The organism is Sphingomonas sp. GW821-FHT09B04, from assembly GCF_059418285.1.
Map to the genome: position 1 here is coordinate 1,006,459 of NZ_JBWKPO010000001.1, position 115,343 is coordinate 1,121,801.

Annotated in this window: 96 protein-coding genes, 1 tRNA gene and 1 pseudogene (2 of these 98 only partly in view); 54 read left to right on the top strand and 44 right to left on the bottom strand. The window is 64.2% G+C overall.

Annotated elements, in window-relative coordinates; genetic code table 11:
* Window positions 1-441: the start of a penicillin-binding protein activator gene (locus AC07NK_RS04945; RefSeq protein WP_495169443.1), read on the bottom strand. It extends 756 nt beyond the left edge of the window; 441 of the gene's 1,197 nt are visible here — the first part of the coding sequence; the start codon lies at window positions 439-441; its stop codon lies off the left edge, out of view.
* Between the two features lie 11 nt (window positions 442-452).
* On the opposite strand from AC07NK_RS04945, the gene rsmI reads away from it, so the two are divergent.
* The 3 genes from rsmI to gshB are packed head-to-tail and all read left to right on the top strand — an operon-like array spanning window position 453 to window position 2,639.
* Entirely contained in the window at window positions 453-1,286 is an 834-nt protein-coding gene (rsmI, locus tag AC07NK_RS04950) for a 16S rRNA (cytidine(1402)-2'-O)-methyltransferase (protein ID WP_075150358.1), read from the top strand.
* Window positions 1,283-1,636 (top strand): YraN family protein, encoded by a 354-nt coding sequence (locus AC07NK_RS04955; protein WP_495169444.1) that lies wholly within the window; start codon window positions 1,283-1,285, stop codon window positions 1,634-1,636. The genes rsmI and AC07NK_RS04955 overlap by 4 nt, the downstream gene beginning before the upstream one ends.
* A 49-nt stretch (window positions 1,637-1,685) precedes the next feature.
* Complete coding sequence (gshB, locus tag AC07NK_RS04960; RefSeq protein ID WP_495169445.1) at window positions 1,686-2,639, top strand: glutathione synthase; 954 nt, start codon at window positions 1,686-1,688, stop codon at window positions 2,637-2,639.
* On the opposite strand, the gene AC07NK_RS04965 is transcribed toward gshB, so the two are convergent.
* On the bottom strand, window positions 2,636-3,109 hold the full coding sequence (locus AC07NK_RS04965; protein WP_495169446.1) for a GAF domain-containing protein: 474 nt from the start codon (window positions 3,107-3,109) through the stop codon (window positions 2,636-2,638). The two genes, gshB and AC07NK_RS04965, sit on opposite strands and share 4 nt — an antisense overlap.
* A gap of 44 nt (window positions 3,110-3,153) precedes the next feature.
* Between AC07NK_RS04965 and AC07NK_RS04970 the strand changes: the two genes are divergently transcribed.
* A complete protein-coding gene (locus tag AC07NK_RS04970; RefSeq protein WP_495169447.1) occupies window positions 3,154-3,753 on the top strand; it encodes a DedA family protein in 600 nt (199 codons plus the stop codon).
* Here the strand turns inward: AC07NK_RS04970 and gloB are convergent.
* The 5 genes from gloB to AC07NK_RS04995 are packed head-to-tail and all read right to left on the bottom strand — an operon-like array spanning window position 3,750 to window position 7,549.
* Entirely contained in the window at window positions 3,750-4,478 is a 729-nt protein-coding gene (gloB, locus tag AC07NK_RS04975) for a hydroxyacylglutathione hydrolase (protein ID WP_495169448.1), read from the bottom strand. The genes AC07NK_RS04970 and gloB overlap by 4 nt on opposite strands.
* Window positions 4,475-5,548, bottom strand: a complete 1,074-nt coding sequence (locus AC07NK_RS04980) for an NAD(P)H-dependent flavin oxidoreductase (protein ID WP_495169449.1) — start codon at window positions 5,546-5,548, stop codon at window positions 4,475-4,477. Before AC07NK_RS04980 ends, gloB begins: the two co-directional genes overlap by 4 nt.
* 21 nt (window positions 5,549-5,569) lie before the next feature.
* A complete protein-coding gene (locus AC07NK_RS04985) occupies window positions 5,570-6,022 on the bottom strand; it encodes a VOC family protein (RefSeq protein ID WP_495169450.1) in 453 nt (150 codons plus the stop codon).
* A 49-nt stretch (window positions 6,023-6,071) separates the two neighbouring features.
* Window positions 6,072-6,824: a tetratricopeptide repeat protein gene (locus tag AC07NK_RS04990; protein ID WP_495169451.1), complete on the bottom strand. Its 753-nt coding sequence runs from the start codon at window positions 6,822-6,824 to the stop codon at window positions 6,072-6,074.
* Window positions 6,821-7,549: an alpha/beta fold hydrolase gene (locus tag AC07NK_RS04995; protein ID WP_495169452.1), complete on the bottom strand. Its 729-nt coding sequence runs from the start codon at window positions 7,547-7,549 to the stop codon at window positions 6,821-6,823. Before AC07NK_RS04995 ends, AC07NK_RS04990 begins: the two co-directional genes overlap by 4 nt.
* Before the next feature lie 45 nt (window positions 7,550-7,594).
* Between AC07NK_RS04995 and AC07NK_RS05000 the strand changes: the two genes are divergently transcribed.
* Together AC07NK_RS05000 and AC07NK_RS05005 are read left to right on the top strand one after the other, a co-directional pair.
* The gene (locus AC07NK_RS05000) at window positions 7,595-8,491 is read left to right on the top strand and encodes a tyrosine recombinase XerC (protein WP_495169453.1); all 897 of its coding nucleotides are present in this window, start codon (window positions 7,595-7,597) and stop codon (window positions 8,489-8,491) included.
* 75 nt (window positions 8,492-8,566) lie between these two features.
* A complete protein-coding gene (locus AC07NK_RS05005; protein WP_495169454.1) occupies window positions 8,567-9,160 on the top strand; it encodes a superoxide dismutase family protein in 594 nt (197 codons plus the stop codon).
* 9 nt (window positions 9,161-9,169) lie between these two features.
* Here AC07NK_RS05005 and thpR read toward each other — a convergent pair whose 3' ends face one another.
* Window positions 9,170-9,712, bottom strand: coding sequence for an RNA 2',3'-cyclic phosphodiesterase (thpR, locus tag AC07NK_RS05010; protein ID WP_495169455.1), 543 nt, complete (start codon window positions 9,710-9,712; stop codon window positions 9,170-9,172).
* 117 nt (window positions 9,713-9,829) lie between these two features.
* On the opposite strand from thpR, the gene AC07NK_RS05015 reads away from it, so the two are divergent.
* Both AC07NK_RS05015 and AC07NK_RS05020 read left to right on the top strand, forming a co-directional pair.
* Window positions 9,830-10,573 carry a Bax inhibitor-1/YccA family protein gene (locus AC07NK_RS05015; RefSeq protein ID WP_495169456.1) on the top strand — a complete coding sequence of 248 codons (744 nt, stop codon included), beginning with the start codon at window positions 9,830-9,832 and terminating at the stop codon, window positions 10,571-10,573.
* Between the two features lie 125 nt (window positions 10,574-10,698).
* A complete protein-coding gene (locus tag AC07NK_RS05020; protein ID WP_495169457.1) occupies window positions 10,699-10,959 on the top strand; it encodes a hypothetical protein in 261 nt (86 codons plus the stop codon).
* Window positions 10,960-10,962: 3 nt separating this feature from the next.
* On the opposite strand, the gene AC07NK_RS05025 is transcribed toward AC07NK_RS05020, so the two are convergent.
* The 4 genes from AC07NK_RS05025 to AC07NK_RS05040 are packed head-to-tail and all read right to left on the bottom strand — an operon-like array spanning window position 10,963 to window position 14,905.
* Window positions 10,963-12,276, bottom strand: coding sequence for an amidohydrolase (locus AC07NK_RS05025; protein WP_495169458.1), 1,314 nt, complete (start codon window positions 12,274-12,276; stop codon window positions 10,963-10,965).
* Between the two features lie 51 nt (window positions 12,277-12,327).
* On the bottom strand, window positions 12,328-12,945 hold the full coding sequence (locus AC07NK_RS05030) for a DUF4893 domain-containing protein (RefSeq protein WP_495169459.1): 618 nt from the start codon (window positions 12,943-12,945) through the stop codon (window positions 12,328-12,330).
* Window position 12,946: 1 nt separating this feature from the next.
* Complete coding sequence (locus AC07NK_RS05035; protein WP_495169460.1) at window positions 12,947-13,732, bottom strand: 3-hydroxybutyrate dehydrogenase; 786 nt, start codon at window positions 13,730-13,732, stop codon at window positions 12,947-12,949.
* 9 nt (window positions 13,733-13,741) lie between these two features.
* The gene (locus tag AC07NK_RS05040) at window positions 13,742-14,905 is read right to left on the bottom strand and encodes a patatin-like phospholipase family protein (protein ID WP_495169461.1); all 1,164 of its coding nucleotides are present in this window, start codon (window positions 14,903-14,905) and stop codon (window positions 13,742-13,744) included.
* Between the two features lie 128 nt (window positions 14,906-15,033).
* On the opposite strand from AC07NK_RS05040, the gene ypfJ reads away from it, so the two are divergent.
* The 3 genes from ypfJ to AC07NK_RS05055 all read left to right on the top strand — a co-directional run bounded on the left by ypfJ (window position 15,034) and on the right by AC07NK_RS05055 (window position 16,652).
* On the top strand, window positions 15,034-15,927 hold the full coding sequence (ypfJ, locus tag AC07NK_RS05045) for a KPN_02809 family neutral zinc metallopeptidase (RefSeq protein ID WP_495169462.1): 894 nt from the start codon (window positions 15,034-15,036) through the stop codon (window positions 15,925-15,927).
* A gap of 16 nt (window positions 15,928-15,943) precedes the next feature.
* A complete protein-coding gene (locus AC07NK_RS05050) occupies window positions 15,944-16,417 on the top strand; it encodes a GreA/GreB family elongation factor (protein ID WP_495169463.1) in 474 nt (157 codons plus the stop codon).
* 159 nt (window positions 16,418-16,576) lie between these two features.
* Window positions 16,577-16,652 (top strand) — tRNA-Ala (locus AC07NK_RS05055).
* A gap of 398 nt (window positions 16,653-17,050) precedes the next feature.
* On the opposite strand, the gene AC07NK_RS05060 is transcribed toward AC07NK_RS05055, so the two are convergent.
* The 5 genes from AC07NK_RS05060 to AC07NK_RS05080 form a co-directional block, all read right to left on the bottom strand.
* A complete protein-coding gene (locus AC07NK_RS05060; protein WP_495169464.1) occupies window positions 17,051-18,091 on the bottom strand; it encodes an AMP-binding protein in 1,041 nt (346 codons plus the stop codon).
* 125 nt (window positions 18,092-18,216) lie between these two features.
* Window positions 18,217-19,110 (bottom strand): glycosyltransferase family 2 protein, encoded by an 894-nt coding sequence (locus AC07NK_RS05065; RefSeq protein WP_495169465.1) that lies wholly within the window; start codon window positions 19,108-19,110, stop codon window positions 18,217-18,219.
* Window positions 19,107-20,333, bottom strand: a complete 1,227-nt coding sequence (locus AC07NK_RS05070; RefSeq protein WP_495169466.1) for a hypothetical protein — start codon at window positions 20,331-20,333, stop codon at window positions 19,107-19,109. Before AC07NK_RS05070 ends, AC07NK_RS05065 begins: the two co-directional genes overlap by 4 nt.
* Window positions 20,330-20,920 carry a hypothetical protein gene (locus AC07NK_RS05075; RefSeq protein ID WP_495169467.1) on the bottom strand — a complete coding sequence of 197 codons (591 nt, stop codon included), beginning with the start codon at window positions 20,918-20,920 and terminating at the stop codon, window positions 20,330-20,332. The genes AC07NK_RS05070 and AC07NK_RS05075 overlap by 4 nt, the downstream gene beginning before the upstream one ends.
* A 586-nt stretch (window positions 20,921-21,506) precedes the next feature.
* The gene (locus AC07NK_RS05080; RefSeq protein ID WP_495169468.1) at window positions 21,507-21,722 is read right to left on the bottom strand and encodes a helix-turn-helix transcriptional regulator; all 216 of its coding nucleotides are present in this window, start codon (window positions 21,720-21,722) and stop codon (window positions 21,507-21,509) included.
* A 169-nt stretch (window positions 21,723-21,891) separates the two neighbouring features.
* On the opposite strand from AC07NK_RS05080, the gene AC07NK_RS05085 reads away from it, so the two are divergent.
* The 9 genes from AC07NK_RS05085 to infA all read left to right on the top strand — a co-directional run bounded on the left by AC07NK_RS05085 (window position 21,892) and on the right by infA (window position 36,473).
* Window positions 21,892-26,586, top strand: coding sequence for a hypothetical protein (locus AC07NK_RS05085; protein WP_495169469.1), 4,695 nt, complete (start codon window positions 21,892-21,894; stop codon window positions 26,584-26,586).
* A 688-nt stretch (window positions 26,587-27,274) separates the two neighbouring features.
* Complete coding sequence (locus tag AC07NK_RS05090) at window positions 27,275-29,659, top strand: TonB-dependent receptor (RefSeq protein WP_495169470.1); 2,385 nt, start codon at window positions 27,275-27,277, stop codon at window positions 29,657-29,659.
* A gap of 19 nt (window positions 29,660-29,678) precedes the next feature.
* Window positions 29,679-31,136 carry an esterase-like activity of phytase family protein gene (locus tag AC07NK_RS05095; protein WP_495169471.1) on the top strand — a complete coding sequence of 486 codons (1,458 nt, stop codon included), beginning with the start codon at window positions 29,679-29,681 and terminating at the stop codon, window positions 31,134-31,136.
* Between the two features lie 367 nt (window positions 31,137-31,503).
* Window positions 31,504-33,096, top strand: coding sequence for an alpha-amylase family glycosyl hydrolase (locus AC07NK_RS05100; RefSeq protein ID WP_495169472.1), 1,593 nt, complete (start codon window positions 31,504-31,506; stop codon window positions 33,094-33,096).
* 1 nt (window position 33,097) lies between these two features.
* On the top strand, window positions 33,098-34,117 hold the full coding sequence (locus tag AC07NK_RS05105; protein WP_495169473.1) for a glycosyltransferase family 4 protein: 1,020 nt from the start codon (window positions 33,098-33,100) through the stop codon (window positions 34,115-34,117).
* A gap of 1,245 nt (window positions 34,118-35,362) precedes the next feature.
* The gene (locus tag AC07NK_RS05110; protein WP_495169474.1) at window positions 35,363-35,584 is read left to right on the top strand and encodes a hypothetical protein; all 222 of its coding nucleotides are present in this window, start codon (window positions 35,363-35,365) and stop codon (window positions 35,582-35,584) included.
* A 35-nt stretch (window positions 35,585-35,619) separates the two neighbouring features.
* A complete protein-coding gene (locus AC07NK_RS05115; protein ID WP_495169475.1) occupies window positions 35,620-35,799 on the top strand; it encodes a hypothetical protein in 180 nt (59 codons plus the stop codon).
* 150 nt (window positions 35,800-35,949) lie between these two features.
* Window positions 35,950-36,204: a hypothetical protein gene (locus tag AC07NK_RS05120; protein ID WP_495169476.1), complete on the top strand. Its 255-nt coding sequence runs from the start codon at window positions 35,950-35,952 to the stop codon at window positions 36,202-36,204.
* Between the two features lie 5 nt (window positions 36,205-36,209).
* Window positions 36,210-36,473 carry a translation initiation factor IF-1 gene (gene infA / locus AC07NK_RS05125; RefSeq protein WP_495161003.1) on the top strand — a complete coding sequence of 88 codons (264 nt, stop codon included), beginning with the start codon at window positions 36,210-36,212 and terminating at the stop codon, window positions 36,471-36,473.
* Window positions 36,474-36,592: 119 nt separating this feature from the next.
* Here infA and AC07NK_RS05130 read toward each other — a convergent pair whose 3' ends face one another.
* The 3 genes from AC07NK_RS05130 to AC07NK_RS05140 all read right to left on the bottom strand — a co-directional run bounded on the left by AC07NK_RS05130 (window position 36,593) and on the right by AC07NK_RS05140 (window position 38,852).
* Complete coding sequence (locus AC07NK_RS05130) at window positions 36,593-36,802, bottom strand: hypothetical protein (RefSeq protein WP_495169477.1); 210 nt, start codon at window positions 36,800-36,802, stop codon at window positions 36,593-36,595.
* Between the two features lie 29 nt (window positions 36,803-36,831).
* Window positions 36,832-38,457, bottom strand: coding sequence for a chaperonin GroEL (gene groL / locus AC07NK_RS05135; protein ID WP_495169478.1), 1,626 nt, complete (start codon window positions 38,455-38,457; stop codon window positions 36,832-36,834).
* A 149-nt stretch (window positions 38,458-38,606) separates the two neighbouring features.
* Complete coding sequence (locus tag AC07NK_RS05140; protein WP_495169479.1) at window positions 38,607-38,852, bottom strand: hypothetical protein; 246 nt, start codon at window positions 38,850-38,852, stop codon at window positions 38,607-38,609.
* 163 nt (window positions 38,853-39,015) lie between these two features.
* Here AC07NK_RS05140 and AC07NK_RS05145 point away from each other — a divergent pair, with 163 nt between their 5' ends.
* The 4 genes from AC07NK_RS05145 (at window position 39,016) to AC07NK_RS05160 (ending at window position 41,036) form a co-directional block, all read left to right on the top strand.
* Entirely contained in the window at window positions 39,016-39,363 is a 348-nt protein-coding gene (locus tag AC07NK_RS05145) for a YegP family protein (RefSeq protein ID WP_495169480.1), read from the top strand.
* A gap of 82 nt (window positions 39,364-39,445) precedes the next feature.
* Window positions 39,446-39,628: a hypothetical protein gene (locus AC07NK_RS05150; RefSeq protein WP_495169481.1), complete on the top strand. Its 183-nt coding sequence runs from the start codon at window positions 39,446-39,448 to the stop codon at window positions 39,626-39,628.
* A 65-nt stretch (window positions 39,629-39,693) separates the two neighbouring features.
* Window positions 39,694-39,873 (top strand): hypothetical protein, encoded by a 180-nt coding sequence (locus AC07NK_RS05155; protein WP_495169482.1) that lies wholly within the window; start codon window positions 39,694-39,696, stop codon window positions 39,871-39,873.
* A 59-nt stretch (window positions 39,874-39,932) separates the two neighbouring features.
* Complete coding sequence (locus AC07NK_RS05160; RefSeq protein WP_495169483.1) at window positions 39,933-41,036, top strand: calcium:cation antiporter; 1,104 nt, start codon at window positions 39,933-39,935, stop codon at window positions 41,034-41,036.
* Between the two features lie 115 nt (window positions 41,037-41,151).
* On the opposite strand, the gene AC07NK_RS05165 is transcribed toward AC07NK_RS05160, so the two are convergent.
* From AC07NK_RS05165 to AC07NK_RS05195, 7 genes are all read right to left on the bottom strand, one after another.
* Complete coding sequence (locus AC07NK_RS05165; protein WP_495169484.1) at window positions 41,152-43,902, bottom strand: autotransporter family protein; 2,751 nt, start codon at window positions 43,900-43,902, stop codon at window positions 41,152-41,154.
* A 250-nt stretch (window positions 43,903-44,152) separates the two neighbouring features.
* Entirely contained in the window at window positions 44,153-45,169 is a 1,017-nt protein-coding gene (locus tag AC07NK_RS05170) for an LLM class flavin-dependent oxidoreductase (RefSeq protein WP_495169485.1), read from the bottom strand.
* Between the two features lie 709 nt (window positions 45,170-45,878).
* Window positions 45,879-47,987, bottom strand: coding sequence for a phosphocholine-specific phospholipase C (locus tag AC07NK_RS05175; RefSeq protein ID WP_495169486.1), 2,109 nt, complete (start codon window positions 47,985-47,987; stop codon window positions 45,879-45,881).
* A 34-nt stretch (window positions 47,988-48,021) separates the two neighbouring features.
* Window positions 48,022-49,020 (bottom strand): phosphonate ABC transporter, permease protein PhnE, encoded by a 999-nt coding sequence (gene phnE / locus AC07NK_RS05180; protein ID WP_495169487.1) that lies wholly within the window; start codon window positions 49,018-49,020, stop codon window positions 48,022-48,024.
* Entirely contained in the window at window positions 49,017-49,667 is a 651-nt protein-coding gene (locus AC07NK_RS05185) for a phosphonate ABC transporter ATP-binding protein (protein WP_495169488.1), read from the bottom strand. Before AC07NK_RS05185 ends, phnE begins: the two co-directional genes overlap by 4 nt.
* 49 nt (window positions 49,668-49,716) lie before the next feature.
* Entirely contained in the window at window positions 49,717-50,643 is a 927-nt protein-coding gene (locus AC07NK_RS05190) for a phosphate/phosphite/phosphonate ABC transporter substrate-binding protein (RefSeq protein WP_495169489.1), read from the bottom strand.
* Between the two features lie 120 nt (window positions 50,644-50,763).
* Window positions 50,764-52,923 carry a TonB-dependent receptor plug domain-containing protein gene (locus AC07NK_RS05195; protein WP_495169490.1) on the bottom strand — a complete coding sequence of 720 codons (2,160 nt, stop codon included), beginning with the start codon at window positions 52,921-52,923 and terminating at the stop codon, window positions 50,764-50,766.
* Window positions 52,924-53,209: 286 nt separating this feature from the next.
* On the opposite strand from AC07NK_RS05195, the gene AC07NK_RS05200 reads away from it, so the two are divergent.
* A complete protein-coding gene (locus AC07NK_RS05200; RefSeq protein WP_495169491.1) occupies window positions 53,210-54,112 on the top strand; it encodes a MurR/RpiR family transcriptional regulator in 903 nt (300 codons plus the stop codon).
* A 932-nt stretch (window positions 54,113-55,044) separates the two neighbouring features.
* On the opposite strand, the gene AC07NK_RS05205 is transcribed toward AC07NK_RS05200, so the two are convergent.
* The 7 genes from AC07NK_RS05205 to AC07NK_RS05235 all read right to left on the bottom strand — a co-directional run bounded on the left by AC07NK_RS05205 (window position 55,045) and on the right by AC07NK_RS05235 (window position 67,185).
* On the bottom strand, window positions 55,045-55,737 hold the full coding sequence (locus AC07NK_RS05205; protein ID WP_495169492.1) for a glutathione S-transferase: 693 nt from the start codon (window positions 55,735-55,737) through the stop codon (window positions 55,045-55,047).
* Between the two features lie 47 nt (window positions 55,738-55,784).
* A complete protein-coding gene (locus AC07NK_RS05210; RefSeq protein WP_495169493.1) occupies window positions 55,785-56,132 on the bottom strand; it encodes a hypothetical protein in 348 nt (115 codons plus the stop codon).
* A gap of 595 nt (window positions 56,133-56,727) precedes the next feature.
* On the bottom strand, window positions 56,728-59,319 hold the full coding sequence (locus AC07NK_RS05215; RefSeq protein ID WP_495169494.1) for an RHS repeat domain-containing protein: 2,592 nt from the start codon (window positions 59,317-59,319) through the stop codon (window positions 56,728-56,730).
* A gap of 10 nt (window positions 59,320-59,329) precedes the next feature.
* Window positions 59,330-61,306 carry a hypothetical protein gene (locus AC07NK_RS05220; protein ID WP_495169495.1) on the bottom strand — a complete coding sequence of 659 codons (1,977 nt, stop codon included), beginning with the start codon at window positions 61,304-61,306 and terminating at the stop codon, window positions 59,330-59,332.
* A gap of 932 nt (window positions 61,307-62,238) precedes the next feature.
* A complete protein-coding gene (locus AC07NK_RS05225) occupies window positions 62,239-63,279 on the bottom strand; it encodes an alpha/beta hydrolase (protein WP_495169496.1) in 1,041 nt (346 codons plus the stop codon).
* Between the two features lie 13 nt (window positions 63,280-63,292).
* Window positions 63,293-64,705, bottom strand: coding sequence for a sulfatase family protein (locus AC07NK_RS05230; protein WP_495169497.1), 1,413 nt, complete (start codon window positions 64,703-64,705; stop codon window positions 63,293-63,295).
* An 89-nt stretch (window positions 64,706-64,794) separates the two neighbouring features.
* On the bottom strand, window positions 64,795-67,185 hold the full coding sequence (locus tag AC07NK_RS05235; RefSeq protein WP_495169498.1) for a TonB-dependent receptor: 2,391 nt from the start codon (window positions 67,183-67,185) through the stop codon (window positions 64,795-64,797).
* Window positions 67,186-67,326: 141 nt separating this feature from the next.
* On the opposite strand from AC07NK_RS05235, the gene AC07NK_RS05240 reads away from it, so the two are divergent.
* The 18 genes from AC07NK_RS05240 to paoC all read left to right on the top strand — a co-directional run bounded on the left by AC07NK_RS05240 (window position 67,327) and on the right by paoC (window position 88,434).
* Entirely contained in the window at window positions 67,327-68,358 is a 1,032-nt protein-coding gene (locus AC07NK_RS05240) for a LacI family DNA-binding transcriptional regulator (RefSeq protein WP_495169499.1), read from the top strand.
* 349 nt (window positions 68,359-68,707) lie between these two features.
* Complete coding sequence (locus AC07NK_RS05245) at window positions 68,708-69,934, top strand: MFS transporter (protein WP_495169500.1); 1,227 nt, start codon at window positions 68,708-68,710, stop codon at window positions 69,932-69,934.
* On the top strand, window positions 69,931-71,418 hold the full coding sequence (treA, locus tag AC07NK_RS05250; RefSeq protein ID WP_495169501.1) for an alpha,alpha-trehalase TreA: 1,488 nt from the start codon (window positions 69,931-69,933) through the stop codon (window positions 71,416-71,418). Before AC07NK_RS05245 ends, treA begins: the two co-directional genes overlap by 4 nt.
* A gap of 491 nt (window positions 71,419-71,909) precedes the next feature.
* Window positions 71,910-72,956 (top strand): ABC transporter substrate-binding protein, encoded by a 1,047-nt coding sequence (locus AC07NK_RS05255; RefSeq protein WP_495169502.1) that lies wholly within the window; start codon window positions 71,910-71,912, stop codon window positions 72,954-72,956.
* 57 nt (window positions 72,957-73,013) lie between these two features.
* Window positions 73,014-75,338: a TonB-dependent receptor gene (locus AC07NK_RS05260; protein WP_495169503.1), complete on the top strand. Its 2,325-nt coding sequence runs from the start codon at window positions 73,014-73,016 to the stop codon at window positions 75,336-75,338.
* 43 nt (window positions 75,339-75,381) lie between these two features.
* Window positions 75,382-76,428, top strand: coding sequence for an ABC transporter substrate-binding protein (locus tag AC07NK_RS05265; protein WP_495169504.1), 1,047 nt, complete (start codon window positions 75,382-75,384; stop codon window positions 76,426-76,428).
* Window positions 76,425-77,525 carry an ABC transporter substrate-binding protein gene (locus AC07NK_RS05270; protein WP_495169505.1) on the top strand — a complete coding sequence of 367 codons (1,101 nt, stop codon included), beginning with the start codon at window positions 76,425-76,427 and terminating at the stop codon, window positions 77,523-77,525. The genes AC07NK_RS05265 and AC07NK_RS05270 overlap by 4 nt, the downstream gene beginning before the upstream one ends.
* Window positions 77,522-78,697 carry an MFS transporter gene (locus AC07NK_RS05275; RefSeq protein ID WP_495169506.1) on the top strand — a complete coding sequence of 392 codons (1,176 nt, stop codon included), beginning with the start codon at window positions 77,522-77,524 and terminating at the stop codon, window positions 78,695-78,697. Before AC07NK_RS05270 ends, AC07NK_RS05275 begins: the two co-directional genes overlap by 4 nt.
* A complete protein-coding gene (locus tag AC07NK_RS05280; protein WP_495169507.1) occupies window positions 78,694-79,449 on the top strand; it encodes an ABC transporter permease in 756 nt (251 codons plus the stop codon). The genes AC07NK_RS05275 and AC07NK_RS05280 overlap by 4 nt, the downstream gene beginning before the upstream one ends.
* A gap of 1 nt (window position 79,450) precedes the next feature.
* Complete coding sequence (locus AC07NK_RS05285; RefSeq protein ID WP_495169508.1) at window positions 79,451-80,227, top strand: ABC transporter permease; 777 nt, start codon at window positions 79,451-79,453, stop codon at window positions 80,225-80,227.
* A gap of 11 nt (window positions 80,228-80,238) precedes the next feature.
* Window positions 80,239-81,084, top strand: coding sequence for an ABC transporter ATP-binding protein (locus AC07NK_RS05290; protein WP_495169509.1), 846 nt, complete (start codon window positions 80,239-80,241; stop codon window positions 81,082-81,084).
* Window positions 81,081-81,689, top strand: a complete 609-nt coding sequence (locus tag AC07NK_RS05295) for a nitroreductase family protein (RefSeq protein WP_495169510.1) — start codon at window positions 81,081-81,083, stop codon at window positions 81,687-81,689. The genes AC07NK_RS05290 and AC07NK_RS05295 overlap by 4 nt, the downstream gene beginning before the upstream one ends.
* On the top strand, window positions 81,686-82,585 hold the full coding sequence (locus tag AC07NK_RS05300; protein WP_495169511.1) for an LLM class flavin-dependent oxidoreductase: 900 nt from the start codon (window positions 81,686-81,688) through the stop codon (window positions 82,583-82,585). Before AC07NK_RS05295 ends, AC07NK_RS05300 begins: the two co-directional genes overlap by 4 nt.
* 11 nt (window positions 82,586-82,596) lie before the next feature.
* On the top strand, window positions 82,597-83,760 hold the full coding sequence (locus AC07NK_RS05305; protein WP_495169512.1) for an LLM class flavin-dependent oxidoreductase: 1,164 nt from the start codon (window positions 82,597-82,599) through the stop codon (window positions 83,758-83,760).
* A gap of 11 nt (window positions 83,761-83,771) precedes the next feature.
* The gene (locus AC07NK_RS05310; RefSeq protein WP_495169513.1) at window positions 83,772-84,476 is read left to right on the top strand and encodes a class II aldolase/adducin family protein; all 705 of its coding nucleotides are present in this window, start codon (window positions 83,772-83,774) and stop codon (window positions 84,474-84,476) included.
* 192 nt (window positions 84,477-84,668) lie between these two features.
* On the top strand, window positions 84,669-85,301 hold the full coding sequence (gene paoA, locus AC07NK_RS05315) for an aldehyde dehydrogenase iron-sulfur subunit PaoA (RefSeq protein WP_495169514.1): 633 nt from the start codon (window positions 84,669-84,671) through the stop codon (window positions 85,299-85,301).
* Entirely contained in the window at window positions 85,298-86,248 is a 951-nt protein-coding gene (locus tag AC07NK_RS05320; RefSeq protein WP_495169515.1) for an FAD binding domain-containing protein, read from the top strand. The genes paoA and AC07NK_RS05320 overlap by 4 nt, the downstream gene beginning before the upstream one ends.
* Window positions 86,245-88,434, top strand: a complete 2,190-nt coding sequence (gene paoC, locus AC07NK_RS05325) for an aldehyde oxidoreductase molybdenum-binding subunit PaoC (protein WP_495169516.1) — start codon at window positions 86,245-86,247, stop codon at window positions 88,432-88,434. Before AC07NK_RS05320 ends, paoC begins: the two co-directional genes overlap by 4 nt.
* A gap of 19 nt (window positions 88,435-88,453) precedes the next feature.
* Here paoC and AC07NK_RS05330 read toward each other — a convergent pair whose 3' ends face one another.
* The 3 genes from AC07NK_RS05330 to AC07NK_RS05340 all read right to left on the bottom strand — a co-directional run bounded on the left by AC07NK_RS05330 (window position 88,454) and on the right by AC07NK_RS05340 (window position 93,937).
* The gene (locus AC07NK_RS05330; RefSeq protein WP_495169517.1) at window positions 88,454-90,052 is read right to left on the bottom strand and encodes a family 43 glycosylhydrolase; all 1,599 of its coding nucleotides are present in this window, start codon (window positions 90,050-90,052) and stop codon (window positions 88,454-88,456) included.
* Window positions 90,053-90,077: 25 nt separating this feature from the next.
* Window positions 90,078-91,025 carry an alpha/beta hydrolase gene (locus AC07NK_RS05335; RefSeq protein WP_495169518.1) on the bottom strand — a complete coding sequence of 316 codons (948 nt, stop codon included), beginning with the start codon at window positions 91,023-91,025 and terminating at the stop codon, window positions 90,078-90,080.
* Between the two features lie 89 nt (window positions 91,026-91,114).
* Complete coding sequence (locus tag AC07NK_RS05340) at window positions 91,115-93,937, bottom strand: TonB-dependent receptor (protein ID WP_495169519.1); 2,823 nt, start codon at window positions 93,935-93,937, stop codon at window positions 91,115-91,117.
* Between the two features lie 299 nt (window positions 93,938-94,236).
* On the opposite strand from AC07NK_RS05340, the pseudogene AC07NK_RS05345 reads away from it, so the two are divergent.
* The 4 genes and pseudogenes from AC07NK_RS05345 to AC07NK_RS05360 form a co-directional block, all read left to right on the top strand.
* A pseudogene (locus AC07NK_RS05345) lies at window positions 94,237-94,938 on the top strand (ThuA domain-containing protein); the annotation flags it as partial.
* On the top strand, window positions 94,930-95,325 hold the full coding sequence (locus AC07NK_RS05350; protein WP_495169638.1) for a cupin domain-containing protein: 396 nt from the start codon (window positions 94,930-94,932) through the stop codon (window positions 95,323-95,325). The pseudogene AC07NK_RS05345 and the gene AC07NK_RS05350, both read left to right, overlap by 9 nt.
* Entirely contained in the window at window positions 95,322-96,905 is a 1,584-nt protein-coding gene (locus tag AC07NK_RS05355; protein WP_495169520.1) for a pectate lyase, read from the top strand. The genes AC07NK_RS05350 and AC07NK_RS05355 overlap by 4 nt, the downstream gene beginning before the upstream one ends.
* A 14-nt stretch (window positions 96,906-96,919) precedes the next feature.
* Complete coding sequence (locus AC07NK_RS05360; protein WP_495169521.1) at window positions 96,920-98,305, top strand: DUF4861 family protein; 1,386 nt, start codon at window positions 96,920-96,922, stop codon at window positions 98,303-98,305.
* Between the two features lie 236 nt (window positions 98,306-98,541).
* On the opposite strand, the gene AC07NK_RS05365 is transcribed toward AC07NK_RS05360, so the two are convergent.
* Window positions 98,542-99,309, bottom strand: a complete 768-nt coding sequence (locus tag AC07NK_RS05365; protein ID WP_495169522.1) for an alpha/beta hydrolase — start codon at window positions 99,307-99,309, stop codon at window positions 98,542-98,544.
* 144 nt (window positions 99,310-99,453) lie between these two features.
* On the opposite strand from AC07NK_RS05365, the gene AC07NK_RS05370 reads away from it, so the two are divergent.
* Window positions 99,454-99,897, top strand: a complete 444-nt coding sequence (locus AC07NK_RS05370; RefSeq protein WP_495169523.1) for a MarR family winged helix-turn-helix transcriptional regulator — start codon at window positions 99,454-99,456, stop codon at window positions 99,895-99,897.
* A 3-nt stretch (window positions 99,898-99,900) separates the two neighbouring features.
* On the opposite strand, the gene AC07NK_RS05375 is transcribed toward AC07NK_RS05370, so the two are convergent.
* The 6 genes from AC07NK_RS05375 to AC07NK_RS05400 all read right to left on the bottom strand — a co-directional run bounded on the left by AC07NK_RS05375 (window position 99,901) and on the right by AC07NK_RS05400 (window position 107,989).
* Complete coding sequence (locus AC07NK_RS05375) at window positions 99,901-101,445, bottom strand: carboxylesterase/lipase family protein (protein WP_495169524.1); 1,545 nt, start codon at window positions 101,443-101,445, stop codon at window positions 99,901-99,903.
* Window positions 101,445-102,455 (bottom strand): PfkB family carbohydrate kinase, encoded by a 1,011-nt coding sequence (locus AC07NK_RS05380; protein WP_495169525.1) that lies wholly within the window; start codon window positions 102,453-102,455, stop codon window positions 101,445-101,447. The genes AC07NK_RS05375 and AC07NK_RS05380 overlap by 1 nt, the downstream gene beginning before the upstream one ends.
* 25 nt (window positions 102,456-102,480) lie before the next feature.
* On the bottom strand, window positions 102,481-103,239 hold the full coding sequence (kduD, locus tag AC07NK_RS05385) for a 2-dehydro-3-deoxy-D-gluconate 5-dehydrogenase KduD (RefSeq protein ID WP_495169526.1): 759 nt from the start codon (window positions 103,237-103,239) through the stop codon (window positions 102,481-102,483).
* Between the two features lie 5 nt (window positions 103,240-103,244).
* Complete coding sequence (gene kduI, locus AC07NK_RS05390) at window positions 103,245-104,087, bottom strand: 5-dehydro-4-deoxy-D-glucuronate isomerase (protein ID WP_495169527.1); 843 nt, start codon at window positions 104,085-104,087, stop codon at window positions 103,245-103,247.
* 25 nt (window positions 104,088-104,112) lie between these two features.
* Window positions 104,113-105,552: a glucuronate isomerase gene (gene uxaC, locus AC07NK_RS05395; RefSeq protein WP_495169528.1), complete on the bottom strand. Its 1,440-nt coding sequence runs from the start codon at window positions 105,550-105,552 to the stop codon at window positions 104,113-104,115.
* 1,417 nt (window positions 105,553-106,969) lie between these two features.
* Window positions 106,970-107,989: a LacI family DNA-binding transcriptional regulator gene (locus AC07NK_RS05400; RefSeq protein WP_495169529.1), complete on the bottom strand. Its 1,020-nt coding sequence runs from the start codon at window positions 107,987-107,989 to the stop codon at window positions 106,970-106,972.
* A gap of 74 nt (window positions 107,990-108,063) precedes the next feature.
* Between AC07NK_RS05400 and AC07NK_RS05405 the strand changes: the two genes are divergently transcribed.
* The 6 genes from AC07NK_RS05405 to AC07NK_RS05430 form a co-directional block, all read left to right on the top strand.
* Window positions 108,064-109,536, top strand: a complete 1,473-nt coding sequence (locus tag AC07NK_RS05405; protein WP_495169639.1) for a UxaA family hydrolase — start codon at window positions 108,064-108,066, stop codon at window positions 109,534-109,536.
* Window positions 109,533-110,972 (top strand): mannitol dehydrogenase family protein, encoded by a 1,440-nt coding sequence (locus AC07NK_RS05410; protein WP_495169530.1) that lies wholly within the window; start codon window positions 109,533-109,535, stop codon window positions 110,970-110,972. The genes AC07NK_RS05405 and AC07NK_RS05410 overlap by 4 nt, the downstream gene beginning before the upstream one ends.
* Before the next feature lie 66 nt (window positions 110,973-111,038).
* The gene (locus AC07NK_RS05415) at window positions 111,039-111,830 is read left to right on the top strand and encodes a 2-keto-4-pentenoate hydratase (protein ID WP_495169531.1); all 792 of its coding nucleotides are present in this window, start codon (window positions 111,039-111,041) and stop codon (window positions 111,828-111,830) included.
* 40 nt (window positions 111,831-111,870) lie between these two features.
* Window positions 111,871-113,169, top strand: a complete 1,299-nt coding sequence (locus AC07NK_RS05420) for an MFS transporter (protein WP_495169532.1) — start codon at window positions 111,871-111,873, stop codon at window positions 113,167-113,169.
* 85 nt (window positions 113,170-113,254) lie between these two features.
* Window positions 113,255-113,707, top strand: coding sequence for a MarR family winged helix-turn-helix transcriptional regulator (locus AC07NK_RS05425; RefSeq protein WP_495169533.1), 453 nt, complete (start codon window positions 113,255-113,257; stop codon window positions 113,705-113,707).
* 74 nt (window positions 113,708-113,781) lie between these two features.
* Window positions 113,782-115,343 carry the 5' portion of a malate synthase G gene (locus AC07NK_RS05430; protein WP_495169534.1) on the top strand. The gene runs 538 nt beyond the window's last position, so the window shows 1,562 of its 2,100 coding nt (coding positions 1-1,562); the start codon lies at window positions 113,782-113,784; its stop codon lies beyond the right edge, outside the window.

Consider the following 115,343-nt stretch of genomic DNA (forward strand, 5'->3'; position numbering starts at 1 on the left):
GGCGCCGCGTGCGATCGGCGCGATCACGCGGGCATCCTCGGCGAGCAGCGGGCCGAGGATCAGCTTGTTGCCGTCGGCGATAGCGCGCTGCGCCGCGGCGGCGGCGCCGGTCGCGGTGTCGTAGCTGGTGATGCGGACATCCTCGGCCTTGAGGTCGAGGATCGCGAGCTGGGTCGCATTGGCAAGGCTGCGGCCAACGCCGGCATTGCCCCCCGACAGCGGCACCAGCAGCGCGACGCGGTGGCGTGCGGTATCTTCCTCGGGCAGGCCGGGGCGGACCGGGCCGGGTGCCGGGCGGACCGGGGCGGGTTCGGGGCGAGTCGGGGCAGGCGGCGGGCCGGACGGACGGACGCAGGCGGACACCGCCAGCGCCCCAACGATGACGAGTCCCCGGAGCAGCGAGGCAATGCCCCGTTGCGGTTTCACTACTGCCTCTGCCATGACGCTCCCCAATGACACTCGTTCTTGCCCCCGGCCTCTATATCGTCGCGACGCCGATCGGCAATCTCGGCGACCTTTCCCCGCGTGCGGCTGAAATACTCCTGAACGCCGATATTGTTGCAGTCGAAGACTCGCGTGTGACGGCGGGCCTGTTCCGCCACTTGGGCGCGAAGCGGCCGATGACCCCCTATCACGACCATAATGCCGAAGCCGTCCGCCCCGGACTGGTCGCGCGAATGGCCTCGGAAGCGGTCGCTTTGGTCTCGGACGCCGGCACCCCTTTGATCTCCGATCCGGGCTTCAAGCTGGTCCGCGACGCGCGCGCTGCCGGCCATGCGGTCACCACCATCCCCGGCCCCTGCGCCGGGATTGCCGCGCTGACCCTGGCCGGGCTCCCCACCGACCGTTTCCTGTTCATGGGCTTCCTGCCCTCCAAGCAGCAGGCGCGCGCCGAAACGATCGCCGAGGTCGCTGCGATCCGCGCTACCCTCGTCTTCTACGAATCGGGTCCGCGTCTCTCGGCTGCGCTCTCGGCGCTCGCCGAGGGGTTGGGCGACCGCGAGGCGGCGGTCGCGCGCGAAATCACCAAAAAGTTCGAGGAGTGCGTCACCGGCAGCCTCACCGAACTCGCCGCGCGCTATGCCGACGCCCCGCCCAAGGGCGAGATCGTCATCGTCGTCGCCCCGCCCGGCGAGGCCCCGCCCGCCAGCGCCGAGGATGCCGATGCTGCGCTCGCCGAGGCGCTGACCCGGCTGCCCGTGTCCAAGGCCGCGGGCGAGGTCGCCAAGCGTTTCGGCCTCGATCGCAAGGCGCTCTATGCCCGGGCGATGGAATTGAAGGGATGAGGGACCGCCGCGCCGCCGAACGTTCGGGGCGCGAGGGTGAGACGCGCGCGGCATGGTATCTGCGGCTGCGCGGCTGGCGCATCCTCGACCGGCGGGTGCGAACCCCGGCGGGCGAGGTCGATCTGGTCGCGAAGCGCGGCAAGCTCATCGCGTTCGTCGAGGTCAAGGCACGGAAAACACAGGCCGAACTCGATTTCGCGATCGACGAGCGCCGCCTCGCCCGCGTCGCGGCGGCGGCCGAATATCTGATGCCGCGCTACGCCACGAACGGGGAGGATATCCGAGTCGACGTGCTGTTGCTCGCCCCCGGCGTGCGCCCGCGCTACATCGAGAATGCCTGGATCGGGTGACAATCGGCCTGCGCATCCCTAACTGCCAGCGAAATCAAAGGAGGAACGCTTGGCTCTCACCGTCGCCGTCCAGATGGACCCGCTCGATGCGATCAACATCGCGGGTGATTCGACCTTCGCGCTGATGCTGTCGGCGCAGGCGCGCGGCCACCGGCTGTTCCACTATTCGCCCGAGGCGCTGAACTATGCCGATGGCCGCGTCTGGACCACCGCGCATCCGGTGAGCGTGCAGCGCGTCGCGGGCAATCACTTCAGCTTCGGCGATCCGGTGAAGCTCGATCTTGGCGAGGAAGCCGATGTCGTGCTGATGCGTCAGGATCCGCCCTTCGACCTCGGCTACATCACTGCCACCCACCTGCTCGAGCGGATCGCCGACAAGACGCTGGTGGTCAACGATCCCGCTGCCGTACGCAACGCGCCCGAGAAGGTGTGGGTGCTCGACTTCGCCCGCTTCATGCCGCCGACCTTGGTGACCCGCAGTCTCGACGAGGCGAAGGCGTTCCTTGCGAAGCACGGCGCGATCGTGGTCAAGCCGCTGCACGGCAATGGCGGCAAGGCGATCTTCAAGATCGATTCGGACGGCGCCAATCTCTCCTCGCTGATCGAGGTGTTCAACACCGCCTATCGCGAGCCGCACATGATCCAGGCGTTCCTCCCCGATGTGGCGAAGGGCGACAAGCGCATCGTGCTGGTCGATGGCGAGGTCGCGGGCGCGGTCAACCGCGTCCCGGGCGAGGGCGAGATCCGCTCGAACCTCGCGGTCGGCGGCACCGCAGCCAAGACCGAACTGACCCCTAAGGAGCAGGAAATCTGCGCCGCGCTCGGGCCTGAGTTGAAGGCGCGCGGGCTGATCTTCGTCGGTATCGACGTGATCGGCGGCGAATGGCTGACCGAGATCAACGTGACCTCGCCCACCGGCATCGTCGCGATCGACAAGTTCAACGGCACCGACACTGCGGCAATGATCTGGGATGCGATCGAAGCGCGAGTGGCCGCGCGCTAGGCGCGGCCTGCGGGCGGGCCCAGCGCGAGCGCGATGTTGCGCGCAAATTGCTCGATCGCCGGAAGCACATCGGACAGTTTCACCGTCGACCGCTCGGGGTCGATCGCGCACAATGTGCCGAAGAAGCTGCCATCTTCCAGCATGATCGGGACCGAGACATAGCTTTTGAAGCCGTAGAGTGCGGGTACATGATGCCGTCGCCAGTGCGGGTCGGCCGCGACCTCGTCGATGAACACGGCTTGCCCGCTGCCGCGAATTTCGTCGCAGATCGTGGTCTTGATATCGAGTTCGTCACCCGGATCGAGCCCGAACTGAATCTTGTCGAGAACCTGACAGGCGATCCAGCGTTCACTCGTTACATGAGCGACCGCAGCGAACCCCATCCCGGTGATCCGGCACACTTCCTCGAGCATCGCGTCGACTGCCGGAATGCGAAGAACCGCTTCAACTTCAGGGGGATGCTTGCTCATTCCCCGCTGGAATATCGTAACCGCCGCCCTATGGCGAGCGCACAATGACCGAGTTCATCCTCAACCTGATCGCCTGGGGCGGTTACATCGGGATCTTCATCCTGATGACGATCGAGAATGTGTTCCCGCCGATCCCGTCGGAAGTGATCATGGGCTTTGGCGGCATGGCGGTAGCGCGCGGCGATATGACGATGGTGCCGCTGCTGATCTGGGGCACGCTCGGCACCACGCTCGGCAACATGTTCTGGTACGGCGTCGGGCGCTGGATCGGGGTCGATCGGCTCAAGCCCTTCGTCGATCGCAATGGACGCTGGCTGACCCTGCGCTGGGAAGATGTGGAGGGACTGAATCGCTTCTTCCGCCGCCACGGCCTGTGGGTGGTGTTCGTGTTCCGCTTCCTGCCCAATTTCCGCACGATGATCTCGTTGCCTGCCGGGATGGCGAAGATGGGGCTGCCGCGCTTCCTGCTCGCAACCTTCGCCGGCAGCGCGATCTGGAATGCAGTGCTGGCCTATGCCGGGCTATTGCTGGGATCGCGGTTCACGCACCTGCAGGATTATGTCGGCCCCGTCGCGATCGGCACTTCGGTGGTCGTGCTGGTCTATTATCTCTGGCGGGTCGTCACCTGGAAGGAACGACCCTAGCCCCTGAAGCTGTCTTTCGCCGCACGCCGCTGAGCGAGCTGCTCGACACTCTCCGCACGCATGAAGGGATTGGTCGCGCGTTCGAGCGCGATGGTGGTGGGAACGGTCGGCAGCCCCTGCGCCCGCATCGCATCGACTTCGGCCATGCGCGCCGCCAGAGCCTCATTCTCCGGCTCGGCGACCAGTGCATAGCGCCCGTTCGACTGGGTATATTCGTGCGCGCAATAGACGGTCGTCTCGCCGGGCAGCGCCGCGAGCCGCTGCATGTTCGCGAACATCTGTTCCGCCGTCCCCTCGAACAGCCGTCCGCAGCCCATCGCGAACAGCGTGTCGCCGACAAACACGGTGGCGTCCTCGGGAAGATAATAGGCGATATGCCCCGCGGTATGCGCCGGCACTTCCAGCACGCTCGCGGCGTGATCGCCCAGCTTCACGACATCGCCTTCGCCGACGAGCCGGTCGGCGGTCGGGATCTTCGCCGCTTCGGCGGCGGGGGCGATCACGGTGCAGCCGGTCGCTTCCTTGATCGCGGCATTGCCGCCGGTGTGATCGGGGTGCCAGTGCGTGTTCCAGATCGCATCGATCGTCCATCCGCGCGCTTCGGCTGCCGCCAGCACCGGCTCAGCCTGAGCCGGATCGACGACGATCGTCTCACCCGAGGCATCGTCATGCGCGAGCCAGATGTAATTGTCGCTGAGTGCGGGAATTCGGATGACCTCGATCATGGCGTCTCTCCTAGCAGGTCGAACACCTCACGCGCCAATCGTTCGGTCAACGCCTGAGCGCCCTCTGGCGGCTGGTTGGGCAGCGGGCGACCGAGCGATGCCGCCTGTCCCGCCCACATCGGCGAATAGTCGCCGCGCCCGTCCGCTTCGGCAGTGCGGCGCAGCTCCGCGAGGGCAGCGGAGGCGTAAGGGAAACGCGGCGCATCGGGATGCACCGGGCCGATTGCATCGATCAGCTTGTTGCGCACACCGCGGGCGAGGCCACCCGAGAAAAGGTTGGTGACGACGGTTTCCTGACCCAGCGCTGCGCGATGTGCGGCCGAGATCGTTGCTTCGGCTGTGTGCAGATAGGCGGTACCGAGCTGAACCGCCCCGGCGTCGAGCATCAGCGCTGCAGCAATTCCCACGGCATCGCCGATTCCACCGGTTGCGATGACCGGCTGCAGCGTCACATCGGCTTCGCTAACGACCTGACGGGTCAATGCCATCGCCCCCATCGGTCGATAGCCGTCAAGGAAATGACCGGCATGGCCGCCCGCCTCGAACCCTTGCGCGATGATCATGTCGACCTTGTCGATCATCCATTGCGCCTCTGCGAAGGTGGTGGCGTTGCCGAATACGAGCGTCCTTCGGCGCACTCGATCGAGCAGCCGCGGCTCGGGCAAACCGAAATGGAAGCTGACGATTTCGGGCTGCAGTTCCTCCACTAGCTGGCACATCGCCGCATCGAACGGCGCGCGCAGCGGCGGTGGGTTTTCCGGCGGACCGACGCCCTCTTTGTCGTAGAAGGGCTGCAACAGGGCGTGCCATGCCGTTTCGTCGGGTTGATCGCCAAGCCGGTGGCAGAAGAAGTTGAGGTTGAGCGGCCCTTCTGCCTGCGCGCGCACCTCAGCTACCTGCGCGCGGACCTGATCGGGCGTCAGCATCGCGCAGGGCAGCGACCCCACCGCGCCGCCTCGGATCGCCGCGGCCGCCAGCGCGACCCCGCCAGCCCCCGCCATCGGCGCCTGCACGATCGGTACGCGCGCGCCGGTCCGCCGGAGGAAATCCTGAACGGGCCAGCCCGTCATGATCCCCCCGGCCATTTGGGTTTACCAGCTGCCGGTGTTGGGCATCGATGCCCAGGGTTCGGCGGGTTCGAGATAGCCGTCCTGCAACAGTTCGACCGAGATGCCGTCCGGGGTGCGCACGAACGCCATATGGCCGTCGCGGGGAGGGCGGTTGATGGGGAAGCCGGCATCCATCAGCCGCTGGCAGGTCTCGTAGATATTGCCGACGCGATAGGCGAGGTGCCCGAAATTGCGGCCGCCGGTATAGTCTTCGGGGGCGCTGCCGTCCTCGGCCGGCCAGTTATAGGTCAGCTCGACCTCGGCATGGGCACGCTCGCCATTCGCCTCGATATCGTCGGGCGCGGCGAGGAAGATCAGCGTGAAGCGGCCCTTTTCGCTTTCCATGCGCCGGACCTCCTTCAGCCCCATCAGCTCAAGGAAGCGGATGGTGGCGTCGGGATCGGCGACGCGGATCATGGTGTGGAGATACTTCATGGGACCCTCTTTTGGTTCGGTCCCCAGATAGGATGCGTGCCGCGAGAGTCTATTGCGGGGCGTCGAATTGTTTGAGCGCGGCGCGTGCCGCGGCGCCCTGTTCACGGTCGGGGGCGATCTGCGCGGCCTTCTCCCAGGCCGCCTTCGCCGTGGCTTCGTCGCCCGACAGTGCGGCGATATTGCCCGCCTCCAGCTGGACCGAGGAGTCGTCGGCCGCGCGCGCCAGCGCTTCCCCGATATGTCGCTGGGCAAGTGCGAGGTCGCCGGTACGGCGCGCAAGCGTTGCGGAGAGCAGCCAGGCCATCGGATCGCCCGCCGCATGCCGCACCGCCTGATCGAGGTCGGCGCGCGCGTCGCCAAGGTTGCCGGATGCGACCGATATGCGCGCGCGGTCGAGATGCGCCTCGCCCAGTTCGAGCCCGGTCAGCTTTCCGGTCGCGAGCGCGGCGTCGAGCGCTGCCCGTGCCTTGACCGGCTCGGCCGCAGCGAGCCAGGCATTGCCGGCCTGCGCCCAATATTTCGAAGCGCGTACGTCTTGCGTCACTTCCGCTTCGCGTGCTGCGCGCTCGAACGCACCGGCGGCGCTGCTCCAGCGCTGCTGTGCGGCATAGGCCATGCCCAGGCATTGCTGGGCAAGGAAGCCGCCATTGGCGATCTTCCAGCGTTCGGCCTCCGCGACGCCCCTGACCGGTTCGCTGACCGCCAGCTCGACACACGCCTCCCACCGCTCCGCCGCCGGCGCGGGTGGTCCGGTGACGGGGGCGGGCGGCGTGGCGATCTGGGCAAGCAGCAAGAATATCATGGCGTGGTGGTAAGGTCCTCGATCGCCTTCAGGATCAGGGCGATGTCCTGCGGGCGCGACAAACGGTGATCGCCGTCCTTGACGAGTATAGTCTGCATATCGTCTGAACGCAGCAGCGCGGCAAGCTTCAGACTGTTCTCCCACGGCACGTCGGGATCGCACTGACCGTGGATCAGCCGGGCCGGAACTGCGATGTCGATTGGCCCGTCCATCAGCCGGTTCGCTTCGCCCGAATTCCAGAAGGCGCGGGTGGTGACGGTCGGTTCGGGCGAATAGATTGACGGCTCCTCGAGCCGCCCTGCGTTGCGCAGCACCGCCTTCTGTGCGTCGGTGAAGCCCCAGCCGGTGAAATCGGGCGCTGCGGCGATGCCGACCATGGCGGTGACCCGCTCCGGCTGTGCGAGCGCAACGAGCAGCATGACCCAGCCGCCCATCGACGATCCGACCAGGACGACCGGTCCTTTGGTTGCCGCATCGATCACCGCCAGCGCGTCGTCGCGCCAGGTCGCAAGCGTCTGGTCCTCGAATGCGCCGCTGCTCTCTCCACAGCCGGCATAGTCGAAGCGCAGACAAGCACGGCCGGTCTCTTGCGCCCATGTCTCGATCGCCACCGCCTTGCTCCCGCTCATGTCGGAGGCATAGCCGGGCAGGAAGACGATCGTCGGTCCGGCGCCGGGGACATGGCGATAGGCGAGGGCGTTTCCGTTGCGGTCGATGGTCTGCATCCGCCCCGCATAGACTGGCCGAATCCGGCGCGATAGGGTCGCCAGATGGACGAGCGCCCGCTGCCCCTGCTGTTTGCCGAGCATCTCGCGCGCGACCGCCGGCGTTCGGCGCATACGGTCCGCGCCTATGAGGCAACGGCGGCGCGGCTGGTCGCGTTCCTTGGCGGGCATTGGGGCGAGGCGGTGACGCGCGCCGCGCTCGGCCGGGCAAGCGCCGCCGATCTGCGCGCCTATCTCGCGCATCGTCGCAACGATGGCCTGTCCAATGCCTCAGCCGCGCGCGAGCTGTCGGCGGTTCGCGCCTTCCTCAAATTCGCGGGCGGTGACGACGGGGCTGACCTCCCCCGGCTGCGCGGTCCGCGGGTCAAGAAGGGCATCCCGCGCCCGATCGCACCCGATGAGGCGGTGGCGCTCGCGGAGGAAGTCGCCGACGACGCGCGCGAGCCGTGGATCGCGGCGCGCGACCTTGCAGTGCTCCTCCTCCTTTATGGCGGCGGACTGCGCATCGGCGAGGCGATGGGATTGACCGGCGCAGTGCTGCCATTGGGTGAAACGATGCGCGTCACCGGCAAGCGTGGGAAGACGCGGATCGTACCGCTCCTCCCGCAGGTGCGCGATGCGATCGAGGATTATGTCCGTCGTGCTCCCTATGGCACCGCGCCGGGAGAGGTGCTGTTCCGGGGCGCACGCGGCGGCCCGCTCTCTCCGGCGATCATCCGCCGCTCGGTCCGCGCGGCGCGCGCACGGCTGGGACTGCCCCCGCGTACGACGCCCCACGCGCTGCGCCACAGCTTTGCGACGCACCTGTTGGGACGCGGCGCCGATCTTCGCGCCTTGCAGGAGCTGCTCGGTCATGCGAGTCTGAGTTCGACGCAGATCTACACTGCGGTCGACGCAGCGCATTTGCTCGACGTCTATCGCAACGCCCATCCGCGGGCGTGATGTGGGATCAAATTGCGGGGAACCTTCGGGAAACCCGGCCATTGCGTTTGTTCGATCAGTAACAGGAGGCCTAGAATGATCCGATATGGCTGCGCGATTGTCGCGCTGGCGTTTGCGACCACGGCATGCGGAAGCGTGACCACCCCGCCTGCCAACACCGGCGAGCCGGCCAATGTCGCGCTTCCGATCGAGAATGATGCGCTTCCGATCGACAATGTCGCCGAGACCGCCGAAACCGCAACTGCTACGCTGCAAAAGGCCGATGGCACCGCAGCGGGCAGCGCGATCGCGAGCGTGACGCCGGAAGGGCTGAGCGTTTCCGTCTCGGTCACCGGGATCAGTCCCGGCCAGCATGGCGTGCATGTCCATATGACCGGCAAGTGCGAAGGCCCGGCCTTCGCCAGCGCGGGCGGTCACTGGAACCCGGGCAACACCAAGCATGGGCTGGAAGCACCCGACGGCGCGCATGCCGGCGACATGCCCAATCTGACCGTTGCCGACGATGGTACCGGCACGCTGACCTTCGCGCTCAAGTCGGGCACACTCGCGCAGCTGCTCGACGCGGATGGTTCGGCGTTCGTGGTTCATGCCGGACCGGACGACCAGAAGACCGATCCGTCGGGCAATAGCGGCGACCGCGTCGCCTGCGGCGTCTTCGCGGCGAGCTAAAATAGTGAGCTACGGGCCGGTCAGCGGATAGCGCTCGATCGGCTCGTAGCTCGCGCCGCCATGCCCAAGGCGGCTTTCGTACAGGGTCATTACCTCGATCGTGAAGGGTTCGCTGGTGAGCGCGGCATGGTCCGCGAGCCAGCGGTCGACTGGTCCGGCTGAACCCGACATGCGCGCCAGCGTGATATGAGGAAGATAGGCGCGCCGCTCCGGTTCCAGGCCGACGCGGACGATCGCCTGGTCGACCTTGCGATGGAGCGCGGCAAGCGGCTCGCGCGGTGATACCCCGGCCCAGACAGCATTGGGCTTGCCACGGCTGTCGTCGAACATGCCGCAACTGGCGAGCTGAAGCGCAAGCGGCGCGTGGTGGACGGAGGCCAGTGCCGCGGCGATGTCCTCGGCCGCGTGCGTTCCCACTTCGCCGATATATCGCAGCGTCAGATGGAGCTGCTCATCGACCTGCCAGCGTGCCCCGGGCACGCCGCCTGTCAGGCCGAGCAGATGCTCTCGGATCGCGCGCGGCGGGCGTAGTGCAACGAACAGACGGTGCATGAACCGGCCTTAACCGTTTATGCGGGCTGGAGCGATGCCGGTTTTTCTTGAAAATCGGGGCCCAAACCATGATATTCGGTCTCATCCGGCGAGATTTGCCGGGCAAAGGAGTTTGAGATGGCTAATTGGTCTGACCCCCAGACGACCGCCGCGCCGTACGCGACGGCCGCAGGTACGCGGGATGCCGCGTACGATGCGGGGCTGCGGTCCTACATGCTTTCAGTCTATAACTATATGGCGTCGGGCGTGCTGCTCAGCGGCGTCGTTGCCTTGCTCTTCGCCTGGGGCGGCCCGACCTCGGTCGCGGCTTCGGTGTTCAGCAGCGGCGGCCCGCTCGTCTGGCTGATCATCCTGTCGCCGCTCGCGATCGTCTTCGCGATGAGCTTTGGCCAGAACAAGATGTCCACGGGCACGCTTCAGCTGCTGTTCTGGGGCTTCGCGGTCCTGATGGGCCTGTCGCTCTCGACGCTGCTGCTGCGCTACACCGGCACCTCGGTCGCGCAGGCGTTCTTCGCCACGGCCGCCGGTTTCGTGGGTCTCAGCCTCTATGGCTATACCACGAAGCGGGATCTGACGGGCTTCGGCAGCTTCCTGATCGTCGGCCTGATCGGCCTGATCGTGGCGAGCATCATCAACATCTTCACCCAGTCGAGCGCGATGTCGTTGATCATCAGCATCGCAGGCGTGCTGATCTTTGCCGGCCTCACCGCCTATGACACGCAGCGTATCAAGAGCATGTACGCCTATGTCGCGGGCACCGACATGGTGGGCAAGGTCGTGATCATGAGCGCGCTGACGCTCTACCTCGACTTCATCAACATGTTCCAGTTCCTGCTGGCTCTCATCGGCAACCGCGAATAATCGCGGCGGACTGAACGAAGATTGGGGCCCGGCCAGCAATGGCCGGGCCTTTTTCGTTGCGGCTGCGCAAAGGAACCACCGCTTTCGTCCGCGCGTTTTTGATGCCGACACACAGGAGTTGGATCATGAACGACGCTGCCGACCGAAAGCCCGTGAAGCCCGGCGACGCCGGCACCGATGCCTCGATCGAAGAGCGCTTGGAGAAGAATCCCGAGAGCAAGCAGGCGCGGCTCGATCGCGCGCTCGACGAATCGATGGACGCCTCCGATCCGCCGGCGACGACTCAACCGGTCCATTCGCACGAGCCGCCTCCTTCGTCGGGCTATGACGCGGAGAAGGAGCGCAAGCTTGCCGAAGAGCGCCGCCAGCAGGCGGAGACGGAGTAAGGCCTAGGGCTTGAGCAGGTCGAGCGCCGCGGCGGTCATCGCTTCCGCTGCGGTGCCGATCACCTTCTCGGCATCAGGTGCCCATTTCGAGCTGTGGAGCGAGGGCAGGCCCTTGCCGCCCGATGCTTTCGCCGCATCCCATTTGTCCTGCGGCACGCCACCGACCCAATAGATCACGCTCTGGATCGACGGATCGGCGATATGGTAGCGGCCGAAATCCTCGCCCGCCATGGTCGGCGCGATATCGCTCACCCGCTCCTTGCCGAAACGCGCGGTGAACAGCGTCTTGAGGTGCCCTGCGAACGCATCGGTGCTGACTGCTGGCGGGGTAAAGGGTTCGCGTACCGTGACGATCGGCATCCGGTCCTCGGGGACACCCGCCGCGATCGCCTCGCCTTTGGCAATTCGCGCGATGCCGTCGAGCAGCTGCTTGCGCACTTCGGGCGTATAGGCGCGGACGGTGAGCATCATGAGTGCCTGTTCGGGGATGATGTTGTGCCGCGTGCCGCCCTGGAAGCTGCCGACGGTGATCACGGCGGAATCGAGCGGGTCGACCTCGCGCGCGACGATCGTCTGCAGCGCTGACACGATCCGAGCGCCCAGCACGATCGGATCCTTGGTCGTCGCGGGATAGGCGCCATGCCCGCCGACGCCCTTGACCACGATATCGACCGAATCGACGCTCGCGAAGGTGGGGCCGGATCGGATGCCGATCGTGCCCGCGGGCAGCGCGGCGCTGTTGTGGAAGGCGATGGCGTGGCTCGGCTTGCCGAAACGCGCGTAGAGTCCGTCATTGAGCATCGCGAGCGCGCCGGCACTATTCTCCTCGGCGGGCTGGGCGACCATCACGATCGTGCCCTTCCACTTGTCCTTCATCGCCGCGAGGTTGCGCAGCGTGCCGACCCAGGCGGTCATGTGTGTGTCATGCGCGCAGGCATGCATGATACCGGTCTCGACGCCCTCGGGGGTCTTTCCGCGTACCTTTGACGCGAAGGGCAGGCCGGTTTCCTCGGTCACTGGGAGCCCGTCCATATCGGCGCGGATCAGAATCGTCGGCCCGGCGCCATTTTTGAGCACCGCGACGACGCCAGTTCCGCCGACCTTCTCGGTCACGGTAAAGCCCGCCTTGCGCGCCTCGGCCGCCATCCGTGCGGCGGTCTTCACCTCATGCTGGCTCAGCTCGGGGGCGGCGTGCAGCTCCTTGTAGAGCGCCATCAGCGACGGCAGCTCCTTCGCGGTGGCGTCGCGGACCGGATCGGCAGCGGCGGGAAGGGCGAAGGCGAGGCTGCTCGCGGCGGCGATGAGGAGGTGCTTCATGGGATTCAGCCTAAGCAGAGGAAACGGCGGCGCAATCTCGAATTGCAAGCCTTAGGCGGGGATCAACTCGATCACGTCGAGTTGCGATTCGAACGTGGGCCATGGCAGCACCAGCCGCCAGCGCGCGGTGCCGATCCGCTCGATATAGCCCGCCATGTCGCGTTTCCTGTCCTGACCATAGGTCAGCGGGATGGTCTCGTCGCCCAGCTCGAGCGCGCCGAGGAAGATCACGCGCGTGTCGGTCTCCGTATAGATCTTGCCCATCGGGCGCTGCGATCCGTCGAGCTTGGCGAAGGTCGGGAGTTCGCCCTCGCTTCCGACCCGGCAGCTGAACCAGGGATAGGCGGTGAAGTCGCGCATCTCGGCCCGCTGGCCGCCGAGCTTGAAGGTGCGGCATTTGTAATCGCCCGCAGGCGGCATTGCGCGGTCCAGTGTCCGGTCGGGTTCGAACAGCTGCCCTTGCTCGGTGATCGCCGCGGCATCGACCGCACGCGCCTTGGGCAGTGCCTCGACCCACGCCTTGCGCCAGTTGCGCAGCCGGTCGCGGTCCTGCTCGGTGGTGATCATCCGCCAGCGCGTCTCGGGCGCTTCCTTGACGAGCTGGAGCTTACCATCCCGGGCGCAGCCGGCGAGGGTGAGGGCGATCAGGACTGCCGCGGCGATACGCATGTCAGGCCGCCGTCCAGCCGCCGTCCATGGTGTAGTTCGAGCCGGTGATCGCGCTCGCCTCGTCGCGGCACAGGAACACCAGCAGCGCGGCGACCTGTTCGGGCTGGACGAACTGCTTGGTCGGCTGCGCGGCGAGGAGGACGTCGTTCATGACCTGCTCGCGCGTCATGTTCCGCGCTTTCATCGTGTCGGGGATCTGGTTCTCGACCAACGGCGTCCAGACATAGCCGGGGGAGATACAGTTGACCGTCACGCCATCGGTCGCGGTCTCGAGCGCGATCGTCTTGGTCAGACCGGCGATCCCGTGCTTGGCGGCGACGTACGCGGACTTGTTGGGGCTGGCGACCAGGCTGTGTGCGGAAGCGGTGTTGATGATCCGGCCCCATTTCGCTGCCTTCATGTGCGGCACCGCAGCGCGCATCATGTGCCAGGCGGCGGACAGGTTGATCGCGATGATCGCGTCCCATTTTTCGACCGGAAAATCCTCGATCGCCGCGACATGCTGGATGCCGGCATTGTTGACGATGATGTCCGGCCCGCCCAGCTCGGCATGGCAGCGCTCAACCATCGCATAGATCGCGTCGGGCTTGGACATGTCGGCCGCGTCATACAGCGCCTTGGCGCCGCTCAACGCCTCAAGCCCTGCGCGCTCGGTCTCGATCGCGGCGGCGTCGCCGAAGCCGTTGATCATCACGCTCGCCCCCTCGGCGGCGAGCGCCTTGGCGATGGCGAGGCCGATGCCCGAGGTGGAGCCGGTGACGATGGCGGATTTGCCGGAAAGGAACATGGGGTACTCCTAGCTTCGCTTGGGCGTCAGATCGAAGGCCGCGTTGTGACCGTCAATGATGTTGCTGGCGACGAGGCGCGCATTCGCCATCGTCTCCTTTACTGAGAGGCGCCCCGACTCCCAATGTTCGCGCATCGATCGCGCGGAGAATTCAAAGTCGCGGCTGCCGCCTTCCCACGCATTGGCGCGGTAGATCAGGTGGACGAGGCTCACCGGCTTCTCGTCCGCTGCTTCGCGCAGCGCCACGACATCAGGGTCGTCGTGCAGTTCGGATGGGAGCTTGGCGAGCACTTTGCGGATCGCCTCGCGCTCCTGCCGCAGCCGCATCCGCTCCGCCGAGACCTGGCGCGTGCGGCTCGAGAAGCGGATCTCCTTCTCGCGCGCCATCACATCGGTGATCGTGCGCGGCATCACCGCCGACGACGAGAACAGATCGACCTGAAACACCAGCATCGGCTCGGTCTGATGGTCGAGGACATGGGTGAGCGGCGTGTTGGAGACGAGTCCGCCGTCCCAATAATATTTGCCGTCGATCTCGACCGGCGGCAGCCCCGGCGGCAATGCGCCCGACGCCATGATGTGGCGCGCGTCGATACGCTCCTGCGTGGTGTCGAAATAGCGGAAATTGCCGCTCTCGATCTCGACCGCCCCGACTGAGAGACGCACCGGGCCGGTGTTGAGCAGGTCCCAGTCGATCAGCGAATCGAGCGTCGCGGCGAGCGGCCCGCTGTCATAGAAGCTCAGCGCATCGCAACTTCCCGGCGGCGAGAAGATCGGCGGAATCAAATGCGGGCGGAAGAAGCCCGGAACGCCCTGCGCCAGCACCATAGCGGCAGACCATTCATGCACTGCCTCGCGAATCTGGTCCTGCGGAAAGATCGGGAAGCTCGGCAGCGCGCTGGTCACCTGCTCCCAGAAGGCACGAAGCCGGTCGGCACGGCGCTCGGGGGGATTGCCCGCGACGATCGCGGCGTTGACTGCGCCGATTGAGATGCCGGCGACCCAGTCGATCTCGATCTCCGCGTTGGCTAGCTCCTCGATCACGCCGGCCTGATAGCTGCCCAGCGCACCGCCGCCCTGAAGCACCAGGGCCACGCAATCGGGCAACGGAAGCGGACGCTCGCCTTTCGACTGGCGCCCGGCTCTGCGTCGCTGCGGTTCTGCATCGGCCATGGATATGGTCATGCCGCGGTGCAGCGCGAAGGGCAATGCGTGAATGGATGCGGATCGTGCAAATCGGCGTGCAACGCAGGGCGGCTTGGGGCATTGTCGCGGACAGGAAATGACAAGGGGTGCCCGCCATGCGGCTCGACGATCTCGATCCCAGCGAAAATGTCCGTGACCTGGGGCAAGGCGGCGGTGGCGGCGGCTTTGGCGGAGGCGGGGGCAACATCCTGTTCAGCCTGTTGCCGATGCTGCTGGGCAGCCGGCTCGGCTGTGGTACGATTGCGCTGATCGGCATCGGCATCGCTATCTTCATGGCGGTCGGCGGTGGCGGCGGCCTGCTTACCGGCGGTGGCGTCGCGCCGAGCGGTACCGGGCAGCAACAGCAAGTCGGCCAGAACAAGGCGTGCGACACGCCTGAGGAACTGCAGTCGTGCCGGATGCTGCGGAGCACCGAGCAGACGTGGAACCAGCTGGTCCAGGGATACCGGCCGCCGGTGCTGAGCTTCTATCAGGGCGGCGTGCAATCGGGCTGCGGCAGCGCAACCTCCGCCGCCGGCCCCTTTTATTGTCCCGCGGATCAGGGCGTCTATCTCGACACCAGCTTCTTCAATGAGCTGGAGAACCGCTTCGGCGCGGCGGGCGATTTCGCGCGCTACTATGTGATCGCGCATGAGGTTGGCCATCACATTCAGAATATCACCGGCACGATGGAGAAGGTGCGCGCCGCGCAGTCGCGGATGAGCAAGGCCCAGGGAAACCAGATGTCGGTCCGCGTCGAGCTTCAGGCCGATTGCTATGCCGGCGTTTGGGCCTCGCGGAACAAGGACCGGCTGGAGGCCGGCGATATCGAGGAAGGGATGCGCGCCGCCAACGCGATCGGTGACGATACGCTCCAGAAGCAGGCGCAGGGCACGGTCGTGCCCGAAAGCTTCACCCACGGGACGTCGGCGCAGCGCATGCAATGGCTGCGGCGCGGACTGGAAACCGGCGATCCCGCGCAATGCGACACCTTCAGCGGCGCGATCTGATGCAGCTTGGATTTTCATGAGCGTCGCATTCCGCCGCGAGAGCGATGAAGAGCATAAGGAACCCCGTTTCGAACTGCCGATCCCTGCCGGACCCAATCTGGTGACGGTGCGCGGGCGCGCGTTGATCGATGCGCGCGTCGCGGAGTTAGAGGCGGCTGTTGCTGCGGCGACGGACGACGATGCGCGCGAAGCGCTGCGCCGCGACCTGCGCTACTGGCATACGCGCCAGACCACGGCGGAACTGGCGCCGATACCGGGCGAAGACATGGTCGCGATCGGATCGCGCGTGCACTTCCGTCTCAACGGGCGCGAGCGGCAGATCGATATCGTCGGCGCCGACGAAGCCGATCCGGCCGCGGACCGCATCGCGTTTCAGGCGCCGCTCGCCGCCACGCTGATCGGCGCGGAGCCGGGCGAACGGGTGGATTTCAACAACAAGCCAGAAGCGATCGAGGTCATCGCGACCGCTGCGATCCCCGAAGCCGGATAGCCTCTAAGGTCAGGAATAGATCGGATCAGGTGGGTTGCGGAGCCATGAAGCAATCCGGAGCGCGGCCTGAAACTGCGCTGCAAAAAGCGCATACGGGCCGTTGCATCAGCGTTGCGGTGAAGCTAGAGCGACCACCTTCCGGCTACGCCGGGGTGGAGCGGGGCTGTAGCTCAGATGGGAGAGCGCTGCAATCGCACTGCAGAGGTCAGGGGTTCGATTCCCCTCAGCTCCACCATTCAAGCAAAAAATGCTTTGAATATCATTGCCCTTAAGGGGAACTCACGAATCGGCCCACATTTTCGTCCCTCACTCGCTTCGGCTTTGCTGAGCGGGCTTGGAACCTGACGGTACGTGAGAGCACCGGGCGGTGAAAGCGTACATGTCGAACCAGACTACTCGGAAGGCTGGAAATGGGCTGTCAGCCGAACGGCGGCTTCGCGGCGAAGCTCGCACGAAATCGGACAGACCCTTGGAACGACGGGTTTTAGGCCGTTAGCTAACGCCCGCATCCAGCAAGGAGCAACCGAAAGCAGGCGTTGATCTCTAATCGGTGCTTGGTGAATGCAAGCACTTGCGCGTCTAGCTGTCTCTCCAGCCGAGACGTCGTCGTAGCTATTGCAGAATGGGTCTCAATCAACGCCGAAAGTCGGCAATCACGGGTGCCTTGGAAGTCACGGGGTCGTGATGAAGCATTGCCATCGTCACGCGCCGAACATCGACATCTACGCGTGGCGCCAAATCACGCATCAGCCGCGTAAGCCCGCCTGCGGCAGCATTGATCGAGCAACTCTCGATCGGATCGACCAGGAGCAAATCCAAACGATCCCAGCCCTGCTGCCCATGGTGCAACTGAATTTGAAATGCCTCAGCGCCCGCGACAAACGGTGCAAACAGCGGAAGGTCGAAGTGCTGCTCGGCAAGCAGGAACGAGCGCGCGTTGCGCCCTCGCAGTTCGAGAAGGCGAGTGCCGTCACGCTCGACTAGACGGCCGACATCTCCGAGGAGATAGCGGAACACCGGAAAACGCTTTCGATAGCCGTTGGTGATCGCGAGTTCGCCAAACCCATCTGAGTCCGGAGACATCACCTCGACAACTACTTGCGGCAGGATGCGGAACAGCCCGGGCTTACGACTCTCCTCGGACCACGCCCAGATGCCCGTCTCGGCGCCGCCGTAGAGCGAGGAGAAGTCTTGCGTACCGAAGCTTTGGGTGAAGCGCTTCGCGGCGCCTGCAGGAAGAGGCTCTCCGGCATAGAGTAACTGGGGGATATTTAGGCTGCCCCCGGCGGCACGGAGGAATTCGGCCAAGAGCTGAAGCTTCGAGGGCGTGCCGAGCAGATGAGTCGGCGCGAATCGCCGCGCCGACGCCAGGACGTCTTCGTAGCGGGCATGCGCGCTCATCGGCAGCGAGGTCGCGCCACAGCGTTCCAGCAGGTCGTCAACGATCGCCGCAGTGCGATACATGTCGGCATAGCCGAACAGATTGAGCGCTACAGTCCTCGCGCCGAGTATCCCTTGGGCGAGCAACGCGGTGGCAAGCGCATGACGCTGGGCATGATTCTCGTGGATATCGACCGGAAATACCAGCGGCGTGCTGGTGCTTCCACCCGAGCGAACCAGATAGACGCCGCGCGCTTCGGCGCCGGGCGTGAAGCGATCGAGGTGCGGCTTCAACACCGCCTTATCGACTGCCGGCGCAACACGATAGTCGTCGATCCCAGCAAAATGGTCGCGGTAGAAGCTATGCGCGCGAGCCCGAGCGAAACCGTCGCGCAGCAGCGCTTCATCGCCAGGACTGATCACGAGACAGTCGTTCGGAGCAGATCGCGATAATGCGCAAGGAACAGGGGTCGCTGTTCTTTGGGCAGCGTCGCGAGTGCATGGTCGTGCCAGCGCGCGGCGAGCATCTCCGCCATCCTGCGATCGCTGGGGTCGGGGCTGTGGCGATATCGCAATACTGTCGGCGGCGCCTCCAGCGTGCGCCAATCATCGCATCGGCGATGTGACAGGCTATCGGGTGAGACGCGGAAGCGGATCAGGGGAGTCGCGATCAGCCCCACTCGCGCATCGGCGGCAGCGATATCCCTGAGCACCCGATACCAAAGATCGACGCCCTCGTTGAGCCGGGCGTTTCCATAGCGGTGTGCACCGAGCCAGCGGCGCCGAACGATGACATTGCTAGCGCGGCCCATCACGAACTCTGGATGTGCGGCGGCCCGTAGAGGTTGGACGAGGAGGAATAGTCCGTCGTCGATCGGCTCGAGTTCAGCGGCAAGTTGTTCGACGTCCGGGAAGATCTCGCCTACCGGTTCGCTCGCATAACCGATCACCGCCATCGTCAGTGCATGACGATCCATAACCTCCCGCATGTGCCGTAGCGCATCGGGGCGCAGCATATCGTCGGCGTCGAGGCAGAGGAGCAACTCGCAGTCGGCGCGCTCGATTCCGATGTTGCGCGCTACGCCGGGGCCGCCATTCTCCGCCCGTCGCACTAGCTCGATTCGCGTGTCGCCTAATGCTGTGGCGTGGAAGGCAAGCGCCCGCTCGGCGGCCTCCGCACTCCCATCGGTGCTTGCATCATCGACGATGATCAACACATCCGGCGGGGCTTCCTGACTGGCAAGTGACTGGATAGCTTCGCCTATGAACTCCCGCTTGTCGAATAGCGGAATCACGACTGCGAGGCTGCTCATTGCGCAATCAGCGGAACATAGATCAGACCGCGATCACCATGGAGATTGATCACCGACGCATTGGACCCGCGGAATATTCCTGGGCCGTAGCTGGTCGCATCGCGGCACAGCTGCAACCCGATCAGATTCGTTGCGCGATCAGCGCCGGGCGCGCCAAAATCACACTGTGGAAGATAGTATTGATACATGTCTTTCGACCAGTCGCGCTCGATCCGCGCACGCCAAACTGCCTCGCTGCACTCGCGGCGTACCAGCGCGTCAATCCCGCGACCACCGCTGCTCCGTTTGGCGATCATGTCCTCGTTCCGCGATAGCAATGCTTCGCAGCCACTGGCGTCAGTTACCGTCCATGAGGGGATCAGGAAGGAGTGCAGCTCCTCCGCCTCGTCTGCGCACAGGAGATCCCGGCGGATCGCATCATCCCACAGCACAGCGAGCACGCGCTTGTCATGAACCAGGATCAGCGTGCGAATGTCGTTGAAATAGCTCCCTGCCTCGATCAGGTGCTGCAGAACATCGCCGGGGATAAGTGGTAGCTCGCTTCGATCCATCTCGAGAATGACGTGATCGATCGTCCGCCCGGCCGTGCGCAGTTCCCCCCCCTCCAGTTCGATCGCCGCCGGAGAAACTGACACGAAATCGATGCTGCGCTCGCGAAGCGCCTCAGCAAGGAAGAAGATCTCGGTTCCAGCCTCGTCCGCATGTAGCATCGCCACAGTATCGCCGGAGCGATACTGGCTGCACAGCGCATCGACGAAACCGTATCTTGTCACCTCACTCAGCCCGGCCTCGACCGCGGCTTCGGCTGCGCGTTCACTCACCATCCAGCCGTTGAGCGGATAACGGGCGCCGATCTCGCAGACGCGTGGTCGGCCAGCGGTGTCGTGGATGAGGTCCGGACGGTGCCAGCCGACGCGATAAGGCCTTCCTTGCGCCAAGCGCAGGATCGCTTCCATCGTCTCGGACAGCGCATAGATGGAACGGATACGATAATCGGCGAAATAACGCTCGACGATCGCGTGCAGCGCCTTGTTGAGCAATTGGTTCAACCGATCGAGCCGGGCCAGATAAGCGGGCGTGATCAACACCGGCGTCGCCGCAATATGTTCGCGATCGATGATAGGTGGATTGCCCAATCGAACCGCCAACGTCGAGCGCAAGTCCTCGGCGAAGTCGTGCTCGCCGATCCACAATAGTGGCGCGGCGACGCCAGCGTCGCTCAATGGACTGCCTCGACCTCAAGCGCGTCACGCAGACAAAGATGGTCGAGCACCGCGGCCTTCTTTTCGAGATAGGTCTCGATAATGTCGTCGAGCGAATAATCGGCGACGGAGACGCCCATCGCTTCGGCAAAATGCTCGAGCGCGCTCAGTGCGTGAAAGAAGTGGTTCTTCTCGGTCGGCCCGGTGTGGACACTGATCCAAGCGAGCGTGCGCCGGATCGTCGCGTCGGTGAAGCCATATTCCTCGGCCAGCCAGCGCCGGAACAGCGGGAAGATGAACTCGACCTCGCCGTGCGTATAAATCTCATGCACCAGCGTGGTGAGCAGCGCGACCATGGGGTCCCGATCTCGCAGCGAGTTATGATCCTTCCATTCCTTGAACGCCTTCGCTGCAGGATGGAGGTAGCGCCGTGAGAGCCAGCGATCATCACCGACGATGTCAGTCGCCATATAGTAGAACATATCCGAATGGAGTACCCTATGCGTGACTGCCAGATCCTCATCAATGATGCGGTCGAGACTGGTGAGCACGCGTAGCAGTGCGTCCTGATTACCGACCTGCTGCCCGCGATGAAGCATGAGCGTCAAACGATTGCCGATCCCCGCAACGGTCACTGCACTGTTATTGGTTTGCGACCAGCTGTGAAAGAAGCCGCTTAGTGTTTCGGGTTCCTGCCGCTGTCGGGTCAGCGCGCAGAATCCCCGTTCGATAGTGCTGAGATGGCCAGTCTGCTCGGCGAAGCATCGTACCAGATCGTTCTTGATGTACGAGTCTGGTACAGATTCAAGCACAGGCAATATGATAGCTTGAAGAGAATCCACAATCCGCCCCCTTGGATTCCCGATGCTTATCGGACATTCAATAATTATTGTAGAACAACATGAACCAGAATGAATACATTCAAGTAACACATATTACATCTTGACAAGGTGCGTCGGATTCAAGTATTGTTAACGGCGTAATTAGGAATATTATTGAGTGTCCGATCGCAGCGATCGCCGGATTGATAGAAACCTCTTTCGCGATCGCCGTACCATTTGCATCGAACTGGTATATCGGCGGGACCCGGGAGCTCGTTCAAGAGCCCTCGCGGCTTGCTACCTGCTAGATGAATGGCAGCTTTTCGGTGCTCTCACCGATCACCGGAATGTCGGCCATGAAGGGGCGTAGCTGTCATTCCAAGAGATGGGCATTGATGTCGTAGAACATCGGATTGCGCAGCCAGGCGTTGATAGCGGATTCGCGCCGGCCAGCATAGCGCATGCTGATCTGCACGTTCCTGGGGAGCGTACCGTTCTGCCTCTTCCGATACATGGTCGAGCGGCTGAGTCCGGTACGCTCTAGGACGGTCTTGATCAGGAGGATGCGGTCGGGAGTGTCGGTCTGCATTGGCATCACCTTGCATCATGTGCGGGTTAGTGGTGCGCCCCGAGGCAAGCATTCGCAATGCGCATCGCGATACCTGTAAGCTGTCTTTCCCGCGCTCGAACAACAGTCCTCCATGTTTCAAAGCGACAGCGGGAAACGCAGTACATGTGGACCACTAGCCGGATCACCTTTGGCGACGAACGAAAAACTGCAAAACGAACTCGGCGGTTTGGCTCTCGATTTCCGACTCATCCGCCGTCTCTGCCACGCTACGCCGCCACCTCCCTCGCTCCTTCGACCAGCCCTCATGAACGGCCCAAAAAAAGCGTGCAATGTTGGATTCTGCATGTTCTCTTTATGTTCCTATCGCGCGTGCGATCGAGAATCGGAGGAAAAAATGCAGATCACGGGTCCCACTCAGATCGTCTTTCCAGACGGCGTTACCGAGCAAAATCTTTCTCTTGGCGTCAGCGGAGCGACCGGCGCCGTTGCCTTTACCGTTACGCAGGTCCCGGCACAGGTCGCATCGGTGCGAAAGTCGCCCGGCGCGTCGCCCCTTGCAGCTGGCGCGGTCCTGACGTCCGCCGAAGCGGCGAACCTGGTTGTGACTCGATCGGGCGGATCGGCTACCTATGGTCCAACGATCTCCGCAGCCTCCGTCATCGGCGTACGCAGCCGCGTGTACGCCACCGGCACGACGGCCCCGGCATTCACCGCCGGCGATGCTGCAGCCGTTCAAGCCGTTAAAGATGGCAATTTCTGGTTGCCCGCGTTTCCGACTGGGGGGACCGGCACCCTCACCGTTGAAATCCTGCTGGACCTCGGCACTGCCATTACGCTCGGCAAGCTGGTCGATACGACCATGAGCCTGAACTACGGTGGGCAGACGACCGACCAGTGGCAAGGCGTCACGGCGCGTGCGCTGGCGAGCAGTGATGGCAGTGCCGTTTCCGTGCTGGACCAGTTGTCGATCGTAAGTGACGCGGTTGAACCCAATTCCCAGAAGCGAATTTCAGGCGTCGTTACTGGCGCGGCGTCTGCGCGCTGGGTCGGGCTTCGGCTGCTTGCAGTGCCACGCGCTTACCCGTGCATTTTCCAGGCACTTGGGGTTCAGGCGCAGAGCGGCTCCGGCGCATCGCCGACACTTCCTTCTCCGGTCTACTTCGGTGTTTCTGCGAATGAGGCTAGTGGCGCGTCAACGCTAATCACTGCAGCGTCAGCCGTTGACGTACGCTCCCGCGTTTTTGCCACCGGCGCCACTCCCCCCGCGTTTGCAGCCGGGACCGCTCCACAGCTTCAGGCGTTGAAAGACGGCAATTACTGGATACCCAATTTTCCGACTGGCGGGACCGGAACCCTTACAGTCGACTTAATGATCGATGCAGGCTCGCCAATCGCGCTATCTCGTGTGGCCGACATCGTCGCCAGTTTGAATTATGGCGGTCAGACGACCAATCAATGGGCCGGCGTCACCGCCAAGGCGCTGGCTAGTTCCGACGGATCGGCGGTGGTCGTGCTCGATACGCTCGCCATCTCTGCAGACAGTGTCGAACCCAATGGCCAGAAGCGGCTGTCCGGGAACGTGACTGGCGCGCCTGCGGGGCGTTGGGCTGGCATTCGGTTGGAGAATGTATCTCCGACGAAATATCCGTGCATCTTCAAGCTGTTCAATCTCGAGGCCGGAAGCGGCACTGGCGCTGCTGCCAATCATGTTGTTGCGATTGGCGACACCGGCACGAACTTTGGGACGCCTCCCGGCAGCGGGATCACGGTCTATGGCGATCCCGGGACGCGCTTTCCGCTGGATATCTATCTTCCTACACCAGCGGCGAGCTACGTGCTGACGATCCCGTCGGGCCTGGCTCTGGTGGAGCGTGTGGTCAGTCAAACCACTGTCACCAAGGGATCGTCATATGCGATTGCCAACGCTACCGGCCCATTCGTCGCCACACAATCCGGCGGCGGTGTCGCGAATGCACCGTTGTCGCTTACGGGAAGCGGCACCTTTGCGGCAAGCCATCTCACCCTCACCGGCGGCGCCTACCTATCCAGTCCTGCGTTGGGCATCAGTGCGGCCGCGCACGCGGACCCCACCAGAACGCAGACTCCAGTGGCGCTACAGCTCGATTTTTCCGGTGTCGTACCGGCCAACTCCTGGGTGATTGCGTCCGTATATTCCTATTACGAAGGCGGCATCATATTGATGGGCGATTGGGCGCAGGCTGGCGTCGGCGTGCGGATCGAGCGCAATGGTATCATTGAGGAATACGCCAGCCCGGCAGTTTTCTCCAATACGATCTCCGAAACCGCGTCGGTCCGCTACACGGACAATCCCAACGGCGCAGGCGGGACAATCGTTTTCCTGCGCAACGGCGTGCAGGTCGGTTCGCCCATCGCGACCGGCATCAAGCCTCGCATCACACCGAATGCCGCACTCGAGTGTAATGCGCTGACCGGAAATCCTGCCGCGGGCGGCACGGTCAAGGTTGCGTCCGTGGGCGTCAAATTGGATACGCCGAGCGAGAGCTACTCGTATGTATCGGTTAGTTCCGGCACGATTTCGGCGGCTCGTTTGCAGACTCTCTATGTTGATGCCAGCGCTGTCGGAGCGCCGCAATCGGCAAAGACTGTGACCTATCAGCCTACCGGTGGCAGCGTGCAGGCGCTCGATGTGGTGATCGGTCCACTGCTAGTACCGGCGGGAGCCGCTTATCGGGCAGTGCTTGAGAATTGGACGACGGGCTCAGCGGTCAACCATCCGAATGCGCTAGTAATGACAAAACCTGCCCGCCAGAACTGCCGGCTTGAGGACCCGTTGTATGGCGCAGATCAGACCCCGTGGACGGAATGTCTTCCCCAAGGGGCGCCGCCGCTCATCAACGGCATCGCTTATTATTGCGAAGCACTCCGGATGGGCTCTTATGTACAGTTCCAGTTTGGTTATGACTGGGCGGCTTCAGCAATGCCCGCAAATCCGTTCGGCGATCCGGCGGGCTTGAACAGCTACATGGTGCCTCACAAATGGCGTATTGAAGACCAGTCGGGGAATATGATCGCTCGCGTCCAGCGTCCCGACGGTGGTCCCCTGAACGGCACGGACATCCCACACATCTTTGCCGGCAGTTTCGACGGAAACGGCGCACCGGTCACCAACGCCACCAACAAATGGTACCCCCATGGGACGGTTCGATCGGCCGTCGTGTGGCGATCGAGCGACCCGGCTAGCTACGATCAGGCAACCATCAGTTCTCGCCTGCCGCGCTATGACCTAACCGTGCCGTATGCGCAGCATACGCATTTTTCGAGCAACGGCGGGGACTTGCGGCTCACCCCGGGTGCGCAGCTGAATGGCTTCGGCGCTACGCGGGTGATGCCCTTTGAGCCGACGAACTACGCGGCGCTTACTTCGCAGGCGGGCCTCACGCAGGATCCGCATAAAGGCAGCCTGTATTCCGCCAGTTCGCTTGCAGCGGTCGCATCCACCTGGTTACGGTATACGCCATTCAATCAGATGGGCCGGTCGCCGTTGACCGGGCCGGGCGGGACGCGCGACGATCGAGCTGCGATACCTGAGCCTGTCGCGCAATACATGTACGACGTGACCATGGTCCGCCCGCACGACGGCAAGCCGTGGAAAGCAATCGCTCTGGACTTCGTGACTGGCTATGCCAGCGATCCATATCATTGCTTCGAACAGGGACGCTGCGTGCCGTTGTTCAAGGGAGCAAATGCCAATCGGTCGGTCGCGTTGCGCCATCATTATTACGGCTATGGTGAAAGCTCGATACCGCCCGAGCGGGCCTATTACATCCAGAGCGGGCGTGAGTATGACCTCGTAGCTTCAACGCCGCCTTTTCGCACCTTCGTCCCGTCGAAAGGCTTTGCTGGTGACAAACCCTATTTCGGTACCAACGCGATCGACGCGATGCACGCGCATCAATATCCACACTGGGGCTCCCTGCTCTGGAAGACACCGGAGTTCGCGTTTTTCGGTCACAAGTTGTGGGATCAATTTCGACTATATGGAAACTACATCTTGGCCGAATCTTCCGGCTTCCGGATGGCAGATCGAGAAGGCGCGTGGGGCTTCCTGCATGCGGCTCTTGCCTGGAAGACGGCGTCCGCAAATTCGGATCGGCTCTACAGTCGCGCTGAGATCATCGAATTCATAAAAGGGGACTTCGAATGGTTCCATGACAATCACAAGACTAGCACACCAGGATTCGACACGCCGCCAACCAATCTGATGACGGGCGGTCAGATCGACCCGACAAAGGTGTTCTACGCCGGTGCTAGCCGCTTCGGACTGATGGGCACGGTCGGCGACGATTTCGGTCAGCATGATTTCTCGGTCGGCTACTGGTTGACCGCGCTGGGAATCGGGGAACGCCTAGGCTTCAACGCTGCAGTGAGGGCGTCCTCCACGAAGGCGAGCAGCGTGCTGTTATTCCTGATTGCCAAACATCGACAGCGGATTGTCGGACGGATCAATAACGCGCCCCAAGCTAACGTCGGCTCGCCTGACCCATATGCCTTTAACATCTGGAGGCGCGCGTCGATTGTAGCAGCCGGCGGTGCGGTTGCGTCATTGCCGCAAACTTATGCGGCGGTGAACAGCCAGAACGGAACGGCGGCGAATTGGGACGTCACCACATTCCAAGGATCGACCATCGATAAGGACGGACAAGCGATGGACCAGTTAATCTCCGGTCCTTCGATTCTTAAGTTGCAGCTTGCACAGACGGGATCGGATCTCGACAGCGCCCAGACTACCGCGCAGGGGTGGCGCAACGCGAAGAAGGCGCAGGAGTCGGCGCTTGGCGCGAACGCCGGCAGCAGTTGGTTCAAATATCTTAACGCCGTGAACAATCCAGCATTGAGCTAGGACGAGGCGGCTTAGGGGGGACGGGTCCGGCGCCACCAGCGCCGGGCCCATCTCGCCGATGAGCTTCACGGACATCTCATCAAGATGCCATCGCTCGATCATTGCTGGAGAGGTTGACCCCGTCAAACATTGGCGAACACCTGTGAGCTGCTAGGAGAGGAGTTGACAGCAAAGCGCCCTCATAGCGGTCATCCAGCGGCCAGAATTGCGTTCGGCAAAGTCTTTGCGCGGGCACCACCCGGTGCTGCCGCGACATTAAGACGGGCAAGAACGGCTGCTTTTAGACCTAGCGGTCGATAGGGGGCGCTTACCGCTGTTCGAGGCGTCGATCGTCAAATGACAGCATGGCCCCCCAATATTCCTGAAAGCTGCCCGACTGCAGCGCTAGATATAAAGCGGTTACACTATTCGAACGCGATGCGTGGCACGTCCTGTACCTCGCTTCGCCAATAGAGTCGGGGTAGAGCGCGGCGTGACAAGGCGGTCCCGCTCGCGGATCAGGTTGGGCGACCGCACGGGTTCTACAGGACCAGCCCTGAATTTTAGAAGTGTTGCTGCACCGCGACAGGGCGACGATATCGAGGGTTGTCACAAAAGCATCGCGGCGCCGTAACAAACTTGCCTCGCGCCGGATCTAGCTCCCGCGGCCGGATCGACCGCCGCCGGTGGTCGGGTTGAGGAATGATGCATGACTGATCTTTCGCGCCGGGGACTGTGCCACGGTGGTACTTTTGCTTTTCTGATGGCGTCGGCAGCGCTGACCACATTTGCGACTGCCGCGCATGCGGAAGCAAACGACCGTACCGATACTGCAGCCAGCGCAGACACCGAAACAGACGGTGAGATCGTTATCGTCGGCAGCGGAGAGACGCGCTCGGTCTCGACCCTGTTGCCGTCCAACCTCGATGTATTGCCTCCCGGCGTCAGCGTGCAGAAAGCGCTGAACTTCCTGCCAGGCGTGAGCGCACAGTCGATCGACGCGCTGGGCGTCAACGAAAAGTCGATGACGCTGCAGGTGCGCGGCTTCAACACCACCCATCTCGGCTACACGCTGGATGGCGTGCCGCTCGGCGATGGCGCCTACAACAACTATAACGGCCTCAGCATCAGCCGCGCGCTGATCTCCGAGAATCTCGGCCGCGCCGAGGTGGCGACCGGCATTGCCGGCCTCTCCATCCCATCGACCAGCAACCTCGGCGGCGCGGTCACCTATATGTCGAGCAACCCGCGCAAGGACCTGGGGCTTTCGGTCAATGCGAGCATCGGGAGCGAGAGCGCCAAGCGCATCTTCCTGCGCTTCGACACCGGCGAGCATGGCGGCTTCTCGGCCTATCTTTCCGGCCAGTATCACGAATACGACCTGTTCGTGAATCAGGCGGCCTACAACAAGTCCACTGGCAAGCAGTTCAACGGCAAGCTGATGTACGAGTTCGATGGCGGCAAGATCACGGCCTTCGCCGATATCTCGCGCACCAACCAGGCGAGCGACGCCTATATCTCGAAGGACATGTTGGCGCGGCTCGGCTGGGATCAGGGCGGCTATGCCCCGAACTGGCAAGCCTATCTCGACCGCGCTTACTGCGCGGTGACTGCCCCCACGGCTCCGACTCGCTGCCTCGATTCGGTGCTGCCGGAAAAGCGTTCGGACGTCACATTCACCAACGGACAGATTCTGCGCGACGACAATCTCTACTACCTGACCGGCGAGTTCGACCTGACCAGGACGCTGAGCGTTCGCGTGCAGGGCTATCATCACAAGAACAAGGGCGCCGGTAACAACTGGATTATGGGCTGGTCGAAGCAGGGAACAGCCGATACCTCGGACGACGTCCCGGTGCAGATCCGCGATACGCGCTACACGATCGATCGCACTGGCGTGCTCGGCAGCCTCAGCTGGCAGCTCGGCTTCAACCACTTCCAGGCCGGTTTCTGGGTCGAGGGGAACACGAGCAGCGCCGCGCGCTACATCTGGACCAGCGTCAAGGGACCGTTCGACCTGGGCCAGTATCTGAAAGGCCAGCCGGACACCGCGCAGTGGGTACAGGAAACCCGCTGGAAGACCCGGCAATTCTTCGTTCAGGACACGATCAAGCTGCTCGACGACACGCTGACCTTCGATTTCGGGTTCAAGGGTACCTATTCCAAATCGGATGCACGGGCGATCGACGGCATCGCCAAGGCGACACCACCGGCGTCGAGCCAGTTTGCCAGCGGCGTACTGGTCGCGAAGGACTATTTCCTGCCGCAAGTCGGGGTCCACTGGCAGGTCGCGCCCAAGCATGAGCTGTTCGCAAGCTATTCCGAGAACATGGCGATGTTCCAGGGCGGCTTCAAACTCGGTCCGCAGTCGGTGTCGCAGGCCATCTGGGACCTGCAGGGCAAGCATCTGCAGCCCGAGACGTCGCAGAGCTTCGACGGCGGATATCGCTATGTGAGCAATTCGCTTCAGGTCTCGCTGTCGGCGTACAACACGCACTTCAACGAGCGGCTGCTGCAGTATAATCCGTGCCCCACCAACCAGCAGCAGAATCCGGGCTGCGGTAACTCGTTCCACAACGCCGGCGGCATCACCAGCCGGGGCGTGGAGCTCGGCGTGCTGTGGAAGCCCGTGCCATGGCTGAGCTGGTACAATTCGGCATCGTACAACAAGTCGACCTATGACGAGGACCTCAACTGGTGTACGGGCGCGACCTGCGTGATCAAGCGGACCGCCGGCAAGCAGCAGGTCGATACGCCCAAGGAAATGCTGGCCAGCGTGGTGACCGTGACGCAGGGCGGTTTCTCCGCTTCGCTGATGGGCAAATATACCGGCCGTCGCTATTATACCTACACCAACGACCAGAGCTTCGGTGGCTACACCACCTTCGATCTTGGCATGGGCTACCGGTTCGGCGACTTTGGACCGATGAAGGGAGCGAAGCTGTCGTTCAACATCACCAACCTGACCAACAAGCGCTATGCGACCAATTTCGACAGCAGCGTGTTCGCGCCCGACGATGCGTCCGGTACGCTCGTGGTGTTCCATGCCTCGGCGCCGCGGCAGGTGTTCGGGTCGCTCAGCTTTGATTTCTAGGCGGACAGGCGTTGCGGCGTTGATCCTGTGCGCCCTCCTTCCCGGCCTTGCCGCCGGGAAGGAGGCGATCACCCGGCCGCATCTCGACCAGACAGCGGGCGCGCGCAGCATCTCCCTGAACGGCCAGACCTATGTAAATCACGGTCTGGTCGGTACTGGCCGACTTGCCGCGGATAGGCTCGACTTTCTCGGCGACACGCTCGGCTCCTTTTCCTCGCTCAAGATCGCACCTGGCAGCTGGAAGCGCGTCGGCGCCCATTATGAGGGCATCCTCTGGACGCTGCCCGACCGCGGGCGCAACGATCCCGGCGCCAATCTCTTCTTCGACTATCCGGCGCGGTTGCATCGCTTCCGCATCCGTTTCACGCTAGGCGATGGCCGGGTGGATCTCATTCCCGATCGCGGAATGGTCTTGCGCGACTTTCATGGCCGGCCATTTACCGGCGCCGATCCGGCTGCAAGCATGCTGACACAACGCGGCACCCTGCTGCCCGCGCCAGCCGAGGGTGTCGGGCGCGGCAAAGTGTCGCTCGACGCGGAGTCGCTGCAGTTCACACGCGACGGCGGCTTCTATATCGGGGACGAATATACCGCCAACGTCTATCATTTCGACAAGCACGGCCGCCTGCGCGGCGTCATCCGTCCGCCCGCCGCCATTCTGCCCCAGTGCGACGGGCGGCCGTTCTTCGGCTCGTTGCAGGCGCCGGATTCCGGCCGGCGCAACAATCAGGGCGTGGAAGGCATGTCGCTATCGCCCGACGGCCGCACCCTGTTCGTGGCGTTGCAAAGCGCGCTGATCCAGGACAGCGCTCGCGGCAGCGCCGCCGGCCGCCTCAACACCCGCGTGCTGGTCTATGATGTGAGCCGCTCGCCGACGCCGTCTCGACCGGTCGCGCACTATGTGCTGCAACTGCCCGCCTATAATGACGACGGCAACGGTGCCCCCCCGAACCGCACCGCCGCACAAAGTGAAATCGTCGCACTGGATAGTCGTCGCTTCCTGATGCTGGCGCGTGATGGTGCCGGGCATGGTGCCGCCGGCAACGCGCCGATCGTCTACAAGAGCATCTTGCTGGCCGATGTCGCGGGGGCGACCAACCTTGCCGGAACCGGATACGAGACCGGAACCGCCAGCGTGCTGCAGGATCAGGCCAGCCCGAAGCTGAAGCAGCAGATCATACCGGTCGAATGGGTCGAACTGGTGAACATGCTCAATCCCGTGCAACTCGCGCGGTTCGGTCTCGGGGTCGAGGCGCTGTCCGAAAAATGGGAGGCAATGGATCTAGTGCCTGCACTGGAACCGGATCATCCGGACGCGTATTTCCTGATCGTCGGCAACGACAACGACTTCATCGCCCGCCGCTGCCGCATGTCTGACCAGTCCTGTGACTCAGGCTTCGACAACGACAGCCGAATCCTGATCTATCGCATCGGCCTGCCGGGGACAGCTACCGCGCGTAACCGAGGGGCGCGCTGACGATCCTCTATCTATGGGAAACGCGAGTAGGCCGATGCCCCTCCCTTACGCCGTCCCCCGGCTGCGATTAGTTCGTCTTCGTCGTCCAACTCGAAGAAATTGATAGAGGTTCAGCGCAGTTCTTGGGGCTGACAGGCGCCAGCAGCGCTCATGGCATTTGTACCAATATGCCATGAATCAGCGAACGACCGCAGTTGGGCCGTGAGCGGAACGGCAGCTTCGAAATGACGACGCCGCACAACCAGACGTTTAGCTATCTCGCGAATTGAACCAGTTCGGTGATGAGGACGCAATTTCTCGGAAGGCGGAACCCTCAGGCATCTGCGTCGCTTCAGGTCTATCGCAAATACGGGAGCAGGCAGCCGGCATGAAAGATGCGCAGCCATGGTGGGAGCGTGGTGTCATCTATCAAATCTATCCGCGCTCGTTTCAGGACACGAATGGGGATGGGGTCGGAGATCTCGCAGGGATTGAGCGGCGCCTTGATCACCTTGTTACGCTGGGCGTCGATGCAGTCTGGATTTCACCAGTCTTCCCTTCGCCGATGAAGGATTTCGGCTATGACGTCGCTGACTATTGCGCGATCGATCCGATCTTCGGCGATCTCGATACCTTTGATCGACTGATCGAGGCTGTTCATCGCCGCAAGCTGAAGCTGATCCTCGACTTCGTTCCCAATCACAGCTCGGACCAGCATCCCTGGTTCCTGGAGAGCCGGCGCAGCCCGAAGAACCCAAAACGCGACTGGTATGTCTGGCGCGATGCAGCGCCCGACGGCGGCCCGCCCAACAACTGGATCAGCGACTTCGGCGGCTCAGCCTGGGAATGGGACGAGGCCACCGGCCAATATTATCTCCACGCCTTTCTGAAGGAACAGCCCGACCTCAACTGGCGCCATCCCGAGCTTAAGCGCGCGATGATGGACGTGCTGCGCTTCTGGATGGAACGCGGTGTCGACGGGTTCCGTATCGATGTCCTCTGGCACATTGTGAAATCCGAGGGGTTAGAGGATAACCCGCTCAATCCGGATTGGGCTCCTGGCCGGACCGAACGCGATCGCGTCATCCAGCTTCATTCGACCGACCAGCCGGAAGCGCACGACATTTCCGCCGCGTTTCGCGAACTCTCCGACAGCTACGGTGATCGTGTTCTGATCGGCGAGATTTTCCTGCCCAATGACCTGCACGCGCGTTGGTACGGCACGCCGCAGCGCCCGCAAGTGCATCTCCCTTTCAATTTTCAGCTGATCGAGAATGCATGGGATGCCGAGACCCTCGCCCAGCTCGTTCGAGCTTATGAAGCATCGCTTCCAGATTTCGGCTGGCCCAATTGGGTGTTCGGCAGTCACGACGCGCCCCGCATCGCCGCACGCATCGGCGAGGCTCAGGCCCGCGTCGCGGCGATGCTTCTGCTCACGCTGCGCGGCACACCGACACTGTACCAAGGCGATGAGCTCGGCATCGGAGAAGTTCCAATCCCACCAGAACGGGTTCAGGATCCCCAGGATTTGCGCCAGCCGGGGCTCGGCATCGGACGGGACCGTTCAAGGACGCCAATGCCGTGGGATGCTTCCCCGCACGCTGGCTTCAGTGACGTGAATCCGTGGCTTCCCCTCAACCCCGATTGGCAAGTCCGGAACGTGGCGATGCAATCGGAGGATCCGGAATCGATGCTGTCGCTCTATCGCCGACTTCTCGCATTGCGGCGGCGACACGCCGCGCTGGCGGTTGGCCGAATGCAGGCCGTTACCGCGCGAGGCGACGTGCTCTCCTACGAGCGTATCCTGAATGGGGAACGATTGCTGGTCGCCTTGAACATGGGCACCGAGCAGCAACCGCTTGTATATCCTCCGGGCACGCGCGCCGGGCTGCTATTGGCGTCGACATTGGGCGGGACAACGGCCTCTACCACGCTTGCCGGAAACGAAGGCGTCGTGCTTCAGCTTGAGTATCAGACCTGACATGCGCATTGCTATGCTCGCCCCGATCGCCTGGCGGACGCCGCCCCGCCTCTATGGTCCATGGGAATTAGTGACCAGCCTGCTCACCGAGGCATTGGTTGCTCGCGGCGCGGACGTGACGCTGTTTGCGACGCTGGATAGCCAGACCAGTGCGCGTCTCGCTGGCGTCGTTCCCGCGCCATACAACGATGATCCCTCGATCGACGCGAAGGTATGGGAATTCCGTCATCTCGCTCATCTCTTCGAGCAGGCCGATACGTTCGACCTCATTCACAATCAGGCCGACTTTCCGGCGCATGCCTTCGCGAACCTGACGAAAACACCGATCGTCACGACGATTCACGGATTTTCGTCCGAGCGGATCCTCCCGATGTATGCGCCCTATCAGGACCGCGTTCATTTTGTCGCGATCAGTGAGGCGGATCGCCATCCGGCGCTGCGCTACGCTGCCACCATCCATCACGGCATCGCCGTCGATCAATTCCCGTTCGACGCACGAGGCAGCGAGGATTTGCTGTTCTTCGGACGCATTCACCCGGACAAGGGCGCAGCCGAGGCGATCGCGACAGCACGTTCAAGCGGCCGGACGATCAACCTGTACGGCCTCGTCCAGGACGAGGGCTATCACGCGAGCATGGTGCTACCGCAGATTGACGACAAGCGGGTGTGCTATCACGGCACTGTGGGCGGGGCGCAGCGTCTTCACGCGCTTGGCAGCGCGCGGGCACTTCTTCACCTCATCAATTTCGAAGAGCCATTTGGCTTGTCGGTCGCCGAAGCGATGGCGTGCGGTACGCCAGTCATCGCAATGCGCCGCGGATCGATGTCCGAGCTCATCGAGCATGGGGTCAACGGCTTTCTGGTCGATAGCGTTGAGGAAGCCGTCGCCGCGATTGACCGGGTCGAAACGCTCGACCGCGCACGGGTGCGCGAGACGGTCGTTCAGCGCTTTAGCGTCGAGCGAATGGCTGACGCGTATTTGCAGCTCTATGCCCGGATCGGTTCGAGCGGTGGAAGCTGAATAAGGCAGTCAGCGATGCGCCAACGTTCTCTTGCAGCCCGCTCACCCCTGCATCGCACTGCGACGGGTAATGCGCACCGGCTCAAGCGGGTCTTCACTTCTGACGAGCCATCCTCCGTCGATACGCGCTATGAACTAGCGTCCATATGCAAACGCCGACGAGCAGAGCGATCACGCCCAATAGAATGTACGTGAGGAAGATATGCAGCTCGATACGTAATTCCAGCGCTTGAGTGCCTGCAGTGCGGCACCGTAGTTTCTATGACCAGCCAGAGAGGGCTGCGGGGAAACCCGCCACCCTCCTTGCGAGATGCGTCACGACCTTATCGGCAGCGAACGTTGCCACGCTCGATCGCCCGACCGGCGAGGCCACCTCCGGCACCGATGATCAGCCCGGTCGTCCCGTCGGAGCGACGACGGCCACGATTGCGGCTATCAGGTACATATTTTTCATGATTATTGCTCATAGCCATTAGATGAGGCTAGGGCAAAACGAAAGTGACACATAGAAAGATCGCGGCTGAAAAGGGTTGGGCCATTGAAATCATGCCAAATATTATTCCCTTAATTACTTAATATCTATTCTGGACACTTCCGCCTTCATTCTCCCATCTTGCCACCGCAGCATGGAGGCGTTTTCGAACACCCCTTAGATGCGATCTTTCAGAGTCTGTTTGAAAACGGTTATGGGGATAGCTGCTCGCCGCGAGAAGCTTGCCATAGGCGAGTGCGAACGCACGATGGGCCGCTCGCGCTCCGGAAGAGGGCGACGATTCAGCTCTCGCGAGAGACTCCTGCTCCCGTCGCAATAAGTAGTTGATGTCCATTGTCTTGCTCCGACGAGCGGGAGCGCAATACTCTCAGGCGTGCCTGCTCGGGGAAGGGGGCACGATAGGGCGATCCTATCATGTCCCACCATCCGTGTCGCTTTCGAATAAGTCGCCGATGCCGCCACGTGAATAACAGTCAGGCTGCACGGTGACGGCAGCTACTGGTTGAGGTCCACTGGTAATGCATGCGCCTCACACCCATATGGATGTCATCGCTCCGCTTCTTTCTGGGCACGGAGACGACTGAGAGATACGCGCGCTCCCGCTCTTTCATGGAGCTGCGCATGCGCTTTCCTTCCCATACAATCCTGAGCACTCCCCCGGTTGCGCAGGTTCGCCATCAGCCCGTGCTTTCACTGTTCTCGACTGGCGTTGCGATGCCCGATCCAGAGGCTACTCAGGGAGAATGCGTGTCATGTCGCGCGCCTTGAACGTCAACGCGACCGTTGCGGAGGTGATCGCCATTGCGGCGAAATGCGGCGCGATGATCAGTGCGATCGAACCACTGCTGCCGGAAGGCACGCGTGTCGTATTCATGAACCGCGATGCCGCAACGGTGGTGGAGCAAGCCTTTGGCCGACGCGTGCTGAAAGGCACGGTTGCCCGTGAGCCATGGACGCAACAGCGCATCAGCTAGAGCCGGCACATCCTCGCAACCAAGGAAGAGTCATCATGCCACCCCTCATCTCTCAGCCTTCTCCACCTGTTCCCGATGACCCCGCCACTATGATGGAGAGCTATGGGATCGAGTGCATCCCAGTCGACTATTTCCACTGGAACGGGTTTCGCTACGGCAGCCTGAAAGACGCGATCGCCGCCGCACGGCGTGGACGAGTCGGTGCGTGTGCCTGACTTCCTGCATCGCCTGTTCGGGACCCATGTTCCGGATCCCGCACGCAACCATTGGGATCGGGGCTACAGCGCAAGCTGCTGCGTCGATTGCGGTTGCGACATGATACGGCTGCCGGGTCTTCCCTGGCGTGCTCTTTGAAAGGATATCGCATGAAGCCGACCCTAGCCATGTGCCGCGCGCAGGAAGCACGTCAGCGCGCCCTTGCCGCCGATGCAGCGCTCGCGAACGTCAAGGGCGTGGCGATGCTTGCGGCGGCCGCATGGGCAAAGGAGGCGATCACCGCCGAACGCCGTGAGCAACGGCACGCGCGCAGGGATCAGGAGCTGCTCTACGCTCCGTCACTGCTGGAGGATCGTATGTTCAGCGAAAACCCGGATCGCGGCTTTGCAGACCCGGGGGCCTGAAGGCGATGGCGAAGGAAGAGCTGATGACCTTCGACGGCATGATCGACGAGATCCTGCCCGATGGCCGCTTTCGCGTCCTGCTGGAGAATGACCATCAGATCATCGCCTATACGGCGGGCCGGATGCGGCGAAACCGTATCCGCTCGGTCGTCGGCGATCGCGTCCAGGTGGAAATGACACCCTACGACCTCGACAAGGGCCGTATCATCTATCGTGAGAGAACGCCGGGATCAGGGTTCGGTACGCCGCGTGGCGCCCGTCGACGCTAGAGCATTTCCCGGAGCAGTTGCGCGGGCGGTTACCGATATGCGCATCCCAGATTTTGCTGAGGGTCACACTCTCCCTTCAGGCGAAGCACAAGGCATGCGCGCGAGCCGAAAGTAGCGCGCTATTTGGTGGCGATCTCATTCGCTTCGGCACGATAGGTCTCGCGAACGAACGCGCGTGCCGCCGTCTGTGTCCGAAATGTATCTCCCAGCACCTCGCTCGACACGAGCGGGTAGCCCTGCGAGTTGAATCTGGTCGTGCGCAGTGTGACGCGGAATAGCCCGTCCTCATCCTTGGTCACGAGAAAAGGGCGGACAGGGACTTTCGACATACCGCTACTCCTGAAGGGGGTGAACTGCATCAGTAACCGCTGCCCGTCGCCTTGATCGGCGAGGGCGGTAAATGTGCCTGGACATCGACGATCGCAGCTTCGGTGGTGAGTAGCAGCCCGGCCACCGACGCCGCATCCTGAAGCGCGGAGCGGACAACCAATGTCGGATCGATCACCCCCGCTTCGATCAGGTTTTCATAGATTTCGGTCTGGGCGTTGAAGCCCATGTCACTGTCGTTGCCGTCCGCTAGCCGGGCGGCGACGACCCCGCCATCGTGACCGGCATTCTCGGCGATCTGACGGAGCGGTGCCGGCAACGACTTGCGAACGATGTCGATGCCGCGGGTCTGGTCGTCATTGGCGCCGAGCAACCCGTCGAGCGCACGCGAAGCATAGAGCAGCGCGGCACCGCCACCGGTAACGATCCCTTCCTCGACTGCGGCGCGCGTTGCGTGCAGCGCGTCGTCGATCCGGTCCTTGCGTTCGCGCATCTCGACTTCGGTCGAAGCGCCGACGCGAATGATTGCGACGCCGCCGGAAAGCCTGGACAGCCGCTCCTGCAGCTTCTCCTGGTCATATTCGCTCGAACTCAGTTCGATCTGTTGCTTGATGGCGCCGACCCGGCCGGCGATCGCCGTGGCATCGCCCGCGCCATCGATGATCGTCGTGTCGTTGCGATCGATCGTCACGCGCCGGGCGGTACCAAGCTCTTCGAGCGCGATATGCTCCAATTTAGTGCCGAGGTCGGGGGATACGACGATTCCGCCGGTCAGGATGGCGATGTCCTCGAGCATCGCCTTGCGGCGGTCGCCGAAGCCCGGCGCCTTGACGGCCGCGACATTGAGTCCGCCGCGAAGCTTGTTGACGACCAGCGTGGCGAGCGCTTCGCCATCGATGTCTTCGGCAATGATCAGCAATGGCCGGCCCGACTGGGCGACGGCCTCCAGCACCGGTAGCAGCGGATGGAGGTTGGAGAGCTTCTTCTCGTGGAGCAGGACATATGGGTCGTTGAGCGCGACGATCATCTTCCGCGTATCGGTGATGAAATAGGGGCTGAGATAGCCTTGATCGAACTGCATACCCTCGACGATCTCAAGCTCGAACTCGGTGCCGCGGGCGTCCTCGATCGAGATGAGGCCTTCCTTCCCGACCTTGTCCATCGCGGCGGCAATCATCCGGCCGATCTCGACATCGCCATTGGCGGAGACGATGCCGACCTGAGCGATCTCTTCGGTGCCAGAGACCGCCCGTGACCGCGCCATCAGATCCGCTACTACTCGTGCAACCCCGAGGTCGATGCCGCGCTTGAGGTCGATCGGACTCGCACCCGCAGCCACCGATTTCATGCCTTCACGTGCGATCGCCTGTGCCAGTACGGTCGCCGTGGTCGTGCCGTCACCGGCATGGTCCTGGGTTTGCGAGGCCACTGCGAGCAGAAGTTGCGCGCCCAGATTCTCGAACTTGTCGCTGAACTGCATTTCCTTGGCGACGGTAACGCCATCCTTGGTGATGAGCGGGGCACCATAGCCGCGATCGATCAGGACGTTGCGGCCCTTCGGTCCCAGCGTCACCCGTACCGCGTCGGCGAGCCTGTCGACACCGCGCATGATGCGTTCGCGCGCGTCACGCGCAAACCTGATGTCTCTTGCTGTCATGAGAATGAGCCGTTCGGGTCGCTGGGCCGCGACGGACACGTCGCTTTCACAACCGGAAGCCAGCGCCGCCTATGCGAATGGGCATGCCGGAACGACACGCCAGTGCTTCGCATGTGGGCGTTACCGCACCCGCCCGCAAGTGCCGCCGGCTATCGTGCGTCTGCTGCGACCGCCGCGTCGAGCTCGTCGCCATCCACCGTGCACATGCGCATGCCGGACGCCGTAGGAACGAACAACAAAGTCGCCACGCGCCGGAACGCATTGTGACCGAGTCCCTCCAGAACCTCCTCGTCGGTCTCGACGTTGTAGCGGCCGGGCGGGAGCTCTTCTCCGATGCCCTTGAGCCGGAATGGAGATCCGAAGGTGAGCGTTGCGCGCGTCGTGCGGATCGTCATCGTTATTCTCCCGGACGGCTCGCCGCCGCGACTGATCGTAGCACGGGATGGTCAATTGCAGTGAATGCGCCTATGCTCGATGGATCGTCGCCCTACACGCTTCGCAAGCGCGCGACGCCCGAGAGAAACGGATTTGCTCCCGCTTGCCGAAGGGAGAAATCACGTGACGAACAGCTTTGCACATCATGGGTTCGATGAACCGCGGCGCTGCGCAGCCGAGGTGCCGGAAGATGTCGCCGGTGCGCTCACGGCGCTTGCGGAACCCGTTGCCCCGACACCCCGCCAAGCCTTGGCGAGAGAAGCCTATTTCGAGATCTATCGGACGGATCGCGTGAACCTCACCTCGATCCTCTTTTCAGGTGGCGACTGGCGCTGGCGATTCTGTGCATCGGACGGCCAACCGGTCGCCAGTGGCGCGGGCTATGTCACGGAGCGAGCGTGCATGAACGCTGTGGCGGCGCTTCGGGCTGGCGCCGGCTCAGCCAGGGTTCGTCAGCAAGACTGTCGCTAAACACGATTCGCTATGGCGCCAATGGGATCAGGATAGAAGATCCGGTTCAACACGTTGTCATCGAGGCGCGAACACCAAGAAGGTGCGCCTGTCGAACCGCACGTTGCGAAGCCACCGCAACCTCAGAGGAGTCGTGGCGCGGAACATTGCTCAGATTCCGCCGATCGCGAGCAACTTCGTTGGCGCCCCGGACAACTTCACGGCGATGTCGATGACGGTCACGGGCACCGAAGACGATCGCGACGAAATCACCGCAGCCGCCTGAGGGGGCTGTCACCGGGCATCCCGCTCGAATATCGCGCCGCGATCTGCGGCCAGAGGAGGTTCATTATGGAACCACGACTAATCGCCGCCTATCTGCTCATGCTTCTGCTCGCGATCTTCGTCGCGACGGTCATCGGCTACTTATATTATCACGCGCATACTCGCAGCTACGCTCGGCATTTGCGGCGTGAGGCACGCGAAGATGCACGCCGTGTCGCGGAACGCAAACAGGCGTCACCCGATTGATCCAGCCCATCTCCAGCAACGGTTGACAACTCTCAATTTCGGGGCTCGTTGAAGAGTTGATGAAATCCTCGCTTCTTCGGCTGGCGGTGGCATGGACAACTGTCGCGGCCATGTATGCTGGCGACCCCGTCCGGCTGGTCGGCACGCATCCCGCGATCACAGCCCTTCTCTTCATCTGGCTGTTGGGTGCGATCCTGTGGGCGGCGTTCGGCGTGGTTCATGAAGCCGAGGAAGTGGCCGAGCGGCTAGGCGAACCGCTTGGAACGCTGGTCCTGACCCTCTCGATCGTCATCATCGAGGTCGCGCTGATCGCGGCTGTGATGCTGAGCGCGCAGCATGTACCTACGCTCGGCCGCGACACGATGTTCGCCGTGCTGATGATCGTCCTCAACGGCGTCGTCGGCCTTTGCCTGCTCGTCGGCGGGCTGCGGTTCCATCAACAAACCTATAATCTGCAGGGCGCAAGCGCCTATCTCGCAGTCATCATTCCGCTCAGCGTGATCGCGCTGGTGCTGCCCAACTTCACGATATCGAGCGCCGTGGGGGCGCTCTCACTGCCGCAGGCCTTGAGCTTCTCCGCCTTCACAATCGCACTCTATGGAGGTTTCCTCTGGCTCCAGACGGGCAGGCATCGCGGGTTCTTCCTGCCCGCCAGCGGAAACGCGCAGGACGCGGTAGCGAGACCGCTGCCGCGTCAGCAACGTGCTCCGGGAACGACTAGAATGCGCATCGCATTGCTGGTCATCAATATCCTGCCGATCGTGCTGCTTTCCAAGCATCTCGCCAAGCTGCTCGACCATGGCATAGCTGTCCTCGGCGCCCCGCCTGCACTGGGCGGTATTCTGATCGCTCTGATCGTCTTCACGCCCGAAGGCATCTCCGCGCTGAAAGCGGTTGCGGCCAATCAGCTGACGCGCGCGATCAACCTGTGCCTGGGCGCCGCCACCTCTACGCTGGGCCTGACGGTGCCGGTGGTGCTTTTCATCGGCCTGGCCACCGGCCAGCCTGTGATCCTCGGCGTATCCCCTGCGAACATGGTACTTCTTGCCGTGACACTCATGCTCAACACGCTGACATTCTCGGGGACGCGTACGACGATGCTGGAGGGCGCGGTGCACCTCTCGCTGTTCTTTGTATTCCTTGTCCTGATCTTCAGCCCCTGAGGCTTAGGGGCTGCCTGGCCCCTCCAGAGCAGCCCAAGCGCGATCCAGGAGCGTGGCACGAACACCACCGCGGTCATCGTTCAATGCGATCAGCCTGCGGCGGCACCTGGTATCCCTACCAGCCGATCGTCAGACCCGCTGTCCCGCTCCAGCGGCGGGTTCGCGGCCCATCGACCTCGAACCCGTAATCGCCCTTTGCATGGATCGCGACATTCCGGCCAAAGCGCGCGACAAAACCCAGCCCGACCTCGGCTTCGTTGCGATCGAGCTCGGTGCGGATGGGGTTGGCTCCAAAGCGGGTGTCCTGTTTCCCGGATAGGCCCTTCCACAGGCTGGCATGGAGATAGGGATGCAATCGCCGCTCCTCATCGCCATAGTCCCCTTGGAGACGCAGGCCGAGGCGTCCGGTCCATGATTGGCCCGCGGCAAAGTCGATCGTGGAGAATGAGTCCGCGCCGTCGTCTAGCGTGATCCGCTGCCAGACGATCTGCGCTTGCGGCTCCAGCGTCCAGCGGCCCGATAGCGCAAGCGGGTAGCCTGCCTCGAGCGAGGCGGCCCAGCCGCGACCGTCGACATCGACGCCGAGCCCGGTGCTGGCGACGGTCTCGCCGTCGAACCAGCTGCGCATCACCACCACATCGACATACCAGCCGCTGTCGCCCACCAAAGTGACATAGCCGCCAGCACTGGTGCTCTTGAGGTCGGCATGACCGACAGTGAGGTTGTTCCAGCCCAGCGCGCGGCCGCGAACGATGCCGTCGGTGCCCGTTCGCCCGACAAAAGCGCCAAGGCGTGCGTTGACGCCCTCCTCCTCGCCCCAGCCGACCAGATCCTGCCCGATCTGGAATCCGGTGAGATCGCCATCGAACGAGGGAGCAACATCGCCCTTCCAGCCGATCTCGCTGGCTTCGGCGAATACGCGCCCCCAGGTTGCAGGCAGCACTCCGCCGCCGCGAAGCAATCCCTGCTCGCCCCGGCGCTCATGGAAGGTGCCGAGCGTCGCCGCAGCGAGATGGTGTGCGATCGGCACCGCGGAGACATAAACCGGTACCTCCGGGCGGTAGAGCGGCACGACCTCCGCCACAACGGGCGTTGCCCCAGGCGTTGGTGGCTCGACCACGACTGCCGGATTGGGCGAAGGCACCGGCGCGGACTCTACCGACGGCTCGGGCGGTGCCGGCGGTGGCGCGGGTGGAGGTGCGGGCGGTGGCGCAGGTGTCGGCGGCGGTGCCGGGTCGGTCACGGTCACCGGCGGCGCTGGATCGACCGGATCGGGATCGATCGGGGTCGGCTCGGGCGGAAGTGGCGGTGGTGGCGGAGTCGGCGGCGGCGGCGGCGCAGGCGGTTCGGGCGGCGCCGGCGCGGGTGGCGGCGGCAGCGGGGTGAGCGCCGGTGGAGCCGGGGCAGGCTCGGGCGGCGGTGTAGCGCCGGGCGGGGTCACCAGCGTCGAGCGCAAATACCAATTGTCGGTGGTGCCCGCCGAAACGCCGCCCTTGAACAGATAATATTCGAAGGCGCCGACCGCGACACGATGGTTGAGCGAGAAGGCACCGCTGGCAGTCGTCCCCCCGTTGATCGTCTCGACCACCAGGATGCCATTCTGCGTCGTTGCGGCCCCGCTCCCCCCAACATTCGCGATCGTGACGCTGGTCGTCCCCGTCGCCGAGCCGTTATCGATCACCAGCCTGTCCGATGCCGAAGCGTCATTGCCTAGCTCGGTATTGAGCAGCAGAAGTCCACCGTTGCCGACATAGTCGCCGCGCACGGTGAAGCGGTCCTCCGGCCCGCCACTGCCATTGGTGAGGTCGATGCGGCCCGCGTTGACCATCCGCGCACGCTGGCCTGCGGTGAACGCGGCGATGCCGCCATGCATGCCGCCGCCGAAGATCGTGCTCGACGCATCGAGCGCGAAGACGCCGGTTCCGGTCCCGGCATCGCCGAGCGTCAGGAAACGGTCGAAGGTCAGTTCGGTGTCGCTGGTCGCGTCGATGCGCTCCCAGCCGTCGAACCGCGCGACATTGCCGGTCGTGACGTTGGCGAAGGTCAGGGTATCGGTTCCTTCGCCGCCGGTGATCCGCGGGCTGCGGCCAAGATTGGCATCGGTCAGATTGGTGAGTTGCGCGCTGTCATTGTCGCCGCCCAGATCGACGGCGCCGTGCACCACGCCGCCGCCGTTCCAGACGAACCGGTCGGTGCCGACGCTCAGCAGCACGTCGCCGCCGATCGATCCGCCGGTAACCGTGACGTTGTCGGTGCCGCCGGACACGCTGATGTTGCCACCGATCGTACCGCCCGACACAATGATCGTGTCATTGCCGAACCCAGCGACGAGGTTGCGGTCGATCGTGCCGCCCGACATGTCGAACAAATTGTCCGCCAGCTTCATGTTGACGCGGCCGATACGGCCGCCGGTCATCACCGCACGATCGCCATCGTCAAAGGCATCGACGATGCGTCCGCCGGACATAAAGAAGGTGTCGAGCGCGCCGCCCTGATTCAGCGTGTTGATCTCACCCCCGGTCATGATGAAGTCGTCGATACCTTCACCCTGCTGCAACTGACCCGTGACGATTCCTGCGCTGATCTCGAACCGGTCGGCCCCGTCTCCCTGATCGACCGCACCGTTGATCCGACCAGAGGCGACGAGAATGGCGTCGGCGCCGCCACCGAATGTCACGTTGCCGTTGATCGTCCCGCTCCCGCCGCCTGGCAGGGTTAGGCGGTTGTTCCCGCCTGGATCGGCGAGCCCGGCTGGCGCGGTTCCACTATCGCAGACATAGACGTCGTCGCCAGCGGTCGGCGTGAGGACACAGTCGGCGTAGGCGGGCGATGCCGCGCAGACCGAGATCCCTGCGGCGTTGGACAACAAGATGAGCTTCCGGCGTGTGCCGATCCGGGCCAAGCGGCTCCACGATACCATGGGCATTCTCCCCTTCTGGGTCGTATGCCCCCCAATCTATTCTTAGGTACGGGTGCGTTACCAAATTACCAATTTGCGTAATGGCGGCTTTCGGGATTCCCTGCGGACAGGCTGAACGACCGCAATTAGGGCGCGTAGCTGACAAATGCGATGATGGGGGTGAGAGCGGGGGTATTGACCCCATTGTGCTCTTGGTTCAGCGCCAGCCCAAAGCCGGCGCGACATGCGTCAAAATGCTCTCGAGTACGTGTGCGTTGTAATCGACACCAAGCTGATTTGGGACGGTCAGGAGCAAGGTATCGGCCTCGGCAATCGCTTCATCAGCGCGCAGTTGTTCGATCAGCTTGTCCGGCTCGGCGGCATAGGAGCGGCCGAACACAGCGCGCATATTGTCGATCACGCCAATCTGATCATTATCATCGCCTCGCCCGAAATAGCCGCGGTCCTCGTCGTTGGTGAGCGCGAAGATTGAGCGTGAGACAGATACCTGCGGTTCATGGGCGTGACCTGCCGCTTGCCACGCGGCGCGGTAGGTTCGGATTTGCTTCGCCTGCTGGACGTGAAAGGGTTCCCCGCTCTCGTCCGCCTTCAACGTAGAGCTTTGTAAATTCATGCCCTGCTGGGCCGCCCATATTGCCGTCGCATCCGATGCGGAGCCCCACCAGATACGTTCGCGCAATCCTGCCGAGTGTGGCTCAAGCCGAAGTAGCCCCGGCGGATTGGGGAACATGGGACGCGGATTGGGTTGGGCAAAACCTTCCCCCTTGAGCAGGTCGAGGAACACTTTGGCATGGCGACGGCCCATGTCCGCGTCGCTCTCCCCGGCGGCTGGCGCATAGCCGAAATGCCGCCAGCCCTCGATCACCTGCTCTGGAGATCCCCGGCTGATGCCGAGCTGAAGGCGCCCGCCGCTGATCAGATCTGCGGCACCGGCATCCTCGGCCGTGTAGAACGGGTTTTCGTAGCGCATATCGATCACGCCCGTGCCGATCTCGATGCGCTTGGTCTTGGCTCCCACGGCGGCAAGCAGCGGGAACGGTGAGGCCAGCTGCCGGGCAAAATGATGTACCCGGAAATAGGCTCCGTCGGCGCCCAGCTCCTCCGCTGCGACCGCAAGGTCGATCGATTGCAGCAGCACATCGCTAGCCGAGCGCGTCGCCGAGTGGGGCGCGGCAGACCAATGGCCAAAGGACAGAAAGCCGATCTTCTTCATGACATCACCTGATTCTGACAGTCTTGCGAACTGGCGACGCGCAATGTCCATCGCAAGGACAGGACCGGAACCTCTGAATTTCCGATTGGTGATTGTCACGATTCCCGTCGCAGGAACGGTCGATGCATCGGCTGGTTTGACGACAGGGCGGAGCAGCTGTCACTTCCGAACCGGTTCCCGGCTGCGTTGAACCGAGGAAATGCGTTGCTGCAACGTCGATTGTTTGAAATCCGCAGACTTTCCTCACCTTGCGTCACTGTGCCGCGTGGCCATCTTCTGACCGACCTTTATTCGGATTGTAGATGACCAAAATCGTAAACGGCTCAAGCCTTCAGCCGCTTTCCGGCGGAACGCCCAAAAAGCTCGTTCTGCTCCTTCATGGTTATGGCTCGAATGGGGCCGATCTGATCTCACTTGCGCCGTACGCAAACTGAACGCGGTTGATTGAGCGCGCCCTGGCGGACTGCTGTGCAGCCTCCAGGGCTCGCAGGATCTTTGTCAGCCGCGTGGCACGCCCGACCCGGCCGGAGAGGCGTGGCGGCGGCTGGCGCTCGGCACGCGCGCGCCCGCCGCCGCGCCGGATGGCCGGCTTCGAGAGCGGTTTTTTGCTTAGCTCCCAGCAGAGCCGCCGATCGTGATGCGCAGCCAGCCATCGAGCGCGCGTAGTCCAAATCCAAGCCCGCGGCGCTCGCGATTTGCATACAGCCTGCTACGCAAACATCAGTGGATCACTGATCCCGTCGCCACCATGTTCGACGCGGCCGGCAAGGCGGGTTTCGATGCCTGGCTGTGCGACGATCAGGTCGTACCAGCCATGATCCTTCGCCAGTTTCCAGAGCTCGACGGTGACGCGCCCGGCCGCAAGTGCGACTGTCCTTGTCGCTGACGGACCATAGGCATCATGCCCGATCACAGCCTCGCCCGTGCCGGAACTGTCAGATGCAAAACCAATCGTGAGTGCGTGAGTCTTGATATCGTAGCGTGCAGCAAGACGCGATGCGGCGGCAGCACTGTCGAGCGTCCCGCGAAAACCACGGTGAAAACCGTTGGGTCCGAGTACCCACAGGTCGAATCCACCATCGGATCCGGCGGTCCAGCTGTCGTCGATGCGCTTGCCGGCCTCGACGGTGTAGCGCCGTGGAATGCGCTCCAGAGCGTTCCGATCATAGACGTGGAACACCGCACCCGCCTTGCCCTCGTTGATGAAGTCGAGCGCGATGGCGTTGCGTCCCTTATCGATCCGCGCATCGACGTGGAGCACATAGGGCAGCCCGCGTGAACGCCGCAGACCCTTTTCCTGGAACAGCGCCTCTGCTTCGCGTGGCGGCAGAGCCTTGCGGCGCTGGAGGTGCGCCGCGAGGATCGCCGCCGATCCGCTGACATCGGGCAACGCCGGGAAGGTCGTGTCCGCTGCCTTCGAGAAGTCGAAGCATGAAGTAAGGTCGCCGCAGACGGCGCGGTGCCAGGGGCTGATCGCGGGGAGGGTGACGCCGAAGCGCTTTTCGATGAACTGGCCGACCGATGTATGATCGAAGACCTGGCTGTTGACCCAGCCGCCCTTGCTCCACGGTGAAACCACATACATCGGCACACGCGGGCCAAGTCCGAAGGGCCGGGTGGTGCCCGTGATCGTATCGTCGCGTGAGGTATATTTGTCCTCATGGTCGTCGAAATAATGGCCGGGCAGCGGCAGCGTTGCCTTGCCCGCGAGCGTACCGTCGGCGTTGTAGGAGGGCGGGGCCGAGGGCGGCAGGTGATCGAACAGCCCGTCATTCTCGTCAAAGGTCTGGAAGAACACCGTGCTCGCCCAGACGTCCGGATTGGCGGTCAGTGTATCGAGCACGCGTGCGGTGAACTCGGCGCCCTCGATCGGTGTCGAGGCCGAGGGATGTTCGGACCATTCCTTGGGCGGCAGCACCCAGCTGACCGCGGGCAGCGTGCCGTTCTTCACGTCCTCGGCGAGCTTTTCGAGCGAATGATGCGACATCCCGCGCTCGGACAGCGGTGAACCCGGTTCCGCTTCGCGGAAGCCCTTGAACGCGAGGCCGCCGTGCATCGCCCCGGTCCAGTTGTCGTTGGGGTCCTGATAGATGCGCCAGTCGACCCCGGCGGCTTCGAGGACTTCGGGGATCGTCGCCCATTCGAGCGCATTGCCGGCATAGGTATAGCCCGGCTCTGGCAGCGCGCCCTTGATCCAGCAGCGCAGATTATTGGGTTCGGACCGGTCGTCGCGGCAGTTGATGCCCTTTGCGGCGACGGCGGGGTCGAAATTGGAACCCGACCAGAACACGATGCGGTTGGGATCGGTGCCGGTGGTGATCGAGCAGTGATAGGCGTCACAGATCGTGAACGCTTCGGCGAGTGCGAACTGGAAGGGGATGTCCTCGCGCCGGTAATAGCCCATCGAGTAATCGGTCTTGAACTTGGGCCACAGCCCGAACTTGCCCTGGTTCCATGCCGCCTGCGCGTCGGCGAAACTGTGCGGCGTGCCCGGCACCTTGAGCGCGTTGGTCGTCGCGGTGTCGAGGTGGAAGGGCGGCAGGTCGCGCGCGCCGTTGCTCTGCGCCCACACCGTCTTGCCGCCGGGCAGCGGGATCGGATGGCGATCGCCAAAGCCGCGCACGCCCTTCATTGTCCCGAAATAATGGTCGAAGGAGCGATTCTCCTGCATCAGGATGACGATATGGCGCACGTCGCGGATCGTGCCGGTCGTCCGCTTCGCTGGAATGGCAAGTGCACGGCCGATGCTGGCGTGGAAGGCGGCGGCGGACCCGGCGGCACCAGCCACTTTCAGGAAATCGCGTCTCGACTGGCTCATGGCTCGTACTCCGGAGGTAAAGGGGATGAGAGGATCACTGCCAGACTCGCCGAGCGCGCGCGGCGATCAGATCGAGCAGCAGGACGACAAGAAAGATGGCGATCAGGATCGTGCCGACATGGCCATATTCGTACAGGTCGAAGCGGCCCTTGAGTTCCTGTCCGATACCGCCCGCGCCGACGAGTCCGATCACCGTCGCCATGCGAACGTTGCGATCGAGTGCATAGAGCGTGCAGGCGATATGCTGGGGCAGGACTTCGGGCAGGATGGCAAAGCGCCAGGTCGCGATCCGCCCCGCGCCCATCGCCTGGAGCGCGGCTTGCGGGCGCGGATCGGCATCCTCGATATCGTCGGCATAGAATTTGCCGAGAAAGCCCGCGGAGTGAAAGGCGAGCGCGAGCACGCCGGCGATCGGCCCGAAGCCGAATGCGATGACAAGGAACAGCGCCGCGATCAGCTCGGGCATGGCCCGCAGGAACGCGGCGACGGCACGCGCGCCCGCGCCGATCGCGGGGTGCGGCGTCAGGTTGCGCGCGCCCATGAAGGCAAGCGGCCAGCCGATCGAGACCGCGAACAGCGTTCCCCAGAGCGCGATCTCGATCGTCTCGAGCATCTTCGCCGCGACGAGGAAGAGATAGCCGAACGGTTCGACCAGCCAGCCGGTGCGGACGGTGCGGGTCTCGCTGCGCAACGTATCGGGGTTGAGTTCGGCGACACGGGTCTCGACGGTCTCGATATGCGCGAACGGGGGCAGACGGCTGGGGTCGAACCCCTCGATCCGCGCGATCTCACGCCGGGTCGAAAGCTGGATCGGCACCAGCTGGCCCAGCGTGGCGCCAAGCCCGTCGCCAACCTGCGAACGCTCGGCCAGCCCCAGCGGCACCAGCACCGCTTCGCTGGTAAGTGCAACCATGCGCGGAATTTCCACGCGTTGAGCGGTGATCCAGAGGACGGCCAGCGCACCGAGCAGAATCGCGAGCGTGCGATGCCCGAATAGCGGGGGAAAGCGCCAGGTTCCGGCGGGGCTGGTCATGCTCGCATCCTCGCATCGCAAGCGGGCATCGTCTCAACGATCGTGCCACGGTCGATCGTGATGACCCGGTCGGCGAAGCGTCGCGCGAGTTCGGGCTGGTGAAGCGTGCACAGGATCGTCGCGCCGCGCCGCCGCGCTTCTTCGCGCAGGACGGTCAGCGCGCGCTCGGCGGTTGCGGGGTCGAGGCTGGCCACCGGTTCGTCCGCGAGGATCAGCCGGGGGGCGGGCAACAGCGCGCGCGCGATCGCGATCCGCTGTTGCTGGCCGCCCGACAGCGCGTCGGTACGGCAGGCGAGCTGGCCTTCCTCCAGACCGAGCGCTGCAAGCAGATCAGTCGCACGCTCGCGGTCCGCCACTCGATAGCGGCCGGTCAGTGCGCGCCAGAGTGGTCCATGCGATGCCCGTGCCGCCATGACATTGGTCGCGACGCGCGCGCGGCCGGACAGACCGAAGGCTTGCGGAATCACGCCGATCTGTCGCCGAAGCGCCGCGGAGGGGGCAATGCCGTCGATCGTCACGCGACCGGTTTTGAGGTGTTCCAACCCGCTCACGCAACGCAGCAAACTGGATTTGCCCGCGCCCGAACCGCCAAGGATCGCACAGAACTGGCCCGTCGGAATTTCCAGCGTCAGGCGGTCAAGGGCCATAAGCTCCCCGAACGCCACCGTCACATCATCGAAGCGGACCTCCATGCGTCTAGCGCTCCGCCGCCTTGCGCAGCAGCGCCGCCTTCAGCGGGCCGCTTACCTGGGCCATCCTCATCTCGGCCGACCGGAAATGCGCCGGCGTGACGTCTGCGTCGTAGCCGTCGACCTGCGCGCCGCCATAGCCGCGGATCATCTCGGGGGTGACGCCCGGACTGTGGCTGATCTTTTCAAAGGCGTCGCGCAGCTTCGCGCGCGTCGCGGCGGGCAGGCGCGTGCTCAGGATCAGCGGCGGGTAGGGGATGGGTTCGCTGCGCGCGAGCACGCGGACATTGCGGACGCCGGGCAGATCGGCCCGCACCGCCTTGTCATAGGATTCGAAAGAGAGCGCCGCGGTGTCGACCTTGCCCGCGAGCAACGCGGTGAGGCTCGCCGAATGCGAGCCCGCGATCCGCACTTCGGACAGGTCGCGCGACGGATCGATGCCCGCATCCATCAGCATGGTGACGGGAAACAGGAACGCCGCGGTCGAGTTGAGGTCCCCGAAGGCCACGCGGTGGCCACGCAGATCGCCGATCGTCCGGAACGGCGCGTCGGTGCGGACGAACAGCCCGGAATAATAGACCGAGCGGCCGCCCTTGACCGCGACGGCAAGCAGCTCGGCGCAATGGCGCTCGCGTGCCTGCAGATAGGTGACGGGGCCGACAAAGGCGATGTCGGTGGCGTTGTTGCACATCGCCTCAACCACCCCGCCATAGGACTGCGCGACCCTGAGGTCGAAGCGAAGCCCGGTCTGGTGCGCGATCGCATTGAAGATGGGGCGATAGTCCGCGAGCGTCCCGCTCTCGGTGCCGCCATCGGCGGGGATCAGGAGCACGCGCAGCGCGGGTGGTGGCGGCGTGCCCGGCGTCTTCGCAAACCAGCCGGCACCGACAGCGAGCAGCGCCGCCAGTCCGATCGCGATCGTCTTTTGCAGCATACGCACTCTCCCTCGTCCGGCGGGACGGGTGCGCGCTACGCTTGAGCTGTGACAGCGCCATGAACCGGAATCCTTCGCGATCGCACGAGCCGGCGCCGTTTCCGGCACCGGCCCGAAACGTCAGAATTTGGTGGTGTAGGAGGCGTAAATGCTGCGCGGCTTGCCCTCGAACGCATAGCCGTAGAAATAGGCCGGAGTGTTGACCTTGATGTCGCCGCGAATGAACGCCGAGCTGAAGCGCATGTTGCCGTAGCCGTAGCGCTCGGCATATTTCTCGTCGAAGATGTTGACGAGGCGCAGCTGGAACCGGTGCTGCTGCTTGTCCCCGACCCAAAGGCCGATCGATCCGTTGAGCAGGAAGTAGTTGCCGAAATTGTGGCGCAGCGCGTTGTTGACGCCGCCGGTGGCATATTCGGGGCCCTGGTAGCGCGGATAGAGCGTCAGGTGGAACCGGTTGTCCGGGCTGTGCCAGGCGACGTTGCCGCCGATCATATACTCGGGCGTCTCGTTGATCTGCAGATCGCTGCCGGCGAGATGCGCCTTCTGCCGGGTAAAGTTGACGTTGAGCGAGAAGCTCTTGCCGATCAGGACGTCGAGATCGGCGGTGAGGCCGCGAATCTCCGTCACCGGCGTGTTGTTGAAGAAGATCGACTGGCCGGGCTTCCAGTTGATGACACCCGCAGCCGCGGCTTCGGCGGCGTCCTTGGGCAGCTTGGTCTGGATGCGGCCGGTGACGTTGGTGCGGAAGGCGCCGATTTCAGCATTGATCTGGACGTCGCCGAGCGTCTTCGTGAAGCCGATCCCGCCATTGAAGGTTTCGGTCTGCTCGGTCTTGAGGTTGGGGTTGCCGATCGAGGTCGGGGTTTCGAGGAACAGCTCGTTGGTGCGCGGCAGGCTGTAGGATGTGCCGCCATTGCCGCGGATGTAGAAATCGCCGACCGGCTGGCGGAAACCGAATTTCCAGATCGTGCGCGACCCGAAGCTGTCCGCGAAATCGGTGCGGACCGCCAGCGACAGCTTCGTCTCCGGACTGAAGGGGATGACAGGGCGCAGATCGGCATAGAGGCCGGTGATCGTGTTCGCCTTGTTCGAGATCGGGAAGACCGGATCGGAGTCGTTCTTGTACGAGACGATCTGCACGCCCGTGACCAGCTCGAGCAAATTGGGCAGGGTCAGCGTGTTGCGGAAGTTGAAGCCCAGCTCGCGGAAACCGCCGACCTTCGAATCCTTGCCGAACCCCTTATTGAGATAGGGGATTGATTTCCCGGTGGCGTTGCCGAACGGGATCAGCTTGCCGCCCGACGGGTCGGGGCAGCCCGTGGCGATCTTGCAGATCTCGGCAAAGGTCTCGGTGTTGTTGAGTTGGGGGTTGCTCCAATAGCCCGCAATCTCGGTGTACAGCCGATCCGACCAGCGGCGATCGAGCGTGAAGTCGACGATCGGATAGCGCACGCGATTGGGCGAATAGGTCTCGTTGTCCGGGAACGGATCCTGAAACTCGATCTGGGTGTACTGGCCGCCAATGCGGAACTCGCTCTTCTCGTCGACCTTCCACAGATATTTGAGGCCGATATTGCTGCGGTTGAGCGGGTATTTCTGGATGCCGCCGGCGGCGGCGACATTGTCGACATAGGATTCAGGCGCGAAGATACGCGGGCCGTCGGTCTGGATCGTGCCGCCATAGACCATCACGCTGTGGCGGCCTTCGGAATCGAGGGGGAAGCTTGCATTTCCCCAGATTTCACGCGTGTTGAACGACCCATATTGGCCGCCGATCTCGAACTTGCTGGTTCCGTCGGGGCGCTTGGTGACCAGGCTGATCACGCCGATCCCGCCATTGCTTCCGAAGAACAGGCTGTTGCCCCCGCGGAAGACTTCGACCCGCTCGATCATGTGCGGATCGATCGTGGTGGTGCCCCAGATATCCTCGAGCGCGGGGCCGCGATCGTAAAGCGGGACGCCGTCGAGCACGACCAGCGTGTCGCGATCGCTGCCGCCGTCGAGGCGGATCGTATACTCGCCCTCATCCGGCGAGTAGCCGACATTGGCGCCCTTGATCAGGAACTGCGCGATCTCGGCGAAATTGGTCGCGCCTGTCGTCGCGATCTGCTGGGCATCGATGATCTGTACCTGGTTGCCAAATTCGATGGCCTGCGCGGCGAGCGGGGTCTGCTTTTCCTGCTTTCCGGTGACGACGACCTCGTCGGAGCGCTGGTCGGTTTCGGCAGTATCTCCATCGGTCTTGGCGTGTGCGATGCCGGGGAGCGCGCTGGCGGTCACGAGCAGGCCAAGGCAAAATGCGGAGCGGAGTGTTGAAGGCATGTGCACGGTGAAACCCCCGTTTGAGAAGCGGTGCACAGCGACTGCGGCCGACCCGCGCCGGAATGGCGATTCGATGTCGGCACCGCAGCGGCGTGCCGGGTCCGCCTAGGGAGAGCCTGTGACACAAAAATGAATATGAATCATTTTTGTGAATATAGAATTTGAGTTCAGTTCAATATTGAACTGGAAGCCAGTGCTGACTATCGTGATTCCGATCAGCGGCTAAGCGGCTCAAAGCAGAAAAATGCGCAAATTGGATGACAATGGGGGCGAAGGTCAGGGCAAGGCTGCCGATGCCGGGCCAGTGGAAAATGCGCTTTCAAGAATGAGGATTGCGCAACCTTCCATGTCCAAGGGCGCGCGCCGCATCGCCGACTATATCCTGGCCCAGCCCGACGAGATCGTTCGCATGTCGGTGACCGAGCTGTCCGAAGCAGTCGGGGTCAGCGAGGGCAGCGTCATCAACTTCTGCCGTGGTATCGGGCTGACCGGCTTTCAGCACCTGAAGCTCAGCCTCGCGCGCGAAATCGTTCAACCGGTGCAGTTCATCCACGAGGATGTCGCGCGCGACGACGACATGGGCACGATCTGCCGCAAGATCTTCCATTCGGGGATCCAGGCGCTGAGCGACTCGCTGTCGGTGCTCGATCCGCAAGCACTCGGCAAGGCCGTGGGGATCATCCGCAAGGCGAAGCGCGTCGAGATCTACGGCATCGGTTCGTCGGCGCCGATCGCCGAGGACACGCATTATCGGATGATGCGCATCGGGCTCGATGCGCGGGTGGTGATCGACAGTCACGTCCAGGCGATCAGCGCGTCACGCTGCGACCCCGATGTCGCCGTGCTCACCATCTCGCACAGCGGTGCGACGCACGAGACCGTGGCCTCGACCCGGCTGGCAAAGGAAGCGGGCGCAAGCACGATCGTGATCACCAACTTCGCGCGCTCGCCGATCCAGGCCTATGCCGATATCGTGCTGTTCACGATGGCGCGCGAAACCCGTTTCCGGACGGAGGCGATGGCAAGCCGGATCGCGCAACTCTGCGTGGTCGATGCGCTGATCGCCGCGCTCGCGCTCAACGACTATGACCGCTCGACTGAGACATTGCGTCAGACCTTCGAGGTGCTATCGATCAAGCGTTTCTAGGCCGAACTCGCAGTAAAAGATCCCGGTCAATAACGTCGCTAGGAGGGGCCTTTGTGGCTGACCGTCGGCATGACGGCCCGGTTTTGCGTTCTTTACCTGCAGTGTGGTCAATCCGGACAGGACGGTTTCCGTCCCGCATTTTCGCCCCTCACCCGCCTCGGCTTCACTCAGCCTAAGTCCAAGCAACGGCGATTCTTGACCCGGTAGCGGCCTGACCGAATCTTGAGCGCCAGACCGTGCAAGCGGACATCGCCTCGGCAGCGGAATGAACGGCTGAATTTAGGCGGCGTGCAGAAAGACGGCTTTTGGCGTGCCGTCCGCGAAAGCGGGCGTCTAGCTGCTCAGTGCCCGAAAGACGGAATCTGGGCCGTAAGAGACCGGTCCGTTTTGAGGGTCGCTACCGGACAAAGCGGACACGGTCAGGAAGAATCTCAGATCAGCGAAATCTGGGCTGGACGCAGTTCAGTCGCATTCAACTGATGGAGTGGAAGTGCGTTATAGGTTCGTGGGTAACAGAACCGAAGTCACCGAAATTCGGCGTCAGCGCGCGGATTGACCGTGTGATACCACTCGACGCCTGGCAACTGATCCAATCGCAGAAGCGGTCAGCAAAGTGCATTCATATTCTCGATACCCGCATCACAGCGTCCAGATCGCATCCCTTGCGCGTAATCTAAAATACATCGCATTAGCCGCCGAGCTCCCGGACGACATTATGTCCACGCCGCTCCAGCTCAAGCAGCAGTGTAGACTTCCCGCCACCTGTGCAGCCCGAAAGCATCACTAACAAGCGTTCGCCCCTCAATGTGATGTGCCTCATTCGTTATTCGTTGCCAGAATCGAGGTGGTTCCTGGTGACGCTGGCCTGCTGCGGCAATGCCACATTTTGGAGTGCGAAGCCGAGGGAGCTGCCAGGATGCTGGCTCGATATATTATGATTGCGAGGATATCTCCGAACCGGCTGGCGCTGTATCACTTACGACCGTAGCGCAGGGGTTGGCAGGAAAGCATATGTCCGGATCACCGGCCCGCCATGGTGTAAGCCGCATCATTGCGGTATTGAACAGATCGGATGCGACTAGTCCGTCGAGCCAGCGGCGGACATGCGTTAGAGGCTGAGCGTCGAACCAGCTGCGGTCAATCGACGCGAATTGCCGAACGAAAGGTAAGACTGCCGCATCCGCCAGACTCATGGCATCACCGCAAAGATAGCGGTTGGTTGCCAGACGTTCCTCGTGTGAACGAAGTAGATCGAGGCAAGCCACGCGGTGCATACCCGCATCGCAACCGTGGCGATCAGGATATTTGGCTCGGTCGAGGTGATGTTTGAACGGGCCATCATTGACCTCGATCAGGTGAGCGCTGTCGTGGTCTAGCCAACCTGTCGGATCGTAGCGCGCGAGCGTCCACCACATAATGTCGAGGCTCTGCTCGATGACGGCGCCATCGGGCAGAACCAGTACGGGCACGGTTGCTTTCGGTGACGCGAGAAGCATCTCGACGGGCTTTGCAGAGAGTTTGACCTCGCGGATGACGCACACCGTGTGGCTTGCAAGCAGTGCCAAGCGCGCGCGGATTGCGTAGGGACAGCGCCGAAACGAATAGAGAATAGGTGAGCCGTCCATCGTGCCGCACGATAAATCACTGTAATCTTGCAAGCCATATGATTGAGCTACGGCTCACGCATTACTCGCGGCGCGGCGATACTGTCATCAGCATCGCGCCCTTTGCCCGCCACGCGATGAACGACGATACCGCTCTGGGCATCTGCAAACCACCAAACCTTGCGGTAGCGCCCGGGTGCGATCGCTCGGACAGCATAGTGAGGACTTCGCGATGCTATGCGCCCCGACTGCACCGACAATAACCAGATGACGCCTGTCTTTCGCGCCCAGCGAAAGCCGATTCCAGTCTGACCATCCGGGCAATTTTCTTCATCCTCAATGAAGTAGTTCGTCGAATTGAAGCGCGCGCCCTTTGCGAAAGTTTTTGCGGCGTCGACGCCGATAGCGGCGAACATGCTGGACGGCGAGACGATGGCTGGCGATGCGTTTCGCCCTAATGGCGGGAGTGCCGCATAACTCAGTGACGGCTATCGCTGCGTGGGACCGGCAAACAGGGCGGAGGCCGCATAGTTCATCGTGAAGACCGCTTGCCAGCGTCGCAGCGCGCAGAAGTTTGGTATGTTAGTCAAGGTTAGAACACGCAAACTTCTTTGAATTTGTCCTTCTGCCACGCGATGTATCCGCCGTCTCTAAACTCATCCCCACGCCGTTCCCACCACTTAGCGTACAGCTTTCCGCCGGTATGTCTCAACTCAAAGCTGTACGTAGAAGTGGTTTCTGTTCGTATATACTTTCTAATATCGTATTTAATACTCGACTTGTCGTAGAACATGTTCTTAGAAAAATATACGTTGTAATCCTTGTAGTCTACAAATGGGTGGCTATTTAGCGTTTTAGTCTTGGCAGGGAGGGCGAGCCTTTGTGTCAATATATCAAGTCTTCTGCAAAGATTCACTTGTTGTTCCACGATATCCGGTTCGTGTGGATGAGTGGCGACCGTCAAGCTGACTAGGATGATTGATACAATCATATGAAATCCTAAAACCATTGCTATTTGATTGAAAATGATCTGGATTTATCAAGAGCTTTTCTGCTGAATATGGATCCGTCCGCTCCTATTTGACGTCTGAATGCTATCCCAGACCGTTGGCGGAGCAGGTTTTCAGCATCGATAGAGCCTCCATGATCGGTTGGTCCAAATTTGTCCCCGATATCCTGGCGCTGACCGCCCTCCAGGCGATTCTTTGCGTTATTTATTTCATGTTCAATGGTCTCCGCATCTGAGCTGAAGTGCGAGGATCCATCTGGATTTTCAATTCTAACAATATCGTCCTTATCGAAGGTGATCGTGCCGCCCTGACCGCGGGTTTGATCGTAATTGCCACCATGATAGTTCGGGTCGCCGTCTCTTATCTCAAATCCAACCCTTACACCCTTTGCGACAGCTAATGCTTCGACCGATTTTGCGATGGAGTTTTTATTCTCTATCTGAGCATCCACCTTGTCTTGAGCTTCGGTCGTATTTCCACAAATTCCTATCTCTACCCCGTCCCGCGTTATCCGGCATTTTCCGGTCGGATCGCGTCCATTGATTGGGTCATTGCCAACATAGGCGTATAGGTTGATCTGATCCTCGTACCCGACGGGATCGGTCTGCAGGAACCGGCCAAGCGTGGGCGAGTAGATGCGAGCCTTGTAGTAGTACATACCCAGCTCGGGAATCCAAGCCTGGCCGGTGTACTGGAACCTCCCCGTATTGGGCGTGCCGCCGCTGATGACCCCGTTTGGGATGCCATATGCGTCATAGCCGTTCACCGCAGTGCGGTTGCCGTTGCTGTCGGCGATCGCAATGATCGACCCCAGGTGGTCGGCGATGAGATGTCGAGGGGAGGTGACGTCAGGACCTGCATATTCGACCAGCGGGTCGTCGCGGCCGACCGCAGGGCCGTGGACGTAACGCTTTATCATTGCACCTGTCCCATCATACTCGGCGACCAGTGCGTCACCGTCGTACAGGAACTGCGTCGTTGCGCCGGCTGAGGTCGAGACCTGTGCGAGCCGACCCAGCGGGTCGTAGCTGAGCGTGACGAGCATCGTCCCCGTACTGGCGCTCACCAGCCTGTTTTCAATATCGTAAGTATATGATTTTGCCCCTTCCGCAGTCAAATTGCCGTTGAGGTCGTAGCTGAAGGAAGTATTTCCTGCCGCCGTGTACTGATTGAGTCCATTACTTGTATAATCGCGATTGATATTCGTATGCCCATCGAACCGATAGTCGATATTGTCGCGGGTTTGCGAGATGATCTGACGCGCGGAATTGTAGCTAAACGACGTGGTGACATTGGCGGTACTGTTTTGGAACGAGTGCCCATGGGACACTAGTTGCGACATGCCATTGTAACCGAAGGACGTTGAGGCCCCCCAGGTGCCTGCGGCCCACCGCAACAGCGTCGATGCCTCGCCTTCAGCATTGTAGGTGACGTAATTGAGATTGGTTCCGCCTGCGATATTGTGAAAGTAGAAGCGATCGAGCCCGTCCCACGCAGCACTTACATATTGGTTGTCAGGATAAGTAATGCGTGTGCGGTTCCCATTCGCGTCATTGACGAAGTTGAGATTCCGGATCACCTCGGTCGTGCCGAGAGTCGTAACCGCAGTGGTCGCGGTGAGCCGCCCGAACCCGTCATAGGCATTCGTGATGCCCTGACCAGACAGCGAGTCGAACCGCGCCATAATCTGTAGCCCACGCAGATCATAAGCATAGTAGACCGGTCGCGCCCCGCCGCTCGGATAGGTTTTACTCGTGACCCGATTCAACGCGTCATAACCGTACGCTATTGTCCGCCCGTCGCGTTTGCGCAGGCTGGTCCGGTTGCTGTTGGCGTCGTAGCCATATTCTTCGTAGTCTACCGCGCTGACCTCACCGACCACCGTCTTCGAGGGGAAGGCCCATTTCACGTGCCGGTCAAATCCATCATAGGAGAATTGGGCACGATTGCCGTTGGCGTCGATCACCGCCTTCTGCTTGCCGTTCGGGGTGTATTCGTAGCGCGCATAGTCGATCTGAACGGCGGTCCCGGCCGCCTTCTGTACCTTCAGCAACTGTCCAGCGGCATCGTAGAAATTGCGCGTGATCCGATCCGGGCCTGTACTTCCCTCCGGGCCCAGCACGCAGGCGCTTGCCGGGAGTGAGTCGAATGCCGCGGGGTTCATCCGCACGGCTGAACACTCCAGGCGCCCTACTGCATCATAGCTATATTGGGCCAGCGATCGAACAGTACCGGCCGCGCCCTTCGCTATCTGCTCCCGAACTTTCCGACCCATATTGTCGTAGCTGGTCTCCGTCCTTGTGAGGATCGTGAATCCAACCCATGCAGCAGGGGTCACCGTCTCGGGTTGCCAGTCCGCCAACGTGCCCGTTTCGATCTTGCTCAGTCGTCCGGCGGCGTCGTACCAGTAGCGCTCCGCCGGGCGACCATTGCCGCCCGGGCCATCCGGGTCGGGCGCAATGACCCCGGTGAGCCGGTTCGCCAAATCATATCGACTTGTCGTGGTAAACGCTGATGGAGAGGACTGGGCGGCCGCCCCGTTCGGCGAGAACGCTGCGATGGCACATGGCAATGCTATGATCCTGAGTTGCATCGCGTCCCCCTTAATAGCAGCTGGTCAAACCGGCGCGCGGGCTGGTTTCCGAAGTCTTGTTGCCATTCGCATCATAGCCGTAACAGCTCCGCTCGCTGACGCCGCTCGCGGTCACGAGCTTGCCCCTAAGAAGCAGGATATTGCCTACAGCGCCGGTATCCGGGCCATAATCATAGCTAACGACTATCTCGTCAGATGCGCCGCCAGCACAGGCGGTGCCTATAGTTGCAGTCGTTCGGCATGTGCGCTCCTCCGCCAAAAGCCAGACAGGTGAGGCTGCCTGAGTATAGCTCCCGCCCGCGTTCTTCAGCCAGGCGGAGCGCTGAGTGTACGCATAGCGCTTCACGGGAGATATCCCGTTCACCGCAGGACCGACTTCGGTGAGCACGCCGCCATGAGAATTGTCGTAAGTATATGTCGTGCTATTTCCCTGCGCATCGGTAGTGCTTGTTGGCTTGTTGCAGGTAATTCTGTTGGAGCACGTGCTCGCATAGGTAGAGGTGGTTACAATGTCTGCCGCACCCGATGAAGGTTTGGCCTTCATTCTGGTCTGAGTTCGGTTTCCGCGAGCATCGTATTGATACTCAAATATGTTTCCTTCCGGCTCAACAATCTTTACAATATTCTCTCCAACAACCTGTTCGCCAAGGTTGTTATATTCATCATACGTAATTAATCTGGTTTGTCCGATCTCGTTGGTGATGGAGGTCAGCATTCCATAGGAGTTGACCTTGACCGCCGTGGTCGCCGAATCGCCACGCGTGACGGTTCGGGGCTCGCCGCCATTGGGGTATGAAAACAGCGTCCGAGGAGGGCAGAGGCCTGGGGTATAGTCGTATGAGAGTGTCTCGCCAGATGCGAAGGTTTGACTTGTAACCGCCTCGTAGAGATGCATGAGCGGAGGATCGTATAGCTCCGTCGGCCATCGATAACATGTGCTGTATGTATTGAATACTTCACAAGTATTTTGCCCGGGACGCTTCACGCAATTCAAGTGACTTCGCGCGTCATATCCGTAAGTGTTCGTTACGCCGACGGCGTTTGTGACACTCTCCAATATAGGCCCCGCCGATGTCGGTGTGGTTCCTGGCGTTGATCTGTAGGAATAGGTTGCCGTCGATACACCGGCTGGGCACGGAGACGTTGGCAGCACATGCACGTTCGCGAGGTTTACCGCGCAAGCCTTTGTCAGAGAATAGCCTCCTGTAACGGCGCCAAGTTCAAACAATATAGCCATTCCCCGGTTGCTGAACACGCTCTTTAGCCGGCCGGCATTATCATACGTAAATGTGAGCTTTGTCCCGTCTGCAGCCAGCCACTCAGTGATCACGAAGGCTCCGGCGAACTTTAGAATGTCTCCCTTTTCACTGGTGTATATGTAACTCATGCTTGGAGCGTCCCATTCTAGATAATCTCCGCTTGATGAGCTGCTCTGAACATAAGTGCCGGGTTGCTGGCCTGACTTCAAATTAGTAGAATTGAAGAATGACCTGCTTCTGTTGGCTATGGATATGCTATATATTTGGTAGGGTTGGAAATTAGGGTCTATAGAAAAATGTCGCGCATAAGGTGAGTATTCTTGAGACTGGGAAAATTTCATGCCCAAATTTGAAGACCAGCCCTGTGATCTGATCAGGCTAACTGTAGATTCGGGATCCTGGCTGCTCTGATAAGTTCGCTCTAGTATCAGTGCGTATGGAAATTCTCCCTGTCCAATCTTCAGATCCGTTTCGGAAAGTACAAATGCGCTATTACTATAGCTAACTCCCCCTGGACTCACCGAATCAAATTGCGGCGGGGGGCCAGCTTGCGCGTGGGCGTCGCGCATGAAAATCGTAAGGGTCGTAAATGCCAAAAACACGATATGTAGAAATGCATGGCGAGTGGGCATTGTTACGTCCTGTTTTTGTAATTTATCTTGGGAGGTTTGGCCATTGTCGAGAAATTGCTCAAACAATTTAGGCCTAACTGGCTCGCAGGCAATCATATCGGCGGGGTCGGCAAGAATAGCCGTTGGATGAGGGCTGATCTGAGGTCCCCATACGCTCTGGTCTTCGCGTGTGGCTCGCAATTGTCGCTGAAGCATCGCAAGCTGCGGTCCAGAAGTTTTTGGCCGGGGTCCTCGATCCTCAAATAATGTGCAGGTGCGTGCACATCCCAAAGGAACAGGAAATTGTCCGCACGTTTAGTCGAACTCAATCCTGTCACCGTGCGCCCCTCCCAAGCAGCTCGATTTTACAAGGACGACCCGCAGAGTCATCCCCGCGCCAGCAAAGACTAGCCAAGCAGGTGGAAGAAAAACAACAGCCAAATCGCGGCTGAGCCGGGGAGTTGCTCGCCAGTAACCTTGAAGCCCGCTTTGTTGATGCGCATAGCTAGAAGCCGACGGTCCGTTTCCGGCCCAACTCCGGCCGTTGGCGCAATCCAGTCCGTTGCGTCCGCTTCCGGTGGCCGACACCTGAAAGCGGTCGGGCTGAACTCGGCTCGATAACGTCGACCAGGAGGGGCCTTTGTGGCTGACCGCCGGCATGACGGTTTTGCGTTCGTCACCTGCAGTGTGGTCAATCCGACATGACGGTTTCCGTCCCTCATTCGGTCCCACACTTCGGGTTGGAAGTGGTGGGATGTGATAGGGCAGGCAGGAACGTGTCGTGAACTAAAAATCTGATAAAACAAAGGGCTACGGACGTTCTGGCTTGTCCTGAGACATGACAGATGCCGACCTCAACTCCACCAGACTTTCAAAGATAATCTGTCGTTGATGAGTCGCATGGTCGCGCCTGATCGAGTCCAGCTTCGAACGTCTCGATCAGCGATGCTCGTTAGCACGGCGAATCCGCTGCCTCGATCGCTTCACCCTTCCTGCCACGCGGACAATTTCGTTGTGCGTGATCGAGATCGGTTTCCCTGATGCGTCGTTCATTCCCGTCTGCCCAGATGCTGGTCAAAGAAGCGCGCGATGACGCGATATGCCTCCATCGATTCCGGCATATCGGGCCAGACGAAGAAGGCGTGCGGCAATCCGTCGAACAGGAACAGCTCGCTCTGCACCCCCGCTTGCGCCAGCCGGCGATGCGCCAGCGTCAGCGCGCTCGCCGCGAAGTCGCGGCTCCCCGCCAGCAACAAGGTGGGGGGGAACAGCCGTGTTTCGGCCTCGGAGAGCAATGGGTAGGCCGCCGCGTCGTTCCCGGCAGCCCCGGCCATGTACGGCATTGGGATCAGAGGCGGTAGCGGTCCGGTCGGCGGCGCAGTGCCTTCGGCGATCGGCCCGGCGAGATAGGCGCTGTCCCCGCTAAACCCCGCCGCCGTTCCACAGAAGGTGCCGATCGCGCCGGGGCGCGGCAGCCCCTGCCTGCGGATCCACGCGACCGATTGCGCGGTGATCACCCCGCCCGCGGAGCAGCCATAGATGCCGATATTCTCTGGCCGGTATTGTTTCAGCAGCGCGCGATAGACCGCGGTCACATCCTCCGATGCGGCGGGGTAACGGTGCTCCGGAGCGAGCCGATAGTCGACCGTGACCACCTTGATCCCCGCGGTTGCGGCAATCGGAATCGCCTCGACCAGTGCGCCGCTTCCCGATCCCCACATGAACGCGCCGCCATGCACGTTGATGAGCACCCGGTCCTGGTTGCGCGGTTGAATCGCGGCGCCGGGGGTCACGATGTCGACCGTGACTCCGCCCAGCGATACGCGTTCCTCGCGGGTCCGGAAATGCCGCCGCATCTCGGCCAGCCGGTCGTCATTATAGGTCTGGTAGAAGGCGCGTTGCTTCGTCAGGTCGCCCTTGAGGTCGGGTGCGCGCGCCGCGCGCATCCGCAAAAGTACGGCCTTCGCTTCCTCGCTCAACTGGTCCGATGGCGGCAAGGTGAAGGCGGGTATTGCCACTGCGACGGAGTCCTGCCGCGCCAGCGCCGGAGCGACCGCGAGCAAGGCGAGAAGTGTGGCAAGCGGCTTCATCATATCTCCGCCCTCATGTGTGTTTCAGATGCGCATAGGGATCGGTTTGCCCCGCCAGCCACGGATCGCGGGTCGCGGTCCGCATCTTCAGCATCCGCTGGCGCAGATCGGCGAGAACCCCGGAATAGGCACGATCGCCCACGACATTGACGACCTCGTCGGGATCGCGGGTCAGGTCGTACAGCTCCTCGGCAGGCCGCTTGAGATAGGCGGCCTGGGTCCGCTTACCGAGGCGGATCGACCGGTCCGCGCTGATCGCTTTCCAGCTCGGCGACCCCGCCACATCCCCCGCGACCGGATAATCGAGCGGGTGCGCGAGGTTGAGGATGTAGCTGTGCGTCCGCGTGCGAACGGCTCGCATCGGGTAATATTGGTTGATCTCGTGGAACTCGTGGCTTGCGAACACCGCATCGCGCGCCGGATCGCCGGCCTTGCCCAGCACCGGCAGTAACGAGGCGCCCGACAGCGGATAATCGGGCACCGACACCCCCGTCCAGTCCAGGACGGTCGGCGCGATATCGGTCCAGCTGACCATCGCATCGCACACCGCGGCTGCGCTGCCCGGTGCACGGACGATCAGGGGCAGATGCAGACCCGGGGCGTAGAGATTGGTCTTGGCGCCGGGAAAGGGCCGGCCATTGTCGCTGAGGAAGATCACCAGCGTATCGTCCGCGCGTCCGCTTTCCGCGAGCAGGTCGAGCAACATCCCCACCCCGCTATCGAGCCGGCTCAGCGACTCATAATATTCGGCCAGATCCTGCCGCACCGCGGGCAGGTCGGGCAGGTGCGCGGGGACATGGACCTTCGCCGGATCATAACTGACCGGCTTCACCCCCGGCCATGCGCGGTCGTTGCCGTAATCGGTCGCGGCGCGATGCGGGTCGCTATAAGCGACGGTCACGAAGAAGGGGCGGTCATTGGTCGACCGGATAAAGCTCGCCGCCGCGACCGCCATCTCGCGCACATCGCGAATGCCTGATCGCTCGGGCACCAGTTCGGCATCGAACGGAAATGCCTTGTCCGGCCCGATATGCTTCTTGCCGACTAAAGCCGTCGCATAGCCCGCGCGGTGCAGCAACGACGGCAGCGTCTCTACCCCGTCGAGCAAGGACTGGTGATGGACGTCGTGCTGCAGCCCGTACATCCCGTTCTGATGGCCGTAGAGTCCGGTATGGATCACCGCCCGGCTCGGGCTGCACGAAGAGACGGCGGCGAATGCGTGGCTGAACCGCGTTCCTTCCCCCGCCAGCCGGTCGAGCCGCGGGGTCGCGACCGGGGTGCCGTAACAGCCGAGATCGAGCCCCTGGTCGTCGGAGATCAGCAGCAGCACATTCCGCTGCCGCCCTCCGGCCCTCGTCATCGCTTGCACGGTCGTCGCGGAAGCCGCCGCTCCCGCCATCCCCTTCAGCAACGTCCGGCGGCGCATGGGCAGGTCTCCGTTCCGGGCACGGGTGCCGCTTCAGGGTAGAAAATCCCCGGACCAAAAGGGAAGGGGGGCTGGTCCGGGGAAAGCCGTCAGAACTTCAGCGCAGCGCTGAAGCGGAACGAACGGCCGAGGATGGGTCGTGCGAGGATCGTGCCCGAGCCCTGTCCGCCGATGATGCGCGGATTGCCCTCGGTCAGGCCGATCTCGTTGGTCAGATTGTTGCCGGTCACCGCCAGCGTCACCCGCTCCGCCACCTCGACCGAAACACCGGCGTCGAGCTGGTAGAAGCTGGGCAGTACCTGCAGATTCTCGGGGTCGGAAAAGCGGTCGCCGGTATATTGCAGCGTCGCGAACAGCGACGGCTTCACCCCGCCCAGATCGACCTCATAGGCCGGGGTCACGCGCCACGCCCATTTCGGCTGGCGCTGCACCTGGTTGCCGGTGTTGTTGATCGTGCCGCCGCCCGAGAAGAAGTCGACATAGCTCGCGTCGAGCCATGTGCCCGCCGCGGTGATGCTGAACCCCTGGAACGGCCGGATTGCGCCTTCCAGCTCGACGCCGGTCGCCTTGGCGCCGCCGACCGCGCTGAGCGGCACATTGTTGATGAGCGCCGTCGTCGCAAGGCCGTCGAACTTGTTGTGGAACAGCGTGGCGTAGAGGCTGACCATCGGGGTCGAGATCTTGAGGCCGCCCTCATAGGTGTCGACTTCGGCGATCTGCGTGAGGCCCTCGCGCAGATTGTCGAACATCGGGAAGCTGTTGCCGCGGCTGTAGCGGGCGAACACGCCGATCTGGCTGGTGATGTCGTAGTTGATGCCCGCGGTCCACGACCATGCCGAGTCGGCATAGCGAAGCTGGCGCGGCCCGCCGAGCACGTTGACGCCATTGTCGTAAAGCGTGTTGGCGTTGCCATCGAGATCGACCGTCGCCGCCTGTGGCGTGCGCAGCGTCGCGTCGACGACATGGCGCTGCCAGCGGATGCCGCCGTCGATCCGCAGCTCGGGCGTGATCTGGAATTCATCGACTGCGTAGAAGGAATAGTCTTTGCCCTTGTAGAAGGCGTCGACCTGGAAGCCGGGGCCGCTGGTGAAGCCATTGAGCGTCGCGGTACGTCCGCCGTTCAGCGTCATGTTGAGCAGCCGCGCATTGGGCTCGGCAGTCAGCAGCACCTGGTTGCCCAGCACCCATTTGTCGCGCGAGCTATAGTCGGCAAAGTAGAAGCCGCCGGTCAGCTTGTTGCTGCCCGCGGTCCATTCGAACGCGGTATCCGACACGAAGGACGAGATCTTCTTGCGCACTTCCCACAGCCCCGCGCGCATCACCTGCGCATTGGCGCCGCTCGCGACGGCCTGGCCGCCATTGGCATAGGTCAGGCTCGACACGGTCGATCCCGTGCCGCCCAGCGTTGCCGCCATGGCGGAGGCTGCGACCGGCGCCCCGGCCGGGACCATGCCCACCGTATCGGCATTGCCGCCGAGGTAGCTCAGCCGCTCGCGCAGGCGCAGCCCGTCGGCGATCTCATACTCGAATGAGAGGCCGGTGTTGATCACGTCGGCGCCACGGCCCTGCGCCAGGTCTAGCGTGCGGCCGACGATATTGGTCGTCACCTGCGTCTCGCGACCGGGCAGCGTGCCGGTGCCCGCGTCGAAGCCGGGATAGGCGCTGATTTTGCCATTGTTCGAGTTGATCGGGATCGGCAGCAGCCACTGGCCCCGGTCGTTCAGGTACCGGGCGTAGATTTCGACCGACCCGCGATTGTCGAACTCGTGGCGGATGTTCGCGGTGATCTGGCCGCCCTTCTCAGCGCGGAACTGCGGATCGCGGACGCCGTTGCCCTGCGCGTAATAGCCGCCGATCATGAAGCCGGTATTCTCACCCAGCGGGCCGGAGACCCAGGCGTCGCCGCGCACCTCGCCATAATCGGTATAGCTGACCTTGCCGAACGCCTCGAACCGGCTCCCGCCGGTACGCGGCACGACGTTGACGGTCAGGCCCGGCTGGCCGCTCGAAAACAGCGAACCCGTGCCGCCACGCACCGCCTCGATGCGCTTCACCGTCTCGTCGAGGCGGATGAGCTGCGAGTTTTCGAGGAACGACAGCGTCGCGGGCGGGTAGATCGGTACGCCGCCCATCTGGAACGTCACAAACTGCGCGTCGCCGCCTGAGGGGTAACCGCGCACGAAGATGTTGGCGCCGTTCTGGCCGCCCGAGCTTTCGGCCATCACGCCCGGCACCGCGCGCAGGATGTCAGCGGTGCTTGTTGGGGCGGCGCGATCGAGCGCGTCCTCGCTCAGCGTGGTCACGGCGAAGGCTGCGTCCTGGCGACGCGTGCCGCCGCCGGCGGTACCGACCACGACGATCTCTTCCTCGGCTGCCGGCTCGGCTGCGGTCTGCGAATCGGTTGCGGTCTGCGCGTGCGCGGCCGAGGCGATCAGCGCCAGCGGCGCGGTGCCCAGCATAAGAATTGCACTTCGAAGCATGTGTCCTCCCCTTCGAATATGACCGGGCACATTTGCCCTTCGCGGCCGATGCTATGCATTTATGAAATGCTTTTCAAGATAGTTTGCAAAAGCCTTTGCGGCGCTTGATGCACACCCGTTGCCCGCCTACGGTCTGCGAAGATGAGCGAAGGCCCCCCAGAATCAACAAAGCCGCGCGGCGGCCGTCCGACGATGCGCGACATTGCGCGTCTCGCGAATGTGTCGATGCCGACCGTCTCGCGCGTGCTCAACGACAGCCCGCTTGTGACCGGCGAGACGCGGGCCCGCGTGCTCGAGGTCGCGCAGGCGAACGGCTATGCGGTCAACCGCAATGCCAAGAAGCTGCGCCAGTCGCGCACCGGCACGATCGCGGTGATGCTCGACTTCGCCTCACACCGTCACGGCGCGATCGGCGATCCCTTCATCTTCGAACTGCTCGCCGGCGTGTCGGAGGCGCTGTCGATCCGCAATCAGGAGCTGCTGCTCTCGCCGCCCGGCCTCGACGACGCGCGCGCGTTCGAGGATTTCCACCGTGCCCGCGCCGCCGACGGGTTCATCATCCTGGGGCAGGGGACGCGCGACGCGATGCTGCGCGGCCTTGCGCGCCGCGGCATTCCGATGGCGGTGTGGGGCGCGGTGTCCAAGGACGCGGGCTATTGCGCGGTGGGCAGCGACAATCTGCTCGGTGGACGGCTGGCGGGTGAGTATTTCCACGCTCGCGGGCGGACCAAATGGCTGTTCGTCGGCGACATCCGGCATGAGGAATTGCGGCTGCGCTATGAAGGGCTGTGCCAGGAAGCGGCGCGCCATGCCGATGTGACGGTCGACTATCTCCCGATCGTCTCGATGGCCTTCACCACCACCGCGGAGACGGTTGCTTCCTATCTCGCGGGTGGCGCGCGGCCTGACGCTGTCTTCGCATTTTCCGACACCGCCGCGATGGCGGCGATCGGCGCGTTCCGCGATCGCGGGCTGACCGCGCCGCAGGATTATTCGCTGGTCGGCTATAACAACATCCCGCCCGCCGGGCATTTCAATCCCAGCATCACCACGATCGACCAGAAGACCGACGTCGCAGGCGCGCTGCTGGTCGAGAAATTGATGCAGCAGATCGACGGCGCCCGCGCCCGCTCGACCTTGCTGCCCACCCAGATGGTGATCCGCGAAACATGAGGCGAAACGCCACTCCTGCGCTGCTAACGACGCCGAACTGGCTGCGCAGCTAGCCACACCCCAATCGTCACCCCGGCCTTGTGCCGGGGTCCACCGCGCAGCGAGGCCATGCGGTTTCGCTTCGGGTCTATGGCGTGCGGCACCGTGGACCCCGGCACAGGGCCGGGGTGACGGCGGATTCTGCTCCGAGCAGCTTGAGGCAAACACAGGCGACATCCCGCAACGCCCTTGAAATGCATTTCATAACTTTATACGCCTGTGCATCGAAACGACGGGCCACCGGGCCCGCGCCATGGGGAGGTGCGTGATGACCGAAGGCCTGAGGAGTGATCCTCCCGGAGATGCGGCGATGAACCGTGTCCGCGTCATCGTCGCACTCGCGCTCACCTACGCCGTGCTCGGTATCCTGATGAACAGTGTCGGGGTCGTAATCCTTCAGTCGATCCGCCATTTCGACGCGACCAAGCCGATGGGTTCGACGCTGGAGGCGTGCAAGGATCTCTCGGTGGTCGCGGCCTCGTTCCTGCTGGCGACCCGTGTCCCTGCCTTCGGATATCGCCGCGCGCTGATCGGGGTGATGACGCTGATCGGCATCGCCTGTCTGCTCGCGTCCTTCGCCAACGGCTTCGTCGCCATGCAGGCGCTGTTCGTCGCCACCGGCCTCAGCTTCGGCATCGCCAAGGTGGCGACCTATTCGTCGATCGGGCTGCTCGCGCGCGACCCCGCCGACCACGCCAGCATCACCGGCCTTGTCGAGGGCGTATTCATGGTCGGGCTGCTGGTCGGTGTGTGGCTGTTCGGCTGGTTCGTCGGGGCTGACACCACCGGCAGCGCCTGGCTTCACGTCTATTGGGTGTTGGGCGGCGCCTGCCTCTCACTGGCGCTGCTGTGGTTCGCCACCCCGCTTGACGAGCGCGACGCGGTCGCCACTGATCCAGCGGAAGCCGCGCATTGGGGCGAGATGCTTCGCCTCGCCGCCTTGCCCGCCAGCGTTGCGGTGCTCGCTGGCCTGTTCCTCTATGTGCTGGTCGAGCAGAGCGTCGGCACCTGGCTGCCCACCTTCAACAACGAGGTGCTGCACCTGCCCGCGGCGATGAGCGTGCAGATGACCAGCATCTTCGTCGGCGCGCTAGCGGTCGGTCGGCTCGCTTCGGGTGTGGTGCTGCGCCGGGTGGCGTGGCTGCCCGCCTTGCTCGGCTGCCTTGGCTGTATCGCGGTGCTGATCGTCGTGTCGCTTCCGCTCGCCAGCGGCGTCACGCCGCGTCCCGATACCGGCTGGTTCGATGCGCCCGTCGCCGCCTATCTCTTCCCGCTGCTCGGCGTCTTTCTGGCGCCGATCTATCCCACACTCTGTTCGGTCGCCCTCAGTGCGCTCCCGCGCCACCGCCACGCGGCGATGATGGGGCTGATCGTCATCTTCTCGGCACTTGGAGGCACTTTGGGCTCGTTCATCACCGGTTTGCTGTTTCAGCGCCTGCCCGGCGCGCTTGCCTTCTACTTCACCCTGGTACCGATCGCGCTGATCGCCATCGCCCTGCCCGTGATCCGCAAGCGCCAGGCGGTCGCGACAGCATGACATTGCCCCAGCCTTCGGACCTTTTCGGCGACCTGTTCACGACGGTGCAGGAGCGTGGCCTGTTCGCCGATTCCAAGACCTTCGCCGATGCCGTTCCCCGTCGCGCGCCCGAGGCGATCGCGCAGGACTGGAAGGCGCAGGCTCCCGCCGACGACGCCGCGCTGCGGGCGTTCGTTGAAGCGAACTTCACCTTGCCGAGCGAAGCGGATTGCGACGCGCCCGACGGCCGGCCGCTGCGCGAGCATATCACCCACCTTTGGCCGGTGCTGACGCGTGAACCCGAGACTCCGGCGTCCGGCTCCTCGCTCCTGGCATTGCCACGGCGACATGTCGTGCCGGGCGGGCGGTTTCGCGAGCTCTATTACTGGGACAGCTACTTCACGATGCTGGGGCTGGTTCGGTCGAATCGACAGGATCTGGTCGAGGACATGATCGCCGTCTTCGGCAGCCTGATCGATCGCTACGGCCATATCCCCAACGGCACGCGCAGCTATTATCTCAGCCGCTCGCACCCGCCGGTCTTCTACCTGATGGCTGGGCTGTCGCAGGACGCGTCTGCCGACGCGCGCGCGCAGCGGTTGCGCTGGATGCGCGCCGAGCATGACTTCTGGATGGCGGGCGAAGAGCGCCTCGCACCCGGCGGCGAGCATCGCCGTCTTGTCCGGCTGGCGGACGGCACTTTGCTCAATCGCTATTGGGACGACCGTGCAGCGCCACGCGACGAATCGTGGCGCGAAGATGTTGAGCTTGCGCGACGCGCCCCCGAACGCGACGCGGGTGAATTGTGGCGCGATATCCGCGCTGCTGCGGAAAGCGGATGGGATTTCAGCTCACGCTGGCTGGGGGACGGGCAGACCCTCGAGACGATCCGCACAACCCGGCTGCTGCCGATCGATCTCAACGCGTTGCTGTTCGGGCTCGAACAGGCGATCGCGGGTGAAGCGAAGGCTCTCGGCGACGACGCAGGCGCTGCCGAATTTGCCCGGCGGGCAGGTGCGCGGCGCGAGGCGATCGATCGTCATTTGTGGAATCCGGGCGCCGGAATGTTTGCGGATTATGACCTCGACCTCGGACGAGCTCGCGACCAGCTGACGGCTGCACAGGGATTCGCGTTGTTCACCGGGGTCGCGCTGGAGCAGCGCGCGCACAGGGTGGCAGACGCGATGACCGGCCTGTTGCGCGCCGGAGGGCTGCTCACCACAGGCGACACGACCGGTCAGCAATGGGATGCACCCAATGGCTGGGCACCTTTGCACTGGGTCGCGATCGAGGGTCTGCGCGCCTATGGTCAGACTGAGCTGGCCGATACGATCACGCAGCGCTGGCTGGCGATGGTCGCGAGCCATTATGACACCACCGGTCAGCTGCTCGAGAAATATGATGTCGAGCAATGCCGGGCCGGCGGCGGCGGCGAATATGGAACCGAGATCGGCTTTGGCTGGACCAACGGCGTAACGCTCGCGCTCATGCAGGATCCCGGCTGAGACGATCCGTCACAGCGCTCATCCCGTCGGTTCGTCGCGGCCGGCGGCGTCTCGCGAAGCTGGCATTTGCGGATCGCAAGCAAAGCTTGTGGCGCAATTCCCATTCAATCAGTATGTATTGAGTCGTCGGCATTGGTCATGCCGGCGCGGCGACTCGTCGTTGCCCTTCGACCCGCGGTTTTTGACGGAATGCAGATTGCGCCGCGTCACCAATTGCTAAAGCGCACGGTGTTGCCGATGGAGCCCGGCGGCCTCGTGTTTCCGAGTTGATAAGGAACGACGATGAGCCAGTGTATCTCCTCCGCAACGCCACCGCCGCCTTTGGGGCGGCTTTGTTCAGCCACGCGCTGATCCCAACCGACATCTGCAACTGACCGTCGCGGGCTGACGCTCGCGGTCGATGCTCTGCGCGCCTTGGGCGCGACGGACGGTGGCGTTTCCTGCGCTTCCGGACGCGGCGGTCGCTTGCGCTTCAACGTCAGGAAACCTCCATGACCAACGCAATCAACGATCTCTGGTACACGCGCTGCCCGGTGCCGACCGGGCTTGGCATCGCCGTCCAGCTCGGCTGGCTGGCCGACGAATTCCGCAGCGATGGCATAGGCCTCAAGTCGATTCAGGAAACCGCGGACCTCAATGCCCGCGAAAGCCACTTCGACCACAATCTGCCGAGTTCGTTCCGGCAGGGTGGCAACATCCCGGCGATCTGGGCGCGCGCCAATGGCCGCGATACCCGGGTGATCGGCCTGTCCTGGACCGACGAGTTCCAGGCGATCCTCGCGCTGCCGGCATCCGGTATCCGCACCGCGCGCGACCTCGCCGGACGGCGGATCGGTCTCCCGGTCAACCCGATCTCGATCGACTTCAATCGCGCGACTGCGCTTAAGGGCTTCGCCAGCGCGCTCGAACTCGCCGGGCTGACGCTCGCCGATATCGAACGCGTCGACACCGTCAGCGCCGATCCCGCAGGCAGCGGCACCGAAGGGATCGCCACTGGCGAGCGGACGCGTGCGCGCACCCGTCACGGCTATCGCGCCGAAGTGCTCGCGCTGGTGCGAGGCGAGGTCGATGCGATTTACGTCAAGGGCGCGCTGGGGCTCGAGACTGCACGGCTGGCGGGCGCACATATTGTCGCCTCGCTCGGCGATCATCCCGATCCATGGGTGCGCGCCAATAACGGCACCCCGCGCACGCTCACCGTCGACGCCGCGCTGATCGAAGCGCGGCCCGATCTGGTCGAGCGCTTCCTGACGCGCGTCATCGCCGCAGGCGACTGGGCGCGCGCGCATCCCGAGGAAACCATCGCCTATATCGCGCGCGAGACCGGCTCGACCCCCGACTGGGTGCGCCGCGCCTATGGCGCCAATGCGCCTGCCAGTCTCGGCACCTTCCTCAACGACGAGGCGGCGGGCGCGCTCGGCCGGTACAAGGATTTCCTGTTCGGGCACGGCTTCCTCGCCGCTGATTTCGACATCACCGCATGGATCGATCCCGCGCCCTTCGCCGCGGTCGCCGGACGCGCGCGTCAGGCAGCCTGAACCCATCGAACACCACATCCAGACGCAGGCTGCAAAGGCCGCGCAGGGGGACATGAAGTGAAGTTGAAGTCTGAATATCGCACCCGCAACAAGACCATCTGGCTGATCGCCGCATCGCTCGTGGCACTGACGCCCGCAACGGCCCTTGCCAACGAAACCGAAGCGAAGGCCGATGCCCCCGAAGGCGACGCCGACCCGGTCGAAATCGTCGTCACCGCGGGCAAGCGCGAACAGTCGATTCAGGACGTGCCGACCGCGATCACCGCACTCGGCGCCGACGTGTTCACCCTCCAGGGCGTCGGCCGTTCGGCTGCCGAGGTGCTCAGCCGAGTCCCCAACGCGTCGGCCGGCGCGCAGCAGCATGGCCGCCCGCGCTGGTGGATCCGCGGCGTCGGCGCCGGTCAGCAGCAGATCGATCTCGCCAACCCGGTCGGTTTCTATCTCGACGAGGTCTATATCAGCAACGCCAGCGCCACCGGCCTGCCGCTGTTCGACCTCGAGCGCGTCGAGGTCCTGCGCGGCCCGCAGGGCACGCTCTGGGGCAAGAACACCACCGGCGGCGCGATCGCCGTCGTCACAAAGAAGCCGAGCTTCTCGCCCACTGGTACCGACAATTACGTCAAGCTCGACTATGGCAGCTATGACGACAAGATCATCCAGGCCGGGGTCGGCTTCGTCCTCGCCCCCGACGTGCTCGCCGCGCGCATCTCCGGCCATATCGAGAATCGCGACGGCCGCTTCACCAACGCGTTCAGCGGCGAGAAGGACAATGCGATCGAGGACAGCGTCATCCGCGGCCAGCTGCTGGCGCGCGCGGGCGGCAATTTCGAGGCGTTGCTCGGCGTCCACTACCGCAAATACAAGACCGATGGCGGTTACTGGACGATCGGCAGCTATCGCGCCGACGGTCTCTACCGCAACGGCTATGCGCCGCCCACCAGCCGCGATGCGGTCAACACCAATGCCGACGAGTTCAGCGACACCGAGCAATATGGCGGCTCGCTCAAGCTCGACTGGGACTTCGGCGGCGTTACGCTCACCGCGATCACCGGCTATGAGCGCTACGACGTCATTTCGGGCGGCGACAGCGACTATACCCCGCTCGAAATCGCGCGGAACCATACCGAAGCGCGCAGCACGCAATGGAGCCAGGAGCTGCGCCTCGCCTCGAGCGGTTCGGGCCGGTTCAAGTGGATCGCCGGCCTCTATTATTTCAACGAGGACATCCGCTCCGACGCCGCATCGGCGACCCTGCCCGACGGCAGCGTTCCCGCGCGGCCCGGCGACACCGCGCCCAACGCCTATAGCCGCACCCGCTACGATCACAGCGCGGAGAGCGGCGCCGCGTTCGTCAACCTCGGCTACGACATCACCGACAGCTTCAATCTCACCGTGGGCGGCCGCTTCACGCGCGAGACCAAGACGCTCGATTTCCGCCGCGTCTCTTCGCCCAATGCCGCCGCCACCGCATGGAGCAACTACCCGCGCTGGTGGGAGAGCTATACGGGGACCTTCGGCGGGATCGGCACCTTCTCGGGCGTGCTCGAACGGACCTGGGACAATTTCACCTATGACGTGACGCCGTCCTGGACGGTCGCGCCCGGCCACCTCCTCTATTTCAAATTCGCGCATGGCGTGAAGTCGGGCGGGTTCAACACCGCCGCGCAGCTTCCCGTCGCGCTGCAGGTGGTCGAGCCCGAGAAGCTCGATGCGTTCGAGATCGGCTATAAGTCGAGCTGGTTCGACGGCGCGCTCACCTTCAACGCCACCGCCTTCCACTATCGATACGATAATGTGCAGATCAACGTCGTCGGGCCGAACCCCGGCGCGGTCGGCGGAACCACCACCTCCTACCTCCAGAATGCCGAGGAAGCGCACGTCAACGGCGCCGAGTTCGAGCTGACCGCGCGTCCGTTCAAGGGCCTCCAGCTCAACGCCGCGCTCGGCCTGCTCGATACCAAGTACGACAAGCTTCAGGTCGTGAACGGCGGCGCCAATCTGGCGGGCGCGGAGTTCGTCCGCGCGCCGCACGTCACGCTCAACCTCGGCGCATCGTATGATTTCGATCTGGGCAGCGCAGGCAGCATCCAGCTCGGCGCCGACGCGCGCTACCAGTCGCACCAATTCTATTACATCACGCCACAGGACCGGGTGAACCGCACCCTGCTCAACCAGCCGGGCTACACGCTGGCCAACGCGCGCATCGCCTACACCACCCCCGATACGCGCTTCACCTTCACCGTCTACGTCAACAATCTGTTCGACGAGGCCTATCGCAACCACGCGCTACCGCAGTTCAACGCGGCGGCGGGGGTGACCGGCGACACCATCCAGTGGGGCGATCCGCGCACCTGGGGCGCCTCGCTCGTGGCGCGCTTCTGATGGCGCGCATCCCTTCTCCCGTATCCCATCCACGGAGGCCCGCATGACCGCCTTTCCCAAGGAAATCTGGTACACACGCTGCCCGGTGCCGACCCCGCTCGGCATCGCGATCAATCAGGGCGTGATCGACCGCGATCTCGCCGAACTCGGTATCACCGTCCGCTCGATTCAGGACACCACGGATCCCGACGTCCGCGCGAGCCATTACGACCATCACCTTGCGCACAGCTTCCGTCAGGGCGGCAGCGTGCCCGCGATCTGGGCGCGCGCCGCGGGAGCCGATACCCGAGTCATCGGGCTGAGCTGGATCGACGAAAGCCAGCTGATCCTGACGCTGCCCGGCTCCGGCATCCGCACGGTCGAGGATCTCAAGGGCCGCCGCATCGCGCTGCCCCTGCGCGCAGGGCAGAAGATCGACATCTTCCGCGCCACCGCGCTCCGCGCCCTGCTCGCCGCGCTCTCGCTCGGCGGGGTCGGCGAGGATCAGGTCGAATGGGTCGATATCGATGCCACTGACCCGACGCCCGACGGCCTCGATCTGGTCAGCCAGCGCAACTGGGGCGGACGCCCGCTCTATACCGCCGAATTCCACGCGCTGGTGCGCGGTGAGGTCGATGCGATCCATGTGAAGGGCTCGCTCGGGCATGAATTCGCGCTGCTCTCGGGCGCGCATATCGTGATCGACACCGGCTTCCATCCCGACCCGAAGATCCGCGTCAACAACGGCGCGCCGCGTCCGCTTACCGTCGATGCCGCAACGCTCGAACAATATCCGACGGTCGCACGCCGCCTCCTCGCGCATGTCGCCGCGGCGGGCGAATGGGCGGAGGATCATCCCGACGAGACCTTCGCCTATATCGCGCGCGAAACCGGCTCGCCCGACCAGTTCGTCCGCGCCGCCTATGGCGGGGACACGCTTCACCGCCGGCTCAAGACCGATCTCGACACGGCCTCGATCACGGCATTGCAGGATTTCAGCGACTTCCTGTTCGACCGCGGCTTCCTGCCCGCGCGCGTCGATGTCGCGGCATGGATCGACCGGCGCCCGTTCGAAACGCTCGACTATACCCAGGCACTGGACGCAGCATGAGCCGCAAGACGATCCTCATCGCCGTCGTCGCGGTCGCTGTGCTCGCGGCTTTGGTGGTTCACCAGTTCCGCGGCACCTCGAGCGAGGCGGCGGCGGGTCAGCTCCCCGCGACGCTGACCATCGCCGCCATCGCCTATCCGCATGAAGGGCAACAGCGCTATCAGGGCCAGAACGCGATCGTCCAGCAACAGGGCTGGCTCGAAAGCGAGCTGGCGAAGCGCGGGGTCAAGCTCCAGTGGTTCCCGGTCGCCACCGCAGTCGGTGGCCCTGTGGTCAATGAAGGCTTCGCCGCCAAACGCATCGATTTCGCGAGCTATGGCGATTTCCCCGCGATCATCGCGATCGCGGGCGGCGTCGATCTGCGGCTGGTGGTGCCGGTCGGGCGCGGCCAGAACGCCTATCTGGTCGTGCGCAATGGCGTTGCCGCGAACAGCATCAAGGATCTGAAGGGCAAGCGCATCGCGCTCCATCGCGGACGTCCATGGGAACTGCCCTTCGCCAAGCTGGCGGAGGCCAACGGCCTCAAGCTCAGCGACTTCCGCATCCTCAACATCAACCCGCCCGCCAGCCATGCCGCGCTCGCTTCGGGCGATGTCGATGCGGTGTTCCTGCTCTCCGACGCGCATCTGCTGGTCGAAAAGAAGGTCGGGCGGATCGTCTGGTCGACCAAACAGGCGCCGCAATCGTGGAAGATGCGCGCCGAGCTGTTCGGTCGCGGCGATTTCGTCGACGCGCATCCTGAGCTGACGCAACTCGTCGCCGATGCCTTTGTCCGCGCCCAGGCCTGGTCCGCCGATCCCGCCAACCGCGAAAAGGTGATCGAGATCACGTCACGCGCGGAATCCCCGCGCAGCGTGACCGAGGCGGAGCTGGACGAACCGCGCCTCGCCTGGGGCGACCGTTACTCGCCGCTCTATGACGACTTCATGATCGCGCATTACCGCGACGCCGCGGCCTATACCTTCGATCAGGGGCTGGTCCGCAAGAAGATCGATGTCGACAAATTGCTCGACCGGCGCTTCGCCACCGCGGCGCTCGACCGCCTGAAGCTCAAGGATCAGTGGAAGCCCGATACGGCAGAGGCGGCGGCGCGATGAACGACCGGCGTTTCATGGCCAACTTCCTGCTGCTCGCGCTCGTCAGCGGTCTGACGGTCGGCCTCGGCAAGGTGGTGACGACGATCTACGCGATCGACCTCGGCGCCACCGCCTTTCAGGTCGGTATCATCGGCGCGATGGAATCGATCGGCATGGTGCTCGTCACCGTCCCCGCCGGGTTCATCATCGCCCGCTACGGCGCGCGCGGCATCTACTTCGCCTCCAGCCTCGGGCCGCTGCTCGTCAATCTCGCCATGCCGTTCGCGGCGGGCTGGGCGGCGCTCGCGGGTGGGCGCTGGCTGATTGGCCTGTGCATCCCGTTCCGCATGGTCGCGATGAACGGTGCGTTCCTTGAGCGGTTGCGCGGGCAGGGGGAAACGCGCGGCGGCTGGTATCGTGGCGCGCTCACCGCCGGCATGGCGATCCTCGGCCCGGCGACGGCGGGCATTCTGATCCTCAAGGCCGGGGTGACCGCTGCCTTCTTCCTTGTCGCGGCCCTGTTCGGGGTGATGGCGCTGTTCAGCCTGTCCTTCCTCCCCGCGCGTCAGCCCGTCGCCGAGGAAAGCGTCAGCTTCTTCGCCGAAATCGGCGCGCTGCTCGGCAACCGCGCGGTGGCGGAAAGCAGTTTCGTCGAATTCCTGAGTTCGGCCACCGGCTCGCTCTTCTCGACCTTCATCCTGCTGCTTGCCGCCGCGCTCCCGCCATTGACCAAGGAAGACGGGATCACCGTGCTGCTCGTGCAGGGCGTCAGCACGGTGGCGCTGCTGTTCCTCAGCGGCACGCTCGTCGCCCGGCTCACGCGCGGCACCGCCTATGCGCTGGCGCTTGCCCTTGCGGCGGCTGCGCTCGCGCTGCTCGGCTTCGCGCATGGCTTCCCGGCATTGGCGGCGGGGGCGGTGCTGCTCAGCGCCGCCTCGGCGGTGGTCCATCTCATCAACGTGCGGATGCTCGCGAGCATCCCCGGCGCGAAGAGCAAGGCGGCGGGGCTTTACAATCTCGCCTCGATGACCGGCTCGTCGGCCGGCGCGCTCGGCGGCGGGCTGCTGACCAAGCTGGTGCCGCTCCAGTCGGTGTTCCTGCTGTGGCTGCCTCTGCTGTTCGGCGCCGCCGCAATCGCCTTCGCCCGCCACCGTTTCGCGCGCCCGTTCACCCCGCAGGAGGTTCTGCCATGAACCATCTCTCCCGCATCGCCGCCGGCCTTGCGCCGCTGCTCGGCCTGCTGCTGCTCTGGCAGTTCGCTTCGGCCAGCGGCGTGTTTCCGCCGCAGGTGCTGGTCCCGCCGAGCGAGGTCGCGGCGACGCTCGCCCAGCTCTGGCGCAACGGCGAACTGACCGATCATCTCGGCACCAGCCTGTTCCGGCTCGTCTCGGGCTTCCTCGCAGGTGCTGCCATCGGTCTCGTTTTCGGGACGTCGATGGCGCTGTCGAAGCTGTTCGAGGCGCTGTTTGCACCGCTGTTTCAGGCGGTCCGGCAGGTGCCGGTGCTCGCCTTCATCCCGATGCTGGTGCTGCTGCTCGGGATCGAGGAACGGTTCAAGATCGTCGTCGTCGCGGTCGCGGTGTTCTTCCCCGTGGCGCTCGCCACCTTCGACGGGGTGCGCACGATCCCGCGCTCCTATTTCGAGGTCGCCCGGCTCTATCGCACGCCGCTGCTGCCGTTCGTCACGCGCATCCTGCTGCCCGCTGCGATCCCGCCGGTGCTCACCGGGCTTCGGCTCGGCCTCACCCGCGGCTGGCTGGTGCTGGTCGCGTGCGAGCTGCTCGCCGCTGACAGCGGCATCGGTCAGATGATGGAGATGGGGCGCCAGATGTTCCGCATCGACGTCGTCCTTGCCGGCGTGTTCGTCAGCGGGCTGGTCGGCTTCTTCCTCGATCGCTCGGTCAAGCTCGTCGAGCGCCGCTTCGTCCGCTGGAAGGAAGCCTGAGATGGCGCGCCTCAACACACCCGCCGCCCGCATCCTGCTTGGCCTCGCCGTCCCGCTGCTGATCCTGTTCTGGTGGCAGGCCCAGTCGGCGCAGGGCGGGGCGCGTGCGCTCGCCTTCGTGCCCTTGCAGGATGTCGGCGCGACCCTCATGGCGCAGCTGTCGAGCGGCTTCCTGCTCAACGATGCCCTGGCCACCGTGTCGCGCGCGGTCACCGGGCTGCTGCTCGGCGGGCTGGTCGGCACTGCGCTTGGCGTGGCGATGGCGATGTCGCGGCCGCTCGATCGCGTCGTCGGGCCGCTCTATCACGCGGTGCGGCAGGTGCCGTTGCTCGGCTGGCTGCCGCTGATCGGGCTGTGGGTCGGCAATGGCGACGAAGCCAAGCTGCTGATCGTCGGCCTCGCCGCTTTCTATCCCACCGTGCTCAACAGCTATGAGGGCGTCCGCACGGTCGAGCGCCGCTATATCGAGGTCGCCGATATCTTCGGCTTTTCCGCGACGCAGCGCTTTGCCCATGTCCTGCTGCCCGCCGCGCTGCCGTCGATCCTCACCGGGGTAGCGCAGGCGCTCGCCTTCGCCTGGATCGCGACGATCGGGACCGAGATTCTGTTCGGTGCGGATGCCGGGCTCGGCGCGACGATGGGAGTCGCGCAGGCGCAGCAGCGGATGGACATTATCCTCGTCGCGATCCTCGCCGCCGCCTCGCTCGGCTTCACACTCCACTATTCGATCACCAGCCTGCGCAATCACTTGCTGCGCTGGCAGCCTGTCATCAACTGAAGGAGCCGGTCATGACTCTGCACACTCGCATCGATGCGCCGCCCGTCCCGATCGAAGCACCTGCAATCGGCGCGCTCGCCATATCGGGACTGTCCAAGGATTTCCGGATCGACGGTGCCGCGCTGCCGGTGCTCGACCGGATCGACCTCGACATCCGCGCGGGCGAGTTCGTCAGCATCGTCGGCGCCTCGGGCTGCGGCAAGTCGACGCTGTTGCGGCTGATTGCCGGACTCGACACCGACTATGCGGGCGAAATCCGGCTCGACGGCAAGCGCATCGCGGGCACCAGCCTCGACCGCGGACTGATCTTTCAGGACCATCGCCTGTTCCCCTGGCTCACGCTCGAGGAGAATATCGGGCTGGCGCTGCTCAACACCGACATTCCCAAGGCGCAGTGCCCGCGCATCGTGGCCGAGCATATCGCGCTGGTGAATTTGACCGGTTTCGAAAGGGCCTATCCGCACCAGCTGTCGGGCGGGATGGCGCAGCGTGCGGCGATCGCCCGTGCGCTGGTGACCGAGCCCAAGTTGCTGCTGCTCGACGAGCCATTGGGTGCGCTCGACGCGCTCACCCGCGTCCATGTTCAGCGCGAGCTGCAGCGCATCTGGATGGCGCAGCGCTCGACCATGGTGATGGTCACCCACGATGTCGAGGAAGCGGTCTATCTCGGCAATCGCGTCATCGTGATGGACGCCAAGCCCGGCCGCATTCGCCGTATCGTCGAGATTGACCTGCCCCATCCGCGCCAGCGATCCTCCCCGGTGGTGCATCGCATCCGCGACGAGATTCTCGCCGAACTCACCGGCCCACCTCCCGAAAATCTGGTGCACCTCCCGGTGCGCGAGGTACGGGCATGAGCCGCCGACCCGACCATCCCGTCGCGCCGGTGTTCGTCGATCGCTGGTCGCCGCGTAGCTTTTCGGGAGAACCGATTCCCGACGCCGCGTTACGCACCGCGTTCGAGGCTGCGCGTTGGGCACCCTCCGCCAATAACGGTCAGCCATGGCGCTTCATCGTGTCGCGCAACGGCGATGCGGCCTGGCCGGTTTTTCTAGGCCTGCTCGCCAAACGTAACCGCGAATGGGCGCAGCGCGCGTCGGCGCTGGTCGCGATCGCCTCGAACACGCTGATCGAGCGGCGCGGCGAGACGGTCCATAATGGCAGCCACAGTTTCGATACTGGTGCCGCCTGGGCCAATTTCGCACATCAGGCGCTGCTGCTCGGCTGGCACACCCACGGCATTGGCGGGTTCGACCGAGAAAGTGCGCGCATCACGCTTGCGATCCCCGATGACTACGCCGTCGAGACGATCGTGGCGATCGGCCGCCAGGGCACGCTCGACACGCTTCATGCCGATTTCCACGCGGGCGAGCAGCCCAGCGTGCGCCGCCCGCTCGCCGATTTCGTGTTCGAGGGCCGCTTCGGCGTGCCTGCCATTCCCCAGCAAAGGAACGCCGCATGACCATCAAATTCTACTGGCGGCTCGACCCCGCCGCCGAACCGCAGCGGGGTGAGCCCAGCGCCCGGCCCACCGCTGGTTTCCTTCCCCGCGACGTGCGCACGGTCGGACTGAACCGTTACGACTATTATGCACAGGTCGCGCGCGCCGCGGCGATCACCGGCTTCGACGGTTTGTTTGTCGCCTATCGCCCCGAGAGCGACGACAGCCAGATCGTCGCCGCGGCGATCGCGCGCACCGCCCCGCGCTTGCTGCTCGTGCCGGAATTCCCGAGCACGGTGGGCTCCGCTGTCTATGCCGCGAAGGAGGCGGTGAGCTTCCAGCGCGCGACGCACAACCGGCTCGGCTGGGCGATCGCGCCCGGTATCGATCCCGACGACAGCGCGCGTACCGCCGAGTTCCTGCACGTCGCGCGCGGGGTGCATGGCCAGAAGCCGTTCGATCATGAGGGCCGCTTCTTCGAAGTGAAGGGTGGGGGCTTCTCCGATCCGCTCGCGCGCGCGGCGTTCCCGCCGGTGTATCTGCAGGGTGACGACGAGGAAGCGTTGCAGCTCTCCGCCTACGTGGCCGACGTTCACCTGTTCGGCGACGCGCCGCTCGACGAGTTGCGCGGGCAGGTCGAGACGCTCGAACGCCTTGCGCTCGCTGCGGGTCGTGAGGTTGCCGCCGGGGTGCTCGTCACGATCACCGCACGCGAGACTGCGGAAGAAGCCGTCAGCGGCGTCGGCATCGCCGGGAGCTATGAAACCGTCGCGGAGCAGATCGCCACGCTGCACGCTGCCGGCATCACCCATTTCGTCCTGAACGCTTCGCCCTCGCTCGAGGAAGCCTATCGCATCGGCCAGTTCGTCCTGCCGCGAATTCGTGCCGCGCTGGGTGAACTGCGCACTGCCGCCTGAGGAGACTTATCATGTCGATCGATTTCTATTGGCGCCTGCCCACTCATGGCTGCCACGCCACCATCCGCCGCGGTTCCTATGACCGCGGCGACTGGTCTCCGCTTCAGGTTGGCAACCAGACGCCCGGCTTGACCGCTACGGGCGAGGACGACGGCTATCGCTATATCGACCATCTCGCCGAGATCGCGAAGGCGGCCGAGCTGTCGGGCTTCATCGGCGGGCTGATCCCGTCCTTTCCCAACACCGACGATCCGTGGACGATCTCGCCGCTGCTGGCGCGTGAGACCGAGACCTTCCGTTTCATGATCGCGTTCCAGCCGGGATTCCTCGACCCGGTCCATGCCGCGCGGCTCTCGGCCAGCCTGCAGCGCGCGACCGGCGGGCGCACGGTGTTCAACATCATCACCGGCGGCGGTGGCCCGTCGCAGCTGTGGTGGGGCGACAGCTTCGCGCATGACGACCGCTATGGCCGCACCACTGAGTTCCTCGACATCTTCCGCGGCGTGTGGGGCGGGCAGCCGTTCGACTATGACGGCCGCTTCTATCAGGTGAAGGGCGACCAGCTCTCGCCGCTGCTGGCGCGGGAGGAGGTGCCGGAAATCTGGTTCTCCGGCTCCTCAGATGCGGCGCTGCAATCGGCGGCGAAGCACGCGGATTACTATCTCTCCTGGCTCGAACCCTATGAGCAGATCACCGACAAGTTCGCGCGGGTGAAGGAGCGTACCGCGCAGCTCGGTGGCGAACAAAAATGCGCGATCCGCGTCGATCTTGTCGCCCGCCCGACCGAAGAGGAGGCGTGGCACGACATCCGCACCGGGTTCGAGAATGTCAGCGACGCGACGCGCGCCCAATGGCGCGGCCAGCCCACCGACTCGGTCGGCGCCTCGCGTCAGGCGGCGCTGCGCCCGACCGAGGCCAAGCGCTGGGACGAGCTGGTCGTCGGCAAGAATCTGTGGGGCGGCTTCAACCTGCTGCGCGGTGGTCCTGCGCTCGGCATCGTCGGCAGCTACGAGCAATGCGCCGAGCAGCTTGACGAGCTGATCGGCCGCGGCGCCGACGCCTTCATCCTCGCTGGCACCCCGCATCTCGAGGAAGCCTATCGCATCGGCGAGGAGGTGCTGCCCCTGCTCGGCCGCACCGCCGCCAGCACTTCATTGCTCGAAGCCGCCGAATAAGGAGACTCACTATGACCAAGCTCAATTCGACCATCACCGACTTCGCCGCCATCGCGATCCGTGACGCCGGCATCGCCTTCGGGGGGCTCGCCGCCACCGGTACCATCGCGCCGAGCGGCACCGTCAACTTCGTCGAGCGGGTACCCGGCGAAGAGGCGGTGGTGTCGATCGGCTATCCCGGCCCGTTCGCGCCGGATACGCAGCTCAAGCCGACCATTTACGCGCTCGACGGCGAAGTGCTGCAGGGGCCGCCCAACGCCAATCTCGGCGGCGGGCGATACCTGTCGATCTTTCAGGCGCATGCCGACATCACCACGGTGAGCCATGTCCACACCGTCTATCTCGGTGCTTGGTCGCAGAGCCACCGCGCACTGCCGATCCGTTATGTCCCGGTCCAGCGCTGGACCCGGGCGCGCGAGCTGCCGATCTATGTCGACCGGCGTCAGGGCGAGGCGAACTTCATCCTCGAGGTGCTCGACCGCGACCCGCAGGTGCCCGCGATCCTCGAGGCGAATGGCGGATCGACCGCCTGGGGCCGCAAGGGACTGCTCGCGCTGGCGAACTATATCGTCTTGCTCGAAGAAGGCGCGCGTTTCCAGGCGATCGCCGAGACGCTGGGCGGTGCCAAGGACTATGGCCCCGGCGTGCTCGAACAGCAGTGGAAGATGTCCGGCCTGCTCAAGCCCGACGAGACGCTGGCGGTCGCCGCCGAATAGTCCCGGCGTCAGCCGGCATGGATACGGCCCGGGGTGCCTCGTCGCCCCGGGCCGTTTTGCGTTCGTCGAAGTCCCTTGATCGTGGACAGGATAGGGCTGGCAGCCTTCTCCAACGCGTCCTATCCTCGCCACGCAAAATGGCGGCGTGAACCTTTCGCTCGTGCGGGGGTTCGTCACGGATGGAGGCGCGTGATGGGCAGCGACACGACGAGTGTCACGAGGCGCGGCGTTTTGGTGGGCGGCAGCGTCTGCGCGGCCGCGGCTGCAGTGCCGGTGACTGAGGCGCAGGCGGGGACACCGCAACCGGCGTCCGCGACGATGAAGGTCGCCATGACCGTCAACGGTGCGAAGCGCGAACTGGACCTCGATCCACGCACAACCTTGCTCGATGCGCTGCGCGAGCATTTGCATCTCAACGGCACCAAGAAGGGTTGCGACCACGGCCAGTGCGGCGCGTGCACCGTGATCGTCGATGGGCGGCGGATCAATTCGTGCCTGACCCTTGCGGTGATGCACGAGGGTGATCAGGTGACGACGATCGAAGGACTGGGCCAGCCCGGCAAGCTGCATCCGATGCAGGCCGCCTTCGTCAAGCATGATGGCTATCAATGCGGCTATTGCACTCCGGGCCAGATCTGCTCGGCGGTGGCGGTGCTCGACGAGATCCGCGCGGGTATCCCGAGCCATGCGACGGCCGATCTCGACGCGCGGCCGCGTGCGACCAACGACGAGATGCGTGAGCGGATGAGCGGCAACCTGTGCCGCTGCGGCGCCTATTCCAACATCCTCGATGCGATGACCGAAGTCGCCGGGAGGCGCGCATGAAGCCCTTCACTTATGAGCGGGTGAGCAGCCCGGCCGAGGCCGCGGCGGCGGCTGCGCGGACACAAGGATCGCGGTTCATTGCGGGCGGCACCAATTTGCTCGACCTGATGAAGCTTCAGATCGAGACGCCGGCGCACCTGATCGACGTCAACGGCGTCGGGCTCGATCGCATCGAGGCGACGCCGGAAGGCGGGTTGCGTATCGGCGCGCTGGTCCGCAACACCGACCTCGCCGCCGACAAGCGCGTGCGCAAGGACTATGCGGTACTAAGCCGCGCTTTGCTCGCTGGCGCGTCAGGGCAATTGCGCAATAAGGCGACGACCGCGGGCAATCTGCTCCAGCGGACGCGCTGCCCTTATTTCTATGACACGCACCAGCCGTGCAACAAGCGCAAGCCAGGAACCGGCTGTGCCGCGATCGGCGGGTTCAGCCGCCCGCTTGGGGTGATCGGGATCAGCGACGCCTGCATCGCGACGCACCCCAGCGACATGGCGGTGGCCATGCGCGCGCTCGACGCGACGGTGGAGAGCGTGAAGCCTGATGGGAGCGCACGCACGACGCCGCTGGCCAACTTTCACGTTCTGCCCGGCGACACGCCGCATATCGAGACGGCGCTCGAGCCGGGTGAACTGATCACGGCGGTGACCCTGCCGGCGCCGATCGGCGGCACCCATGTCTATCACAAGGTACGCGACCGCGCGTCCTATGCCTTCGCGCTGGTTTCGGTGGCGGCGGTCGTGCAGCGCGACGGCAGCGGACGCGTTGCGGTTGGCGGGGTCGCGCCGAAGCCGTGGCGGGTCGAGGCGGCCGAGCGCGCGCTGGCGCAGGGCGCCAAAGCGGTGACCGAGATCCTGATGGCCGGCGCGCAGCCCAGGCCGGACAATGCGTTCAAGGTGACGCTGGTCGAGCGCACGCTCGGCGCGGTGCTGGCGGGAGCGAAATCATGAAGTTCGACACCCCCGCAGGCGCGAACCCGATCGATCAGCTCAAGGTGGTGGGCAAGCCCGCCGACCGGATCGAAGGTCCGCTCAAGACCACGGGCACCGCGCCCTATGCCTATGAGCAGCCCGCGCCCAACGCTGCCTATGGTTTTGTCGTGGGGTCGGCGATCGCCAAGGGGCGCATCGCGAGCATGAACCTGGCCGAAGCGAAGGCCGCGCCCGGCGTGCTCGCCATCGTGACGGCGGAGAATGCCGGCAAGCTCGAGAAGGGCAATTTCAACACCGCGCTTCTGCTCGGCGGGCCGGAGGTCCAGCACTATCATCAGGCCGTCGCGCTGGTCGTCGCCGAAACCTTCGAGCAGGCACGCGCCGCCGCCGCGCTGGTGCGGGTCGATTACACCCGCGGCAAGGGCGCGTTCGACCTCCACGCCGAGAAGGATCGCGCTCAGCCCAGCCGCGAACAGGCGGACCTCAAGGTCGGCGATTTCGACGCGGCCTTCGCCTCGGCACCGGTGACGATCGATGCGACCTATCACACCCCCGATCAGGCGCATGCGATGATGGAGCCGCACGCGACGATCGCGGCATGGGAGGGCGACCAGCTGACCTTGTGGACGTCGAACCAGATGATCAACTGGGGCAGGGGCGATGTCGCGCGCACGCTCGGCATCCCGCGTGAGAAGGTGCGGCTGATCTCGCCCTATATCGGCGGCGGGTTCGGCGGGAAGCTGTTCGTCCGCGCCGACGCGGTCCTCGCCGCGCTCGGTGCGAAACAGGCCGGGCGACCGGTCAAGGTCGCGCTGCAACGTCCGCTGATGTTCAACAACACCCCGCATCGCCCGGCGACGATCCAGCGCATCCGCATCGGCGCAGGCAAGGATGGCAAGATCACCGCGATCGGGCATGAGAACTGGTCGGGCGACCTGCCCGGCGGCGGGATCGAGAACGGCGTGCAGCAGACGCGGTTCCTCTATGCCGGTGAGAACCGCATGCTCCAGTGCCGCCTCGCGGTGCTCGACCTGCCCGAGGGCAATGCCATGCGTGCGCCGGGCGAGGCACCGGGGATGATGGCACTCGAGGTCGCGATCGACGAGATCGCCGAGAAACTGGGCATGGACCCGGTCGCGTTCCGCATTCTCAACGACACGCAGGTGGTGCCGGAGAACCCGCCCAAGCCCTTCTCGCAGCGCCAGCTCGTCGAATGCCTGAAGCTGGGTGCGGAGAAATTCGGCTGGGCCAACCGGCCGATGAAGCCCGCAAGCCGTCGTGACGGCATGTGGCTGGTCGGGATGGGCGTCGCCGCGGGCTTCCGTAACGCGCCGACGATGAAGTCGGGCGCGCGCGTGCGGCTGAGCGCGGACGGGCGCATCGTGGTCGAGACCGACATGACCGATATTGGCACCGGCAGTTACACGATCATCGCGCAGACCGCGGCGGAGATGATGGGCGTGCCGCTCGACCGGGTCGAGGTCCGGCTGGGCGATTCCACCTTTCCGGTCGCGGCTGGATCGGGCGGGCAATGGGGTGCGGCGAGTTCGACCTCGGGTGTCTTCGCGGCGTGCAACAAGCTGCGCGAGACCGTCGCAAAGAAGCTCGGTCTCGATCCCGCGGCGGCGACCTTCAGCGGGGGCAAGGTCCGCGCTGGCAAGCGCAGCGTTGCGCTGGGCGACGCGGCGCGGGACGGCGAGCTGGTGGTCGAGGATGCGATCGAGTTCGGCGATCTTGGCCGCCGCTACCAGCAATCGACCTTTGCCGGCCATTTCGTCGAGGCGGCGGTGCATGCCTATACCGGCGAGATCCGCATTCGCCGCATGCTCGCGGTGTGCGCCGCCGGGCGCATCCTCAACCCCAAGACGGCGCGCAGCCAGGTGATCGGCGCGATGACGATGGCGGCGGGCGGCGCGATCATGGAGGAGCTGGCGGTCGACAAGCGCTTCGGCTTCTTCGTCAACCACGACCTCGCCGGATACGAAGTGCCGGTGCATGCCGACATCCCGCATCAGGAATGCATCTTCCTAGACGAGGTCGATCCGCTCGCCTCGCCGATGAAGGCCAAGGGCGTGGGCGAGCTGGGCATTTGCGGGGTCGCGGCGGCGGTCGCAAACGCGGTCTACAACGCGACCGGCGTGCGCGTGCGTAACTATCCGGTCACGCTCGACAAGTTCCTCGACCGGCTGCCGGCGGTGGTCTGAGTCACCGTCGCTCCGGCGTTCAGGCCAGTGCCTCGAATCTGAAGTCGGTAAACTTTGCCTCACCTTCGCCCGCCGAATAGAGGCCGGGGCGGAGCATCAGGAAACCGCCGCGGACATTGTGGTGGTAACCCGACACCTCCATCCCGCGGTCGAAGCGCGCCCACGTCTTTCCGCCGTCGCTCGACGTGTCGAAGGTGACGATATGGCGGTTGTTGGTGACGCGCATCCGCATCCTGCGCCCGTGCGGATTAGCGGGGCGGCCGCGCTCGATGCCGTATTGGTGGGTGACGAAGCGCTTCTCGTCGAAGCCGAGACCGCAATAGAGCTTCTCGTCATAGAAGAGGATCAGTCCGGCGGTGCCGCCCGGCGCGATCTCGATATCGCATTCGAAGCGATAGGCTGTGTCGCCGGCGATCAGCAGCAGCGGAGAAGAGGTCGACGGCGCGACACCGCGGCCCTTGAGTATCAGCGATCCGTTCTCGACCCGGGTGCGGCTGCGCTCATCGGCGGCGGGCTTGAAGAAATTCCATTTGGTGCCGAGGGCGAGTGTCGTGAAATCGTCCGACAGTGCCATGCCGTGCGGCCCGGCCTTCTCCCCGCCTTTGGGCTTGGCGATCGGCTGGGAAAGGTCGTCGCCCTTCATCCGGAACCAGCCATCGGCGGTCCATTCGACCGGGTCGAGCAGTGCCTGTCGCCCGAGCGTCCAGTATCCGTTCTCGAAGCCGTGATAGACCGCCCACCAGCCGCCGTCCGGCCCTTCGACCAAAGTCGCATGACCGCGCGACCACCATTTTTCGTCGAGCGAGGTGGTGCGCACCAGCGGGTTATGCGGGCAATTCTCCCATGGTCCGTGGATCGACCGCGAGCGCGCGACGATCACCATATGGCCGGTCGGCGGCCCCGCGGTGCCACCCACGGCGGTGATCATGTAGAACCAGCCATTGTGGCGGGTGATCTTGGGACCCTCGGGCGCGAATCCCTCGACTACCCAGTCGCTCGGGTAGCGCCACGGATCATAAACATGTTCGGGTTCGCCGATGCGGCTGAGGCCGTCTTCGGACAGACGCACGCGGTCGCCGCCCGACAAGAACAGCCAGCGCGACCCGTCCTCGCCCACGGCATGGCCGGGATCGATATGGTCGGGGAGCTTCAGATCGACCGGTTCGCTCCACGGCCCCTCGATCCGGTCGGCCCAGATCACCCAGCTGGTCGTCGGGTTCTTGGTCGGGATGTAGAGATAGAAGCGGCCCTTGTGCTTGCACAGCTCGGGTGCCCAGACCGTGCCGATATTGGTGGTCAGCGCGGCGGTGATCGGGCGCCAGTTGATCAGGTCGCGCGAGTGCCAGATGACCAGACCCGGATAGGAATCGAAGGTCGAGAAGGTCATGTAATAGTCCTTCCCGTCCTTGAGAATCGTCGGATCGGGATGGTCTCCCGCCATCAGCGGGTTGAGGAAACGCCCGTCGCCCAGATCGGGAATGCGCTGATTGTCGAAGCCGCGCTTCCAGTCGGGCGCAGGTTGCTTCGCCGTCGCCGCACGCGCAGCGGCGGCCGGGCTGAGGGCGGTAGCGCTACCAGCAAAGGCGGCGCCCATGATGTCGCGGCGGTTCAGACGCATCCTGCGATCCTTAATTGCATAACGGTCAGATGAGGAGGCCCCGGGCCCATTCGACGAACAGGTCGGGCCAGGCCGCGACCGGCTTGCCCGGGGTGCCGCGCAGCCCGAAGCCATGACCGCCGCGCGCGAACAGGTGCGTTTCGACCGGAATCCCTTTCGCGCGCAGCGCTGCGCGCAGGAGGATGGCGTTCTCGACCGGGACCGTCGCATCGTCCTCAGCATGAAGCAGGAAGACGGGCGGGGCGTCGGTGGGGACGTTGAGGTGCGGTGAATGCGCACGTTCCAATGCGGGGAGCGCGTTCTTGCCGACGAGCTTCTCGCGCGATCCGGGATGCGCTTCGGGCGCGATCATGCTGACCACCGGATAGATCGGGGCGGCGGCAATTGGACGTGCGGACAGCGCATCGGCGGCATCGACGGGGGCGTAGGTGCGGACGGCGAAGCGGGTGAGCAGGTCGGCGCAGAGGTGCCCGCCCGCGGAAAAGCCCATCGCGGCGATGCGCTCGGGATCGATGCCATAATCACGGGCGCGGTGGCGGATCAGCCGCATCGCGCGCTGCGCGTCGGACAGTGCGACATTGGGTCCCGCGGCCCAGCCTTCGCCGGGCAGGCGGTAGAAGAGGACGAAGACGGTGAAGCCATGCGCCGACAACCAGCGGCCGAGCTCATAGCCTTCCTTGTCGACGACGATGCGGGTGTAGCCGCCGCCCGGCGCAATCATCACCGCGGCGCCGTTGGGCCGCGCGGGGCGGAATACGGCCATGCGTGGGCGCACGACGCCGGTCACCGCGCGGTCGGCCAAATTCGGATCGGTGCTGCGTTCGACGACGGTTTCGACCGGTGGCGTGGTGGGCATGCCCGGGGCGCCGCTCGGCCACAGGTCGATGGTCTCGGTCGGGTCGGGCGCGCGTGCCGGCCCCGGCTTTCCGGTGGCCGGCGGCGCAGTCTGGCCGAAGGCGGCGGAAGCGAACACCGCCCCGCCGCCCGCAGCCGCAAGGAAAGTACGGCGGCCGGGTTGCCGGGGTGTCCCTGCATCCCGGCCGTCGATACCCCCTCTCTCGGTCACATCTTGAACCGGGCGCCGACCAGGATGGTGCGGCCGAAATGATTGTTCTCGTAATTGCGGCGCGTGTTCACGTCATTCCAGCGCTCGCGATACGCATCGGTGAGGTTGGTGCCTTCGATCGACAGCTCGAGCTGGTCGGTCAGTTTGTAGCGAACCGAGGCATCGACATTGGTGATCGCCTCATAGCCCTCGAAGATATTGCCAGTCGCCGAGCCGGCATCCGTGAAGGGGCCGCGGTAGCTGACCGATGCGCGCGCGCTGAACTTGCTGTCCTCATAATAGAGGGTCGCGTTGTACTGGCGCTTGGACAGGCCATAGAGCGTTGAGTCATACGGTGCCGAGGGCAGGGCGCCGCCCGGCGTCGTCGCGGGACCCTGTTGGGTATAGATCGCGTTCGAGTCGATGAAGGTGGCGTTCACGATCCCGCCGAAGTTCGACAGGAAGCCGGGCAGGAACTTGAAGGGCGCCTGGATCGCGACCTCAACTCCCTTGACCGATGCACCGGTACCGTTGCCGGTGGTCGAGATCGTCCAGATCGGCTGCGACAGTTGCGCCGGGTTGAGCGCGGCTGGAGAGGAGGGCACCAGCACCGATGGCGAAAGCCCGGTCTCGGTGAAAGTACCGGTCCGAGTGATCGCCACCGGGAAGCTGGCGATGTCCTTCTTGAACAACCCGACCGAGACGATCGACTGGGGCGCGAAATACCATTCGAGCGCCACGTCGAAATTGGTCGCGCGGAACGGTTCGAGGAACGGGTTCCCGCTGGTGATGCGATAGTTGAAGCCGTCGGCGGTGCCCCCTGGAGTCAGGTTGCCGAGCGCCGGACGGGTCAGCACCTTGGCGATGGCGCCGCGGATGATGACGTTCTTTGCGGGGTAGAGCGCGAGGTTGAACGAGGGCAGCCAGTCCTCATAGTCGCGCTTCACCGTCACGACGACATTGCTGTTGATGCCGTAGGAGGACTGGTCGGTCTTCACATAGCGGATGCCCGCGTTGAGCGCATAGTCGAGGCCGAGCAGATTGCCCTTGGCGTCGAACTGGAGATAGACTCCCTTGGTCTCTTCGCGCACGCCGCGATTGTTGCCGACATCGAGACGCGCGGTGCGACCATAGAGGTTGGTGAACGCCGTCGTCGCATCCAGGTTCGGGATCAGCCACGATGTCGTGGTTCCCGCGGGGGAGTCGGCGCCGTGCAGGTTGAAGACCTCCGACAGCGCCGATGTCACCGGGAAGCCGTAAATCGCCGTTGGACCGAATGCCGACGAGGCGGAACAGGTGGTCGTGCCCAGCACCAGATCGACGCCGCCATTGCCGCAAACCGCGGTGTCGCGCGTGAAGGCGGTGATGTCATAGTCGTACCGCCGCCATACGCCGCCGACCTTGACGGTGAGGCCTTCGGTCACGTCCCATTCGGTACGCAGCTGCGCGGTCTTGAACTGGTTGACCACATCCGATGGCCGGTCGCGGATCTCGGCAAGCTGGAAGTTGGCGGGGTTGGTGACACTGGTCCCGAAGGTCAGCGTCGGGAACATCGGATCGCGATAGTCGTAGCTGTAGCCCTGCGCGTCGCGGTCGTCGAACACCACCGTGGTCTCGACGGGCACCGAGGCATCCGACTTCGAATAACCGCCCAGCAAGGTGAAGCGGAAGCTGTCGGAGACATCCTGATCCCAGCTGCCGCCGATCTGATAGAATTCGGTCTGGCTCTTGCGGAAGAAATGCTCGGTCCGCACCCACGCGTCGTTGAGCGTGGCCGCGATCATGTTGTTGCTGCTGTCGTAGACCGGATTGACGACGTTGATCGAACGCTCGTTCGAGCGCAGCAGCACCTCGCCCCATTTCTCGCGGCGGTCGGCCTTGAACTTGGAATAGAGGCCGTCGATCGAGACCTTGGTTGCGTCCGATGGCGACCACTGGATACTGCCGGTCAGGCCGAGCCGTTCGCGCGAATGGGTGATCTCGCCATAGCGCGGGATGCGCGGATGGAACGAGGTCGCGGCGCGGTCGCACGCGGTGCTCGGAACATAGGTGCCGCCGCTGTTCTGCGTGGTCCAGCAATTGACGCCGTCGACCGCGTCGAAGCGTGCCTGAGCCCAGCGTACGGTGTTGTTGCCGATCTCCTGTGTCCTGGTCTTCTGGTATGCGGCAGAGACCGATGCGCCGATCGTGCCGTCGGGCGACTTCCAGCTTAGCAGGCCGGCCACGCGCGGCCCCCAGGTATCGGACAGGTCGTTGTAGCTGCCCTGTCCCGAGATGGCGAAGGTCAGGCCGTCTTTGCCCTTGAGCGGATTGCCGGTGTTGAGATCGACCACCGCGCCGAGCGAGCCTTCATCAAGGTCTGCCGATGCGGTCTTGTGGACGACGATCGAGCTGAACAGCTCGGACGCGAAGACGTTGAAGTCAAACGCGCGATCGCGATTGGCTGCAGCGCCGTCGGACGAAGTGGTGATCGTCTCGAGCCCATTCACGCGGACGCGGGTGAATTGCGAGGGCAGGCCGCGTACGGTGATCGAGCGGCCCTCGCCACCATCGCGCTGGATCGCGATGCCGGGGATGCGCTGAAGCGATTCGGCCAGGTTCTGGTCGGGGAATTTGGCGATGTCCTCGGCGACGATGGCATCGACCGCGGCGACCGAATCGCGCTTCACGCTAAGCGCGGCGTCGAGCGAGGCGCGGAAGCCCGAGACGACGACCTCTTCGGTTTCCTCGGTCGCTGACCCGGCGGACTGCGTGTCCTGCGCCTGAGCGGCGGTAGCGATAACAAAGGCCGAGGCGGCGGCGAGCAGCCGCGCCTCCCGGCGGCGTAGAATGACGCGCATGAAACTTCCCCTCTCAATCGGTGTCAGATGACACCGGTGGCTTTTCAGCGCCCGCTACCGTGAGGCAACGGGCAAAATTGACGTTCGGGAGGGGTGCTTTGCCGCGATTCGTGACCGAATCCGCGTGATCCTCCCGTTTTCGCCGCTTTTCGCGGTCTCGCACCGGCAATTTTCTGCTTGAGAAACCGGTGTCATTGGCACATTGTTCGCGAACGGCGCCCGTGTCAAGAAGGCGCTTCGAAGCACGATTACGGGGTGCCGTTCCCGATCGGCGGTGAGAGAGGAATGCCGGAATGCGCATGATTCTGCTGATTCTGGGCTCGCTGCTGCTCGGCGCCGCTGCGCCGCCTCCGCCAGCGGTGCTGATTTTCAGCCACACCACGGGGTTCCGCCACGCTTCGATCGAACCGGCGATCGCGGCGATCACGACGGCGGCGAAGACGCGAGGCTATGCCGTTTCGGCGAGCGAAGACCCGGCGCTGTTCGATGACGCCGCCAGGCTCAAGGGGTTCAAGGCGATCGTGCTGGTCAGCACGACGACCAGGCCCAAGGACCCGGCGAGCGAATGGCTGACCGGTGCCCGGCGCGACGCGCTGCAGGCGTTCGTGCGCGGGGGTGGTGGAATCGTCGGCATCCACGGTGCGGCGGATTCGCATTATGGCTGGGACTGGTATGGCCGGATGATCGGCGCGCGCTTTGCCCGGCATCCCGAGGGGACGCCGAAGGGCGCGCTGACCCGGGCCGAGCTGGATCACCCGTCGATCCGCGACCTGCCTATGTCGTTCGAAGCGGTCGACGAATGGTATTGGTTCGACGACCTCGACCCACGGCTGCGCCCGCTGCTGCTGCTCGACCCCGCGTCGATCGGCGAGAAGGGGGCGAACCCGCGCCCGATCGCGTGGGCGCATGACTTCGAGGGCGGGCGGGTGTTCTACACCGCGCTCGGCCACACGCCCGAGGCGTGGTCCGATCCGCGCATTGTCGGTCACGTGATGGGCGGGCTCGACTGGACGATCGGCCGTGGCGCGCGACCGATGGTGGTGATCGACGAGGCTGCGAAGCAGCGCGACGAACCCACCCCGCACGGCAAGATCGGGATGAGCACCGCATGGCGCATCACCGACGGCGTACCCGGCCGGATGATGGAATATCGCAAGCGCGCGCTTCACCCCGGCTCGGCGATCGGCGTCCACCCGATCGATCATGACGAAGTCTATGCCGTGGTCTCCGGCGAGGGTGAGGTCGTCTCTGATGGCGCCACCGCTAAACTCAAGCCCGGCATGACCGCCTATCTCTACACCGGGGCGCAGGTCGGCATCCGCCAGACCGGCGCCGCGCCGCTCGTCCTCATCATCAGCTATCCGCTCGAGAAGGTTCCCCAGAAATGATCTCACGCCGCACCCTGCTCGCCGCGTCGGCGACGCTCGCGCTCACTCCCGGCACGGCGTTGTCGCAGACCGTGTCGAAGGGCGAGGTGGCGGAAACGATGAAGCGGGCGACGCGCTTCATGGTCGAGAAACTGGCCTATCGCGGCGGCTATCTCTGGTCCTACCTTCCCGACCGGTCGCGGGTGTGGGGCGAGATCGAAGCGTACAAGACGATGGTGTGGGTGCAGCCACCCGGCACCGCGACCATGGGGCACCTCTATCTCGACGCCTACAGCGCCACCGGCGACGATTACTATTATCAGGCCGCGGCCAAGGCGGCAGAGGCGCTGATCGCCGGGCAATTGCCCAAGGGCGGCTGGGGCTATTTCATCGACTTCGGCGGCCCGGCCTCGACCAAGCGCTGGTACGACACGATCGGCAAGAACGCGTGGCGCATGGAGGAATTCCAGCACCATTGGGGCAACGCGACCTTCGACGATCAGGGTACCGGCGAAGCGATCCGACTGCTGATCCGCATCTATGCCGAAAAGCGCGAGACGCGGTTCAAGGCCGGGCTCGACAAGGCGATCAATTTCATCTTCGCGAGCCAGCTGCCCAATGGCGGCTGGCCCCAGCGTTGGCCACGCGTCCCCGATGGCGGGCTGCACGGGCACCCCGACTATACCGGCCTGATCACCTTCAACGACGGGGTGATCCACGACAATATCGACGTGCTGCTGACCTATCATCAGGCGATCGGCGATCCGCGCATCCTGCCCGCGATCCGGCGCGCGATGGACATCTACCTCAAGACCCAGCAACCCATGCCGCAGGCGGGCTGGGGCTTGCAGCACACGATGGACCTCAAGCCCGCGGGCGCACGCACCTATGAGCCCAAAGCGCTGGTGACGCACACCACCGCGTCGAACATCGAGCAGCTGATGAACTTCTACCGCCTGACCGGCGATGCGAAGTATCTGGCACCGATCCCCGCAGCGCTCGACTGGCTGGAGAGCGTGCGGCTGCCCGCCGACTTGCAGAAGGGCGGGCGGCAATTCCCGACTTTTGTCGAGATCGGTACCAACAAGCCGCTCTGGGTGCATCGCCGCGGATCGAACGTCGTGAACGGCGAATATTATGCCGACTATGACCCCGAGCACACGATCGGCCACTATAACGCCCGCCGCTCGATCGATACCGCCAAGCTGCGGCAGGACTATGAGGCGCTCAAGGCGATTCCGGGCGGGGTCGCGTCGAAGGAGTCGCCGCTGCTGAAGGGGCGCCAGCCGCTTGCCAAATACTGGCTTGCCGCGGTCGAGCCGGGATCGGACAAGAATGTCTCCGGCGGCAAGGACGCGAGGGCGCTGGTCGGATCGCTCAATGCCGAGGGGTGGTGGCCGACCCAGCTCAAGGCGATGAGCCATCCCTACACCGGCCCGGGATCGAAGACTGTCGCGCCGGGCGATTTCCGTTCGACCGATGTCGGCGACATCACCGACACCTCGCCCTTCGACGTCGAGAACGGCCCGATCGGCATCTCGACAGGCACCTATATAGATCATATGATCACACTAATAGGCGCGCTCCGGAGCGCCACATGACATAAGGAGGTGGCATGCCCGGGCGGGTCGTTTGCGTATCGTTGCTGGCATTGGCCGGCGCCCTTCCAGCTCAGGCAACAGCCGCTCCATCCAGCGATCCGTGGTACGTCCGCGAAGACTTCAAGCCGGTTCGCCGTATCGCGATCCGTATCGCCAACCCGCTCGACCAGCCCGTGCGCGCGACGCCGGTTGTGATCACTCCGGCGCAGATCCCCGAGCTGGCCGGGATGCACGAGCTGACGGTGACGCTGGTCGATCCCAAGGGCACGCCGCGCCCGGTGCCTACAGCGGCGCAGCTGGCGGTGATGGGTCCGCACGGCATTCGCGAGGAAGCGAATGGGCGCCAGCTCGACCTGCAGATGGACGATCTCGACAAGGACGGGGTGTGGGACGAGCTGTTCTTTCAGGCCGACCTCAAGCCGCGCGAGACGCGGACCTATTATCTCTATCTCGGTTTCCACCAGCGCGGCTGGAATCCGCACGGCGCGGCGGCGGCGATCGGCAGCTATTCGCGGCACATGGTGCCCTTCTGGGAATCGGGCAATGTCGGGTGGAAGCTGTGGTTCCCCGACAGCGCCGACGTGTACGGCAAGCGCAGGAACATCCTCGTCGCGCCGCAGATCCTGACGCAGAACTGGGACGGCTATGCCGTGGCCTATGTCGATCCGGCATACGGGTCGGACATCATGTCGGTCGATGACAGTTTCGGCGGCGGCGGCATCGGGCTGTTCGAGACGCCGGGTAGCGATCATGTCTCGCGCCCGCGCTTCTCGCCCACTGCCGACGCGGCGGAGCGATGGAACACCAACCAGCTCAGGGACACGCGCTATGCGTTCGAGGTGATCGTGAATGGTCCGCTGCGTTCGATGGTGCGGATCAAGACGATAAACTGGAACACCGGCAAGGGCCGCTACGCGCTTGAGCAGATCTACACCGCTTATGCGGGGCATAACTACGCAACGGCGAAGGTGCGGTTCAGTGAGTGGAAGCCGGGCGGCAAGGGCGTCGAATTCGCCGCGGGCATCCGCAAGAAGGCGGGCGAGACGCTCGGGCTTCGGGAGCGCGGCGTGGTCGTGACCACGGCGCCCGAGGCGATCCGCAACCCGGACGACACCGACTCGACCCAGAATGCGCTGACCGTCGCCTATGCCGGGATCGGGCTGGTGGTGAAGGACAGCTATCGCGCGAAACATGTCTCGGTCGCGCAGCAGCAGGGCAACGAGGTGTTCCGCTTCCCCGAGCGCGCCGATGGCAAATACGAATATATGCTCGCCGCCGGATGGAGCGAGGGCGAGGTCCTCAAGACCGCCGCCGAGTTCCGCGACTATGTGGTGGGGGTGGCGAAGGAGTATAATTCGCCGGCACGGCTCGCCGGGTATGAGGCGCAGTCGCGAGAGTAGGGCGGAAACGCCATATCGGGCGTTCCAAAAGTCGCAAAGGTCACGCCCTATACGCGCGCGAGAGCCCGACCGCGGTTGTTCGGAGACGAAGACAGGGAGGGCGCGTCGAGCCTGCATCTGACAGGATAGAGCAGGCGAAATCCAACATTACCAGCCGTGCCCGGCATTGGTGAAACGGCAAGGCGCCGGGCGTCTGTCCGACACCCGGCGCCCTGGTTGAGCGCAGTGGAAGGGGCTTAGTCGGTGCCTCGCGCCGCCTTCTCGATGATCGCGGCGACGGCGACGGGCTTGGAGACGTAGAGCGCGTGGCTGGCCGCGACTTCCTCGACCTTGGCCCCGGCGCGCGCGGCCATCTGGCGCTGGGCTGCGGGCGGGATCATCTTGTCCTCGCTCGCCACCAGATACCAGCTCGGCTTCACTCGCCACGCCGGGGTGCTCACCTTGCCGTCGAGCGCGCCGACGCCCCAGGGAACCTGTGAGTCCGCCATGAACGCCGCGAGATCGGGGCGGACATCGGCGGCGAATGAGGCCGCGAACTTGACGCTGTCGAGGAACAGGAAGCCGTCCTTGGGGGGCAGGATCGGCGGCACCGGTGCGCCAGGCACGGGGGTGGCGATCAGGCTCGATACCGACTCGCCCTTGTCCGGCGCGAAGGCGGCGATGTAGACCACGCCGGCAACCTTGGGATCGGTGCCTGCTTCGGAGACGACCACGCCGCCATAGCTGTGGCCGACCAGGATAACCTTGCCGTCGGCGGCGGCGATCGCGCGCTTGGTGACCGCGACGTCATCCTCCAACGAGAGCGTCGGGTTCTGGACGATCGTCACCTTGTACCCGTCCTTTTTGAGGATCTTGTAGACGTCCATCCAGCCCGAGCCGTCGACGAAGCCGCCATGGACGAGGACCACCGACTTGACCGGTTCTCCGGTCTTGTCCTGAGCGATGGCGGGAGCTGCACCTAGGGCGAGCGAGGCAGCGGCGGCGAGAAGCTTGTTCGTGTTCATGATCGATCTCCTTCCATTCACTTGCTGCGATATTGCTTATCGCGATAAACAATGGCTACATCTACGTGGCCGGCCTTGTCCAGTATTAAATTATCGCGATATGTATTTTTGTGATAAGGGATTGATTCGAAAGTGAGGACCCTCGTGACCCAGACCCCCGGCGACCCGCTGCCGCTCGATGCGCAGCTCTGCTTTTCGCTCTATTCGACCACGATCGCGATCAACCGGCTTTACAAGCCGATGCTCGATTCGCTTGGCGTGACCTATCCTCAGTATCTCGTGCTGAGCACCTTGTGGGAGAAGGACGGACAGACGATCTCGGCGATCGCCGACCGGCTCGCGCTCGAGCCGAGCACGATCACACCGCTGATGAAGCGGCTCGAGGCAGCCGGGTTCGTGTCGCGTCAGCGCAATCCGGCGGACGAACGCCAGGTGAACGTGTTCATGACGGCCAAGGGCAAGGGGCTGCGCCGTGAGGCTTCATGCCTCACCGATGCACTGCTCGAAAATTCCGGCCTCAAGGTCGAGGAGATGATCGCGCTCAACGATCAGGTGCAGCGGCTTCGCGGTGCGCTCACCCACGGGTGAGGTTCAGGTCCCCGGCTGGATATAGGGGATGCGAGAGAACAATTCGCGTTGCCATTTGCGCGGATCGTTCGTCACTCGGCTCTTCGCATCGAACAACATCGTCTGGCGCTGGGGCACGGTGTGCTTCGGCCATGAAGGCACGCCAGCGCCATTGGGGTCGCCCTTCGCCGCGAGGTTGACGAAGGCGCGCATCATCGTGGCCGAGGCTGCCTGAGCCGCGGGGCCGGTGCCGGACACCGTCCCCTCAGCACCGATCGTGCCGAACACCAGCGGAATGTCGTGCGTGTGAGCCGCGCCGCGCTCGGGCTCGAGCGGCGAGGTGAAGTCGAGCTGATAGACCCAGGCGGGGATGCCGGCTTTGGCGCGTTCCTCCGCCTCGATCACCTGCCCGCGCCAGCTGCGGCCGGCGGTGGTCGCGGCGTAGAAGATTTCGGCCGGGGTCCAGCCCGGAAACTGCCTGCGATACTCCGCGACCACCCATTCGGGGTGCGCGTCGATGCGCAAACGGGGTGCGATGCGCTCGGCGAGGTTGCTCCAGTCGAGCGTTCGGACCAGCTCCGATTTGGGATCGTCGAACGCGCGGGTTTCGTCGCGGGTGTTGCCGAGGATCAGCGGGATGGAATTGCCCAGCGGGTTGGCGTCGGGCCAGAAGGGGTGGCGGGTGAGCCACTTCATGTCGAGCACCGGACCCATATAGACTCCGCCGCCGAGGATCGGGTCTTCGGCGCGCAGGCCGTCGATCAGCTTCTCGACGGCCATGTCGGCGAGATCGCCGGGTTTGGCCTTGAGCCGGTCGAGCAACGCCTGCGCGCGGCGGGTGGCATTCAATGGCCCGCTCGCGGTGACCTGCTGGCCGGACATGGTCGCGGCGCGGTGGAACAGGCCCTTTGCCGCCGGCATCCCCATCAGGGTCGCGATCTTGGCGCCGCCGCCCGACTGGCCGAACACCATCACGCGGTTCGGATCGCCGCCAAAGCCGGCGATATTGTCGCGGACCCATTGGAGCGCGAGGATCAGGTCGAGCTGGCCATTGTTGCCGCTGTCGGGGAAGCGCGGGTCGAGCCGCGCGAGATAGAGATAGCCGAGCGCGTTGAGCCGGTGGTTGACGGTGACGACGACGACATCGCCCTTCTCGGCGAGCGTCGCCCCGAATACCTGCGGCTCGATCACACTGCCGTTCGAGTAAGCCCCGCCATGGAAATAGACCATCACCGGACGGCGCGCGTGCGGGCTCGCGCCGGGCGTCCAGACGTTGAGGAACAGGCAATCCTCACGCTGATTGGTGGCGCGGCCGGTCTGTGGACAGCTCGCGGCGAAGCTGGTTGCAGTCAGCGTGTCGCGGGACGCTTCGGGCGCCTTGGCAGGACGGAAGCGGGTGCGGCTGGTGTCGTTGCCGTAGCGGATGCCGAGGAACGCCTGAACCGCGCCGTCGCGCTTGCCCTGCCAGCGGCCGGTGGTGCCGGTCGCGAGCGGATCGGTCGGGGTGAACGCGGCGGAGGGCAGAGCGGCCAATGCCGCGCTCGCCCCCAGCAGCGTCCGCCGGTCCATCACCGACGAACGTCCAGTCCGCCTTCGAGGAAGGCGTCGATATCGGCCTGACGGAACAGGCTCGCGTCACCCGGCAGCGAGTGTTTGAGGCAGGTGAGCGCGAGGCCCGAGGCGACGGTGCCTTCGAGGTCCTGACCCGACAGCACGCCGTGCAGGATGCCTGCGGCATAGGCGTCGCCGCCGCCGATGCGGTCGATGATCCCGGCGACCACGACGTCGTCGGTCTGGTAGCCGCGCTCGGGGGTGTCGACACGCGCGGCGATGCGATGGCGGTCGGCATCGTCGACATGGCGCGCAGTCGAGGCAATGCGCTTGAGGTTCGGGAAGGCGGCGAAAGCGGCTTCGGCGGCCTCGCGGCGGCGGTCGGCGCCGTCGCCGGAGAATTGCTTGCCGAGCAGCAGCGAGACGTCGCGATGGTTGCCGAACATCGTGTCGGCAAGGCTGACCAGCTCGGTCAGCACGGCGCGCGGATCGCTGTCCCACGCTTCCCACAGGCGCGCGCGGTAATTGCCGTCGAAGCTGATCGCGACGCCGAGTTCCTTGGCGGCACGCGCGGCGTGAAGCGCCGCCTGTGCGGTCGCGGGCCCAAGCGCGGGGGTGATGCCTGACAGATGCAGCATCGTCGCGCCGCTCAGCAGCGTCTTCCAGTCGAACGCGTCGGCCGGCGCGTTGGCGAAGGCCGAATCCGCGCGGTCATAGACGATGTCCGACGCGCGCAGCCCGGCGCCCTGAGTCAGGAAATAAAGGCCCATGCGGCCGTCGCGATATTGCACGCCGCTGGTGTCGGCGCCCTGCGAGCGCACGAACTGCACCGCGGCACGGCCGAGCGCATTGTCGGGCACCGCGCTGACCATCGAGACCGCATGGCCGAGATTGGCGAGGCCGATGCCGACATTGGCCTCCGCGCCGCCGACCACGACGTTGAGCCGCGGCGTCTGCATCAGCAGCTCGCGTCCCGGAGCGGTCAGGCGGAGCAGCAATTCCCCGAAACAGACGATACGGCCGGCCATGATGTCTCCTCGTTGATGCCGGCGATCAGCGCGCCAGCCAGCCGCCGTCTACCGCGAGGATGTGGCCCTGCACATAGTCGGATGCGCGCGACGCGAGGAAAACCGCGGCACCGCCCATATCTTGCGGAGAACCCCAGCGGCCAGCGGGGATGCGCTCCATGATCTGGCGGTTGCGCGTTTCGTCCGCCTGCAGCGCGGCGGTGTTGTTGGTGGCGATATAGCCCGGCGCGATCGCATTGGTGCAGATGCCGTGCGCAGCCCATTCGGTCGCCATCGCCTTGGTCAGGCCCGCGACGCCGGACTTGGCCGCGGTGTAGCTCGGCACGCGGAAGCCGCCCTGGAAGCTCAGCATCGAGGCGATGTTGATGATCTTGCCGCCCTCGCCCTGCGCGATCATGCGCCGTGCGGCCGCCTGCGACAGGAAGAACACCGACTTGAGGTTGGTGTCGATCACCGCGTCCCAGTCTTCTTCGGTGAAGTCGACCGCGTCGTTGCGGCGGATGATGCCGGCATTGTTGACGAGGATGTCGACGCGACCGAGCTTTTCCACCGTCTCGTCGATCACGCGGCCGACCGGCTCGATCGTCGAGAGGTCGGCGCTGACGATCTCCGCCTTGCGGCCAAGCGCGCGGATCTTCTCCGCGGTCTCGGTCGCTGCCGAGCGGCCGACCAGCGCGACATCGGCGCCCGCCGCGGCAAGGGCGAGGGCGATGCCCTGCCCGATGCCGGTGTTGGCGCCGGTGACGATGGCGACCTTGCCGCTGAGGTCGAAGGGGCTGGTCATGCCGATTACGCCAGCTGGCAGATGTCGAGGACGTTCATGTCGGTATAGTCCTGATTCTCGCCAGCCATCGCCCAGATGAAGGCATAGGCCTTGGTGCCCGCGCCCATATGGATCGACCAGGGCGGGCTGATCACCGCCTCCTCATTCTGCATCACGATGTGACGGGTCGCCTCGCCCTCGCCCATGAAGTGCATCACACGATCGCTGTCGAGATTGTCGAGCTCGAAGTAGAAATAGATCTCGCTGCGGCGCTCGTGAATGTGCGGGGGCATGGTGTTCCACACGCTGCCGGGCTTGAGCACCGTCAGGCCCATCACCAGCTGCGCGCTGTCGCACACGCCGGGGATGACGAGCTGGAAGATCGTGCGCTCGTTCGATTCCGCGAGGCTGCCGCGCTCGAGTGCATTGGCGTCGGCGATCGACAGCTTGCGCGTCGCGAAGCCCTGATGCGCCGGGCACGATGCGATGTAGAAGCGCGCGCCGGTGCCGCTGAACTCGACGTCCTTCGCGCCCATCGTGACGTAGAGGCAGTCCTTGTTGCCGAGCGTGAAGCTCTCGCCGTCGACGGTGATCGTGCCTTCGACGCTGCCGACATTGACCACCGCCATCTCGCGGCGCTCAAGGAAGGGGTGGCCCTTGGCCGAGGCCGGCTCTTCCTGCGCGGGCAGCTTGACCGGCGCGGCGCCCACCGCGACGCCGCCGATCACGAAACGGTCGGCATGGGTGTAGTTGAGCACGACCTCACCCTCACGGAACAGGCCCTGGATCAGATAGCGGTCGCGCAGCTCGTCGTTGGAGACGCACTCCATCATGTCGGGATGGGTGGCGTAATAGGTGCGATCGAACATCATGTGGCTCCGGATGAAATGGGGTTCAGGCCGCCTTGGCGGCGGTAAGGGGCTGGTCGAGCTTATACGCCTTGCGGACGAGGCCGTTGGTCAGCTCGTAAGCGAGTTCGGCGGCTTCCCAATCCTGCATCCGCCCTTCGGCGACGAGGCGGGCGAGGAAGGCGCAATCGACCCGGCGCGCGACATCGTGCCGCGCGGGGATGGAGAAGAAGGCGCGCGTATCGTCGTTGAACCCGACGGTGTTGTAGAAGCCCGCCGTCTCCGTGGTCATCTCGCGGAAGCGGCGCATCCCCTCCGGCGAGTCATGGAACCACCAGCTCGGCCCCAGCCGCAGGCACGGATAATGCCCCGCCAGCGGCGCCAGCTCGCGCGCATAGGTGCTCTCGTCGAGGGTGAAGAGGATCACCGTCAGATCGGGCTCGTTGCCCACCACGTCGAGCATCGGCTTCAGCGCATGGACATAATCGGTGCGCGTCGGGATATCGGCGCCCTTGTCGCGGCCATGGCTGTGAAACAGCTTCGCGTTGTGGTTGCGGCACGATCCGGGATGGATCTGCATCGTCATGCCGTCCTCGACGCTCATCTTCGCCATCTCGGTGAGCATCTGCGCACGGAACAGCTCGGCATCGGCCGCGTCCCATTTGCCGCCGACGATGCGCCCAAACAGCGCCTCGCTCTCGGCGGCGGAGAGGTTCGCGGTCTGCGCGGTGGCAAAGCCGTGGTCGGTCGCTGTCGCGCCGGCGACGCGGAAGTCGGCGCGGCGCTTGCGATGCGCGGCGAGATAGCCCTTCCAGCTATGCACATCCTCACCGGTCAGGTTCGCGAATGCCTCGAGCGCGCCCTTGAACGCCTCATGCTCGACGTCGATCACCGAATCCGGGCGATAGGTCGTGACGACCCGGCCCTGCCAGCCCGACTTGCGGATCGCGGCATGATGCTCGAGCGGATCGTCGGCGCCCTCGGTGGTGGCGAGGAAGTCGATCTTGAACCGCTCGAACAGCGCGCGCGGGCGATAACCGGGCGACGCCAGCGCGGCGTTGATCGTGTTGTAATAGTGATCGGCGGTGGAGGCATCGAGTAGCCGGTCGATCCCGAACACCTCGGCAAAGACATGGTCGAGCCACATGCGCGACGGCGTGCCGCGGAACAGGTGATAGTTGCTCGCGAACAGCCGCCACGCCGCGCGCGGATCGGTGGCCGGCACGCCATCGATCCGCGGCACGCGCAGTGCGTCGAGATCGATGCCCTGTGAATAGAGCATGCGGAAGACATAGTGATCGGGCGCAAGGAACAGCTCGGTCGCATTTTCCCACGCATCGTCGGTCGCGAACCATGCCGGATCGGTATGGCCGTGCGGCGACACGATCGGGAGACCGGCGATCTCCTTGTACAGCGCGCGCGCGATACTGCGGGTGGTGGGATCGGCCGGAAACAGCCGGTCGGGATCGAGTGCCAGGGGACGCACTTTCACATTCCTCTCACATGGTGTGTCCAACCCCGGTAACCGGTGTCAGGTCGAATTTCAACCAAAGTCTCGACAGGCTGCTTCTAGGGGGCCGCCTTTTGGAAGCTTCCTGGGCTCGGGATTGCCCTGTGAGATGCGCTCATGCGGGGTCGCATCGACCTCAATCGACGAGAAAGGATGGTGCTGATGATATTGGCACGACGACGATCGTCCCCGCCCGGCCCGGTTGTCCGGCCGCCCCGGCGCCCCCTTGGGTGCCTCGAGAACCACGGCCGCCGTCGTCAGCGCCGCTGCAATGCGTGCTGCCATCCCCTCCGGACCCCCCGTCGCCGCCATTGCCACCCGCACCACCTTTACCGGGTTGACCGCCGGCACCTGCCGACGCGACAATTACGGCGGACGTCAGGATATCGGCGTTTTCCCGGGTTGCAATTATCGTAATATCCGAACCGTTTGCGCCCGCTCCGCCCGGTCCACCCCTGCCTCCTGACCCACCTCGACCGCCGTCTCCTCCGTCCCTCGCTCCTCGCGTGCAGTGAAACGCATTGGACCTCGAATCGCGACCGCCCCGGCCGTCTCCGCCGATGCCGCCTTTCCCCCCGGCGCCGCCTTCCCCCCCCGCGCTGCCGCGAAAGTCCAGACGCAAATTGGCTAGTGACAGGGGACCGCTGACGCCAGTTACCGCGACGGAACCAGCATAGATATAGATGTGGGGTGAGCCCGGCGCCGCTCCGCCTGGTCCACCCGGGCCTCCTGCCCGTCCCGGAAATCCATTTCCTCCCGAGTGGTCCCCTCTGGCGCCATTGCCGCCAAGGGTGCCGGTTGACCCTGTCGCACCGGCCGTGTCAAAACCGCTCCTAGTTATCGTGACTGTCTCACCCGGATTCACGAAGCGAATTCGCTGCGCGACGACCGCCACCCAGCCCTCGGCATTTGTGATCTCCAGGCGCGATCCCGGCTGAAAAACAAGCTCGTCCACCTTGAGGATTCTATCCGGCACCCTGACCAGGCCCGATACGGGGAAAATACCACGCCGTGTCGGTGTGCTGGCCAATGCTGTCGTCACCTCGGACGGTAACTGCGGCTCCGAAAATGATTGGTTACTTTCTTGAGCGTTAGCGCGGTCGGCGCAAAGTGCCATTAGACTAACCACCATAAATATGGCGAAAATAGCGTTACGCATGGTAATTCCCCCAATCCCCTCCTAAAGGTAGAATGGTGAAATCGGCGCGTAAAGCGCGAAAAGATTCTGCTGTTTGATCGTTAACAGTTGACTTCACGGGACTACAACACGGGTAGTTTCTCCCGGAAATGGGAAAACGTCGCGATCCAAGACATCCATAGTCACCACAATAACTTGGTCGGGCTGTCCAGAAGTTGGTTATCCGCTTTTGAGTGGGCGCTGTGCGACCGCCCCTCACTCTCCCGGCGGCGCCACCGAAGCCCTGCGGATGAGTGTCGAGACAAACAGCGATTCCCCGCTCTCCTCATCCTCGCCATCGCCGATCAGCTTGAGCGCCGCCGCGCGCGCCATCGTCGCGATCGGCCAGCGCACCGTGGTCAGCGGCGGCCAGAGGTACGACGCGATCGAGGTGTCGTCGAAGCCGACGATCGACAGGTCGCGCGGTACGTCCAGCCCGCGCTGGCGGGCGGTGTGGAGCACGCCCGCCGCCATCGCATCGTTGGAACAGAACACCGCGGTCGGGCGCGGGGAGAGGTCGAGCAGGCGCTCGGCGGCGCGCATGCCCGATTCGAACGTATAGTCGCCCTGCGCGATCAACGTGCGCTGGATCGGGATGTCGGCGTCGTCCAGCGCGGCCTCGTAACCCTGGCTGCGCTCATGTGCCGAACGGAAGCCGTGCGGGCCAAGGACGAGGCCGATGCGCTTGTGCCCGTTCTCGACCAGATGCGCGACGGCGCCGCGCACCACTTCGCGGTCGTTCGACGCGACCATATGCTCGGGATCGTCGAACGAGGCGGAGCCCATGCGGACATAGCGCGCGCCGATTTCCTGACACAGCGCCGCGAGCGAATCATTCTCGCTGATCGGCGGCAGGATCATCACGCCGTACGGGCGCTGGCGCTCGAGGAAGCGGCGGATATCGTCGAGCATCGTCGGCGATCCGCGGTCGACCGGGTGGACGATCAGCTCGAACTCGGTGTCGCGAAGGACTTCGAGCAGTCCCTGCTGGACGTTGAGCACCATATGCGGGTTGGGGTTGTCGTGGATCAGCCCGATCAGGAAGTTGCGGCGCAGCGCCAGCGCGCGCGCCTGCGGATTGGGAACGTAACCGATCTCGGCGATCACTTTCTCCACCCGCTCGCGCGTCTCCTCGTTGAGAAGAGGGGAGCGGTTGATCACGCGGCTGACGGTTTTCTTGGAGACCCCCGCCAGTCGCGCTACGTCGTTGATTGTCGCCTGCGCGCTTTTCTTCATGGGCAAGTGCATAGCGTGCAAGCGAGCCCTAGCCAATCGCGGCGCTAGCGGGTAATGACACCGGTAGTCGTATGATGAATCCTGCCGCCCTTCGAATCCATGGTGCCGATACCGTCGCCACCGCGCTGCGCAATCTGGTGGCGGGTGAGGTCGTGCTGGGCGTGACGCTCAGCGACGCGGTCCCGCGCGCGCACAAATTCGCGCTGGTGGCGCATGCGCCGGGCGATCCCGTGCTCAAGTTCGGCTTCCCGATCGGGCAGGCGACCGCGCCGATCGCGCCGGGCGACCATGTCCATGTCCATAATGTCGCGACCGCGCTGGCGGGGGAGGCTGCCTATGGCGGCGGGGCCGGGGTGGAGCGCGCGCGCGCGGCGGCCTCGACCATCAAGTGGCGCGGCTATCCGCGCGCCGATGGCCGGGCGGGGACGCGCAACGAGATCTGGGTGCTGCCTACCGTCGGCTGCGTCGGCCGCACCGCGCAGAAGATCGCGGCGAAGGCGGGGGCGCTGCTGCCCGAGGGCGTCGACGGCGTGCACGCCTTCGCTCACCCATTCGGCTGCTCGCAGTTGAGCGACGATCTCGACGGCACGCGCAATATCCTCTCGGCACTGGCGCAGCATCCCAATGCGGGCGGCGTGCTGCTCGTCGGGCTTGGCTGCGAATCCAACCAGCTTTCGGCCTTGCTCGAAACCCTGCCCGAAGAGACGCGGTCGCGTGTCCGCACCGTCGGCGCGCAATCTTCACCCGACGAGATCGCCGAGGGTGTCGAGAAGGTGCTCGAACTGGCGCAGGTCGCCGCGACCGCGCAGCGCGAAGAGATGGGGCTCGACCGGCTGGTGCTGGGGGTCAAGTGCGGCGGATCGGACGGGCTCTCCGGCCTTACCGCCAATCCGCTGGTCGGGATCATGGCCGATCGCGTCACCGATTCCGGCGGCGCGGCGATCCTGACCGAAATCCCCGAGATCTTCGGCGCCGAGCAGTTGCTGATGGCGCGCGCTGCGGACGCCGCGACCTTCGACGCGATCGGCGGGCTGGTGAACCGCTTCAAACGCTATTTCATCGACCATGGCGAGCCGGTGTCGGAGAACCCGTCGCCCGGCAACGTCGCCGGCGGCATCACCACGCTGGAGGAGAAGAGCCTGGGCGCGGTGCAAAAGGGCGGGCAGGCGATCGTCACCGACGTGATCGATTATGGCGATCGCGTGAAGCGCACCGGGCTGACCCTGCTCGAAGCGCCCGGCAACGACGCCGTTTCCTCGACCGCATTATCGGCCGCGGGGGCGACGGTGATCCTGTTCACCACCGGTCGCGGCACACCACTCGGCTTTCCCGCGCCGACGCTCAAGATCGCCTCCAACTCCGACCTCGCCGCGCGCAAGCCGGGCTGGATCGACTTCGATGCGGGACAGGTGCTGAGCGAGGGCATGGATGTCGCCGCCGACGCGCTGCTCGCGCGCATCGCCGCGATCGCATCGGGCGAGGAAGCCGCTGCCGAACGCAATGGCGAGCGTGAAATTGCCATCTGGAAGCGAGGCGTAACGCTGTGAATCGACTGTCATTGGAAACGCTGGCGGGTCTGCCGTCGGCGATCGCGAAGCCCGCCTATGATCCCGCAAAGGTGTCGACCGGCGTGATCCATTTCGGGCCGGGCGCGTTCCACCGCGCGCATCAGGCGAGCTATTTCGACAGCGTGCTGGCGAGCGACCCGCGCTGGGGCATCGCCGCGGTTTCGCTGCGCTCGCCCGGCACCGTCGAAGCGCTGGCGGCGCAGAGCGGCCTCTACACGCTCGCGGTGCTCGACCGCGAACCCTCGATGCGCGTGATCGGCGGGCATCGCGAATGGATCGGTCCCGGCGGCGGCGCGCAGGTTGCGGTATTGCTGGCCAAGCCGCAGGTGCGCATCGTCACCTCGACCGTAACCGAGAAGGGCTATTGCCTCGCCGGCGATGGCACGCTCGACATGGGCCATCCCGACATCGTTGCCGATCTTGCGGGCGGTGAACCGCGCAGCTTCGTCGGCTGGTTGGTGCAGGGGCTGGCGGCGCGGCGCGCGGCGGGTGCCGATCCGTTCATGGTGCTGTGCTGCGACAACCTCTCGGGTAATGGCGGCAAGCTGCGCGCGGCGACGATCGCGCTGGCGGCGGCGCGCGATGCGGATCTGACGAAGTGGATCGCCGACACCGCGGCCTTCCCTGACACGATGGTCGATTCGATCACCCCGGCGAGCGACGATGCGCTCTACGCCAAGGTTGCGGCGGAACTCGGCGTCGCGGATCGCGCGGCGGTGCAGCGCGAAGCCTTCACCCAATGGGTGATCGGGCCGTACAATCTGGCAGATGGTCCGGATCTTGCCGGCGCGGGCGCGACGCTGACCGGCGATGTCGGCGGCTATGAGCGCGCCAAGCTGCGCATCCTCAACGGTCTTCACTCCAGCCTCGCCTATCTCGGTCTCGCCATGGGGCTTGAGACGGTCGCCGACGCGATGGCGCAGGCAAGCCTTGCCGCATTCGCCGAGCGGCTGGCGCTGCAGGACATCGTCCCGGTGCTCGATCCGGTCGCAGGCCTCGATCACGCCGCCTACACCCAGGCCGTGCTCACCCGCTTCCGCAACCCCGCGATCCGGCACTTGCTGTCACAGATCGCCTGGGATGGCTCGCAAAAGCTGCCCTATCGCCTGCTGGATACCACGGTTGCGGCAATCCGGGCTGGACGTCCGGTCGACCGGCTAGCGGTGCCGGTGGCGGCATGGATGCACTTCATCGCGCGTCGTGTGGCTACGGGCGACAAGATCACCGATCCGCTCGCTGCGCCGCTCGCCGATGCCACGGCGGGGGCGTCGCCCGATCAGCTCGTCGAGCGGCTGCTGGCGTTCGAGTCGGTCTTCCGGCCCGAGATCGCGGAGAACGCCGGATTCCGCGGCGCAGTCACCGACTCTCTCCGGGCGTTGGCCGAAGAGCGCGTGGAGACATTGCTCGCTCGCTGATCGCGGCCCTTGTCAATGACACCGGTTTCCATTACCCCGTTCGATCGAGAACAGAGTGAGGGGTGGATGAGTAGTTTGGACGCGATCGCGCAAGCCTTTGTTACGGCGCGCCGCACGGCCACCGGATTGCCCGATTATCCGGGGACCCCGCCCGCCTCGCTGGACGATGCCTATGCGATCCAGGATCGCGCCCGCGCGCTGACCGGCGGTCAGGTCGCGGGCTGGAAGGTCGGCCGGATCAATCCGCCGCTCGACGGGCAGCTCGGCACCAACCGCCTCGCCGGCCCGATCTTCGCCGACAGCGTGCGCGACGGCACTGCGGAAAGCCCCGCAATGCCGATCTTCGCCGAAGGCTTTGCCGCGGGGGAGGCCGAGTTCCTGCTGCGCATCGCCCGTGCGCCCGATCCGGCCAAGACCAGCTACACGATGGCCGAAGCCGCCGATCTGATCGACGCGGTGCATGTCGGGATCGAGGTGGCGAGCTCGCCCTTCCCCGGGATCAACACCCACGGCCCGCTGGTGACGATCTCGGACTTCGGCAACAATTACGGGCTGGTGGTGGGTGACGCGATCGCCGACTGGCGCAGCCTTGATTTCATCGACTGGCCGGTCACTCTGTCGATCGACGGCATTCAGGCCGGCGCCGCAACGGCGCGCACCATGCTCGACGGACCAGTCGGCGCGGCGCGCTTCCTGTTCGAGAGCATGGCCGCGCGTGGCGTCGCGCTCACGGCGGGGCAGTGGATTTCGTCGGGCGCGGTAACCGGTGTACATGAGGTGCCGGTCGGCGCCACGGTCACGGCGACCTTCAAGGACATGCAGGTGAGCTGCTCGATCGAAGCGGCCAGGCCTCGATAACCCGACCCCGGTCATCGGGGCGGTCAAAGGAGAAGACTGAATGGACGCGAGCCAGGCCGAGGGTATCCGAACGGGTGCCGCCGCCAATGCGGGGCGCTACCGCTGGATGATCGTCGCGCTGCTGTTCGCGGCGACGGTCATCAACTATATCGACCGCCAGATGATCGGCGTGCTCAAACCCACGCTGATGCAGGACCTCCACTGGTCCGAACGCGATTTCGCGAGCGTGATCATCTGGTTCCAGATCGCCTATGCGATTGGCTATATCGGCTTCGGCAAGTTCGTGGACATGGTCGGCGCGCGCGTCGGCTATGCGGTTGCCTTCGTCATCTGGCAGCTCGCGCATATCGCGCATGGCGGCGCCTATTCGATGACTCAGTTCGCGATGGCGCGCTTCGGCCTCGGCATCGGCGAATCCGGCAACTTCCCCGCTGGCATCAAGGCGGTGACCGAATGGTTCCCGGCCAAGGAGCGCGCCTTCGCGATCGGCGTGTTCAACGCCGGCGCCAATATCGGCGCGGTGATCACCCCGCTGGTGGTGCCGCTGATGGTCATCGCCTGGGGCTGGCGCATGGCGTTCGTCGTCACCGGCGTGATCAGCTTCGTGTGGCTGATCGCCTGGTGGGCGATGTACCGCTCGCCGCGTCAGCACCCCAAGGTCAGCGAAGGCGAGCTCGCCTGGATCGAGCAGGATCCGGCCGACCCCGTCACGCCGATCGGTTATGGCACGGTGCTGACCCGCCGTGAGACCTGGGCCTATTCGCTCGGCAAGTTCTTCATCGACCCGATCTGGTGGTTCTTCCTGTTCTGGCTGCCCGGCTATCTGTTCAAGCAATATGACCTCAACCTGCTGACCTTCGGCATCCCGCTCGCGGCGATCTACCTGATCTCCGACGTCGGCAGCGTGTTCGGCGGCTGGATGTCGTCGAAGCTGATGAAGGCGGGCAAGTCGGCCAATTATGCGCGCAAAGTGACGATGTTCGTTTGCGCCTGCCTCGTCCTGCCGGTGGTGTTCGCCGAATCGATCACCAGCGTATGGCTGGCGGTGCTGGTGATCGGTGTTGCGACCGCCGGGCATCAGGCGTTCTCGGCGAACCTCTATGCGCTTCCCTCCGATCTGTTCCCGCGCGGTGCGGTCGGGTCGGTGGTCGGCATCGGCGGCACGGTCGGCGCGGTCGGCGGCATCCTGATGGCTTTCTATGCGGGCGAAATCCTCGACCGGCTCGGTGTCTACTGGCCGCTCTTCTGGGTTGCGGGCAGTGCGTACTTCGTCGCGCTGCTGGTGGTGCACCTGCTCTCGCCGCGGCTGGAGCCGGTTAAAGTCGATCAAACCGCTTGATATTATCTGTCTGTAGTCCCGCTTTGGGCGCAATGAAGCAATGCTCTCATTGCGCCCGTCGCAGGATCAGGGCAATCACTGTCCTATGACGGCAACACTCAAGCTCGATGCGTTTCTGCCCTATCGCCTTTCGGTGGCGTCCAACCGCGTGTCGGGTACGATTGCCGGGGCCTATCAGGCGCTGTTTGGCCTGCGTATTCCCGAATGGCGGCTCGTGACCGTGCTCGCCGAATTCGGGGCGATGAGCCAGCAGTCGCTGTGCGGCCATACCCAGATGGACAAGGTGACGGTCAGCCGCGCGGCGATCTCGCTCTATGAGCGCGGTCTCGTCACCCGTACGCCCAATCCCGACGACCAGCGTTCGCATCTGCTCGAGCTCAGCATCGACGGCTGGGCGCTCTATCGTCAGGTCGCGCCCAAGGCGCTCGAACTGGAGCGCCGCATCTTCGAAAGCCTGTCCGACGCCGAACAGACGCAGTTGCGCAGTATGCTCGAGCGGATCGAGGGTGTGGCGGCGGCGATCGGCACCGGGGGTTGATCGCGACCCGATCCCTCGTCTAATCGGGCATTCCCTCCCCAGGGCTGAACCAGATTACCCAGGAGGAGTTTCGCATGACCGCTTACGTGACGCGCGCCGGGCTTTCGGTGGCGGAGCCGCTCGCCCGCTTCATCGAGGAGCGCGTGCTGCCCGAGCCCGGTATTGCGGCGGATACGTTCTGGGACGGCACTGCGGCGATCTTCGCGCGGTTCGCACCCGAAAACCGCGCGCTGCTCGACACGCGCGATTTGCTTCAGGCGCAGATCGACGCGTGGTGCGCGCAGGATCCGGTGCGTGCTGTGGATCCCGCCGCGCAGGAGAACTTCCTGCGGTCGATCGGCTATCTGGTCGACGAGCCGGGCGACTTCACCGTCGGCACCGCCAATGTCGATGCGGAGATCGCGACGATGGCCGGGCCGCAGCTGGTCGTGCCCGCGCTCAACGCCCGCTTCGTGCTCAACGCGGCCAATGCGCGCTGGGGCAGCCTCTACGATGCGTTCTACGGCACCGATGCGCTCCCCGGTACGGCGCAGCCGGGCGGCTATGACGCCGAACGCGGCGCGCAGGTGATCGCGGCGGCCAGGGCGTTCCTCGACGAAGCGGTGCCGCTGACCGGCATGAGCTGGGTGGACTTCACGGGCGGGGATCTGCCGCTCGCTGATCCGGGCCAGCTTGCCGGCACGCGCGGTGACTCGCTGTTGTTCAGGCACAATGGCCTGCATCTTGAAGTGGTGATCGACCGTGAGTCCGCGATCGGCCGCACCGATCCCGCCGGGATCGCCGATGTGCTCCTCGAATCCGCGCTCACCACGATCGTCGATCTCGAAGATTCGATTGCGGCGGTCGATGCCGACGACAAGGTCGCGGCCTACACCAACTGGCTCGGCCTGATGCGCGGCGACCTGACCGAGACGTTCGACAAGGGCGGCAAGGCGCTGACCCGGCGGCTGGCCGAAGACCGCGTCTATCAGCGCCCCTTCGCGAGCGACCTGACGCTGCCCGGCCGCTCGCTGCTGTTCGTGCGCAATGTCGGCCACCTGATGACCACGCCCGCGGTGCTGCTCGACGGTGCCGAGGCGCCCGAGGGTATCCTCGATGCGATCGTCACCAGCGCGATTGCGCTTCACGACCTCAAGGGTCTCGGGGCATACAGCAACAGCCGCACCGGTAGCGTCTACATTGTGAAGCCCAAGATGCACGGGCCGGACGAGGCTGCCTTCACCAACGCGCTGTTCGACGCGGTTGAGGATCTGCTCGGCCTTGCCCGCTACACGATCAAGGTCGGCGTGATGGACGAAGAGCGCCGCACCAGCGCCAACCTCGCCGCGTGCATCCACGCGGTGAAGGACCGGATCGCGTTCATCAACACCGGCTTCCTCGACCGCACCGGCGACGAGATCCACACCAGCATGCGCGCCGGGCCGATGATTCCCAAGGCGGAGATGAAGGCGTCGAGCTGGATCAAGGCCTATGAAGATCGCAATGTCCGTATCGGGCTTCGCCACGGCCTGTCGGGCAAGGCGCAGATCGGCAAGGGCATGTGGGCCGCGCCCGACCGCATGGCCGAGATGCTCGAGGTTAAGATCGGCCACCCGCTGAGCGGCGCCAATACCGCCTGGGTGCCTTCGCCGACCGC

Excerpts from the sequence above, each read along its gene's own strand:
- AC07NK_RS05280 (WP_495169507.1), top strand. The coding sequence starts at position 78,694 with ATGAACCATCTCTCCCGCATCGCCGCCGGCCTTGCGCCGCTGCTCGGC.
- AC07NK_RS05185 (WP_495169488.1), bottom strand. The coding sequence starts at position 49,667 with ATGGCCCTTGACCGCCTGACGCTGGAAATTCCGACGGGCCAGTTCTGT.
- treA (WP_495169501.1), top strand. The coding sequence starts at position 69,931 with ATGACATTGCCCCAGCCTTCGGACCTTTTCGGCGACCTGTTCACGACG.
- AC07NK_RS04970 (WP_495169447.1), top strand. The coding sequence starts at position 3,154 with ATGACCGAGTTCATCCTCAACCTGATCGCCTGGGGCGGTTACATCGGG.
- AC07NK_RS05105 (WP_495169473.1), top strand. The coding sequence starts at position 33,098 with ATGCGCATTGCTATGCTCGCCCCGATCGCCTGGCGGACGCCGCCCCGC.
- AC07NK_RS05110 (WP_495169474.1), top strand. The coding sequence starts at position 35,363 with ATGTCGCGCGCCTTGAACGTCAACGCGACCGTTGCGGAGGTGATCGCC.
- kduD (WP_495169526.1), bottom strand. The coding sequence starts at position 103,239 with ATGACCAGCCCCTTCGACCTCAGCGGCAAGGTCGCCATCGTCACCGGC.
- AC07NK_RS05130 (WP_495169477.1), bottom strand. The coding sequence starts at position 36,802 with ATGTCGAAAGTCCCTGTCCGCCCTTTTCTCGTGACCAAGGATGAGGAC.
- gloB (WP_495169448.1), bottom strand. The coding sequence starts at position 4,478 with ATGATCGAGGTCATCCGAATTCCCGCACTCAGCGACAATTACATCTGG.
- rsmI (WP_075150358.1), top strand. The coding sequence starts at position 453 with ATGACACTCGTTCTTGCCCCCGGCCTCTATATCGTCGCGACGCCGATC.
- AC07NK_RS05340 (WP_495169519.1), bottom strand. The coding sequence starts at position 93,937 with ATGCGCGTCATTCTACGCCGCCGGGAGGCGCGGCTGCTCGCCGCCGCC.
- AC07NK_RS05035 (WP_495169460.1), bottom strand. The coding sequence starts at position 13,732 with ATGTTCCTTTCCGGCAAATCCGCCATCGTCACCGGCTCCACCTCGGGC.
- AC07NK_RS04985 (WP_495169450.1), bottom strand. The coding sequence starts at position 6,022 with ATGAAGTATCTCCACACCATGATCCGCGTCGCCGATCCCGACGCCACC.
- AC07NK_RS05170 (WP_495169485.1), bottom strand. The coding sequence starts at position 45,169 with ATGAAGAAGATCGGCTTTCTGTCCTTTGGCCATTGGTCTGCCGCGCCC.
- AC07NK_RS05005 (WP_495169454.1), top strand. The coding sequence starts at position 8,567 with ATGATCCGATATGGCTGCGCGATTGTCGCGCTGGCGTTTGCGACCACG.
- AC07NK_RS04995 (WP_495169452.1), bottom strand. The coding sequence starts at position 7,549 with ATGCAGACCATCGACCGCAACGGAAACGCCCTCGCCTATCGCCATGTC.
- AC07NK_RS05090 (WP_495169470.1), top strand. The coding sequence starts at position 27,275 with ATGACTGATCTTTCGCGCCGGGGACTGTGCCACGGTGGTACTTTTGCT.
- AC07NK_RS05295 (WP_495169510.1), top strand. The coding sequence starts at position 81,081 with ATGAGCCGCCGACCCGACCATCCCGTCGCGCCGGTGTTCGTCGATCGC.
- AC07NK_RS05255 (WP_495169502.1), top strand. The coding sequence starts at position 71,910 with ATGACCAACGCAATCAACGATCTCTGGTACACGCGCTGCCCGGTGCCG.
- AC07NK_RS04955 (WP_495169444.1), top strand. The coding sequence starts at position 1,283 with ATGAGGGACCGCCGCGCCGCCGAACGTTCGGGGCGCGAGGGTGAGACG.
- AC07NK_RS05015 (WP_495169456.1), top strand. The coding sequence starts at position 9,830 with ATGGCTAATTGGTCTGACCCCCAGACGACCGCCGCGCCGTACGCGACG.
- AC07NK_RS05080 (WP_495169468.1), bottom strand. The coding sequence starts at position 21,722 with ATGCAGACCGACACTCCCGACCGCATCCTCCTGATCAAGACCGTCCTA.
- AC07NK_RS05120 (WP_495169476.1), top strand. The coding sequence starts at position 35,950 with ATGAAGCCGACCCTAGCCATGTGCCGCGCGCAGGAAGCACGTCAGCGC.
- AC07NK_RS05265 (WP_495169504.1), top strand. The coding sequence starts at position 75,382 with ATGACCGCCTTTCCCAAGGAAATCTGGTACACACGCTGCCCGGTGCCG.
- AC07NK_RS05405 (WP_495169639.1), top strand. The coding sequence starts at position 108,064 with ATGAATCCTGCCGCCCTTCGAATCCATGGTGCCGATACCGTCGCCACC.
- ypfJ (WP_495169462.1), top strand. The coding sequence starts at position 15,034 with ATGCGGCTCGACGATCTCGATCCCAGCGAAAATGTCCGTGACCTGGGG.
- AC07NK_RS05415 (WP_495169531.1), top strand. The coding sequence starts at position 111,039 with ATGAGTAGTTTGGACGCGATCGCGCAAGCCTTTGTTACGGCGCGCCGC.
- AC07NK_RS05040 (WP_495169461.1), bottom strand. The coding sequence starts at position 14,905 with ATGGCCGATGCAGAACCGCAGCGACGCAGAGCCGGGCGCCAGTCGAAA.
- AC07NK_RS05420 (WP_495169532.1), top strand. The coding sequence starts at position 111,871 with ATGGACGCGAGCCAGGCCGAGGGTATCCGAACGGGTGCCGCCGCCAAT.
- AC07NK_RS05275 (WP_495169506.1), top strand. The coding sequence starts at position 77,522 with ATGAACGACCGGCGTTTCATGGCCAACTTCCTGCTGCTCGCGCTCGTC.
- paoC (WP_495169516.1), top strand. The coding sequence starts at position 86,245 with ATGAAGTTCGACACCCCCGCAGGCGCGAACCCGATCGATCAGCTCAAG.
- AC07NK_RS05350 (WP_495169638.1), top strand. The coding sequence starts at position 94,930 with ATGGGCGGGCTCGACTGGACGATCGGCCGTGGCGCGCGACCGATGGTG.
- AC07NK_RS05220 (WP_495169495.1), bottom strand. The coding sequence starts at position 61,306 with ATGATTGCCTGCGAGCCAGTTAGGCCTAAATTGTTTGAGCAATTTCTC.
- AC07NK_RS05140 (WP_495169479.1), bottom strand. The coding sequence starts at position 38,852 with ATGACGATCCGCACGACGCGCGCAACGCTCACCTTCGGATCTCCATTC.
- AC07NK_RS05375 (WP_495169524.1), bottom strand. The coding sequence starts at position 101,445 with ATGGACCGGCGGACGCTGCTGGGGGCGAGCGCGGCATTGGCCGCTCTG.
- paoA (WP_495169514.1), top strand. The coding sequence starts at position 84,669 with ATGGGCAGCGACACGACGAGTGTCACGAGGCGCGGCGTTTTGGTGGGC.
- AC07NK_RS05270 (WP_495169505.1), top strand. The coding sequence starts at position 76,425 with ATGAGCCGCAAGACGATCCTCATCGCCGTCGTCGCGGTCGCTGTGCTC.
- AC07NK_RS05210 (WP_495169493.1), bottom strand. The coding sequence starts at position 56,132 with ATGTTCGCCGCTATCGGCGTCGACGCCGCAAAAACTTTCGCAAAGGGC.
- AC07NK_RS05380 (WP_495169525.1), bottom strand. The coding sequence starts at position 102,455 with ATGGCCGGCCGTATCGTCTGTTTCGGGGAATTGCTGCTCCGCCTGACC.
- AC07NK_RS04980 (WP_495169449.1), bottom strand. The coding sequence starts at position 5,548 with ATGACGGGCTGGCCCGTTCAGGATTTCCTCCGGCGGACCGGCGCGCGC.
- AC07NK_RS05355 (WP_495169520.1), top strand. The coding sequence starts at position 95,322 with ATGATCTCACGCCGCACCCTGCTCGCCGCGTCGGCGACGCTCGCGCTC.
- AC07NK_RS05330 (WP_495169517.1), bottom strand. The coding sequence starts at position 90,052 with ATGCGTCTGAACCGCCGCGACATCATGGGCGCCGCCTTTGCTGGTAGC.
- AC07NK_RS05030 (WP_495169459.1), bottom strand. The coding sequence starts at position 12,945 with ATGCGTATCGCCGCGGCAGTCCTGATCGCCCTCACCCTCGCCGGCTGC.
- AC07NK_RS05190 (WP_495169489.1), bottom strand. The coding sequence starts at position 50,643 with ATGCTGCAAAAGACGATCGCGATCGGACTGGCGGCGCTGCTCGCTGTC.
- AC07NK_RS05155 (WP_495169482.1), top strand. The coding sequence starts at position 39,694 with ATGGAACCACGACTAATCGCCGCCTATCTGCTCATGCTTCTGCTCGCG.
- AC07NK_RS04990 (WP_495169451.1), bottom strand. The coding sequence starts at position 6,824 with ATGATATTCTTGCTGCTTGCCCAGATCGCCACGCCGCCCGCCCCCGTC.
- AC07NK_RS04965 (WP_495169446.1), bottom strand. The coding sequence starts at position 3,109 with ATGAGCAAGCATCCCCCTGAAGTTGAAGCGGTTCTTCGCATTCCGGCA.
- AC07NK_RS05240 (WP_495169499.1), top strand. The coding sequence starts at position 67,327 with ATGAGCGAAGGCCCCCCAGAATCAACAAAGCCGCGCGGCGGCCGTCCG.
- AC07NK_RS05320 (WP_495169515.1), top strand. The coding sequence starts at position 85,298 with ATGAAGCCCTTCACTTATGAGCGGGTGAGCAGCCCGGCCGAGGCCGCG.
- AC07NK_RS05050 (WP_495169463.1), top strand. The coding sequence starts at position 15,944 with ATGAGCGTCGCATTCCGCCGCGAGAGCGATGAAGAGCATAAGGAACCC.
- AC07NK_RS05235 (WP_495169498.1), bottom strand. The coding sequence starts at position 67,185 with ATGCTTCGAAGTGCAATTCTTATGCTGGGCACCGCGCCGCTGGCGCTG.
- AC07NK_RS05360 (WP_495169521.1), top strand. The coding sequence starts at position 96,920 with ATGCCCGGGCGGGTCGTTTGCGTATCGTTGCTGGCATTGGCCGGCGCC.
- AC07NK_RS05115 (WP_495169475.1), top strand. The coding sequence starts at position 35,620 with ATGCCACCCCTCATCTCTCAGCCTTCTCCACCTGTTCCCGATGACCCC.
- AC07NK_RS05065 (WP_495169465.1), bottom strand. The coding sequence starts at position 19,110 with ATGAGCAGCCTCGCAGTCGTGATTCCGCTATTCGACAAGCGGGAGTTC.
- AC07NK_RS05200 (WP_495169491.1), top strand. The coding sequence starts at position 53,210 with ATGCGCAAATTGGATGACAATGGGGGCGAAGGTCAGGGCAAGGCTGCC.
- AC07NK_RS05215 (WP_495169494.1), bottom strand. The coding sequence starts at position 59,319 with ATGCAACTCAGGATCATAGCATTGCCATGTGCCATCGCAGCGTTCTCG.
- thpR (WP_495169455.1), bottom strand. The coding sequence starts at position 9,712 with ATGCACCGTCTGTTCGTTGCACTACGCCCGCCGCGCGCGATCCGAGAG.
- AC07NK_RS05290 (WP_495169509.1), top strand. The coding sequence starts at position 80,239 with ATGACTCTGCACACTCGCATCGATGCGCCGCCCGTCCCGATCGAAGCA.
- AC07NK_RS05425 (WP_495169533.1), top strand. The coding sequence starts at position 113,255 with ATGACGGCAACACTCAAGCTCGATGCGTTTCTGCCCTATCGCCTTTCG.
- AC07NK_RS05305 (WP_495169512.1), top strand. The coding sequence starts at position 82,597 with ATGTCGATCGATTTCTATTGGCGCCTGCCCACTCATGGCTGCCACGCC.
- AC07NK_RS05365 (WP_495169522.1), bottom strand. The coding sequence starts at position 99,309 with ATGAACACGAACAAGCTTCTCGCCGCCGCTGCCTCGCTCGCCCTAGGT.
- AC07NK_RS05000 (WP_495169453.1), top strand. The coding sequence starts at position 7,595 with ATGGACGAGCGCCCGCTGCCCCTGCTGTTTGCCGAGCATCTCGCGCGC.
- AC07NK_RS05175 (WP_495169486.1), bottom strand. The coding sequence starts at position 47,987 with ATGAGCCAGTCGAGACGCGATTTCCTGAAAGTGGCTGGTGCCGCCGGG.
- AC07NK_RS05025 (WP_495169458.1), bottom strand. The coding sequence starts at position 12,276 with ATGAAGCACCTCCTCATCGCCGCCGCGAGCAGCCTCGCCTTCGCCCTT.
- AC07NK_RS05285 (WP_495169508.1), top strand. The coding sequence starts at position 79,451 with ATGGCGCGCCTCAACACACCCGCCGCCCGCATCCTGCTTGGCCTCGCC.
- AC07NK_RS05300 (WP_495169511.1), top strand. The coding sequence starts at position 81,686 with ATGACCATCAAATTCTACTGGCGGCTCGACCCCGCCGCCGAACCGCAG.
- phnE (WP_495169487.1), bottom strand. The coding sequence starts at position 49,020 with ATGACCAGCCCCGCCGGAACCTGGCGCTTTCCCCCGCTATTCGGGCAT.
- AC07NK_RS05400 (WP_495169529.1), bottom strand. The coding sequence starts at position 107,989 with ATGAAGAAAAGCGCGCAGGCGACAATCAACGACGTAGCGCGACTGGCG.
- infA (WP_495161003.1), top strand. The coding sequence starts at position 36,210 with ATGGCGAAGGAAGAGCTGATGACCTTCGACGGCATGATCGACGAGATC.
- AC07NK_RS05245 (WP_495169500.1), top strand. The coding sequence starts at position 68,708 with ATGAACCGTGTCCGCGTCATCGTCGCACTCGCGCTCACCTACGCCGTG.
- AC07NK_RS05100 (WP_495169472.1), top strand. The coding sequence starts at position 31,504 with ATGAAAGATGCGCAGCCATGGTGGGAGCGTGGTGTCATCTATCAAATC.
- AC07NK_RS05230 (WP_495169497.1), bottom strand. The coding sequence starts at position 64,705 with ATGCGCCGCCGGACGTTGCTGAAGGGGATGGCGGGAGCGGCGGCTTCC.
- AC07NK_RS05160 (WP_495169483.1), top strand. The coding sequence starts at position 39,933 with ATGAAATCCTCGCTTCTTCGGCTGGCGGTGGCATGGACAACTGTCGCG.
- AC07NK_RS05225 (WP_495169496.1), bottom strand. The coding sequence starts at position 63,279 with ATGAAGCCGCTTGCCACACTTCTCGCCTTGCTCGCGGTCGCTCCGGCG.
- kduI (WP_495169527.1), bottom strand. The coding sequence starts at position 104,087 with ATGTTCGATCGCACCTATTACGCCACCCATCCCGACATGATGGAGTGC.
- AC07NK_RS05310 (WP_495169513.1), top strand. The coding sequence starts at position 83,772 with ATGACCAAGCTCAATTCGACCATCACCGACTTCGCCGCCATCGCGATC.
- AC07NK_RS05020 (WP_495169457.1), top strand. The coding sequence starts at position 10,699 with ATGAACGACGCTGCCGACCGAAAGCCCGTGAAGCCCGGCGACGCCGGC.
- groL (WP_495169478.1), bottom strand. The coding sequence starts at position 38,457 with ATGACAGCAAGAGACATCAGGTTTGCGCGTGACGCGCGCGAACGCATC.
- AC07NK_RS05205 (WP_495169492.1), bottom strand. The coding sequence starts at position 55,737 with ATGGACGGCTCACCTATTCTCTATTCGTTTCGGCGCTGTCCCTACGCA.